Consider the following 112815-nt stretch of genomic DNA (forward strand, 5'->3'; position numbering starts at 1 on the left):
ACGCGGGCTTTGACCTGCTGGGCGGCTACAGCGGAGCCTTTTCCAGCCTGGCCGGCTTCAACGACGATCCGGTGGTGCTGCTGACCACCGCCGCACTCATCACCGTGGGTGGGCTGGGCTTTTTCGTGTGGGAGGATGTGCTCCAGCACCGGCGCTGGAAAAAGCTGTCCCTCTATAGCCGCCTGGTCCTGAGTCTCACCGCGGCGCTCATCTTGTTCGGCGCGCTGTTCTTCTTCGCCGTGGAGTACCGCAACCCGGCCACCCTGGGGCCCATGCCCCTGTGGCAGAAGGGACTCAATGCCCTGTTCCAGTCCGTTACCCTGCGCACCGCCGGCTTCGACGCCCTCGGACAGGGCGGGCTGACCGACAGCTCCCTGGCCCTGTCGGTGATTTTCATGCTCATCGGAGGCTCCAGCGGCTCTACCGCCGGCGGCCTTAAGACCGTCACCGTGGCCGTGCTGCTGCTGGCCTTCCGGGCGGGCGTGCGGGGCCGGGAAGAGGTCACCCTCCGGGGCCGGGCCATCTCCCACCGCCGGGTTATGAACGCCATGACCCTGACGCTGATGGTGGTCTTCCTGTTTATGGTGAGTTCCATGCTTCTGTCCACGGTGGACGGACTGCCCTTCCTGTCCGCCGCCTTCGAGGTGGCCTCCGCCATGGGGACCGTGGGCCTCACCGTGGGCATCACGCCCGGACTGAGCCTGTTTTCCCGAGGGGTGCTGGTCTTTCTGATGTATGTGGGCCGGGTGGGCATTCTGTCCTTCTCCATTGCCTTCCTCACCCGAAGCAAGTACCCCGCAAAGATCAAATACCCTACCTTCGATATCATGATCGGTTAAGGAGTCTGCACCATGAAAACGTTTGTTGTGATCGGCCTGGGCCGCTTCGGCACGGCGGTGGCCACCGAGCTGTGCACCCTGGGCCATGAGGTGCTGGCCGTGGACGGCCGGGAGGAAAACGTCCAGGCGGCGGCCGACAAGGTCACCCATGCCGTCATGGGCGACGCCCGGGACCCGGCTGTGCTCAAGGCACTGGGGGTGCGCAACTACGACTGCGCCATCGTGGCCGTGGGGGACGATGTGGGCAACAGCGCCCTCATCACTCTGAACCTCAAGGAGATCGGAGTGAAGGAGGTCATCGCCAAGGCCCAGAGCCACGTCCACCGCAAGGTGCTGGAGAAGATCGGAGCCGACCGGGTGGTCTTTCCCGAACATGAGATGGGGGTCAAGCTGGCTCAGGGGCTGTCCAGTTCCAACGTCCTGAATTTCATCGAGCTGTCTGATGACTACGGCATCGTGGAGCTGGCAGCGCCCAGAAGCTGGGTGGGACACACCCTGAAGGAGCTGGATGTCCGGGCCAAGTACGGCGTCAACATCATCGCCATCCGGGACGGCGCCTCCCGCCGGCTGGAGGTGGCTCCGGGGGCGGATTACGCCCTGCGCTCCGGCGACGTTGTGGTCACACTGGGGCGGAACGAGGACATCAACCGGCTCCATGACCTCTGAGGGGGATGACCATGGAACGGATCACGAGCCGAAAGAATGAACTGGTGGCCCACATCCGTAAGCTCAGCGGCTCCCGCTCCGCCCGCCGGGCGGCGGGGGAATTCGTCTGCGACGGGCCAAAGCTGCTCGCCGAGGCCCTGAAATGGGGGGCTGCCGTTACGACCGTGGTGGCAGAGGAGGGGACAAGCTTGCCGGAGCTGCCCTCCGCCGTCCGGCGGGTGGAGGTCCCCGCCGACCTGCTCAGGAGTCTGTCGACCACCGAGACGCCCCAGGGCGTGCTGTTTCTCTGCCGGACCCCTGACCTGGCCCTGCCGGAACGGCTGACCGGCGGGCGGTATATGGTGCTGGATGGAGTGCAGGACCCGGGAAATCTGGGTACGGTGTGGCGGACGGCCGACGCCTTTGGGGCGGACGGCCTGGTGTTGGTCCACAGTTGCGCCGATCCATGGTCGCCCAAGACCGTCCGGGCCACTATGGGGGCCTGCTTCCGCCTGCCCGTATGGGAGGCGGACCTGCACGCTTTGCAGGCCCGGCTGGACGAGGGCGGGGTCCCTCTGTACGCCACCGCCCTGCGGGAGGACACGGAGGACCTGCGCGCCCAGGACCTGCGCCGCTGCGCGGTGGTGATCGGCAGCGAGGGGCGGGGCGTTTCGGAGGAGACGCTGGCTCTGTGCGGCAAGACCTTGAAGATCCCCATGCGGACGCGCTGCGAGTCCCTCAACGCCGCCGTAGCGGCGGCGGTGGTCCTGTGGGAGATGGCCCGGTAGAGCAAAGAGGAGGTGTTCCGGTGTCCAGCCTGAAATACTGGATTTGGCTCGCCACCCGGCAGGGGGCGTCCCCGGTCCGCACCCTCCGGGTGCTGGAGCAGTTCGGCAGCCCTGAGAGGGCCTACTTTGCCGATCCGGGGGAGTACGGCCTGCTGGCCGACATACCGGACAAGCTTCGCGCCGCCCTGGCGGACAAATCTCTGGCGGAGGCCGAGCGTATTCTGGGCGAATGTGAGCGGCTGGGGCTGCGGGTGCTGACGCTGCAGGACGCGGAATATCCCGAGCGCCTGCGGCAGATTCCCGACCCGCCGGCGGTGCTCTATCTGCGGGGCCGGACCTTTGCCTTCGACGAAGAGGCGGCCATCGCCGTGGTGGGAGCCCGGGAGCCCACGCCCTATGGGGTGAAGATGGCGGGCAAGCTGGGTCTGGAGCTGGCCCGGCAGGGGGCCTTGCTGGTCTCCGGCATCGCCCAGGGCCTGGACGCCGCCGCCATTCGGGGCGCGCTCAAGGGAGGCGGGCCGGTGGTCTCGGTGCTGGGCGGCGGTGTGGATGTGGTTTACCCCAGGGAAAACCGCTTCCTCTACGAGGATGTGGCTGCCGCCGGAGCCCTCATCAGCGAGTATCCACCGGGGACCGGCATCCAGGCCGGTCACTTTCCCGTGCGCAACCGCATCATCAGCGGCCTGAGCCTGGCGGTGGTGGCGGTGGAGTGCCGATGGAAAAGCGGCACCATGCGCACGGTGGAGCGGGCGCTGGACCAGGACCGGGACGTCTTTGCCGTGCCCGGTCCAGCGGACGGCCCGATGAGCGAGGGGCCCAACCGGCTCATTCAGCAGGGGGCCGGTCTGGTGCGGTGCGGCTGGGATGTGCTCCGGGAGTATGCCGGGCGCTTTCCCGGCAAGCTCCGCAGTCCGGAGCCCCTGCGTCCCGCGGCCGAGGCGGCCCGGCTGGAGACGCCGGAAGAGAAAAAAACCGAGACAAAAATCTCTGAAACTGACAAAAAACCGGTTGACAAGGTTCCCGAGAGGGCATATATTGACCTAAGTGCGCACCCTGAGGCGCTGACCGACGATCAGCGCGACGTGCTGGTGGCCCTGGAGGAGCGGCCGCTCCTGGCCGACGATCTGGTGGAGCGGACCCAGATCCCGGCCAGACGGGTGCTCTCCGCGCTGACGCTGTTGCAGGTGCAGGGCTATGTGGCGGAGCAGCCGGGCCGGCGATTCAAGGCGCTGGCCCGGGTGAAGATCCCTGAAGTACATTCCGGACGAAAGTCGTCCGTGTGAAAATAAAACCCTGGAGGTAAACTGTGGCGAAATCGAACTTAGTCATTGTAGAATCTCCGGCCAAGGCCAAGACCATCGGCAAATACCTTGGACCGGATTATCAGGTCAAGGCGTCCATGGGCCACGTCCGGGACCTGCCCAAAAGCAAGATTGGCGTGGATGTGGAGCACGGCTTCGTGCCGGACTACCAGCCCATCAAAGGGAAGGAAGAGGTCATCTCCGACCTGAAAAAGGCGGCCAAGCAGAGCGACAAGGTCTTTCTGGCCACCGACCCGGACCGGGAGGGAGAGGCCATTTCCTGGCACCTCAAGGAGCTTTTGGAGCTGCCCGACGACCGCACTTACCGGGTCACCTTCAATGAGATCACCAAAAAAGTGGTCAACGAGTCCATCGCCGCCCCTCGGGCCATCGACCAGGACCTGGTGGACGCCCAGCAGGCCCGCCGCATCCTGGACCGCATCGTGGGCTACCAGCTCTCGCCGCTGCTGTGGAAAAAAATCCGCCGGGGCCTGTCCGCCGGACGGGTCCAGTCGGTGGCCACCCGTCTGGTGTGCGAGCGGGAGGAGGAGATCCGGGCCTTTCAGCCCCAGGAATACTGGTCCCTGGACGCCGACCTCAGCCGCATCTCCCCCAATCTGGGGGCCTTCACCGCCGCCTTCCACGGCGCGGAGAAGAAGCAGGAGCTCCGCAGCGAGCAGGAGGTCCGGACCGTCAGCGACGCCGTGAAGGCGGCCCCCTTTACCGTGAAGAGCGTCAAGCGCCAGGACAAGACCCGCAATCCCGCGCCGCCCTTCATCACCTCCACCCTCCAGCAGGAGGCCAGCCGCAAGCTGGGCATGACGCCCCGGCGGACTATGGCGGTGGCCCAGCAGCTCTACGAGGGTGTGGACATCCAGGGCGAGGGCACCGTGGGCCTCATCACCTATATGCGTACCGACTCCCTGCGCCTGTCTGAGGAGGCCCTGGCGGCCGCCCGGGAGCTGATCATCAGCCGCTACGGCAAGGACTATTATCCGGACAAGACCCGGCACTACAAGACCAAATCCGGGGCCCAGGACGCCCACGAGGCCATCCGGCCCTCCGACGTGCGCCTGACCCCTGAGGACATCAAGAAGGATCTGACCAGCGAACAGTACCGGCTCTACAAGCTGATTTGGAGCCGGTTTTTGGCCTGTCAGATGGCCTCCGCCGTCTATGACAGCGTGGCCATCGAGGTGGAGTCCGCGGGCTACCGCTTCCGGGCCAATCACTCCTCCCTAAAGTTTTCCGGCTTCACCGCCGTGTACGTGGAGGGCAAGGACGAGGACGAGGAGAAGGTCCAGTCCCCCCTGCCCGACCTGAAGGAGGGGGAGGCGCTGGCGCTGAAGGAGCTCAAGCCCGAGCAGCACTTCACCCAGCCCCCCGCCCGGTACACCGAGGCTACCCTGATCAAGGCGCTGGAGGAGAAGGGCATCGGCCGCCCGTCCACTTACGCCCCCACCATCTCCACCATTCTGGACCGGGAGTATGTGGTGAAGGAGGGCAAATACCTGCGCACCACCCCGCTGGGGGATGTGGTCACCGGCTTGATGAAAGACAAATTCCCCGACATCGTGGACACCGCCTTCACCGCCCAGATGGAAGAGCAGCTCGACCAGGTGGAGGAGGGCAGGGAGAAGTGGAAGGACCTGCTCTCCGGATTCTACGGCGGCTTCCAGAAGGAGCTGGCCCAGGCGGAGCAGGATCTGGACGGGGAGCGCATCAAGGTCCCCGACGAGGTCTCCGACGTGATCTGCCCCCTGTGTGGACGCAATCTGGTGTATAAGTCCGGCCGGTTTGGCCGTTTTCTGGCCTGTCCCGGCTGGCCTGAGTGTTCCCACACCCAGCCCATCGTGGTGGAGATGCCGGGCAAGTGTCCCAAGTGCGGCGGCCGCATCCTGAAAAAGACCTCCCGGAAGGGGTATGCCTATTACGGCTGCGAGTTTAACTCCAGCAAGGACGACGGAAAGAGATGCGACTTCATGACCTGGGACGTGCCGGTGAAGGACAACTGTCCGGAGTGCGGCTGGACGATGTTCAAGAAGTCGGGCCGAGGGTTCAAAAAGCCCTTCTGCATCAATCCGGACTGCGGTAACTTTACGCCGGAGGACAAGCGGGGCGGCTATCAGAAAAAGCCCGCCGCCGAGCCGGCGGCGGAGGACGGGGCGGGTGCCGAGCGCGCTGCCGAGGCGGCGGAGGAGCCCAAGGCGGTGAAAAAGGCCCCCGACAAGAAGCCCGCGGTCAAAAAGGCCGCCGCCAAGAAAACCGCTGGGGCCAAGAAAACCACTGGGGCCAAGAAAACCACCGGCGCAAAGAAGCCGGCGGCCAAAAAGGCCGCCGCGGAGGCATGAGCATGGAGCCTGTGAGCGTGATCGGGGCGGGACTGGCGGGCTGCGAGGCGGCCTGGCAGCTTGCCGGCCGGGGCGTCCCCGTGGTCCTGCATGAGATGAAGCCGGAGAAGATGACTCCCGCCCACCACGCGCCGGAGTATGCCGAGCTGGTGTGTTCCAACTCCCTGCGCTCCGACCAGTTGGAGAACGCGGTGGGGCTTTTGAAAGAGGAGCTGCGCCGCAGCGGCTCCCTGATCTTGGCCTGCGCCGACGCCCACCGGGTGGAGGCGGGAGGGGCCCTGGCGGTGGACCGCCACGCCTTCTCCAGGGCGGTCACCGAGCAGATCCGCAGCCACCCGCTCATCACCGTGGAGGAGGGGGAGGTGAGGCGGATCCCCGACCGCGGACAGGTCATTGTGGCCTCCGGCCCCCTGACCTCCGAGGCCCTCAGCGCCGAGATCGAGCGGCTGCTGCCCGGGAGCCGCTATTTGAATTTCTACGACGCGGCGGCCCCACTGGTCACCTTTGACAGCGTGGACATGGACCACGCCTGGTTTGCCTCCCGTTACGACAAGGGGACGGCGGATTATGTCAACTGCGCCCTCAGCGAGGAGGAGTACGCCGCCTTTTGGCGGGAGCTGTGCGCCGCTCAGGAGGCGGAGGTCCACGGCTTTGAGGACAAGAGCGTGTTTGAAGGCTGCATGCCCGTGGAGGTCATGGCCCGGCGGGGGGTGGACACGTTGCGCTACGGCCCCCTGAAGCCCAAGGGCCTGCGGGACCCGAGAACGGGACAGACCCCTTACGCGGTGGTGCAGCTCCGCAAGGACAACGCGGACGGTACCATCTACAACCTGGTGGGCTTCCAGACTCACCTGAAGTGGCCGGAGCAGAGGCGGGTGTTCTCCATGATCCCCGCTCTGAAAAACGCCGAGTTCGTCCGCTACGGGGTCATGCACCGCAACACCTACCTGGATTCTCCCCGGCTGCTGGACCGCTATTACCGGGTGAGGGGCAACGAGCGGCTGATGTTCGCCGGGCAGATCACCGGGGTGGAGGGCTATGTGGAGTCCATCGCCTCCGGCTTCCTGTGCGCCGTGGAGCTCGCCCGCAGGCTGCTGGACAAGCCCCCGGTGGATTTTCCCCAGGAGACCGCCCTGGGGGCCCTGGCCCTCTACGTGAGCAATGAGAGCGTTGCGGATTTTCAGCCCATGAACGTCAATTTTGGCATCATCCCGCCCCTGGATCACCGGGTCAAGGGCAAGCGAAACAAGAACGCCGAGCTGTCCCAGCGCGCGCTGGGGCTTTTGGAGACCCTGGACTGGACCTGAAGAACGAGAAATAGATGGAACAGAGAGAAGGTATGCTATGAAGATCATCGTGGACGCCATGGGCGGCGACAACGCCCCTGCCTGCAACGTCAAGGGCGCGCTGGACGCGGTGAAGGAGCTGGGCGTGGAGGTGGTCCTGGTGGGCCGCGGGGAGGAGATCCTCAAGTGCCTCAAGGAAAACGGCGTGGCCGACCTGCCCGCCGGGGTGGAGATCGCCCACGCAGACCAGGTGGTGGAGATGTGCGACAACCCCGCCACCGCCTTCAAGGAAAAGAAGAATTCATCCCTCACCGTGGGCCTCAATATGCTCAAGGAGGGCAGGGGGGACGCCTTCGTCTCCGCCGGCAGCACGGGGGCTCTGCTCTCTGCCGCCACGCTGCTGGTCAAGCGTATCAAGGGCATCCGACGGGCGGCCATGGCCCCTGTGGTCCCCACCGGAAAGGGGGGGGCCGTCCTCATTGACTGCGGCGCCACGGCCGAGTGCACCCCGGAGTATCTGCTCCAGTTCGCCTTCATGGGCTCCTACTACGCCGAGCACGTGCTGGGCCGCCCCGAGCCGCGGGTGGGTCTGCTGAACATCGGGTCCGAGCCCTCCAAGGGTACCGACCTGCAGCGGGAGGCCTACCAGCTCCTGAAGGGGGCGGGGGAAGCCGGGCGCATCCATTTCGTGGGCAATGTGGAGGCTCGGGAGGCGGTCTACGGCGAGGTGGACGTCATTGTGTCTGACGGTTACTCCGGCAACATTTTTCTCAAGACCATGGAGGGCACCGGCGGCTTCCTGGCCCGGGAGCTCAAGGGCATGTTCAAGAAGAACCTGATCACCAAGTTGGGGGCACTGTGCGTCAAGGACGGCATCTCCCACTTCAAAAAGCTGTTGGATTCCGGCGAGGTGGGGGGCACGCCCCTGGTGGGTATCTGCAAGCCGGTCATCAAGGCCCACGGCTCCTCCGACGCCTTTGCCATCAAGAACGCCATCCGCCAGGCGGCCGGCTTCGCCGCCTCCGGACTCATCGAGGATATCGCGGAGAACATCGAGTACATGCGCCTGCCGGCGGGGGACAAGAGCGGGGCGGCGGCGGACTGAACCGTCATAAAAACTGTTTTGGTTGTCTTTTATGCAAAAAATCTGCGCCCAGAAGAGGAAAATGGCGCCCGACATCGCATTTTTTCTGAATGGTCCATAAAAAGCTGGAAAATATCTATTGACACTGGGGGAAAATCTCCCTATTATGTGAGTGTAAAAACATCCCATGAAGGAGTCGAGTCAATATGATTTTCGAGAAACTGTGCGAGCTCATTTCCGAGCAGTTCGGCGTGGAGGCGGATACGATCACGGTGGATACCACGTTCGAGGACGACCTGGGCGCCGATTCTCTGGACATTGTGGAGCTGTCTATGGCTCTGGAGGAGGAGTTCGGCGTCTCTGAGATGGGTGAGGACGAGATCTCCGCCATCACCACGGTGGGAGATTTGGTGAATTACCTGCAGAACAAGCTGGACGCCTGATTGGAAAGCGGTATTGGACGACACATGCAGGCCCCGCGGAAGCGGGGCCTCTCTTTATGACATGGAGGAAGACATGAAGAAGCTGGAGGAAAAGCTGGGCTATTCCTTCGGGAATCCGGCCCTGCTGGAAAACGCCCTGACCCATAGCTCCTACGCCAACGAGAATCGGGCGAAGGGGGAGACCAGCAACGAGCGTCTGGAGTTTCTGGGGGACTCGGTGCTGGGCATGGTGGTGGCCGACTACCTGTTCCGCAGCCATCCGGACATGCCCGAGGGGGAGCTGACCCGTACCCGGGCCGCCCTGGTGTGTGAGGACAGCCTGGTGGAGGTGGCCGCCCAGTTGGAGCTGGGGAGCTATCTGAAGCTGGGCAGGGGTGAGGACGCGGGGGGCGGCCGCAGACGGCCGTCCATCCAGGCCGACGCGGTGGAGGCCGTCATCGCGGCGGTCTATCTGGACGGAGGCATTGGCTCGGCCCGGAAGCTCATCACCCGATTCATTCTGACGGACAACCGGCGGGAGCAGGGGGGCACCCGGGATTATAAGACGGCGCTCCAGGAGCTGGTCCAGCGGGAGAGCGGTCAGGTGCTCAGCTACCGACTCACCGGCGAGAGCGGGCCCGACCACGCCAAGGTTTTTGCCGTGGAGGTGGAGTTGAACGGCGCGCCGGTGGGCGCCGGCGAGGGCAGGAGCAAGAAGGAAGCGGAGCAGATGGCGGCCAAGGCCGCGATCCAGAAGCTGAACAGATAACCGGAGAGGGGGCCGCCAGGGCGGCGGCCCGGAGAGAAGATGCCACCGCGCAGATCCAAAAACAAGGAAGTTGGAGGACACAACGTGGAGAGAGAGAAATTTGCATCCCGGCTGGGCTTTATTCTGATTTCGGCCGGCTGCGCCATTGGTCTGGGGAACGTATGGCGCTTCCCCTTCATCACCGGAAAATACGGAGGGGCGGCCTTTGTGCTGGTCTATCTGGTCTTTCTGGTCATCCTGGGCCTGCCCATCATGGTGATGGAGTTCGCCGTGGGCCGAGCCAGCCAGAAGTCGGCCGCCCTCAGCTTCAACGTGCTGGAGCCCAAGGGGACCAAATGGCACCTGTACCGCTACGGCGCCATGGCGGGTAACTACCTGCTGATGATGTTCTATACCACCGTGGGCGGCTGGATGCTGGCCTACGTCTGCAAGATGTTTCTGGGCGAGTTCCAGGGGATGGACTCCGGCGCCGTCACCGGCGTCTTTTTCGACATGCTGGCCCAGCCCGGCCCCATGATCGGCTGGATGCTGGTGGTCACGCTGCTGGGCTTCGGCATCTGCTCCCTGGGCCTGCAAAAGGGCGTGGAGCGCATCACCAAGGTGATGATGACCTGTCTGCTCCTGCTCATGCTGGTGCTGGTGGTTCGCAGCGTCACGCTGGATGGGGCGATGGAGGGCCTGCGGTTCTATCTGGTGCCCGACTTCCACAATCTGCTCTACGACGCCGAGGGCAGCTTCATTTTGGGCGCGGCCATCTACGACGCCATGAGCCAGGCCTTCTTTACCCTGAGCCTGGGCATCGGCGCCCTGGCGATTTTCGGCAGCTACATCGGCCGAGAGCGCTCCCTCACTGGCGAGGCCATCAGCGTGGGGGTGCTGGATACCTTTGTGGCCCTCATCGCCGGGCTCATCATCTTCCCCGCCTGCTTTGCCTTCGGGGTGCAGCCCGACCAGGGGGTGGGCCTGGTGTTTATGACTCTGCCCAACGTGTTCAACCAGATGCCGTTGGGCAATGTATGGGGCGGGCTGTTCTTCCTGTTCATGTCCTTTGCGGCCCTGTCCACCATCATTGCCGTGTTTGAAAACATTGTGGCCTTCGCCATGGACCTGGGCTGGAGCCGGAAAAAGGCCATTGTGGTCAACGGCGCGGCGCTGATCCTGCTATCTCTGCCCTGTGTGCTGGGCTTCAACGTCTGGAGCGGTTTTACCACCCCGGTGGGCAACATCCAGGATCTGGAGGACTTTGTTGTCTCCAACAACCTGCTGCCCCTGGGCTCGCTGGTTTACCTGCTGTTCTGCACCTCCCGCCGGGGCTGGGGCTGGAAGAACTTTATCGAAGAGGCCGATGCCGGGCAGGGAGTGAAGTTCCCCAAGTGGGCCCGGGTATATGTCAGCCGCATCCTGCCCATCATCGTGCTGGTCATCTTCGTCATGGGCTACTATCAGAAGTTTTTCGCAAAATAAGGGGCGTGCGCCCGGGGACGGACTGCTTCGGCGGCCCGTCCCCTTTCTGCGGGCAAAAGATTTGCAAACCCCTGTGAAACTTGGTATAATACAGTATTCATAGCCTCACAGACAGGCAGGTGTAGCATTTGTACTTAAAGGCGCTGGAAATCCAGGGGTTCAAATCCTTCCCCGACAAGACGGTCCTCACCTTCGACCAGGATATCACCGCCATCGTGGGCCCCAACGGCAGTGGAAAGTCCAACATCTCCGACGCCATCCGCTGGGTCATGGGGGAGCAGTCCACCAAGGCCCTCCGGGGCGGCAAGATGGAGGACGTCATCTTCGGCGGTACCCAGCGGCGCAAGCAGTTGGGCTTTGCGGAGGTCTCTCTGGTGCTGGACAACTCGGGCCGCCTCTTCGACATGGAGGAGAGTGAGGTCATGGTCACCCGGCGGTACTACCGCTCGGGGGAGAGTGAATACTTCATCAACCGCCACGCCGTGCGGCTCCGGGACGTCAACGAGCTGTTCATGGACACCGGTCTGGGCCGGGAGGGCTACTCTATCATCGGTCAGGGCAAGATCGACGAGATCCTGTCCGTCAAGTCGGCCGACCGCCGGGAGGTCTTTGAGGAGGCGGCCGGCATCTCCCGCTACCGCCACCGCAAGGAGGAGGCCGAGCGGAAACTGGAGCGCACCCAGGAGAACCTGGTGCGCATCAACGACAAGATCGACGAGCTGGAGCTCCAGGTGGAGCCCCTGCGGGCCCAGTCGGAGAAGGCCCGGAAGTATCTGGTCCTCCGGGACGAGCTGCGGGGGCTGGAGATCTCGGTCTGGCTGGATCAGCTCGACAGATTGCGCTCCAGCGCCCGCAAGCTCCTGAGCGACTATGACAATGCCGTCCGCCAGAAGGGGGAGGCCCAGCAGGCGCTGGAGAGCCTCTACGCCGCCGCCGAGGGCTACGCTGCCCAAATGCGGGAAAAGGATATGGAGGCCGAGGGCATCCGGTTCCAGATGCAGCAGCGGCAGGCCGACGCCAACGAGTGTGAGCGGGCCGTGGCGGTGCTGAAGGCCCGGATTCAGAGCAATCTGGAGAATGCCGACCGGGTCCGGCGGGAGCTGGAGGCCCAGGAGGGCCGGGCCGGGTCCATCTCCGGTCAGATCGCCGAGCGGCAGGCCCGCCTGACCGAGATCGCCGGAAGGATGGAGGCGCTGCAGGCCGAGCGGGCCGCCGCCGAGGAGGCCGGCCGGCAGGTCAGCCAGAGCGCCGGGACCCTGCAGGCCGAGCTGGAGGCCCTGCGGCAGAAGGAGGCCGTGGAGACCGCCTCCGCCGCGGAGGCCAGAGCCCTGCTCTCCGCGCTGGCCGCCGCCGCCCAGGAGCTGCTGGACCGGGACGAGGCGGTGCGGCAGGAGCTGGCCGAGGGGGAGCAAAAGCTCTCCGTGACCCGGGAGGAGGCCGCCCGGGCCGGGAAGGAGCTGGCCAAGGCCCGGGAGGACCGGGATTCCCTGCTGAACATCATCAGCGGCTACACCATGCGCCTGGACAGCCGGGAGAAGAAGGCCAGGGCCGCCGAGGAGGCCCATGTCAAGCTCCAGATGGAGGAGAACGCCGTCGCCTCCCGCATCCATATGCTCGCCGAGATGGAGAAGCTCTACGAGGGCTACTCCAAGGCGGTAAAGCTGGTGATGGGAGAGGCCGAGCGGGGAAACCTGAAGCATATCCACGGCCCGGTGGCCGGGCTCATCCATGTGCCCGACCGGTATGCCGTGGCCGTAGAGATCGCCTTGGGGGGCGCTATGCAGCATGTGGTGGTGGACAGCGAGGCCGACGGCAAGGCGGCCATCCAGTACCTCAAGCGCCGGGACGGCGGCCGCTGCACCTTCCTGCCCCTGAACACCGTCCGCCCCTCCGACTTCCGGGAACGGAGCGCGGCTCAGGAGCCGGGCTTTGTGGGCCTGGGGGACGAGCTGGTGGAGTTCGACCCCCGCTATGCGAAGATTATTTCCAACTTGCTGGGCCGGACGGTAATCGCGGAGGATATGGACACCGCCATCGCCATGGCCCGGAAATACGGCCACCGTTTCAAGATCGTCACCCTGGACGGCCAGGTCCTGAACCCCGGCGGCTCCATGACCGGCGGCTCGGTGTCCCGCAGCGCGGGCATCCTGTCCCGGGCCAACGAGCTGGAACGGCTTCAGACCCAGAGCGAGGGCCTCCAGGCCCAGCGGGCGGAGGCCCAGCGGGCGGTGGAGGAGGCGCGGCGGGAGCGCACCGCCGCCGCCTATGAGCTGGAGACCGCCCAGGCCCAGCGCCGGGAGCTGGAGGACAGCATCCTCAAGCTGGAGGAGCGGGGCGCCCACTTCGCCCAGATGCTGGAGAGCCAGGAGGCCCAGCGCGGGGAGCTGCGCGGGGAGCTGGAGCAGATCGAGGCGCGCAGCCGCCGCACGGAGGAGGACACCCGGAATGCCCGGGCGCGCATCCAGGCCCTGGAGGGCTCCGCCGCCGCCCTGCGGGCCGAGGCCGAGGGTAAGGCGGCCGGACAGGACGACCTGAAGGCCCGGATGGAGCAGGTCAACGAGAACGCCGCGCGGCTCAATCTGGAGCTGGCCGCTCTGGAGGCCGAACAGGCGGCGTACCGGCAGGCTCTGAGCGAGCTGGAGAGCCTGCGGGCGGACATCACCGGCGATCGGGCGGAGCGGGAGACCATGCTGGCCCAGTTCCAGGAGAAAAACGGGACCCTCACCGCCCAGATCGGGGAGAAGGAGAGCGTCCTCCAGACCATCCGGGAGGAGAACCGGGAAAAGGAGGAGGCCATCCAGCGGCTGAACCAGGAGAAGCTGGCGCTGGAGGGAGAGCGCAACCGGGCGGACCGGGAGAGCCGGGACAAAAATGCCGAGCTTCTCTCCATGGAGCGGGAGGTCTCGGTGCTGGAGCAAAAAAAAGTGGCCGCCGAGCTGGAAGAAAAGCAGATTCTGGACAAACTGTGGGAGACCTACCAGCTCTCCCACGAGGCGGCCCGGGCCCAGCGCCAGACGCTGGAGTCGATACCCAAGGCCCAGCGGCGCATCGGAGAGCTGAAGCGCGCCATCTCCGGCCTGGGCAACATCAATCTGGACGCCATCGAGGAGTTCCAGCGGGTCAACGAGCGATACACCTACCTCACCGGCCAGCGGGACGACGTGCAGAAGTCCAAGACGGAGCTGGAGCGCGTCATCGCGGACATCACCGGCGAGATGAAGGCCATCTTTGCCCAGCAGTTTTCCATCATCAACCAGGCGTTTGGCGAGACCTTCTTGGAGCTCTTCGGCGGCGGCAAGGCCACCCTGGAGCTGGAGGACGAGACGGACATCCTCAACTGCGGCATCGAGATCCGGGTCCAGCCCCCCGGCAAGGCCCTGAAGGTGCTCTCCCTGCTGTCTGGCGGGGAAAAGGCATTTGTGGCCATCGCCCTGTACTTTGCCATTCTGAAGGTCCGCCCCACCCCCTTCTGCGTCATGGACGAGATCGAGGCCGCGCTGGACGACGCCAACGTCACTCGGTTCGCCCGCTATCTGCGCCAAATGGCCGACCGGACCCAGTTCATCGTGATCACCCACCGGCGCGGCACCATGGAGGAGGCCGACGTGCTCTACGGTGTCACCATGCAGGAGCAGGGGATCAGCAGACTGCTGACCATTAACCTAAACGATGTGGAAGCCGAACTAAAGATCAAGTAAAGGAATATGGACTATGGGATTATTGGATAAAATCAAAAAGCTGAACCTCTTTGCCGGCTTTTCCGCCATCGACGACGAGTTCTATGACGAGTTGGAGGAGGCCCTCATCCTCTCCGACATGGGGATGGACACCACCCTCAAGGCGGTGGAGGAGCTACGGGAGCGGGTCCGGGGCGAGAAGCTCAAGGACCGGGACGAGGTCCGCGCTTGCCTGCGCCGCGTGTTGCAGGATATGCTGAACGTGGGGGATACCGGCCTGGCGCTGGATACCAGGCCGGCGGTAGTCCTTTTCATCGGGGTCAACGGGGTGGGCAAGACCACCACCATCGGAAAGCTGGCCGCCGGGCTCAAGGCCCAGGGAAAAAAGGTCCTGCTGTGCGCCGGAGATACCTTCCGGGCCGCCGCCGCCGACCAGCTCACCGTCTGGTCCCAGCGGGCGGGGGTGGACATCGTCAAGCAGCACGAGGGGGCCGATCCCGCCGCCGTGGTCTTTGACGCGGTCTCCGCTGCCAAGGCCCGGGGCGCGGACGTGATCCTGGTGGACACCGCCGGGCGGCTGCACAACAAGCAGAACCTGATGAACGAGCTGAGCAAGATCTCCCGGGTCATCGACCGGGAATTGCCCGGTGCCAGCCGGGAGACCCTGCTGGTGCTGGACGCCACCACCGGCCAGAACGGCCTCATCCAGGCCAAGCAGTTCCGGGAGTCCGCCGGGGTCACCGGCATCGTCCTCACCAAGCTGGACGGCACCGCCAAGGGCGGGGTCACCGTGGCCATTGCGGACACGCTTCAGATCCCCGTCAAATATATTGGCCTGGGCGAGGGGATCGAGGACCTGCGGCCCTTCGACGCCGCGGCCTTTACCGAGGCGCTGGTGTAGCAAAAAAAGGAGAATGGACATGGCACGAATCGACGGACGGGCCGGCGACGAGCTGCGCCCCATCGAGATCATCCCCAACATCAACAAATTTGCGGAGGGCTCCTGCCTGATCCGCTGCGGCAATACCCAGGTGCTGTGCACCGCCTCCGTGGAGGAGCGCACCCCGCCCCACGTCCCCGAGGGGGAGGGCTGGGTCACCGCCGAGTACTCCATGCTGCCCCGGGCCAACCGGGAGCGCTCCAAGCGGGACATCGCCAAGCTGAAGCTCTCCCCCAGAAGCGCCGAGATCCAGCGGCTGGTGGGCCGCGCCCTCCGGGCGGCGGTGGATCTGGAGAAGCTGGGGCCCCGCACCATCACCGTGGACTGCGACGTGCTCCAGGGGGACGGCGGCACCCGCACCGCCAGCGTTACCGGCGGATTTGTGGCTCTTAGCTATGCCCTGCACAAGCTGGTGGAGGACGGCGCTTTGAAGGAGATGCCTCTGCGGACCTGCGTGGCGGCCATCTCGGCGGGCATCGTGGACGACGAGCTGCTGCTGGATCTGTGCTACGAGGAGGACTCGGCGGCCCAGGTGGACCTGAATTGCGTTATGACCGGGGAGGGGGAGCTGGTGGAGCTCCAGGGCACCGGCGAAGGCCGGGCCTTCACCGTCGACGAGCAGCGGCGGCTGGTGGACCTGTGCGCCAAGGGCATCCGGAAGGTCCAGTCCATCCAGAAGGCCGCGTTGGGAGGTTGACCGGAATGAAAGTCGTACTCGCCAGCAAAAACGCCCACAAGCTCCAGGAGCTGCAGGACATCCTCTCCGCCCAGGGCGTGGAAGTGATTCTGGAATCCGCGGCGGGGGTGGATGTGGAGGTGGAGGAGACCGGGACCACCTTTGAAGAAAACTCCCTGCTCAAGGCCAGGGCCGTTATGGAGGCCTCCGGCCTGCCCGCCATCGCCGACGACTCGGGCCTGATGGTGGACGCCCTCAACGGGGCTCCGGGCGTCTACTCCGCCCGGTACGGCGGACCCGGCCTGGACGATGCGGGCCGGTACCGACTCCTGCTGGAGAACATGCGCGGGGTGCTGGACCGGAAGTGCCGGTTCGTCTCGGCCATCACGCTATGTATGCCCTCCGGCGACATCGTGACCGCCCGGGGGGAGTGCCCCGGCACCCTGGCCTACGCCCCTCAGGGGGAGAATGGCTTCGGCTATGACCCCATCTTCTTCGTACCGGAGAAAAAAAAGACCTTTGCCCAGCTCACGGCGGAGGAGAAAAACGCCATCTCCCACCGGGGACGGGCGCTCCAGCTCTTCCAGGAGAAGCTGGCGGCCTATCTGGCCGGGCAGAAAGAGCAATCAAACAAAATATAAGGAGTATATATGGAACTGACAAGCAAGCAGAGGGCCCAGCTCCGGGGAATGGCCAATTCCCTGGACCCCATCGTCCACATCGGAAAGGACGGCCTCGGGGACAATCTGGTCAAGCAGGCCAGCGACGCCCTGGAGGCCAGGGAACTCATCAAGTGCCGGGTGCTGGAGAACTCCATGCTCACCGCCCGGGAGGCCGCCGACGCGCTGGCCCGGGCCGCCCGGGCCGAGGTAGTCCAGGTCATCGGGACGAAGTTCGTCCTGTACCGCGAGAGCCACAACAAGGAGAAAAAGGACAAAATCGTGCTGGTCAAGGACAAAAGGCGTCCGGAATAATACCTCCGCATGGGAGGGCAGTGAGGAAGAGGGAGTGTTCGCTATGAAGATCGGCGTCTATGGCGGAACGTTTGACCCGCCCCACATGGGGCATCTCGAGGCGGCCCGGGCGGCCATGGATCTCCTGGGACTGGACCGGATGCTGTTTATTCCGGCGGCTGTGCCGCCCCACAAGGTCCTGCCGCCGGAGGCTGCCGCCGCCGGAGACCGGCTGGCCATGGCGGAACAGATGGCCGACGGGCTGACCCTCCTGACCGGTCGGCCCGGCTGCGCCCAGGCCGACTCCACGGAGCTGCACCGGCAGGGAAAAAGCTATACGGCGGATACCCTGGACCAGCTTCGGGAAAGATATCCAGACGATGAGCTGTGGCTGCTGATGGGCACCGATATGTTTCTGACCCTGCAGACCTGGCACCAGCCCGGGCGCATCCTGGCCCAGGCCCGGGTGGCCGCCTTCGCCCGGGCGGAGTCGGACAGTATGGAGGCGATGGAGCGGCAGGCGGCCTTCCTGCGGGACAGCTACGGCGCTCAGGCGACCCTTCTCCGTCTGCCGCGGGTCACTGAGGTGTCCTCCACCTTCCTGCGCTCCCGGCTGAGAGAGGACCGGGCTGAAGTCCGGGACCTGCTTTGGTGCCAGGTATACGGCTCCATCCTGCGCCGGGGCCTCTACGGGGTGAAGGCCGACCTCCGGCATCTAGATGACGAGGACCTGCGCCGCTGTTCCTGGTCGATGGTCAAGGCCAAGCGCATCCCCCACATCCGGGGCTGCGAGGAGGAGGCCGTCCGGCTGGCCCTGCGCTGGGGGGCGGACCCGGAAGCGGCCCGCCGGGCGGGCATTCTCCACGACTGCACCAAGTACCTGGACCTGGCGGAGCAGTTGAAATTGTGTGACGAATATGGTATCGTATTGGATGATTTGGAGCAAAAGGCGGTCAAGCTGCTGCATTCCAAGACCGGCGCGGCCATCGCCCGCCATGTCTATGGGGCGCCGGACGAGGTGTGCGACGCCATCTACTGGCACACCACCGGAAAGGCGGATATGACCCTGCTGGAAAAGGTGCTGTACCTGGCCGACTACATCGAGCCCTCCCGTGAGGAGTTCCCAGGGTTGAAGGAATTGCGCCGTCTGGCCTATGAGGACCTGGACCAGGCGCTGCTGCTGGGCTGCCGGCTCACCATCGAGGATATGGAGGAGCGGGGCGTGCCGGTGCATACCAATACCCTCCAGGCCAGAGACTGGCTGAAAGGACGTAATCCATGAGCGACGAAAACGGCGCCAAGCCACAGAAAAAAAGAGGCGGAGACCGGCTGATGAAGTCGGAGAAGCTGGAAAAGCGGCCCAAGGTCCAGCGGACCGGACGGGAGTTGATTCTGCACCGGGTCTATGTTGCCCTGACGGCCGTCTCCGCCGTCATTGTAGCGCTCTTTGTGCTGTATAACATCCTGGTGGTGAAGCCCACCGTGGGCGGCAGGACGGAAAAGGACCCGGCCGCACCCGGCGCCACGGAAGATGTGACCCAGGCGCCCAACCACGTGAAGGGCGACGACGGTGATCGCAAGGAGGACTTCTTCACCTTCCTGGTGGTGGGCCGGGACACGGGCGGCGGCGGTAATACCGACACCATCATGCTGGTGTCCTACGACGTGCCCAACCAGAAGCTGTCCGTCATGAGCATCCCCCGGGACACCATGGTGAACATCCCCTATGACATCAAGCGGATCAATGCCGTCTACAACTATTACGGCGGCGGGGAGGACGGCATCGACGCCCTCTACAAGGAGGTCAGCCAATTGGTGGGCTTCCGGCCCGACTTCGAGGTGGTCATCGAATGGGCGGGTGTGGGCGAACTGGTAGACGCTATTGGCGGTGTGGACTTCGAGGTGCCCATGCGCATGCGCTATTACGACCCCACCCAAAACCTGAACATCGACCTGCAGAAGGGCTACCAGCATCTGGACGGGGACAAGGCCATGCAGCTCATCCGCTTCCGCCACAACAACGACCTGTCCGTGGGCTATGCCGACGGCGACATCGGCCGCATCGCCACCCAGCAGGCCTTCCTGAAAACCGTCATTCAGAAGTGCCTGTCCAGCATCACCGACATCGGGACCATCACCCGCCTGGTGGGGGTGTTCCTGGACAACGTGCAGACCGATCTGACCGTCAACAATCTGCTGTATTTCGGGGAAAAGGCCATTCTGGGCGGACTGAGCATGGACAAAGTGACCTTTGTCACCATGCCCGGCGACTATAACGGCTACGCCTGGAGCCGCACCTACCAGAACAATCAGTCTTATGTGCTGCCCTATGCCGACGAGGTCATCGGGGTGGTCAACGAGTATTTCAACCCCTTTCTGGAGGAGCTGACCACCGAGCACCTGGACATCATGTCGGTCAATTCCAACGGGAGCCTGTCCTCCACTACCGGCGTGGTAGAGGACGCCAAGGCGGCCAGAGCCCCGGTCAAGCCCTCCAAGCCCTCCAAGCCCGCCTCCAGCCCCGCTGTGGAGCCGGTCGAGAGCGTGGAGCCCCAGGAGACCGGCACGGTGGAGCCCTCCCCGGTCCCGTCGGAGAGCGCCGCCCCCTCCCAGAGTCCGTCGGGCGGCCCCGGCGGCCCCGGCAGCACTGTTTCGCCCGGCGTGAGCCCCTCGCAGCCGCCGGCGGAGAGCGCCAGCCCGGAGCCATCTCCAACGCCGTCGGAGCGCCCCGGCGTCCTGCCGCCCGTTCCGACGCCGGTGGAGACCGGCTCCGCTGGAAGCGGCGGGGAGCAGCCGCCGGAGGGCATCCCCATCTACTGACCTGCCACACTGGAAAAAGGATAAGGAGAGCTGTCTATGATGAATCCGAAGGATATGGCCCTGACCATTGCCAAGGCCCTGGACGACAAGAAGGGTCAGGACATCAAGGTTCTGGAGACCGGCGCCCTGACCACGCTGGCCGACTATTTCGTGCTCTGCACCGCCACCTCCAGCACCCAGATTAAGGCGTTGGGGGACGAGTGTGAGAAGGTGATGAAGGAGGCGGGAGAGCTTCCCCACCACATCGAGGGGCACCGGGGGGGCACCTGGGTCCTGCTGGACTTCTCCTCGGTGGTGGTCCACATCTTCAACGACGAGGCCCGGAAGTTCTACGATCTGGAGCGCCTGTGGCGGGACGCCGCAGAGCTGGACCTGAGCGAGGTCCGAAAGCCCGACTGAAATAAAGCTTTATGCCGCTGCCCGCTCTGCGGGCAGCATGGCCGTTTTTGCGTTACGTTTGCGCAGAAAAAAGACCGCGGCACCCGCCGCGGTCTTTTTTGTGGGGAAGGCTCCCGCATCAGCTCCTGGTAAAGAGGAAAAGGGGGATGGCGACCATGGCGGATCCCACAGCGGCCAGACCCAGCAGGAAGTGGAACCCCATGTCCTGCTGCGGGTGGAAGCGCACCCACAGCCCGCAGATCAGCATACAGGTCAGCAGGAACAGGGAGAGCCCACCCAGAAGCCGGAGAAAAACCGTCATCTACTCACCTCCCAGAAACAGATCGAGCTGAGCGTCCAAAAAGGCGGCTGCGCCAGCGTCGCTGTAGATTTCAGGCCCGTAATACCGCTGAAATTCCTCTCCGCGGTAAAAGGCGAGCTGCATGGTATAAACCAGGCCGAAGGCGGCCAGCCGGCAGGCCTCTTCCGATTTGGCGGGGCCGAAATGGGCCCGGAGGTCGGGCAGAATATCCAGGGGAAGCGAGATGGGTTCTTCCAGCAGAAGGTAGGGGATGGAGGCCTGGGTCAAAGCGCGGTATTTGAGCATGGCCAGGCAGACGGGCAGGAGGCGGGCGCGGAGCTGTTGCCGGGGGGTGCTGCCTGGGGGGCCTCTCCGGCGTGACGGCGAAACTCCGCCGCCACGATCTCATCCACGGCAGCCTTGAGCAGGGCGTCCTTGGAATGGAAGCAGTAGTTGATCATGGATAGATTGACGCCCGCTTCGGCGGTCAGCCTCCGGGCGGTCAGCTCATCGGGCGGGACGCCCTCCTCCAGCAACCGCCTGGCCGCCTGAAGAAGTTTTTCTCGGGTGCTCTGCTGTGCCATATGCTCACCTCATATAAAACATGTTTTAAATATGTTTTATATGATACCCGCCCGGCGGCGCTGTCAAGGGAAAAGTGCGGCCTGCCCCGCCTTACTCCGGTGAAATGCTTGCAATATCAGCCCATTTCGAGTATAATAGCACGGAATGTGTTGCGAAGGTGGGAAGGGTCCCGCCGGACGCCGAACGATAAGGAAGTGCAAACGATGAAGTACGATTTTGCCAGCATCGAGCCCAAGTGGCAGAAAAAGTGGCGGGAAGAAAAGACCTTTGCCGCGGCCAACGGTGGGGACAAGCCCAAATTTTACGGCTTGGTGGAGTTTCCCTATCCCTCCGGGCAGGGCCTGCACGTGGGCCACGCCCGGCCCTACACCGCCATGGACGTGGTAGCGCGGAAGAAGCGGATGGACGGCTATAACGTGCTGTTCCCCATGGGCTATGACGCATTCGGGCTGCCCACCGAGAACTACGCCATCAAAAACCACATCCACCCCGCCCAGGTGACCCACGACAACATCGCCAACTTCACCAAGCAGCTCCAGATGTTGGGCTATTCCTTTGACTGGGACCGGGTCATCAACACCACCGACCCAGAGTATTACAAGTGGACCCAGTGGATCTTCCTTCAGCTCTATCAAAAGGGGCTGGCCTACAAGACCACCATGCCCGTGAACTGGTGTACCTCCTGCAAGTGCGTGCTGGCCAACGAAGAGGTGGTGGAGGGAGTCTGCGAGCGCTGCGGCGCCCCCGTGGTCCGCAAGGAGAAGAGCCAGTGGATGCTCAAGATCACCGAGTACGCCCAGCGGCTCATCGACGACCTGGACGATCTGGACTTCATCGAGCGGGTGAAGATCCAGCAGAAGAACTGGATCGGCCGCTCCACCGGCGCGGAGGTCACCTTCCGGGCTACCACCGGGGACGACATCGTGGTCTTTACCACCCGGCCTGACACCCTCTTCGGCGCAACCTATATGGTCATCTCGCCCGAACACGCCTATGTGGCCAAGTGGGCCGGTCAGCTCACCAATCTGGACGAGGTGCAGGCGTATGTGGCCGCCGCAGCCCGCAAATCCGACTTCGAGCGCACCGAGCTGGCCGCCGACAAGGAAAAGACCGGCGTGGAGCTCCAGGGCGTCCGGGCCGTCAACCCGGTCAACGGCAAGGAGATCCCCATTTTTATCTCCGACTACGTCCTGGCCTCCTACGGTACCGGCGCCATCATGGCTGTGCCCGCCCACGATACCCGGGACTGGGCGTTCGCCAAAAAGTTCGGCCTGCCCATTGTTGAGGTGGTCCAGGGCGGCAACGTCCAGGAAGAGGCCTTTACCCTCAAGGACGACACCGGCATTATGGTTAACTCTGGCTTCCTGGACGGCCTGACCGTCAAGCAGGCCATCCCCACCATCACCAAGTGGCTTACCGAGCAGGGCATCGGCCACGAACAGGTGAACTATAAGCTCCGGGACTGGGTGTTCTCCCGCCAGCGCTACTGGGGCGAGCCCATCCCCATGGTGTGGTGCGACCAGTGCGGCTGGGTGCCCCTGCCGGAGGAGCAGCTCCCCCTGCTGCTGCCCGACGTGAAGAGCTACGAGCCCACCGACAACGGCGAGTCCCCTCTGGCCCACATGACCGACTGGGTGGAGACCACCTGCCCCCACTGCGGCGGCCCCGCCCGGCGGGAGACCGACACCATGCCCCAGTGGGCGGGCTCCTCCTGGTATTTCCTGCGGTATATGGACCCCCACAACCAGGAGGCTCTGGCCTCCCGGGAGGCGCTGGATTACTGGTCCCCAGTGGACTGGTACAACGGCGGCATGGAGCATACCACCCTGCACCTGCTCTACAGCCGGTTCTGGCACAAATTCCTCTACGACCTCGGCGTGGTGCCCACCAAGGAGCCCTACAAGAAGCGGACCAGCCACGGCATGATCCTAGGCGAGGGTGGCGAGAAGATGTCCAAGTCCCGGGGCAACGTGGTCAACCCCAACGACGTGGTGGCCGAGTTCGGCGCTGACACCATGCGGCTGTATATCATGTTCATCGGCGACTTTGAGAAGGCTGCCGCCTGGTCTGCCAAGGCGGTGAAGGGCTGCAAGCGTTTCCTGGACCGGGTGTGGAATCTGTCCGAGCAGCTCGCCGGGGAAAAGGGCTATTCCAAGGCCAACGAATCCGCCATCCACAAGGCCATCAAGAAGGTATCCGAGGACATCGAGGCCATGAAATTCAACACCGCCATCGCCGCGCTGATGGCTTTGGTCAACGACTTCTACGCCAACGGCTGCTCTCGCGGGGACTACCAGGCTCTGCTGCTGATGCTGTCTCCCTTCGCCCCCCACGCGGTGGAGGAGCTGTGGGAGAGCCTGGGCTTCGCCGGCGAGACCGGCGGTATGGCCTGCCAGCAGTCCTGGCCCGCCTACGACGCGAGCAAGACCGTGGATGCTGAGGTGCAAATGGCCGTTCAGGTGGGCGGCAAGCTCCGCGGCACCGTCACCGTGCCCCTGGACAGCGAACAGGACGCCGTGGTGGCCGAGGCTCTGAAGGACCCCAAGGTCCAGAAGTTCACCGAGGGCATGGAAATCGTCAAGGTCATCCTGGTCAAGAATAAGCTGGTCAACCTGATCGTGAAGCCGAAGAAATAAAAGTCCTCTTGACAAGACCTCTTGAATTGCATATAATAATACTGTTAAAGCCATAAGAATGGCCCTTTCGTGACGGGATTCCCCGCCACTTCGGAGGGAGGGGAAACAACAATGTCGGAAGTTCATGTCAGAGAGAACGAGTCTCTGGAGAGCGCGCTGAAGCGATTCAAGCGTAGCTGTGCCAAGTCCGGTGTTCTGGCTGAGGTGCGTAAGCGCGAGCACTATGAGAGTCCCAGTGTCAAGCGTCGCAAGAAGTCTGAGGCCGCCCGCAAGAATCGGAAGAAGTTCTATTGAGATTTAAAGCCCAGCGCCTTTCGGCGCTGGGCTTTTGTCATCCCCGAGCGGTTCCGCCGCAGGCGGGAGCGAGTGGGGACATTTTTGGAGCTTTGCGGGGCAAAGCATCCAGCGCCTTTCGGCGCTGGGCTTTTGTCATCCGGCCGGCGGAGCCGCCGGTTCATGCCTCGGGCACGGCCCCCATCAGGGAGGAGGTCCACCGGATCAGCGCCTGGTAGCAGGCGTCGCAGTCCGAGTCATCCAGCCCGGTCTCGGGGTAGAGGCGCTTGAGCTCGGCCATGGTGGCGGCGTAGCAGCCGGAGCGGCGGTAGTGGTCCAGCCGCAGCAGGAAAAAGGCGGACTTGGCCAGAGAGGCCAGACACCCCGCCGGGTCGTCCCCGTGGAGGTAGCAGTGGCAGGCGGCGTGGTACAGATTGGCCGCCCCAATGTGTACCGCCGCCGCCGTATCGGCGGGGGAAAAGGCGGGAAGCAGATTCTCCAGTCCGCCGTACAGCGGCTTGGTGTCCAGCACGAGCTGCAGCAGATCATACCGGGGCCAGTGGAGCAGCTCCTCCCGGCCGCAGAAAAAGCCGCAGGTCAGCCCGCCGTGGGGCAGGGTCCGCAGAAGCTCCCGATAGGCCCGCAGGTCCTCCAGACCCACCTGGTCCAGCACCACCACCATGTCGATATCGCTGTCCGGTTTGCTTTCACCCCGGCCTCGGCTGCCCTGGATGCCCAAAAAGATCACACGGCCGGGAAAAGTATCCAGAAGCCGGTGGGTAAACAGCTCCAGCCAGGTGTCCAACTGAAATTCCATGGAATATTCCTCCTTCTCTCAGATTGCTCAGTATAGCAGAGCGAAGGCGGGATGACAAGGGTAAATTATCTCAAAATTTCAGATAAAAGATCGGAAACCTCCGGATAGAGCAGAAGCGCGTCGGCGATGTCCAGGCTCCGGGCGGTGTGGAGCTTCTTCCGGATGGAGGCGGCGTCGTCGAAAAGAATGAAGTGGGCTCCGTTCTGACGGTTCATATAGGTGAAGTAGTGAGCGCACAGCTCGTTGGAGAAAAAGATAACGGGTTCCCGCTCCTGGATGCGCTGTTGGAGCTCTTCCTGGGTGAGGCGGATGCCCTGTCCATTGGGGGAGGGGAGGAAGAAGTCCTCGGCAGACCGCTCCACCGCCAGGGCTACCCGTGCCGCGCCGTACTGCTGGACGGCCTCCTGAAGCCGCACCTGGAGGGAGCCGCCGGACAGGGCGGTGGGGATGAGCACCTTGGCCGTGGCGGAGTAACGGCCATACGGCTCCGGGACGTAGAGGGGCCAGCCCCGCTTGGCCAGCAGCGGGGAGAGCCCGGCAATCACCTGCCCCAGCAGAGGCAGGTGCCGGTCAAAGTCGCAGATTACCCCGGTATAGCCCCGGGCGGCGCACTCCCGCACCACCTCCTGGCAGAAGGGCGCAGGGTCTCCCCGGCCGTCGAAGCCGGCGTCGTCGATGAGCATCACGCCGCCCCGAACCGGGACGGGCAGATTGGCCCGAAACAGGTGCGGACCGCCCCCTACCCGGTAGGCCATATGGGCCAGCGTGAGGCCAGAGCCCTGCGCCGCCATCATCTCGGTGGGCGGCACCGCCAGAAGCAGGTTGGTTTTTGAAAGCATATGGGTCATCCCCCTTGTCCATTTTTCCTGAAACTGATATAATGCACTCTATGCGGACAAGATAGAAAACATGAGGTGTATCCATGGGATTTTCACTGATACCGGACCGGGTCTTTTCCTCTGTGGCGGAGATCAGGCCGGAATGGCTGACCGCGCGGGGGATCACGCTGCTGCTGGCCGACCTGGACAACACGCTGGTCCGGTACGGACCCGGGGACCCCGCTCCAGAGGTGCTGGCCTGGAGGGAAGGACTGCGGACGGCGGGGGTGGAGTTGTTCCTGCTGTCCAACAGCCGGAAGCCGGACCGCCCCGGGCGCTATGCCAAACGGCTGGACATCCCCTATCTGGGACACGCGGGCAAGCCTGGGACCGCGGGGTTTGAGCAGGCCATGGCCCGCATGGGCCGGACCGCCGGTCAGACCGCCATGGTGGGAGACCAGATCTTTACCGATATCCTGGGGGCCAGGCGGATGGGAATCCTGGCCCTGCTGGTGGAGCCCATCCAGTTGGCGGGCAATCCGGGGCGCTACCTGCGCTACGCCGTGGAGCAGCCCTTCCGGGCTCTGGGGAAAAGGAGGAGCCGATGAGCGTATGGTTCGGCCCTGCGGGGCTGCCGGACGATTTTCCAGGCAAGAGCTCGGTCCAGGCCCCGGCCTGGCTGGCCTCGCTGGGCCTGGACGCCTTCGAGTACCAGTGCGGCAAGGGCGTCAACGTGGGGGAAGAGACCGCACGGGCGGTGGGGACGGCCGCGCGGGAGCACGGAATCCGGCTGTCCCTCCACGCCCCTTATTTCATCAACCTGGCCAACCCCGATCCGGACAGTCTGAAAAAGACCACCGGTTATATCCTGGCCGCCTGCCGGGCCGCCGACTGGATGGGGGCCGGGCGCATTACCGTTCATACCGGGGCCCTGATGAAGCGTGCCCGGCGGGAGGCCCTGGACACCGCCATCCCCTCCCTGCGGGAGGTCCTCCGGGCCTGCGACGGGGAGGGCTACGGACACCTCACCCTATGCCCCGAGACCATGGGCAAGATCAACCAGCTTGGGGATCTGGATGAGGTATTGGAATTATGCCAACAGGATGAGCGGCTGCTGCCCTGCGTGGACTTCGGCCATCTCTATGCCCGCTCCCTGGGGGCGGACGAGGGGGAGGAAGCCACGGAGCGCATCCTGGACCGCATCGCCTCCGCGCTGGGGGAGGACCGGGCGTCCCGGTTCCACAGCCACTTCTCCAAGATCGCCTTTACCCCCAACGGCGGCGAGAAGGTCCACCTGACCTTCGACCAAGAGGACTTCGGCCCGGACCCGGAGCCACTGATGCGGGCTCTGGCCCGCCGGGGCTGGAGCCCTACCATCATCTGTGAGAGCGCCGGAACCCAGGCCAGGGACGCGCTGCATATGAAAGAGCTTTATGAAGGGTTTCTAAAATCGAAAGGAGATCACACGATATGAATCATCTGAAACAGATCGCGGCCAAGCTGCCCGAATACGGCGTTGACGCCATGATGCTCACCAGCGCCCCCGGCGAGTTCTATGCCGTGGGCTTCCACGGGGAGGGCATCGCCCTTGTCGCCGCCGGTGAGGCCTATTACTTCACCGACTCCCGGTACATCGAGGCCGCCGAGAAGCAGGTCGCCGGCGCGGCCGTCGCCGTGACGGATCGGAACCGCAACTACAAGGCCATGGTCCAGGAGGTCATCGACCGCTGCGGCATCAAAAAGCTGGGCTTCGAGGAGGAATACATGTCCGTGGCGGCCTTCCACGACTGGAAGGAGAGCCTGACCGCCGAGCTGGTCCCGGCCCAGAAGCTGGTGAACGGGCTTCGGGCGGCCAAGGACCAGGAGGAGATCGCCTGGATGGTCCAGGCCCAGGAGATCACCGACCGGGCCTTTGACGCGATCTTGAAATTCATCCGGCCCGGCATGACGGAGAAGGAGATCGCCGCCAAACTGGAGTACGACATGCTGCGCTTCGGCGCCCAGCGCATGTCCTTCGAGCCCATTGTGGTGACGGGCGCCAACGGAAGCCTGCCCCACGGCATTCCCGGCGACACCGTGGTGGAGCCAGGCAGCTTCCTTACCATGGATTTCGGCTGTGTCTACGGGGGGTACTGTTCCGACATGACCCGCACCATCGCCGTGGGCGAGCCCACCGAGGAGATGAAGAAGGTCTACCACATCGTGCTGGAGGCCCAGCGCGCCGGGATCGCCGCCGCCCGGGCCGGCGTGCCCGGCAAGAGCATCGACGCCGCCGCCCGGAAGGTCATTGAGGATGCGGGCTACGGAGACTATTTCGACCACGGCTACGGCCACAGCGTGGGCATCGAGATCCACGAGTCCCCCAACGCCAACACCCGGGAGGACACCATCATGCCGGTGGGGGCCGCCGTCTCTGCCGAGCCGGGCATCTACCTGCCGGGACGATTCGGCGTGCGCATCGAGGATGTGACCATTCTCACCGCCGACGGCTGCATCGATATCACGAAATCCCCGAAGGAACTGATAATTCTGTAAAAAGCCTTGCAAAATGGGAAAGAATAGGGTAAAATAGCTTAGTTAAATTTCAACTCTACTTTGGAGGATGGATACCAATGCCTACGATTACTGCCAGTGATTTTCGTAACGGTGTGACGTTCGAGATGGACGGCCAGGTGATGCAGGTCGTCGAGTTTCAGCATGTAAAGCCCGGAAAGGGCGCCGCTTTCGTTCGGACCAAGATGAAGAACGTGATCACCGGCGGCGTGACCGAGACCTCTTTCAACCCCACCGCCAAGTTCGAGAGCGCCTATGTGGAGCGCAAGGACATGGAGTACAGCTACAACGACGGCGATCTGTACTACTTTATGGACCCTGAGACCTACGACCTGGTGCCCATCGCCAAGGAGACCCTGGACGACTCCTTCCGCTTTGTCAAGGAGAACATGGTCTGCAAGATCAACAGCTACAAGGGCAGCATCTTCGCCGTGGAGCCCCCCACCTTTGTGGAGCTGGAGGTCACCGAGACCGATCCCGGCTTCAAGGGCGACACCGCCACCAACGTGACCAAGCCCGCCACCGTGGAGACCGGCACCGAGATCAAGGTGCCCCTGTTCATCAACCCCGGCGACCGGATCAAGATCGACACCCGCAGCGGCGAGTACCTGGAGCGCTGCAAGAAGTAAGCGCGCCCCCGCGGCCGCGATTGTATGGCCTTTGGCCAAATAAAGGAGAATTTCTGCTATGACTATTTCTGAGAAGGTTGCCTATCTGAAGGGCCTGTCCGACGGTCTGAACATCGACACCGAGAAGTCCAAGGAGGGCAAGCTGATCTCCGTGATCATCGACATCCTGGAGGAAGTCGGCATGTCCATCGAGGATCTGGAGGAGAACGCCACCGCCATGGGCGAGGAGATCGACGCCATTTCCGACGACCTGTCCGACGTGGAGGAGATCGTCTACGAGGACGACGACGAAGATGACGACGACTGCTGCTGCGACGACGACGATTTCTTCGAGGTGGAGTGTCCCAACTGCAAGGAGGAGCTCTGCATTGACGAGGACGTGTTGGAGGCCGGCTTCATCGAGTGCCCCAACTGCCACGAGAAGTTCGCGCTGGAGGTCAATGAGGATGAGTGCGGCTGCGGCTGTGGCTGCGAGGACGAGGACGACGACGAGTAATCCTGTCCCACCTGTTTCGAACAAAAAGGCCCGGCGCTCCGCGGAGCGTCGGGCCTTTTTGATGGGGAAAGGGCGGTACACTTGGTTTTTCGGGTGTAAAAGGATGAAAAAGGAGGGGAGCTCCGTGAGAGAAGAAATCCGGGTAACGCTGTTGGCCAACGCCGGGGTCCTGCTGGAGGGAGCGGGGGCCCGGCTGCTGATCGACGGCCTCTACGACCCGGCGGGAACGGAGTTCCAGGCGGTGCCGGAGCCGGTGAAGGCCCGGCTGCTGGCGGGGGAGCCGCCGGTGGACCTGCTGGCCTTTACCCACCTGCACCCCGATCACTTCAGCCGGCGGGAGACGGAGACTTATCTGGCGCGGAACCGGGTCCGGGGGGTTCTGCTGCCGGAGGACGGCGGACCGCTGGCCGGGCCGGTGCGTCGTATGACCGGCGTGCGGGGGACGTGGGAGTCGCTGCCTGGCGTGCGGATCACGTGGGTTTCCAGCGGTCATATCGGGCCTCAATATGCCGAGACGGCGCACTTCTGCCTGCTGGCGGAGCTGTCCGGCATGGGGGTCTTGGTGACCGGGGACGCCGACCCGGAGCGGGGAGAACCCACCTGGCAGGAGCTGGGATGGGCCCGGCCGGATGCGGTGCTGGTCAATCCGCTGTTTTACCAGAGCCCCCGGGGCCGGGCCCTACTGCGGGAGGTGCTGCGGCCGGAGCGGGTGGTTTTATACCATATCCCCGGCGCGGACCGCGACCCTTGGGGACTGCGCCGGATGGTCCGGCGGCAGTTGGAGCGGAGCCGGGACGAGCCCTACCACCTGTCCGCCCTGTGGGAGTCTCTGGACCGTATGACGGTCACCGGGCGGGGGGAGTAACGCCGCCCCGGGCGATCAGGGCCAGCTTTCCACCCCGGGAGAGCTGCTTGACGGCATATTCCCGGCGCAGGGCGGCGGACTTGTCGGGGCAGGCCTCCCGGTAGACCAGGGACACGGGGACCCGGCCCCGGGTGTATTTGGCGCCCCTGCCGCTGTTGTGGGCCGCCAGGCGCCGCTCCAGGCAGTCGGTGATGCCGGTGTAAAGGGTGCCGTCGGCGCAGCGGAGGATGTAGACCCAGTAGGTCATGGCGGGAAGCCTCCCTTGTGCCCCTTTGGGCAGAATGTTGAAACAAGGAGAAACGGAGTGTCTGCTGCGGTCCGCTGGACCGGGCCTCAGACCGGATGCTCCGGACGGATCAGGCCCTTGCGCAGGCAGGCGGTCAGGTCCAGCTTTTTCGTCCCGTGTTCCCGGAAGGAGACGGAGGCGATGCTGCCCGTTTTGTCCAGGAGAATGCCGCGGCCAAACTGCCTGTGGACCACCGCCGCCCCGGGGATGTAATCCTTTTCCCAAAGCGCGACGGAGGATGCGGGGGGCGGGGCCTTCCGGGGCGGAGGGAGAGGCTTCGGCCGGGGCACGGCCCTGTCTCCGGACGGGACGGAGCCCAAAAGCTGGCGCGCGAAGGTGGAGCCCGGGGCCGGCTCCCCGAACCGGGCGGAATAGGTGAGCAGCTCCAACTGGTATTTGGCCCGGGTGATCCCGACGTAGAACAGCCGCCGCTCCTCCTCCAGGGCCTCCCGCTCCTCGGGGGAGAGGGAGCCCTCCTCCTCCGGCGTGTCCACCGCGGGAAAGACGCCATCCATCACGTCGATCAGGACCACCCGGTCGTACTCCAGCCCCTTGCTGGAGTGGATGGTGGACAGGACAAGGGGGCAGTCGGGGTAGCGCTCCGGCCCCTCCACCACCCGCTGGAGCGCGTCCAGCCGGTCCAGCAGGCCCTGGATGCCGGAGGACTGCCGAGCCAGGGAGAGCAGGATGTTCACCCGGGCGGCGTCGGCGTGCCTGGCGGACAGGTAGTCTCCGTAGCCCATGTATTTGACAATGCGCTGGAGCGCGGCGAAGCCGCCCAGCGCGGGCAGCTTGGAAAAGTGGGTCCGCAGGGCCCTCAGGCGGCCCGCCTGCCAGGGCTCGATCTGGCCGCTGTCCAGCAGCACGTCCAGTACCGGCGCGTCGCCGCCGTACCGGGCCAACACGTCCTGGAGCACCCTGCGCTTGAGGCGCAGGTCCAGCTTGTAGTAGAAGCGGAGAAAACGCTCCGCGTCCCGGCCGTCCAGGGCAAAGCGGAGCATGTCAGTCAGATCCCGCACCACCGGGCTGGAGAAAAAGTAGCTCTCCCTCTGGCGGCAGCGGTAGGGGACCCCTTCCCGCTCCGGCAGGTCGATCAGCGGCAGGGCGCTGTCGTTGTTGCGGTAGAGAATGGCGGTGGACCGGCTGCATTCCCGGGCGAGCCGGAGCAGATAGCGGTACTGACGGCTGTAATCCTCCAGCTCCACCACCCGAATGGGCTCCCCCTGGGGGTTGTCTGTGGTCATATGCTTGGCATGGCGGCTCTGGTTGCGCTGGATGAAGGCGTCCGCCTTTGCTACGATGGACCGGGTGGAGCGGTAGTTGGTCTCCATCAGAAGCACCCTGGCCTCCGGGTAGACGGTCTGGAACTCCAGCAGGGCCTGAGGCCAGGCGGCCCGGAAGCCATAGATGCTCTGGTCCTCGTCGCCGACCAGGAACAGATTCCGGCTTCGGGCCGCCAGCAGGCGAAGAATCTTGTGCTGGATCTTGGAAGTGTCCTGGGCCTCGTCCACGCAGAGGTAGGGAAAGCGGGTCTGGTAGTAGGCCAGCAGATCGGGGAAGCGGCGCAGGATGCGGCAGGCAAAGACCATCTGGTCGTCGTAGTCCATGCGGCGGCTGCGCTCCAACTGCTGCCGATAGGCGAAGTAGACGGCGGGAAAATCCACTCCGTCCAGCCTGATCTCCCGGACCTCTTCATCGGTGAGCAGCATGTTCTTGCAGTAGGTGATCCGGGTGCGGACCTCCTTCACGTCCTGATCGGTGGGGTAGTCGCCCCCGGCGGCCATCAGCTCCCGGACCAGGGCGGACAGGCGGATCTCGCTGCTCTCCAACTCGAAGGGGACGGTCCCCTTGACCCGGGCGTAGCGGTGGATGATGGACTGGCAGACGCCGTTGATGGTGCGGAACGGGAGGGTTTCGGCGTACTCCGCTCCGAAGAAGGAGTGAAACCGGCGCTTCATGTCCCCGGCGGCGGCTACCGTGTAGGTGACGGTGAGGATATGCCCCGGATCTATCCCCAGACAGTAGAGCATATACCCCAGTCGGGTGACCAGCACGGTGGTCTTGCCGCTGCCCGGAACGGCCAGCAGGAGGGTGGGCCCGTCCACCTGCCGCACGGCGGCCTCCTGCTGGGGGTTGAGCTGGATATGGAAACTGGATTTGAATTCCTCGTAGGTCATTCGGTTCCTCACTTTCGGGATAAAAGCGCCTCAAAGCCGCGGCTTTGAGGCGCTTGGCTTACCCCAGCATGTAGGTCCAGGGGAGGTTTTCCCAGGTGGCTGCGCCGTACTGCCGGATTAGCACGTCGGTGAGATAGCGGATCTTCTCGCGCGGGGCCTCGGAGCGGCCGGTGGTCAGCATGGCGTCCAACCGGTCGCGGTTATGCCACAGGTCGGCCCAGGTTCCGCGAAGGCCTCGGGGTGGCTGACCATGGCATAGCTGGAGGCGAAGCCCTCGGACCCGGAGCCGGCGGAAAAGGGGGCTCACTGGCCGCAGGAGGCGCTCCAGCCATTGACGATCCGAGCGGTGGAGACCACCATGTGTCCCATCTCGTGGCTGTACTCATAGGGAGAGCCGAAGCCGGTGCAGTAGATGCGGTCCACCTTGGCCGCGGAGTAGTCGTAGACGTGTTCGCCATGGAAGCCGCCGCCCATGCCGCTGGGCTCGCCGTTGAAGAAGATCCTATCGACGGGGAAGAGAACGATCTCAGTGGGACGGCGGCTCCACTCTCTCAGTGCCGGAGTGCGCGGGGTCCTGCGCTCTTTATTGTAACGCATCGCTCCATAAAAAAGCAACCTTTGAAGGGCGGCAGCCGAAATTACGGCCAGGAGCACAGGGGAATGCCTGCCGAACGGAGGGGGAGGAGAGGGAAAACAACTTTTCCTTGACAAGCGGAAGGGAACTGACTATACTGACAACAACAACTGAATATGGAAAGTAGAATTCTAGGGGGACTCCATGCGGAGTTGAGATAGATTAATCTGACCCTTTGAACCTGATGGTTAAGACCAGCGTAGGGAAGCAATTCGAACAGAACGACATGATTTGTTTGTGGCCAAAAGAGTGCTTTTTCACGTGAAAAAGCACTCTTTTTATTTTTGCCTGATGAAAGAAAGGAAGATGTGCAATGCAACAGGAAGGCTGCGGCTGCCAGCGGGAGGACCTCCCCTGGTCCGGGCGGGGCACCAAGCTGGATATCTCCGGCTGCCGGTTCTCCCTCTATCCCATGGACAGCGATTTTGTCTCCATCATTTTGGGGGCGCTGGAAAAGACCGACACCTCGGCGGTGTGGAGCCAGTCCGACGCCCTGTCCACCGTCTACCGCGGACGGCTGCCCTACGTGGCCGACGCGGTGAAGGGGCTGTTTATCAACGCCTGGCGGCCGGGCGTCCACATGGCGCTGGAGGGGCAGTTCTCCAAGGGCTGCCCGGGCGACTGCGACGGGGACAGCCTGCTGGACCGTCAGGGCCCAGCGCCCAACCAGGCGCTGGCGGCGGAGCGGCACTTTCCCGTGCTGTGCAAGCTGGCCCTGTACCCCATGGGGGTGGGGGACTACATCGACCAAATCGCCCAGGTCTGGCGCATGGCGGAGGACGCCGGTCTGGCCCCCGTCACCATCCACTATGCCACCCGCATCTCCGGCGACGTCCACCAGGTGTTCGACTATCTGGAGGCGGTCTGCCGCCGCATGGAGGAGACCGTCCCCCACTACATCCTGCATTTCACCCTGTCCGTCAACAGCCCCACCCAGGAATAACGAGAGGAGAAGATCCATCATGAACGAGAAATACGGCTGGAAGCTCCAGGAGATCATCCTGGTGGCGATGCTCTGCATCGTTTTCGGCGTCGTCTATCTGGCGGGGGTCTATCTGGCCTCCTTCCTCAGCACCCTGCTCACCCCCGTCGGCCTGGCCCCCCTGGCCAACGAGCTCGTCTTCGGCGTGTGGTTCATGGCCTCCACCCTGGCCGCCTACATCCTCCAGAAGCCCGGCGCGGCCATCGTGGCCGAGGTGCTGGCCGCCCTCATTGAGGTGCTGCTGGGCAACATGTACGGCCCCATGGTCATCGTGGCCGGCATCATCCAGGGCGCCGGCGGCGAGATCGTCTTTGCCGCGGGCGGCTACAAGAAATTCGACCGCAGGATGGTTTGCCTGGCCTCGGTTGGCTGCTGCATCACCAGCTTTTTGTGGAGTTTTGTCCGCTCCGGCTACGGCAAGCTGGCCGTTCCCCTGCTGGCGGTGATGTTCCTCATCCGGCTGGTCAGCTCGCTGATTTTCTCCGGCGTCCTCAGCAAGGCCATCGGCGACGGGCTGGCCCGCACCGGACTGCTCAAGGGCTACGCCCTGGGCCGGGCCCATGCCTGAGCCGCTGCTGGTCGGCCGGGAACTGACCTTCCGCTATGGAAAGCAGTCGGCTCCCATCTTTTCCAACCTGTCTCTGACGGTGGAGGAGGGAGAGACGGTGCTGCTGATGGGGCCCTCCGGCTGCGGCAAGTCCACCCTGGCCTACTGTCTGGCGGGGCTCTACCCCGAGTATGCCGGCGAGCTGGCGGGAACGGTCCGGCTGGCGGGACGGCCGCTGGAGTCCTATGGGCCGGCGGCCCGGGCACGGACGGTCTCCATCCTCTTCCAGAATCCGGACAACCAGTTCTGCATGGACCGAGTGGACCATGAGGTGCTCTTCGCCCTGGAGAACATCAACTACCCCGGCGACCTGCGGGCCCGGATGGACGAGCTGCTGGAGCTGGCGGGCCTGAGGGAGCTGGCCCAAGCCCCCATTCGCACCCTGTCCGGCGGCACCAAGCAGAAGCTGGCCCTGTGCACCGCGCTGGCCACCGGCGCAAGGCTGCTCATCCTGGACGAGCCCTTCGCCAACCTGGACCCGGCCTCCTGCGCCCAGCTCTCCGCCCAGCTCCAGGCGCTCAACCGGCGGGGCCTGACCCTGCTGGTGGTGGACCACCGGCCCGACTGGTGGCGGAGCTTCCTGACCCGTGTGGTGCTGATGGAGGACAAAGGAAATCTGGATGCAGGGGCGTTCCCTCCGTCGGAGCTGGAGGCCCGCCGGGAGGCGCTCACCCGCCGGGGCCTGTTTCTGGACGACGGCTGGCTCAACGGGCGGAGACCGCCCGCGGTGCCCCGGCCGCCGGAGACGGCGGCGGAAGCGGAGGATCTGGCGCTGTTTCACGCCCGGGAAAAGAAGCCCTGTCTGGAGCACCTCTCCTTCCGGCTGGAGAAGGGGAGCGTTACCGCTCTTATCGGCCGCAACGGGGCGGGTAAAACCACTCTGCTCACCGCCTTGGCCGGGGTGGGCCGCCACAGAGGAAGGCTCCGGGTGGCTGGGCGGGTCGGGCTGGTCTTTCAGAACCCCCGCTTCCAATTTCTCACCCTGACGGTGGAGGAGGAGGTCCTCACCACCCTGCGCGCCGCCCGGCCCCAGGCGGCGGAGGAAGCGCGGGCGGCGGAGGCCGAGGCCCTGCTGGGAGAGTTCGGCCTGCTGCCCTGGCGGAAGCACTCCCCCTATGAGCTGAGCCAGGGACAGCAGCGGCGGCTGGCCCTGCTGTCCATGCTGGCGGGGGAGCAGTCCCTGCTGCTGCTGGACGAGCCTACCTACGCCCAGGACGAGCGGTCCACCCGCTTCATCCTGGACCTGCTGGAGCGGCGGGTGGCGGAGGGACTCACCGCCGTGCTGGCCACCCACGACCTGGCGCTGGCCCGGGCCTGCGCCAATCAGATCCTGCTGCTGGAGGACGGACGCCTGACCACTCTCGCCCCAGCGGAGCTGGACGCCTATGCCGCCGAGAGGAGGATGCCGTCATGCGAAGCCTGAATCCCGGCTATAAGCTGCTCACGCTGATTTTGGCCTCCCTGCTGCTGTCGGTGACCTTTCGCACCCGGCTGAATCTGCTGACGGCGGGGCTGGCGCTGCTGGTCACCTTCTGTACGCCCGGTGTCCGCCGGCGGAACCTGCTGCTGGCCCTGATCCCTTTTTTTCTGACGGCGGCCGGCATGTTCACCACCGGCCTGTTCTTCTCCAACGGCGGGCAGGAGGGGGTGGAGGTAACGCTGCTGGGCCAGCGGACCCTCTACGCCACCAACCTGACCACCGCCGCCCAGCTCGCCTCCCGGGTGCTGGCCTTCGGCGGCCTGGGGATGCTCTTCGCCTTTACCACCGACTCCATGGAGCTGATTATGAGCCTGATGCAGCAGTTCCGCCTGCCGCCCAAGTTTGCCTATGGCATCCTGGCAGCCTACCACTTCTTTCCGGTGGTCAAGGAGGAATACGCCGTCGTGGGGGCGGCCCTACAGGTGCGGGGTGTCAAGGCGGGCCTCTGCTCCACCAGACGGCTGTTCCCCATGCTGGTCCACGCCCTGGAGCGTTCGGAGAGCCTGGCCATGGCCATGGAGTCCCGGGGCTTTGAAAGCGGGAGCCCCCGGGCGGTGGCGTTTCGGGTGGAGCTGCGCCCGGTGGATTTCCTGTTTCTCTTCGGACTCAACGGCGCGCTGCTCGCCGGACTCATTCTGCTGTGAGAAAGGAGACGCGTTCATGATTGCGGCCAAGCGGGGGGAGTGGGCTCAGGCCTGCGCCGACTACCCCGACCTGTCCCCCTTCACCCTGCTCAAGCTGAGCATGGTGCGCTACGGCGCGGAGCTGAGCCGGGGCGCGCTGGAGCGCCTTCAGGACCCCCGCTATTCCTTCGGGCAGACGGAGCCCTTCGGCATCCGCTTCGAGGGCCGAGCCCCCGCCCTGGCCCTGCCCGGCCCCATCCTGCTGCGGGACGGCTCCTTTGTCTACATCAACTACGGGGAGCGCTTTGACGACCCCTACCGGATCGACTACGACCGGGACAGCGGCGTGTTCCTGCTGCGGGAGGGGGAGGAGACCCTGGAGGAGGTGGACTTCGTGCCCCGGCCCGCCTTCTTTGGGAAAAAGACCAGCCGGGGCACCCCCATGGAGATGCTGGCCGACGTCCGGGCCCAGAAGCTGATTCTCACCGCCTTCCAGCGGTGCCGCCTGTGGGAGGGAGGCGACCAGTGCCATTTCTGCGCCTTCTTCACCGACGGCCGCAGCCAGGGGGAGGTGGACGGTCAGGACATCTACGAGACCGTGCGGGAGGCCATCCGGGAGCCCGGACGCTTTTCGGAGATCTACCTCTCCGGCGGTACGGATTTCAGCGGGGACCCGCCCTTTGCGGCCGAGGCGGAGCGCTACATCCGGGTGCTCCAGGCCGTCGGGCGGAACTTCTCCGGCCGGTTCTCCAGCCAGCTCATGGCTCCCGCCTATCCAAAGACGCTGCTCCGGCGCATTTACGATCAGACCGGGGTGACCTCCTACTGTCCCAACATCGAGGTGTGGGATGCGGCCATTTTTAAGGAGCTATGCCCGGGAAAGGAGAAATGGGTGGGCCACGCCGAGTGGGTCCGCCGGACCCTGGACGCGGTGGAGATCTTCGGGAAAGGGCAGGTGTGTACCCAGGTGGTGGGCGGCGTGGAGCTGGCCGCCCGAAACGGCTTTGCCACCGTGGACCAGGCCCTGAAATCCAACTTTGAGGCCTGCGAATTCTTCGCCCGGCACGGGGTCAGCTACCTCAGCGTTCTCTGGCACCCCCACAAGGCCTCCCGGCTGGGGTTCCGGCCCCTGCCGCCGCTGGACTACTATATCCGGCTGGCCAAGGGCCTCCACGAGATCCGGCGGGACTACGGTTTGACCTCCACCAACGACGACTACAAGCACTGCGGGAACCACCCCGACAGCGATCTGGAAAGGTTGGATTGATATGCTGCGACTGCCTGGAAAGACCCCGCTCCCAGCGGCGGCCGCCGGCGGGCTGGAGAAGGCGGACTGCCGCAGGCTGCTCCAGGTCCCGGGGGCGGCGGCAGGGGAGCGGCACGCCTTTTTGTGCCCCTCTCTCACCAGCCTGAACGGCGTGACGCTGGCCCTGAGCCTGCCCCAGGAGCGGACGGAGCTGGGCCGGGGGCTGGTTCGCGGGCTGTGGTTTGACCAGCCTCTCACGCTGTGGCTGTGCGGAGCGGGGACCACCCTGCGGGCACGGGCGTGGGCCTACCGCTGCCACATTGCCGGTCCGGCATTTACCCGCCTGTTGGCCCGGGCCAGGGAGGCGGACCCCGCCGGCGACATCGCCTGCGCCTGGGAGCTGCTGGCGGAGGAGTGGCGGGAGACGGGGGAGCTCCCTCCGGCCCCCGAGCCGCTGCCGGACGGCCCGCCGGAGCTGCACCTGGATCACCCGCTGTTGCACACAGACCGATGAAGACAGCCCGCCCCCGCGCCTATGGCGCGGGGGCGGGCTGTGCGTTAGGGTACGGTATCGGGGCGCTGCCTGGACGCCACATAGTCCAGATAGGCCTGACGGATGGCCTTCAGGCCGCGCTGCCGGATGTAGACCACGTCCCCGGTCACCAGCAGAAACTGCTTGTCCGCCTGCCGGATGTAGTCCATGTTGACCAGAAAGCTCTGATGGCACCGGAGGAACCGCCGGTCCCGCAGCTCGCCTTCGATCTCGTTGAGGGTCTTGTAGATCACGTAGGTCCCGCCGGTGCAGCAGTGCAGGATGCATCTGGAGTTGCTGCTCTCGACATACAGGATCTCGTCGTAGGAGATGTGAAAGACCGTGGTGCGCTGCCGGATCTGATAGACGCAGGCGCTTCGGACCTGAGTGATCCGGTCCATGACCCTGCACAGCTTTTCGTAGTGGTACGGCTTGAGCAGATAGCCGTCGGCCCCCACGTCGTAGCTGTCCACCGCAAACTCCGGCTCGACCGTGAGGAAGATGATGCTCCCACCATAGCCGAACTCCCGCAGCCGATGGGCCAGAGCAAGCCCCAGCATATCGCCCAGGTAGATATCCAGAAGGACGGCGTCGAACCAAGCGCCGTCCTCGATGTCGTACAGCAGGTCCATTCCCTTTTCATACGGTACGATATCGAAGGGAATGGTCTGGGCCGAAGCATAGTGGCGGATCAGCTCTGCGATCAATTCTCGGTCGATAAAACTGTCGTCGCAAATGGCAATACGCATGTTCCAGAATCCTTTCTTTGGAAAGACTGCTTGGCAGCGATCCCATAACCGGCTCGAACGGATCAAAAAGAAGCGTATTTCGTTCTGGACGGAGGCGGGAGTTGGATGATTGACGAATTCATCGGTTTTCCATGCGTTTTCGACATGTCGAGGCACGGATACCGGAATATGCTACAATGTTTCCGGGATGGTAAAGAAGGGCTGCTTGCCCGATGGGAGTAGCGGAATGAGGAGGATAGTATGTTTGAATATCAAGCAGAGCAGGAGCGGCTGTGCCGCTCAGATGTGGGGGAATATACCGCGTTCGCTGTGCGGGCCTGCTGCAGGTGCGGCGGACAGAGGGAGACGGTAGCCTTGATCTCGGATGTGTTTTTGGACGAGGGGACGGCGGAACGGTGCGTCAGACAATGGAACCGGATGGAGCTGGATGTGATCCATTTGTGGGACGTCATTGACGATCTTTTGGCACTGTAAACCGGAAAGCAGAGCGTCATAGCAAAAAAGTCAGCAAACCATCGTTTGCTGACTTTTTTTGGTGGACCTGAAGGGATTCGAACCCTCGACCTCTCGGATGCGAACCGAACGCGCTCCCAACTGCGCTACAGGCCCATGAAAATCGCCCGGCACGAACCGAACGCCATATTATTATAGCATATTTTCTCTTTTTGTAAAGCCCCTTTTTCACAAATAGCAAAAGCGTCTTGATAATTTAGGATAAGTGTAGTACAATAACTCCTACCGGCTGATACCGGGCCTGCCCGGCCCGGCGCAAAGCAAGGCCGCGCTAGTCGGGGAGTTAGCGGTGCCCTGTACCTGCAACCCGCTACAGCAGGGATGAACCCCGGCCCCCGGAACTGCATTGTGTCGTCTGCCCCAGGCAAGTAGTGATGATAGATCGGTCCCGCGCAACGGGAACCCGTGAACCATGTCAGGCGGGGAACCGAGCAGCATTAAGCGGAACCTCCCGTGTGCCGCGGGGGCGCCGTTCTTGAGCCAACTGCCCGGGTAACGGACATAGCGCAGCATTTCAAAGGTCGGTGTGCGGCCTTGCTTTGCGCCGGAAGGGCAAATCAGATCAGCGCGAGGGGCACGGTTCGCCGCGCCCCCTTTTTTCGTGAGGTGACAGGAGCGATGTACCAGGCCCTATACCGCAAATGGCGGCCCCGAACCTTTGACGATGTGGTGGGGCAGTCCCATATCACCGAGACCCTCAAGCGGCAGGTGGCTGCAGGCCGCCTCTCCCATGCCTATCTGTTCACCGGCACCCGGGGCACGGGCAAGACCACCTGCGCCAAGATCCTGGCCCGGGCGGTCAACTGTGAGCATCCGACGGATGGCAATCCCTGCAACCAGTGCGCCTCCTGCCAGGGCATTGAGAACGGCTCTATCCTGGATGTGCTGGAGCTGGACGCCGCCTCGAACAACGGCGTGGATCAGGTCCGCGCCCTACGGGATGAGGCGGTCTATTCTCCTGCCGCGGTCCGCAAGCGGGTCTATATCGTGGACGAGGTCCACATGCTCTCCACGGCGGCCTTCAACGCCCTGCTGAAGATCCTGGAGGAGCCCCCAGCCCATCTGATGTTCATTTTAGCCACCACGGAGCTGCACAAGGTACCGGCCACCATCAAATCCCGATGTCAGCAGTTTTCCTTTCAGCGCATCCTGCCGGCGGACATCGCCCGGCGGCTGAGCTATGTGGCGGAACGGGAGGGGATCGACCTGAAGCCCGAGGGGGCGGCGCTGCTGGCGCGTCTGGCCGACGGCGGCCTGCGCGACGCGCTGTCGCTGCTGGACCAGTGCGCCGTCTCCGGCGGGCCCGTGGGGGAGCAGCGGGTACTGGACGCCCTGGGACTGGCAGGCGGTCTGGAGACCGGGCGCCTGATGGGACGGGTAGCGGATCATGACGCCGCCGGGGCCCTGGAGGACATTGCACGGCTGTATGCGGGCGGGAAGGATGTATCCGCCATTCTGGGAGAGCTGTCCTCGCTGGCCCGGGATTTGCTCATTCGAAAGACCGCGCCCACGGCAGGCGGAGCGCTCCTCACCGGCGGCTTTGACGATGCCACGCTGCGGGGCCTGTCCCAGCGCTTTACCCCCGCCAAGCTGGCCTGGGTGCTCTCCACGCTCCAGTCCACCCTGGCGGACCTGCCCCGGAGCAGCAACCGTCGGACCGACGCCGAGCTGTGCCTGATCCGGCTGTGCGACGAGACTCTGGATGACAGTGTCCCGGCCATCCATGCCCGGCTGGCCCGGGTGGAGGCCCAACTTGCCTCCGGTGTACCGATTCAAACGACAGGTGAAATGCCTTTACAAGAGAAAAGAGAAGTCAGGCCGAAGGAGTCCTTGAAAACAGAGGACCGGCAAGGAAAAATACTTGCTAATTTGGACGCCCCGGCAACGGAGACTCCCCCCCGGGAGGAGTCCTCCACAGTCCAGGAACCGGCCTCTCAGGAGGCTGTCCGGCCGGTCCGGACGGCCGAGCCGGTTTCCGCTCCCGCGTCCATGCCCAGCGGAGACTTCTGGCCCGCTCTGGCGGAGAGCCTGCGGGATCAGGTGGGGCGGAATGTGTGGTCTTTCCTGGGAAATGCCGCCATGACCAGGGGGACGCTGGAGGACGGGGTGCTCACCCTGTGGGCGGACGACGATCTGGTCAAGGGGGTCATCGGCCGGCAGGCGGTGCTGGACACGGTGGCTCGGGCGGCCAGCGCCCGGGTGGGGAGCCCGGTGCGGGTAACGGTCAAGGTGGGCAAGCCGGAGAGCGCTCCAGCGGCTCCCGCTCCCGCCCACGACAACCTGGATGATCTGCTGGCCTTCAGTCAGCAGTTTGACAACATCACCATTAAATAAGGAGTGTATGCGATATGGCGAAAGGCTTTGGAGGCCGCGGCGGCATGGGTATGGGCGGCGGCATCAACATGAACATGATCAAGCAGGCCCAGAAGATGCAGGAGAACATGCAGAAGATGCAGGCCGAGCTGGAGGCCAAGGAGTATACCGCACAGGCGGGCGGCGGCGTGGTCTCGGCCACCGTCAACGGCAAGCGGGAACTGCTGTCCATCACCATTGATCCGGAGGCCGTGGACCCCGATGATGTGGAGATGCTTCAGGATATGATCGTGGCGGCGGTGAATGAGGCCATCCGGGCCTGCAGCACCGACGCCGCCTCCAGCATGGAGAAGCTGACCGGCGGGCTGGGCCTGCCATTCTGAACGTTGAGCCATCCTATGTGAAAGGAGGCGCATATGAAGCTGAAGATCCCCAAGGTGGGGATGCGCACCATCAAGACCGCCGTGGCGGTGATGCTGTCCTATCTGCTGTTCGTCCCCTTTGATCTGATGTATCGGGAGGAGTATGGCGGCATCTGGGGGCAGATGGGACCCCTATATGCCTGCATCGCCTGCATTGTGTGTATGCAGAGCTCCCTGGGCCAGACGGTCCGCCAGGGAGTGTCCCGGCTCATCGGTGTGGCCATCGGCGGCGCTCTGGGGGTGCTGGCCCTGACCTTGGGCCCTGTGCTGTCCCATCCGGCGGTGCAGACCCTGACCCTGGGCGCGGTCTGTGTGGCGGGGATTTGGACGGGTCTGCTCCTGAAACGGCCTGCGGCCTGCCCCATGGCCTGCATTGTGCCATGCGTCATTCTGATCGGGGGGCATACCGGGGTGGAGCGGTATTATTATGCCGCCGCCCGGATCATCGAGACCGTGGTGGGCGTGGCCGTTGCCTTTGGGGTCAACGCCCTGCTGCCGGATCACCGGCGGGCGGAAGAACCGACGGAGAAGCCGGCGGACCCTTCGACCAGTGAAGAACATAAGAAATGAAAAAAGGGGGGCCCTCCAGCGCAGGAGGGCCCCTTTTCTGCCGTTTTGTTCAAACCTCCAGGGCTTCCTCCCCGGATTTGAGGAACATGGCGCTGAAGACCACGACCAGAAGGCCGCAGCAGACCAGCACGGCTCTGCCCCGCCACTGTTCCGTGCACCAGACGCCCAGGAAGGCGCCCAGAATGAAAAGGAGGATAATGGCGTAGTATTGGAGCCCCCGGCGGCGGGCGGTGGGATCGCGGTCCTGCACCGCGTGGAACAGCAGCTCAGTGCCGCTGCGGAGATTTCCGGTGCACATGGTGGTGGCACAGGGGTTGCCGCGGATCTTGCGGAAGGACTGCACCTGCACGGCGCACACAAAGGAGACCAGTACGTTGGCCGCCGTGTCCCACTCGCCGGTGGGGAGCAGGGCGACCAGACCTAAAATAGCGATCTCCAGGGCGATCACGATCTGCCGCCAGTGGATGGCCGGATGGCTGCGGAAACGGCGGCGGGTCAGCTCCGCCACCACCACGCCCAGGGCGAACGCCAGGATGGGGATGAGGTAGTGGAGCAGGGCGTCGAACTGCCCCTCGGCCAGCTTGACGCCCAGCAGGACGATGTTGCCGGTCTGGGCATTGGCAAACACTTTGCCTCGGCACAGATAGGTGTAGGCATCCAGAAAGCCGCCCGTGACGGTCAGAAGGGCACCCAGAAACAGAGTTTCGGACATCTGGTGTCCAGCGCGGTTCATGCGGTCGCCTCCTTTGACATGGATCGGGCCCCGCCGGAGCAGGACCCGGAAAATTCAATAGGTGTGGGTGCAGATCTCCCGAATCTTAGCCTGGAGGACCTTCAGGTCCTCAAAGGTTTCCGGCCGTTTCCGGGGGTCCCGCAGCAGGGCGGCGGGATGGTAGATGGCCATCATCTGGACCCCAGCCTTTTCAAACCACTGGCCGTGCTCCTTGGTGATCTTGAAATCCTCCCGGATGAGGCGCATGGCGGCAATGCGGCCCAGGCAGACGATGATCTTGGGGCGGAGCAGCGCCACCTGGTTGCGGAGATAGCCGATGCAGGCCTCCACCTCCACGTTGAGGGGGTCCCGGTTCTGGGGCGGACGGCATTTGACCGTGTTGCCGATAAACACCTTGGAGCGGTCCAGGTCGATGAGAGTGAGCATATCGTCCAGCAGCTTGCCCGCCTTGCCCACGAAGGGCTTGCCGGTCAGGTCCTCCTGTTCGCCGGGGCCCTCCCCGATGAACATGACCTCGGCGTTCCGGGCCCCGTCGCCGAAGACCACGTTGTGCCGGGTCTCGGCCAAGGCGCACTTTTGGCAGGAGAGGCAGGCGGATTCCAATTCAGGCCAATCAAGCATGTCGTTTCCTCGTTTCTTTTCCATGTTTTTTTACATTGTATCATAAAGTATGGGGGCAGGGAAAGATGCGGTTTAGCTAAAATTCACCGTTGACTTTTTTGCAGGAACTGCATATAATACATGCATCAAAGGCAATGACGAAGACCGCGCCCCGTGAGGGCCGCCAGAGAATCCGGGTCACCGACTGAGAGCCCGGTCCGGCTGGATGGGGATGCGCAACGCTTCACGAGCTGAAAGTTCGAGTCCGCAAGGAGGAGGGCTTTTCGTCGTCCCGCGTTAAGGGAGCCAAGAGGCCGGCTCAAGGGTGAGGCGGCAATGTTTGGGTGGTACCGCGGATTGTTCCGTCCCGAAACTGCAAAAAGCAGCTTCGGGACTTTTTTTATTCATTTTGGGATTTTTTAGAAAAAAGCTGTCTTTTAAAGGTACCGAAAACAGACGGAGCGGTGTACAGTATAGTTTGATGAAAGGACGTGAACGGTCATGGAATTCCTGAAAGGCGCCCCCAAAACACAGCGGCTGGAACTCAAAGACATCCTGGGAGGTGCCCATCGGAACGAGACCGTCCAGGTCGCCGGTATGGTCCATGCCAGACAGACGGTGGGCGGCGGGCTCACCTTCCTGAAGCTGCGCAAGCGGGATGGCATCCTGCAGTGTACCTGCGCCGAGGGCGTGGACGTGTCTGGCGTGCCGGAGGAGGCCGCGGTCGTGGTCACCGGCACCCTCCGGGAGGAGCCCCGGGCTCCCGGCGGGGTGGAGCTGGCGGCTCAGGCTGTGGAGGTCCTGTCCCGGCCCGCGGCCCCCCTGCCGGTGCCGGTGCCCAAGGCCAGACTGAATATCAACCTGGACACCGAGCTGGGCCTGCGGCCCGTGGTGCTCCGCCACCTGCGGGAGCGCAGCGTATTCAAGGTCCAGGAGTGCCTGGGCCGGGCATTTCGGGAGTATCTCCAGGGCCAGGGCTTCACTGAGGTCCACACCCCCAAGATCGTTCACGCCGGGGCGGAGGGCGGTTCCAACATCTTCCGGCTGGACTACTTCGGCCGCAAGGCGTTTTTAGCCCAGTCCCCTCAGTTCTACAAGCAGACCATGGTGGGGGTTTTTGAGCGTGTGTTCGAGGTGGCCCCGGTGTTCCGGGCGGAAAAGCACTCCACGGCCCGGCATCTCAACGAGTACACTTCCCTGGATTTTGAGATGGGCTTCATCGACTCCTTTGCGGACGTGATGGCCATGGAGACCGGCTTCCTCCAGTATGCTATGGAGCTGCTGCGGACGGAGTACGCCGCCGACGGGAAGCGGCTGGGCATTGCTATCCCCAACGTGGAGCGCATCCCCTGCGTCCGCTTCGATGAGGTCAAGGGCCTGGCGGCGGAGAAGTACGGCTACCAAATCCGGGACCCCTACGACCTGGAGCCGGAGGAGGAGCATGCCATCGGCCGCTACGCCAAAGAGGAGTGGGGCAGCGACTTTGTGTTCGTCACCCACTACCCCAGCAAGAAACGGCCCTTCTACGCCATGGACGACCCCGCAGACCCCCGGTACACCCTGTCCTTTGACCTGCTGTTCCGGGGCGTGGAAGTCACCACCGGCGGCCAGCGGGTCCACAGCTACGCCGAGCAGGTGAAGAAGATGGAGAAGCGGGGGATGCATCCCGAGGAATTCGAGAGCTATCTGATGATCCACAAGCACGGCATGCCGCCCCACGGCGGCCTTGGCATCGGCCTGGAACGGCTGACCATGCAGCTGTGCGGGCTGGAAAACGTGCGGTGCGCCTGCCTGTTCCCGCGGGATCTGAGCCGGCTGGAGCCTTAAGGAGAAGATCAAAATGAAGATAACCGAAGAGATGGTGGATTATGTCTCCGCCCTGTCCCGACTCAGGCTTCCAGAGGAGGAGAAGGTCAAAGTGGCCGCCGAGCTGGAGCAGATCATCGGCTACATGGATGTGCTCAATACTCTGGATACCAGCGGGGTGGAGCCCATGAGCCATGTGTTCCCGGTGAAGAATGTGCTCCGGCCCGACGTGGTGGAGCCCTCGGCGGACCGGGCCGAGCTGCTGAAAAACGCGCCGGTTCCCGACGAAGCGGCCTTTCTGGTGCCCAAGACGGTGGAATGAGGGGGAGTGGATATGGAATGGTATGAGCTGACCGCCCTCCAACTGGGCGAAAAGATCCGGGCCGGGGAGGTCTCCGCCGTGGAGGCCGCCCAGGCGGCCCTGGACCGGATGGCCGCCCTCCAGCCGGACAACAACGCCTTCATCACCACCCTGGCCGACCATGCGCTGGCCGAGGCAGAGGCGGTGCAGAAAAAGCTGGCCGCCGGGGAGAAGCTGGGCCCGCTGGCCGGTGTGCCCATGGCCCTCAAGGACAACATCTGCACCCGCGGGGTCAAGACCTCCTGTGCCTCTAAGATTCTGGGGGATTTCACCCCGCCCTACGACGCCACGCTGACCGAGCGGCTCCGGGCCGCCGGCTCGGTGCTGCTGGGCAAGCTGAACATGGACGAATTTGCCATGGGCTCCACCTCCGAGACCTCCTTCTACGGCCCGGTGAAGAACCCCTGGGATCCGGGCCGGGTGCCCGGCGGGTCCTCCGGTGGGGCCGCCGCCGCCGTGGCGGCGGGGGAGTGCTGGTACGCCATCGGCTCGGACACCGGCGGGTCCATCCGTCAGCCCTCCGCCTACTGCGGCGTCACCGGCATGAAGCCCACTTACGGCGCCGTCTCCCGCTACGGCCTCATCGCCTACGCCTCCTCTCTGGACCAGATGGGCCCCATCGCCCGCACCGCCGCCGACTGCGCCGCCGTGCTGGACGCCGTCATGGGGAAGGACCGGCGGGACGGCACCAGTCTGGATGTGTCGGCGGGCGGACTGCTGGCCGGCCTCACCGGAGATGTGCGGGGCATGAAGATCGGCCTGCCCGCCGACTGCTTTGGGGCGGGGCTGGACCCGGAGGTCCGTGCCGCCGTACTGGCCGCCGCCGACGTGCTGAAGGCCCGGGGGGCCGTGGTGGAGGAATTCGCTCTGCCCGTGATGGAATACGTGGTCCCCACCTATTATATCATTGCCGCCGCCGAGGCCAGCTCCAACCTGTCCCGGTTCGACGGGGTGAAGTACGGCTGGCGGGCGGAGGGCTATGAGGATCTCACCGATCTGTACAACAAAACCCGTACCGAGGGCTTTGGCTCCGAGGTCAAGCGCCGCATTCTGCTGGGGACCTTTGTGCTGTCCACCGGCTACTACGACGCCTACTATAAAAAGGCCCTTCAGGTGAAGGCCCTCATCAAGCGGGCCTACGACGAGGCCTTTGGGACCTATGACCTGCTGCTCACCCCCGTGGCGCCCACCACCGCGCCGCGTCTGGGGGAGAGCCTGTCCGACCCGCTGAAGATGTACCTGTCCGATATCTACACCGTGCCCCTCAATCTGGCGGGGCTGCCGGGGCTGAGTATGCCCTGCGGCTTTGACACCCGGGGTCTGCCCATCGGGGCCCAGCTCATCGGCCCCGCGCTGGGGGAGGCCAGGGTGCTCAACGCCGCCCACGCCTTCCAGCAGGACACGCAGTTCCATACCAAGATGCCGAAGGGAGGCGCCGCGCAATGACCTGGGAGACGGTTATCGGCCTGGAGACCCATGTGGAGCTGGCCACGAAAACCAAGATCTTCTGCTCCTGCACCACCGCGTTCGGCGGCGCCCCCAACACCCACTGCTGCCCGGTGTGCACCGGGATGCCTGGCGCTCTGCCGGTGGTCAACGAGAAGGTGCTGGAGTTCGCCGTCAAGGCGGGGCTGGCCCTGAATGGGACCATCACCCGCGATTGCAGGTTCGACCGGAAGAACTACTTCTACCCCGACCTACCCAAGGCCTACCAGGTGTCCCAGCTCTATCTGCCCATCGTCCGGAACGGCAAAGTGCCCATCCAAACGGCCTCCGGGGTGGAAAAGACCATCCGCATCCATGAGCTCCATATGGAGGAGGACGCGGGGAAGCTGGTCCACGACCCCTGGATCGACCAGACCCGGGCGGACTACAACCGCTGCGGCGTGCCCCTGATCGAGATCGTCACCGAGCCCGATTTCCGCTCCGCCGAGGAGGTCATCGCCTATCTGGAGAAGCTGCGCTCCATCCTCCAGTACCTGGGGGTCTCCGACTGCAAGATGCAGGAGGGTTCTCTGCGCTGCGACGTGAACCTGTCCGTCCGGCCCGCCGGGAGCGAGGAGCTGGGCACCCGTACCGAGATGAAAAACCTGAACTCCTTCAAGGCCATCGCCCGGGCCATCGAATATGAGGCCCGCCGGCAGGTGGAGCTCATCCAGGAGGGAAAACGGGTGGTTCAGGAGACCCGGCGCTGGGATGAGAACAAAGACGCCACCTTTGCCATGCGCTCCAAGGAGAACGCCCAGGATTACCGCTACTTCCCCGAGCCGGACATCCCACCTATGGAGCTCTCGGAGGAATACCTGGAGCATGTCCGCGCGGAGATCCCCGAGATGGCGGAGGCCAAGATGGCCCGGTATCAGAGGGACTGGGGCCTGCCCGTCTATGACACCCGGATGATCACCGGTCAGAAGGCCCTGGCCGATTTCTTTGAGGAGACGGTGGCGCTGGGGGCGGCCCCCAAGCAGGCGGCCAACTGGATCATGGGAGAGGTGCTGCGGCAGCTCTCCGCCCAGGGCCTGGAGGCCAAGGATATGACCCTTACGCCCGGGACTCTGGCCCGGCTCATCGAGCTGGTCCAGACCGGGAAACTGAACCGCAACACCGCCGTGAAGGTATTCGACGCCGTGTTCGTGGCAGACGGCGACGTGGACGCCTATGTGAAGGAGCACGGACTGGAGCAGGTCTCCGACGCCGGGCTGGTGGGCCGGGCGGTGGAGCAGGTCTTGGCCGCCAACCCCAAGTCCATTGAGGACTATCGGGCGGGAAAGGAAAAGGCCTTCGGCTTCCTGGTGGGTCAGGTGATGCGGGAGCTCAAGGGCCGGGCCTCGCCCCAGGTGGTCAACCAGACCATCCGGGAGAAGCTGGAGCAGATGAAGTGAAGGACGGGGGACCGGCCGTGGCCGGTCCCCCGTTTTCTGTGCGGACGGTCTTTTACCGGCGGGGAAAAGCTGATATAATACCGGTAACCGACGGAGAGGGGAGAGATGGGATATGAAGTCCATTCGACGCATGGGAGCGCTGCTGTGGTGTGCGGTCCTGCTGCTGGGCGGCCTGACCCTGCCCGCGGCCGCCGACGCGCCCAGCCAGACCCTGACCATCCTGTTTACCCATGACACCCACGATCACTTTTTGCCCATGTCCGCTGAGGGGGGCGGGGAATACGGCGGCTACACCCGCCTGGCCACGCTGCTGAAGGAGCAGCGGAAAAGGCCCGCGGTGCTGGCCGACGGCTCGGCCGTCCAGGGTCCCACCGTCACCCTGGACGCCGGGGATTTTTCCATGGGCTCGCTGTTCCAGACCATCTACGCCACCGACGCGCCGGAGCTCCGGGCATTGGGGGCCATGGGCTATGACGCGACCACCCTGGGCAACCATGAGTTTGACTACCGGGCCGCCGGCCTGGCCGACATGCTCCGGGCCGCCGTGGCCAGCGGAGAGGCGCTGCCCGCCCTGGTCCAGGCCAATTACAAGCCGCCGGAGAGCGATGCGGATTCCTGGGATGCCTGGAACGCCTATGGCGTCACCGACTACGTGGTCATCGAAAAGGAGCGGGAGTCCCGGGAGGGGCCGGCAGAGCCCGTGCGCGTCGCGGTGTTCGGCGTGCTGGGGGTGGACGCCGACGAATGCGCTCCCATGTCCGGCATGGAATTCGAGCCCGTCGCCGCGGCGGCGAAGCGGGTCGTGGCCCAGATCCAGGCGGAGGCTGACGCCGATTTTGTCATCTGCCTGTCCCACTCGGGCACGGAGAACGGAAAAGGGGAGGACTACGAGCTGGCCAAGGCGGTGGACGGCATCGACGTGATCCTCTCGGGCCATACCCACGCCACCACGCCGGAGCCCATTCGGGTCAACGATACCCTCATCGTCTCCTGCGGGGAGTACACCCAAAATCTGGGGCGGCTGACCATCGCCAAAAAGGCGGGCCCCGGCCAGAGTCTGAGCGTGCTGGAGTACAAGCTCCTCCCCGTCGATGAGACCGTCCCCGAGGACCCGGCGGCGGCGGCCCTGGCGGCGGCGTTCAAGGAGAAGGTGGATCAGACCTACCTGTCCGGATACGGCCTCACCTTCGATCAGGTCATTGCCCACAGCCCCTTTGACTTTACGCCCATTGACCAGTTTGGCCAGGAGCAGGCGGAGGACGGCCTGGGCAATCTGATCGCCGACTCCTACCTTTTCGCCGTCAAAGAGGCCGAGGGGACAGATTATGTGCCGGTGGACTTTGCCGTGGTGGCCTCCGGCGTGGTGCGCGCCTCCCTGGCGGAGGGACCGATCACCGTGTCCGACGCCTTCCAGGTCTCCTCCCTGGGCTCCGGCGGGGATGGCACGCCGGGTTACCCGCTCATCTCAGTCTACATCACCGGGCGGGAGCTGAAGGATGCCTTTGAGGTGGACGCCTCGGTGACGCCACTGATGCCGGCGGCGCAGCTCTGGGGGGCGGGCATGACCTGGACCTGGAACCCCCGCCGGATGATCTTCAACAAGGTCACCGACTGCGCCCAGGTGCTGGGGGATGGGACGACCCTCCCCATCGAGGACGACCGGCTCTACCGGGTGGTCACGGGGCTCTACTCCGGCCAGATGCTGGGGGCGGTAAACGGCAAGTCCTTCGGCATCCTAACCATTACCCCCAAGGATGCGGACGGGGTGCCGGTCACCGATTTTGAAGAACAGATCATCCGCACCTCCAGCGGCTCGGAGCTGAAGGAGTGGTACGCCTTGGCAGCCTACCTGCGCAGCATGGGCACGGTGGATCCGCGCTATGCCGCGCCCGAGGGGCGAAAGCTCTCTGCCCCCTCCTGGAACCCGGTCCAGCTTCTGAAAAACCCGAACCGAATCACCCTGGCGGCTCTGACTGGGGTCCTGGCAGTACTCCTGCTGGCGGTCCGGCTCGTCCGCCGCGCCGCGGCGGGCGGAGGCAGGCGGCGCGGCCGCGGCCGATACCGGCCCTACCGGGGCAGATAAATGGGAACCACGCCTCTGTGTTTTGCACAGAGGCGTGTTTCTGCCTCAGCCCTTGGGCCGGGGCTTGAAGATGAGAGCCACCAGGTAACCGAAGAAAATGGCGGCGGCGATGCCGCCTGCGGCGGCGGTGATGCCGCCGGTGAAGGCCCCCAGAAAGCCGTTTTCGGCCACGGCCTGGGCCACGCCCTTGGCCAGCAGGTAGCCGAACCCGGTGAGAGGGACGGTGGCGCCGGCGCCGCCCCATTCCACCACATATTTATAGAGGCCCAGACCACCCAGCACCACACCGGAGACCACATAGAGTACTAGGATCTTGGCGGGGGTGAGAGGGGTGCGGTCAATGAGGATCTGTCCGATGGCACACAGGATGCCGCCGCAGACAAAAGCCCGCAGATATTCCAGAAAGACGTCCATACGCTAACCCCCCTTCTGTGTGCTGATGGCCACGGCGTGGCAGATGCCGGGGACGCTCTCCCCCTGCATGGAGGAGGTGGGGGAGAGCAGTGCGCCGGTGCCGCAGAAGAGGAGGTTCTTCCATTTCCCCTCCCGCATCCCGTTGAGCAGGTAGCCGGTGAGGACGGCGGCGGAGCAGCCGCAGCCCGAGCCGCCGCAGTGGACGTCCTGCGCCTGGGCGTCGAAGATGAGGCAGCCACAGTCGTCGTAGTTGGTCAGATCCACGCCGTCCTTCTGGAAGAGGTCCAGGACGATCTCTCTGCCCAGGCTGCCCAGATCGCCGGTGACGATCAGATCATAAAAAGACGGCGCGCGGCCGGTGTCGGAGAAGTGGGCGGTCAGGCTCTCGTAGGCCGCCGGAGCCATGGCGGCGCCCATGTTGTTGGCGTCACAGATGCCCTTGTCCACAATCTTACCCACGGTGGCGTGGGTGACATAGGGGCCGTCCCCCTCCCGGGCCAGCACCACCGCCCCCGCGCCGGTCACCGTCCACTGGGCCGTGGGGGTCCGCTGGCCGCCGTACTCCAGCGGGGTGCGGTACTGCCGCTCCGCGGAGCAGAAGTGGGAGGAGGCCATGGCGGCGCACCACTCCCCGAAACCGCCGTCCAGCATCATGGCGGCCAGCGTGAGGCTTTCCGCCATGGTGGAGCAGGCCCCGTAGAGGCCGAAAAAGGGGATGTCCTGCCCCCGGACGGCGAAGGAGGAGGCGATGCACTGGTTCAAAAGGTCTCCGGCGAAGATATAGTCCAGCGTGGCGGCGGACTGCTTGGCCTTGTCCAGGGCGTTTTGCAGCGCCATTCTCTGCATGGCGCTCTCGGCCTTCTCAAAGCTGGCCTCGCCAAAGGTGTCGTCCTGATTGATGAAGTCAAAAGAGGCGGACAGCGGCCCTTCCCCCTCCTTTTTGCCCACCACGTTGGCGTGGCCGGCGATGGAGGGCGGGTTTGCGAAGGCCACGGTCTGCCTGCCCAGTTTTTTCGTGGTCATGGTATCTCTCCTATGCTTCAGACTGGCAATAGTTTGAACAGTTTTCCGCAAAATATCAAAAGGCTTTTTGGCAGGGGACGTGCTGGTCAAAAGCTGGAAAATGAGGTATAATACTACTACTTGCATAAAGGAGAGAGCTGACATGGTGGAAGAGCCAAAGCGTACCCTTGCATATCTGTGTCCGGAGTGCCGGCAGCCGGTCCTCGCGGAAAAAACAGTGTTCTCCCTGGCCGCCGGACCCTCCAGCGTCCCCTGCCCCTGCGGAAAATCCGCGCTGAAGATCGACATGCTGGGCGACCATGTGAACCTGACGGTGCCCTGCCTGCTGTGCGAAAAGGAGCATTCGGTCTCCTGCTCCACCCACGCCTTCCTTCATGAAAAGGCGCTGGCTTTCGCCTGCGCCGCCTCGGGGCTGGACTGTTGCTACGTGGGAGAGGAGGGCGCCGTCTTTGCCGCCATGCGCCGCCTGGAGGAGACGGTGGACAAGCTGGAGGCCTCCGCCGGAGCCGAGGGCACCTTCCTGGACGACATCATCATGCACGAGGTTCTCTCTGAGCTCAGAGACATCGCCCAGCGGGGCGGCGTCTCCTGCACCTGCGGCTCCAGAGAGTGGAAGCTCCAGGTGAATTTCAGCTCGGTGGACCTTTCCTGCGCCCAGTGCGGCGCCGCCCTGCGCATTCCAGCCGCCACGGCGGACGACTTGGAGGATCTCTGCTGCAAAAACACCCTGGTCATCCGGGGAAGAAGCGGGAACTAGAGAGGAAGCGGAAGCGTGAGTGTTTTTTATGAGCGGAGCTTTCGGGTTGACTCCCGGGATGTGGACCCCTTCAACCAATGCCGCCCCTCGGCCCTGCTGGGCTATCTCCAGGAGGCAGCCACTGAGGCGGCCTGCGCGCTGCACGTCTCCCGGGAGGAGATGATCGACAAGTACCACGTGTTCTGGATGCTGGCCCGCATGTGGTACCGGCTGGACCGGCCGCTGTTTTGGGACGACACCGTCACGATCCGGACCTGGCACCGGGGGGACAAGGGCGCCTCCATGTACCGGGACTTCGACCTCTTCCGGGACGGCGAGCGCGTCGGGGAGGCGGTGAGCGTGTGGGTGCTGGCCGATCTGGACACCCACAAGCTGTTCCGGCTGAGCAATGTAATGGAATTCCGGGATACCACCGGCGGCGAGCTGTGTAAGGACAAGACGCTGGGGCGGCTGCGGGTTCCCGTGGCGCTGCACCCGGCGGAGGAGCGGCCCATGCGCTACAGCGACGCCGACATCAACGGCCATGTCAACAATGTCCGCTATGCCGATTTTGCCTGCGACGCCCTGGACATGCAGCGGCTGGGGGCGGGGCGGCGCGTGTCCTCGCTCCAGATCGGCTATCTCAAGGAGTGCCGGCCGGGGGAGAAGCTGCACCTGCATACCGGCTTTCAGGACGGCACCCACTATGTCCGCGGCCAGGGGATCGAGGGAAAAGCCAGATTTGAGGCCGCATTGATCCTTTCCCCCCTTGACAAGCCCGGGGCCGGGGCGTAGAATAGGCGCAATATATTTTGACCCGGGGACAGCCCAGGATGCTTTTATCTGAGATAGAAAAGGAGTGGAGTCCATGATCAACACTGACGCCGCCAGCAAATTCGCCCGGCAGGGCCTGACCTTCGACGATGTGCTGCTCATCCCTGCAGAGAGCGACATCCTGCCCGCCGACGTAGACCTGCATACCCAACTGACCAAGAAGATCAAGCTCAATATCCCGGTGATGAGCGCCGCCATGGATACCGTCACAGAATCCCGCATGGCCATCGCCATCGCCCGGGAGGGCGGCATCGGCATCATCCACAAGAACATGTCCATCGGCCAGCAGGCCGAGCAGGTGGATATGGTAAAGCGCTCGGAGAACGGGGTCATCACCAACCCCTTCTGGCTGGCCCCCGGCCATACCCTGGCGGAGGCGGACGAGCTTATGGCCAAGTACCGCATTTCCGGCGTGCCTATCTGCGACCACGGCAGGCTGATCGGCATCATCACCAACCGGGACATGAAGTTTGAAGTGGATATGGACCAGCTCATCGACAACGTGATGACCAAGGAGAATCTGGTCACTGCTAAGGAGGGCACCACCCTGGAGGAGGCCAAGCAGATCCTCCGCCGCCACAAGATCGAGAAGCTGCCCATCGTAGACGACGAGTTCCGGCTCAAGGGCCTGATCACCATCAAGGACATCGAGAAGGCCACCGTGTACCCCAACTCCGCCCGGGACGAAAAGGGCCGCCTGCTGGTGGGTGCCGCCATCGGCGCCACCGACGACGTGCTGGACCGGGTGGCCGCTCTGGTGGAGGTAGGGGCCGATGTGCTGGCGCTGGACTCCGCCCACGGCCACTCCCACAACATCATCGAGTGCGTCAAGCGCATCAAGGCCCTCTATCCCGACGTGCAGCTCATTGCCGGCAACGTGGCCACCGCCGAGGGCACCCGCGCCCTCATCGAGGCGGGCGCCGACTGCGTGAAGGTGGGCATCGGCCCCGGCTCCATCTGCACCACCCGGGTGGTGGCCGGCATTGGCGTACCCCAGATCACCGCCGTCTATGATGCTGCCCAGGTGGCCACCGAGTACGGCGTGCCCATCATCGCCGATGGCGGCATCAAGTATTCCGGCGACATCGCCAAGGCTCTGGCGGCCGGCGGTAACGTGGTCATGCTGGGCTCCCTGCTGGCGGGCTGCGAGGAGTCTCCCGGAGACACCGAGGTCTATCAGGGCCGCCAGTTCAAGGTCTACCGCGGCATGGGCTCTCTGGGAGCCATGGCCAAGGGCTCCAAGGACCGCTACTTCCAGCAGAACAACAAAAAGCTGGTACCCGAAGGCGTGGAGGGCCGCGTGCCCTTTAAGGGTCCCGTGGGCGAGACCATCTACCAGATGATGGGCGGCCTGCGCTCCGGTATGGGCTATACCGGCTGCGCCACCATCGGGGAGCTCCACAGCAAGGCCCAGTTCATGCAGATCACCAGCGCCGGTCTGAAGGAGTCCCACCCCCACGACATCTATATCACCAAGGAAGCGCCGAACTACACCCTCAATCCGTAAGACACAGCATAAGGGCCCGACCGTCGAAGGACGGCCGGGCCCGTTTGCATCCCGCTACCACGCGATGGAGGCGGAAAAGAGGCCGGGAAGGGTGCGCAGCAGCAGGGGAGTGAGCATAAGCAGGAGAAAGAGCAGCAGAAGTGCGGCCTCCTGCGGGCGCGGATAGCGCGCTGTCTCACCCAGCAGCTCCACCCGGAAGCCCAGGCCGCTGGCAGAGAGCATCCCGCTGTGGAGGGCGGGGCGGCGGCGGAGCCGTCGCATCCGGGCCAGCCGCACGATGGCCCCGGCGTAGGCCAGACCCTCCTCTTCGGGCAGCTTTTCCAGCACCTCCTGATCCCGCAGGCATTCCAGGTCCTGACGCAGCCGCCGGAAAGCGAATGGGATCAGGGGATTGAACCACTGGATTGCCTGAAGAGCCACCAAAAGCAGGTTGAGGGCATTGTCCCGGTGCCGAAGATGGGTGAGCTCATGGGCGGCCACGCTGCGGCGCTCCTCCGGCGTAAGAGCCTCCCACTGCTCCCGGACCAGGATCAGCACGGGCCGCCGCCACCCGGCCAGACAGGGACAGGAGAGCTCCGGAAACCGCGCTTGGGAGACCACCCGGACCGCCGGGGGCTCTAGCCCGAAGAGCTCCCGGGCGCAGCCGGTCACCAGGGCCGCGGTCTTTTCATCGGGGCGGTCCGCCCCGCGGAGCTTTTGCCGCAGCCGGAGATAGCCCGCCGCCGGCAGCAGCAGGGAGAGGGCCGAGCCGGCCAGCCAGACCAGCAGGACCGGCATGCCGTCCATCTCATGGACGAAAAGGCCCCGGTTGGGGGACAGGGAGGCGAAAACGTGCAGCCGAAGCGCCCCGCTGGGCTGCCAGAAGGGGCCTCCGCCGTCGGAGACCAGGCGGCCCAGGGCCCTGAATGTAAAACAGACCGGGGGAAGGGCGTAGTCCGGCCCCACCCGGCCGACGAAGGTGAAGCCGGTGCCCCAGTGCATGGATGCCGGCAGCAGGAGCATGAGGGCCAGCAGGACATACCACAGGGCCATACGGGACAGGGACCGCAGCCGTCTGCCTGCCAGACGCCGCAGCAGGAGCAGGGGACAGAGGACCAGCGAGGCCAGCAGAGTGGCGTAGCACACCGCTACGAACCAGGTGGAGAGCGTGTAGGGCAGGCGGAGCCAGTCATTCATGCCGTTCGCCCTCCCTCCTTTTTTGCAGCAGTGCCTCCAGCCGGTCCAGCTCCTCATCGGAGACCTGCCCGCTGTCCATCAGCGTGGAGACCAGGCCGGACAGGGAGCCGCCAAAGACCCGGCTCAGCAGGTCGGCGGAACGGGCGCCCTCGCAGGAGCGCCGGTCCACCGCGGCCTCGTACCGAAAGGGGCGGGCCCCGCCGTGGACCGTCACCGCCCCCTTGCGGGACAGGCGGGTGAGCAGGGTATGGACTGTGTTTGGGGCCCAGGCGGACCCCCGGCGGCGAAGCTCTTCCACCAGCGTGGACAGGGGGACGGGCCCGGTGTGCCAAAGAGCCTCCAGGACCGCCCACTCGGAATCGGACAGACGCAGCATACGACACCTCGCTCACCTACTTTTGTAGGTTTATTTGCCCGCATTATACACCTACATTAGTAGGTGAGTCAAGGGCTTTCCCTCTTTTCACGCGGGGTCTTTTTTGGTATACTGGGAACAAAAGAAAGGGGGAGGTCCCATGCTGAAGCTGCTGCTGGGCCGGGCGGGGTCCGGCAAGACCACCGCCATACTCCGGGCGGCGGCCCGGAACGGCGGGGAGCGGCGACAGCTCATTCTCGTGCCGGAGCAGGCCAGCCACGATACCGAGCGGGCCCTGTGCGCCGTGGCGGGGAACCAGGTCTCCCTCTATGCCGAGGTGCTGTCCTTCACCCGGCTGGCCAGCCGGGTCTTTTCCCAGCCGGAGGTGGGCGGCGTAGCCGTCCCCACCCTGGACCCCGGCGGGCGGCTGCTGCTGATGTACGCCGCGCTGAAGTCGGTGTCCGGCCATCTGAGCGTCTATCAGCGCCCCTCCCGCAAGCCTGCTTTCCTGACTGGCCTGCTGGCCACATTGGACGAGTGCAAGCAGTATCAGGTCACTCCGGCGGCCCTGGCCGGGGCGGGGGAGGAGACCGGGGGCCGGGAGGGGGAGAAGCTGCGGGACCTGGGGCTCATCTTCGGGGCCTACGACGCCCTGGCCGCCCGGACCGCCGCCGACCCCCGGGACCGGCTCACCCGGCTGGCGGAGGGGCTGAAAATGGGAGCTTACGCCGGCGGCATGGACGTGTATGTGGACGGCTTTACCGACTTCACGCCCCAGCAGGGGCTGGTGCTGCGGCAGCTTTTGGCTCAGGCCCGCAGCGTCACCGTGGCCCTCACCTGCGGAGCCTTGGACGGGGAGGGGGAGTCCGGCATCTTCGCCCCCGCTCGGCGGACCGCCGCCTTCCTGCTGCGGCTGGCAAAGGAGGCGGGGACCACGGTTGAGGCGGCCCATTGGACCGGACCGGGGGCCCCCCGGACGGCGGCTCTGGCCCATGTGGAGGCCCAGCTTTTTGCCGACGTGCCGGACGTGTGGCAGGAGCCTGCCCCGGCGGTGGAGCTCTTCCAGGCCGATTCCCCCCGGTCGGAGGTGGAGCGGACGGCGGCGGAGGTGCTGCGGCTGGTCCGGGAGGAGGGCTGCCGCTTCCGGGACATCGCCGTCACCGGCCGGGGCTTTGACGCCTATGCTCCGCTGGTGGAGGAGGTGTTCGGCCGCTACGGTATCCCCGTCTTTCTCGATGGCATGACCGACATTCTCCAGCGGCCGGTGTTCGCCGTGGTCACCGGGGCGCTGGACACGGTGGCGGGGGAGTACGCCTATGACGAGACCTTCCGTTACCTGAAGACCAGCTTGACCGACCTGGACCGGGACGATGTGGATGTGCTGGAAAACTACGTCCTCAAATGGGACCTGAAGGGGAGCCGCTGGACCCAGAAGGCCGACTGGACCATGCACCCCAGAGGCTACGGCTTTGCCTGGGAGGAGGGGGACCGGGCGGTCCTGGACCGGGTCAACGCCGCCCGGCGGCGGGTGACCGGCCCGCTGGAGACCCTGCGGAAGAACCGGGATCAGACCGGCCGGGGCCAGGCGACGGCCCTCTACCGCTTTTTGGAGGACATCGGCCTGCCGGACAAGCTGGCCGCCCGGTCGGAGACGCTGCGGCGGCGGGGCGAGCTCCAGCGGGCGGAGGAGGACCGGCAGCTCTGGGACATCCTGTGTGGCGGCCTGGAGCAGTGCGCTCGGCTGCTGGACCAGGCCCCCATGGAGCTGCCCGAGTTTGCCCAGCTTTTGAAGCTGGCGCTCTCCCAGTACGACGTGGGCTCCATCCCCGTGTCCCTGGACCGGGTGACCGCGGGCGAGGCGGCCCGGATGGGCAGCCGGGCGGTGAAGGCCCTGTTTCTGTTGGGGGCGGACGACTCCGCCATCCCCCAGACCGCCCCAGCCCCCGGACTGCTCACCGACGACGACCGGAGCCTGCTGTCCTCCTTCGGGCTGGAGCTCTCCCCCCGGCTGGCGGACAAGCTGGACCGGGAAATGACCATCGTCTATGAGGCCTGCGCCCGGCCTACGGAGCGGCTGACGGTGAGCTGGCCCGCCCGGGGGCCCCAGGGAGAGGAGCGGCGGCCCTCGTTCCTGGTGGGGCGGCTGCGGCTGCTGTTCCCCCACAACCGGACCGTAGAGGAGGGGAGCCTGAACGGGGCTTTCCGGCTCGCCGCCCCCCGGCCCGCCCTGGAGATGGCCGGCCGGTCGGCCCGGGCCCCGGCAGGTCTCGTCCTGAAGGACATGCTCCAGCACATAGCGGGCGGCGGAGCTGACCCGGGGCAGCCTGTCCCCGGCGGCGGTGTCCGCCCTGTACGGCCGGCGGGTGCCCATGTCCGCCTCCCGGATGGACAAGTACAAGTCCTGCCACTTTTCCTATTTCATGCAGTACGGACTGAAGGCCCGGGCCCGGCAGGCCGCCGGGTTCCAGGCCCCGGAGTACGGCACCTTCGTCCACTATGTGCTGGAGCATGTCCTTCAGGACGAGACCTGCCGGGGGACCGCGGACAAAAAGGCGGTGGAGAGCCGCATCAAGGCCATCATGGAGGACTACATCCGGGAGGAGCTGGGGGGCCTGGAGAACAAGACGCCCCGGTTCGTCTACCTCTTCCAGCGGCTGGTCCGCCCGGTGACCCAGGTGGTGCGCAACGTGCTGGACGAGCTGGCCCATTCCCAGTTCCAGCCCATCGACTTTGAGCTGGGCTTCGGCACGGGGGACGGTCTGCCCCCGGTGGAGCTCACCGTGGACGGCGTCACCGTCAGCGTGTCGGGCTTTGTGGACCGGGTGGACGGCTGGGTCCACGACGGGCGGCTCTACCTGCGGGTGGTGGACTACAAGACGGGCCGGAAGTCCTTTGACCTGACGGAGATCTGGAACGGCCTGGGGCTCCAGATGCTGCTTTACCTCTTCACGCTGGAGGAGAAGGGGGCGGAGCGCTACGGCCGTGAGACGGTCCCCGCCGGGGTGCTGTACCTGCCCGCCCGGGAGGCGGTGGTCCAGGGCAGCCGGTCCATGGACGAGGTCCAGCGGCGCAGGGAGGCCGACGCCGAGCTCAAGCGCCGGGGGCTGGTGCTGGACGACCCCGAGGTGGTGGAGGCCATGGAGCCTCTGGGCCCGGAGGGGGCGCGGTTTCTGCCCCTGCGGGTCAGCGCCCGGACCGGAGCGATCTCAGGCGACGCGCTGGTGTCGGCGGAGCGGCTGGGGCGGCTGAAGATCCACACCCAGCGCATCCTGGAGGAGATCGGCCGGGAGCTGGCCGCGGGCAGCATCGCCGCCGACCCCTTCTGGCGGGGACCGGAGAAGAACGCCTGTCTCTACTGCGATTACGCCGCCGCCTGCCACTTCGAGGAGGGCCGGGGCGGGGACTGCCGCCGGTATCTGCCGAACCTGGACGGCAAGGCGGTCTGGGCGTCGATAGAGGGGCGGTCAGACCCAGGGCAAGCTGCGCCCCCAGGCGGAGGCCGCGGATAAAGGCCTGGTCCTCCAGGACGCCGAAAAGCCGGACCACCTCGGACCAGTAGGCGTCCAGAAAGTCCATGGAGCAGGTCCGCAGAAGCTCCTGGTGATAGCGGTCCACGGCCTGGAGCCTGGCGTGGTATTCCGGGGGCGTATCCTGGGGGAAGAGCTCGTTGAGCCGTAAGAGGTCAAACATATGAATCACCTGAACACGAGATTATATATCGTGTTTTTATTATACACGATATATAATATCATGTCAAGAGGAGAGAGAAAATGAGGAAGTTTGGAGAACGGCTGAAGCAGTTACGCAATGACAGAGTTGAGAAACAGAAGGACCTTGCAGAATTATTGGAATGTTCTGTGCGTCATTATCAGGCGATTGAAGCCGGAACGATCAATATTCCGAGCAAAAAACTGGAATTGCTGGCGGACCATTTTGAGGTATCCATGGACTATTTAGTTGGCCGCACGGACGATCCCCAACTGCATCAGTTGGACGAATAGGAGGCGTTACACATGTCCTTTCCCCTGACCACGCAGCAGCGCGCCGTGGTGACCGACCGGGGCGGCTGCCTGCTGGTGGCCGCCGCCGCCGGTTCCGGCAAGACCCGGGTGCTGGTGGAGCGGCTCCTGTCCCGGGTGGAGGACGAGGGGCTGGACATCGACCGCTTTCTGGTCATCACCTACACCAAGGCCGCCGCCGCCGAGCTGCGCGGGCGCATCGTGGACGAGCTGGCCGCCCGGCTGGCGAAAAAGCCCGGCGACCGCCATCTGCGGCGGCAGGCCACCCTGGTCTACAAGACCCAGATTTCCACCATCCACGCCTTCTGCGCCCAGCTCCTGCGGGAGTGCGGCCACCTGCTGGACCTGGAGGCGGACTTCCGCCTCTGCGACGAGGGGGAGGCGGGGGTGCTGCGACTCCGGGCCATGGACGACCTGCTGGAAAGGCGGTATGAGACCATCGGGGAGGACCCGGATTTTGCCCTGCTGGTGGACACCCTGTCCGCCGGGCGGGACGACAGCCGGCTGGTGCAGATCGCTCTGGACATCTACGGCAAGGTCCAGGCCCACCCCGACCCCTCCGCCTGGCTGAGGGAACAGCTTGCCGCCTTCGACCTGTCCGGGACGGCGGACGCGGGGGAGACGGTGTGGGGCCGGCTGCTGCTGGCCGACGCCGCACGGCAGGGGCGGTACTGGCAGGGCCGGATGGCCCACGCCCGGGAGCTGTGCGCGGGGGACGAGAAGCTGGAGCGGGGCTACGCCCCCAGCCTGTCCGCCACGGTGGAGGGCCTGGGGGCCTTTGTCGCGGCGGCGGAGGCGGGGTGGGACCGGGCGGCGGCATTGTCGGAGATCCCGTTCCCCAAGCTGGGGGCGGTGCGGAGCTGCGGCGATCCCATGGCCCAGGAGCAGATCAAGGCTATCCGGGAAAAATGCAAAAAACGGATGGGAAAGCTCCGGGAGCTGCTCCAGGACTCCAGCGCCGACCTGTTGGCCGACATGGCCCTGGTATGGCCGGCGGTGCGGGGGCTGTTCGCCCTGGTGGAGGACTTCTCCGCCGCCTATACTGCCGAAAAGCGCCGCCGGAGCCTGCTGGATTTTGCCGATCTGGAGCACCTGGCGGTGGCCCTGCTGACGGAGGACGGGGCCCCCACCGAGCTGGCGGAGCAGTGGAGCGCCCGCTTCGACGAGGTGATGGTGGACGAGTACCAGGACACCAACGAGGTGCAGAACGCCATCTTTCAGGCTGTCTCCGGCGGCGGGCGGAAGCTCTTCCTGGTGGGGGACGTGAAGCAGTCCATCTACCGCTTCCGCCTGGCCGACCCCACTATTTTTTTGGAGAAGTACCGCACCTTCCGGCCCGCGGGAGAGGCGGCGGAGGGGGAGCCCCGCCGCATCCTGCTGACCCGGAACTTCCGCTCCCGGCCCCAGGTGCTGGAGGGGGCCAACGACCTGTTCCGCGCCCTGATGTCCCGGGAGTTCGGGGAGATGGACTACGGCCCGGATGAGAGCCTCTATCCCGGCGCGGCCTTCCCGGGGGATGAGGCGGACTACGCGGTGGAGCTGGACGCCATCGACCTGTCCGGCGGCGGAGACGGTGAGGACGGCGGGGAGGGCGAAACGCCCGCCCGGGACCTGCTGGAGGCCCGGTTCGTGGCCCGGCGGGTCCAGGAGCTGCTGGACGAGGGCTTCCAGGTCTCCGATGGGGAGGGGGGGCTGCGCCCGGTGCGGTGCGCCGATATCGTGGTGCTGCTGCGCTCCCCCAATACCGTGCTGCGCCACTATGCCCGGGCCTTCGGGGAGCGGGACATCCCCTGGGAGGCCGAAGGGGGCGAGGACTTTTTTGCCTCCACCGAGGGGAACGTGGCCCTGTCCCTGCTCCAGATCATCGACAATCCGCGGCAGGACGTGGCCCTGCTCTCGGTGCTGCGCTCCCCAATCTGCGGTTTCACCGCCGACCGGCTGGCCCTGCTGCGGGGCGCGGACGGAAAGACGGACTTCTACGGCTGCCTGCTGCTGGGGGCGGAGCGGGGGGAGGCCGACTGCCTGGCCTTCCTGAAGAAGCTGGACGAGCTGCGGGACCTGGCGGGGGAGTTGAGCTGCCACCAGCTTTTGTGGCAGGTCTACGACCGCACCGACCTGCTGGGGGTCTTCGGCGCCATGGGAGACGGGGAACGGCGGCGGGGCAACCTGCTGGCGCTGGCCCAGTGTGCCCGACAGTTCGAGGAGGCCGGCCACAAGGGGCTGTTCGGCTTCCTTACCCACCTGGCCCGGCTGCGGGAGAACGGGGAGACCCTCACCGCCGCCGCCACCGGCCGGGAGGGGGCGGGGGTGCGCCTGATGAGCATCCACAAGTCCAAGGGGCTGGAATTCCCGGTGGTCATCCTGGCCGGGCTGGCCAGAAGGTTAAACCGGGAGGATATGCAGAAGCCCATGCTCTTCCACCCCAAGCTGGGGGTGGGGCCCAAGGGCCTGGACCGGGAACGGATGGTGGAGTTCACCACCCTGGCCCGGAAGGCGGTGGCCAGGCAGTTGGAGGGAGAGATGATGGCTGAGGAGCTGCGGCTGCTGTACGTGGCTGTCACCCGGGCCAAGGAGAAGCTGATCCTGTCCTGCGCCCTCACCGGAGGGGCCCGGGAGCTCCAGCGCCTGGCGGGGGACGCAGGCTGTCCCGTGGAGCCCCAGGCCCTGCTGGCCACCCAGAGCGTGGGCCAGTGGGTGCTGCTCTGTGCCCTGGCCAGGCCCGACGGGGAGGCCCTGCGGCGGGCGGCGGAGTGCTATGTGGATGTGGCCGCGGCCCCGTGCGGCCCCGCATGGGACATCCGGTGGGTGGACGGCGGACCGCTGTTCCAGGCCCCGGGCCGGCGGTCTAGCCGGCAGGAAGGACCGGAAGCGGACCTGGCGGCGGCGGACCGGGGGCTGGCGGAGCGCCTGGCCTGGACCTATCCCCACGCCGCCGACGCGGACATCCCCTCCAAGCTGACCGCCACCCAGCTCAAGGGCCGGGCCCTGGACGAGGAGGTGCGGGAGGGCGCCGGACCGGCAACGGAGCCCTCCGCCGCGCCGGCGCCTTTTGGCCGGCCCCGGTTCGCCGCCGAGGAGCTGGGCCTCACCGCCGCCCAGAAGGGTACCGCCCTGCACCTGGTGATGCAGTACCTGGATTTTGAGCGGGCAGGCACGCGGGAAGGGGCGGCGGAGGAGATCCGGCGGCTGGTGGACCGGGCCCTCCTCACCCCGGAGCAGGGCGAGGCGGCGGACCCGGCGCGTATTGCCGCCTTCTTTGCCTCGGACCTGGGTCGGGAGCTGATGGCCTCCACCAGCCTCCACCGGGAGTATAAATTTTCCATTCTGGTCCCGGCGGCGGACTATTACGCCCAGGCCGGGGCGGGGGAGAAGGTGCTGCTTCAGGGTGTGGTGGACTGCTGGTTTGAAACGCTGGAGGGCATCACCGTGGTGGACTTTAAGACCGACCGGGTGACAGAGCAAACCGTTCTGGCCCGGGCGGAGGAGTACCGGCCCCAGCTCATGGCCTACAGCCGGGCGCTGGAGGAGGTCACCGGGCGGCGGGTCGTCCGCCGGGTCCTGTGGTTTTTCCGGCTGGACCGGGCGGTGGAGGTGTGAAATTTTACGGGCAAAATGCAAAAAAACAGTTGCATTTTCTGGGAGCCTATGCTATTATACTAGTTGCGTTTGTGCGCATATCCCCGGGGAGAAAGAGGTGAACGAAAATGAAGGAAGGCATCCATCCCAACTACCAGCAGACCACCATCAAGTGCGCCTGTGGTAACGTGATCGAGACCGGTTCTACCAAGAAGGACATTAAGGTGGAGGTTTGCTCCAAGTGTCACCCCTTTTTCACCGGCAAGCAGAAGATGGTGGATACGGGCGGACGTGTCAGCCGCTTCAACAAGAAGTTTGGTCTGGACCAGAAGTAAGATTGCAGCTTTTTGGACCCGTGCCGGTTTCGGCGCGGGTCCTTTCGCATATACTGAAAGCATCTGTGAACGGGAGGAAAAGTCATGCTTGAGAGAATCGACGTCAAGACCCTGGATCAAAATGTATGTTCCCTGATCGGGGACCAGTGGATGCTGATCACCGCCGGAACGCCCGAGAGATGCAACACCATGACGGCGAGCTGGGGGGGCCTTGGAGTGCTGTGGGGGACCAATGTGGCCACCTGCTACATCCGGCCCCAGCGGTACACCAGGGAGTTTGTGGAGCGGGAGGCCTACTTCACGCTGGCCTTTTTCGGTGAGGAGCACCGCAAGGCGCTGGCCCTCTGTGGGGCCAGGAGCGGCCGGGACATCGACAAGATAAGGGAATGCGGCTTTACGGTAGCCGCCGGAGCGGGAAACGCGCCCTATTTCGAGGAGGCCGAGCTGGTGCTGGTCTGCCGCAAGTTGTACTGGCAGGACATGGACCCCGCCCACTTCCTGGACCCCGGGATTGATGGCAAGTGGTATCCGGACCAGGATTATCACCGGATCTATATCGGCGAGATTGTGGAGTGTTTGAAAAAGGTCTGACGTCCGGATGGAATACGGCGGACGCTGAGGCAACGGAGGATGTATGGCAGAGAATACGACGGAAGTAAAAGTCAATCAGGCGGTGCTGGTGGGGCTTAATTCTCCAGCCCTGGACCGGGAGGAGACCGCCACGGAGCGCTCTATGGAGGAGCTCGCCGCCCTGCTGGAGACGGCGGGGGGCGGGTGCGTGGGCACGGTGCTCCAGAACAAGGATACCCCCGATCCCAGGACCTTCATCGGGGAGGGCAAGGTGGCGGAGGTCAGGGAGCTGGCCACCGCCCAGGGGGCCGACATGGTGATCTTTGACAACGCCCTGTCTCCCTCCCAGCAGCGGGTGCTGTCCGAGGAGCTGGGAGTGTCCGTCATGGACCGTTCCGCCCTCATCCTGGACATCTTTGCCCAGCGGGCCCGCACCAAGGAAGGCCGCCTTCAGGTGGAGCTGGCGCAGTACAAATACCTGCTTCCCCGCCTCACCGGCATGTGGGGCCACCTGGTGCGGCAGACCGCCTCCGGCGGGAAATCCCCCATCGGCACCCGCGGCCCCGGTGAGACCCAACTGGAGACGGACCGGCGGCACATCCGCAAAAAGATTGCCAAGCTGGAGGAGGACCTGGAGCAGGTCCGGCGGGTGCGGGGGGTGCAGCGGGAGCGCCGCATCAAAAACGAGGTGCCGGTGGTGGCCATCGTGGGCTATACCAATGCGGGCAAGTCCACGCTGCTCAACAAGCTGACCGGCTCGGATATCCCCGCCAATGACCGGCTGTTCGATACGCTGGACACCACCACCCGCACCCTGGAGATCTCTGACACCTGCACGGTGCTCATCTCTGACACGGTGGGCTTTATCTCCAAGCTGCCCCACCACCTGGTGGAGGCCTTCAAGGCCACCCTGGAGGAGCTGTCCTTTGCCGATCTGCTGCTCCACGTCATCGACGGCTCCAATCCGGAGTGGCGGCAGCAGGCCGAGGTGGTGGACGCCCTCATCCGGGAGCTGGGGGCGGAGCAGACCCCCCGCATCGAGGTATTTAACAAAGCCGACCGGTACACCGGGGATATCCTCCCCCACGGGGAGGATATCGTCACGGTGTCGGCCCGGACGGGGACAGGGCTGGACCAGCTCATCGCCAGGATCGGCAAGCGGCTGGACGCCGGCGCCCACAAGGTTATCCTCCGCCTGCCCTACAGCCAGGGTGGGCTGGTGGACATGCTCTATCGGGAGGCTAAGGTGGAGGCGGTGGAATACGGGGAGACCATTCAGGTCACCGCCGTCTGCACCCCCAAGGTCCTGGGCCAGGTGGAGGAATTTGTATGGAACGATTAGAGACGCCCCGGCTCATCCTGCGGCCCTTCGAGGACCGGGACGCCGCCGATGTATTTGAATATGGCCGGGACCCCCGGGTGGGTCCCGCCGCCGGATGGCAGCCTCACCGGGACCAGGCCGAGAGTCTGGCGATCATCCGCACCGTCTTTGCCCAGCCCGGCGTGTTCGCCCTGGAACTGAAGGAGAACGGCAAGGTGATCGGGTCCGCCGGCTATGTGGGCGGGCACCAGACCCTGCTGCCTGGTCCGGACAACGAGATCGGCTACGCCATGAGCCCGGCCTGCTGGGGCCGGGGCCTCATGCCAGAGGCCGTCCGGGAGATCCTGCGCTACGGTTTCGAGGACCTGGGCCTCAACGCCCAGTGGTGCGGCCATTACGATTTCAACGACAGGTCCCGCCGGGTGGTGGAGAAGTGCGGTTTTCGCTACCGCTTCACCGCGCAGACCTGGGTGGAGCTGATGGGAGAGGAACGCACCGAGCTCCACTATGCCCTGACCAGGGAGGAGTGGCAGGCTCTATGACGGAATATTACATCCCGACCCGCGCCTCAGAGACGGAATTTACGGAGAAGCGCTCCCGCTTCCTCGGACATGTCTGGCGGGTGGAGAGCGAAGCGGAGGCCCGCGCCCGCATTGAGGAGATGAAGAAGCGTCACTACGATGCCCGCCACAACTGCTGGTGCTACCGGCTGCGGGAGGGGGGCGTGGAGCGCTACTCCGACGACGGGGAGCCCCAGGGCACCGCCGGCCAGCCCATGCTCAACGTGTTCCAGCGGGAGGAGGTCACCAACGTAGTGTGCGTGGTGACCCGCTATTTCGGCGGTATCCTGCTGGGGGCAGGGGGACTGGTCCGCGCTTATACGCAGAGCGCCAAGGACGCTCTGAATGCCGCCGGCATCTCGGTGGTCCGCCGGTGGACTCAGGTGACTCTGACCGTGCCTTACAGCCTGTTCGAGCGGGTAAAGCTGGAGGCGGAGAGCCTGGGCGGCGTCCTGGGGGAACCGGAATACGCCGCCGAGGTGACCATGCCCGTGCTGCTTCCAGAGGAAAAGGTAAAAACCTTTACACAGCGTATCACCGAGATCACAGCCGGCGGCGTGGTCCCGGCAGTTACCGGGGAACGCCTCAAGGATGTGCCCCGGTAAAAAGAACCGCAGAAATATGAATTTTCTGTGAAATTTTGAAAAGAGGCAGGATTTCTTCCGCCCTGCGGTGTATATAACAGCAGACCCGACTCAGACCCAAACAAGGGAGGCGGAACACCTTGACAGTGAGAGAGCGGCGCGAAGCGCTGGAGCAGCAGATCCTATCCCCCTATGCCTGCCGGTCGGTGGATTCCAGGGGACGGCAGCGCCCGGCGGAGCCCTGCCCGGTCCGGACCTGCTTCCAGCGGGACATCGACCGGATCATCCACTCCAAGGCCTTTCGGCGGCTGATGCACAAGACGCAGGTCTTTCTCCAGCCCGAGGGGGATCACTACCGTACTCGCATGACCCACACCATCGAGGTGGCCCGCATTGCCCGGACCATGGCCCGGGGCCTCCAGCTCAACGAGGACCTGACGGAGGCCGCCGCCTTTGGCCACGACCTGGGGCACACCCCCTTCGGTCACGCCGGCGAGCGGGTCCTCGACGAGATTATGCCGGAGGGCTTCCAGCACAACGTCCAGTCCCTGCGGGTGGTGGACCGGCTGGAGCAGGACGGCGACGGCCTTAACCTGACCTACGAGGTGCGGCGGGGCATCCTGTGCCACACCGGGCCAGACACGGCCGAGACCCTGGAGGGCCGGCTCCTGCGGCTGGCCGACAAGATCGCCTATATCAACCACGACATTGACGACGCCATGCGGGGAGGCATCATCTACCCCATGGATATCCCCCTGGAGATCTCCAACGTGCTGGGCTTTACCCATTCCGAGCGGATCGACACCCTGACGGTGGACATCATCGAGTCCAGCGCCGGGACCGGGGAGATCCGGCAGTCCACCGCCTGCCGGGAGGCCATGCACAATCTGCGGGAGTTTATGTTCGAGGCGGTCTACCGCAACCCGGTGGCCAAGGGCGAGGAATCCAAAGCCCAGGACATGCTGCGGCGTCTGTTTGAATACTATAGAAAAGACCCGGACAGGCTGCCCCCTGAGTTCCAGGATATCCGGGAACGGGAGGGCGTGGAGCGGGCCGTCTGCGACTACATCGCCGGAATGACGGACAACTATGCGGTGGAAAAGTTCTCTCTGGCCTTTATACCCGTGTCCTGGTCAGTCAAGTAAAGGAAAAAACCGTGACAGTGCTTTCTAGGTATAGCCCTGTCAAAGTTTGGTAAAGATACGACAAAGGGGGGACATCCTTGGCCATTCCGGCGCAATTCATCGACGAGCTTACCGCCCGGTGCGACATCGCCGACGTGGTGGCCGACTATGTGTCTCTGACGCCCAAGGGGGGAAGCCTTTGGGGCCTGTGCCCCTTCCACGGGGAGAGAACCCCGTCATTCCATGTGGTGCCGGAGAAGCAGATCTACCACTGCTTCGGCTGCGGCAAGGGCGGCGGCGTCATCAACTTCGTCATGGAGATCGAAAATCTTCCTTTTCCCGATGCGGTGCGCCTGCTGGCCAAGCGGGCGGGTCTGGAGGTGCCGGAGGAGCGGGGGAGCGCCGACCTCCGCAAGAAGCGGGAGCGGCTGCTGGCCCTGAACAAGGAGGCCGCCCGCTACTTTCATGAGACCCTCCGGTCGTCGGGCGGCCGGGCGGGGGCGGAGTACCTCTTTGAAAAGCGGCGGCTGTCCAAGGGCACGGTCACCCGCTTCGGCCTGGGTATGGCTCCCGACGGATGGGACAACCTCATCCGGGCCATGGGGGAGAAGGGCTATGACAAGAGCGACCTGCTGGACGTGGGGCTGGTGGTCAAGAGCAAGGAGGGCCGGGTCTACGACCGCTTCCGCAACCGGGTTATGTTCCCCATCATCGACCTGCGGGGGGACGTGATCGGCTTCGGCGGCCGAGTGCTGGACGATGGCACGCCCAAATACCTCAACTCACCGGACACGGTGGTGTTCAACAAGGGCCGCAACCTCTTTGCCCTTAACATCGCCAAGCGCACCAAGCTGGGGCGCATCATCCTCACGGAGGGCTACATGGACACCATCTCCCTGCACCAGGCGGGCTTCGACTGCGCGGTGGCCTCTCTGGGCACCGCCCTGACCCCGGACCACGCCCAGCTTCTGGCCCGGTTCACCAAGGAGGCGGTCATCGCCTACGACGGCGATGGGGCGGGGGTCTCGGCGGCCCAGCGTGCCATCCCCATCCTGGAGAAGACGGGCATCCAGGTCAAGGTCCTGCGGATGCAGGGGGCCAAGGACCCGGACGAGTATATCAAGTCTTTCGGCCGGGAGGCCTTTGCCCGGCTGCTGGATCAGAGCGAGAACCACATCGACTACCGCATCCGGCAGATCCGGCAGAAGTACGATCTGACCGACGACGCCCAGAAGGTGGAGTTCCTGCGGGACGCGGCGGGGCTGGTGGCCTCGCTGGCCCGCCCGGTGGAGCGGGAGGTCTACGGCGCCCGCTGCGCCCAGGCGGCGGGTATCTCTGCCGAGGCCATGGCCCAGGAGGTCAAGCGGGAGCTGTCCCGCCGGCTGAAGAAGGAGAAGAAGCAGCAGGAGCGCCGGGACCTGTCCCCGGCCCTCCAGCTCCAGCCCAGGGAGCGGGCCATGCGGTACGAGAACATCCGCTCCGCTCGGGCGGAGGAGGGGGTCCTGCGGCTCGTTCTGCTGGACCCGGAGCTGCTGAAGCGGGCGGAGCGCCTGGGGCCGGAGCAGTTCTCCGCACCGCTGCTGGCGCGGGTGTTCACCCTGCTGCGGGAGCGCTGGAGCGCCGGGCTGTCTGTAAGCCTTCCCGCCCTGGCGGGGGAGCTGGAGCCCGGTGAGATGAGCCATCTGACCGGTGTGCTGAACCAGCCGGAGTCCCTGCAGAATGCCGAGGAGGCCATGGGGGACTACATAGAGATCATAGAGACCGAAGCCGCCAAGCGGGCGGGGGACGGCAGAGCCGACCCCCTTCTGGTGATGCGGGAGAAATACCGAGAGAAAAAAGGGTACGGAGGATGCATCCATGAGTGAAAAGAAAGTGATCGCCAAGACCACGGGGGATCAAAAGCCCCAGATGACCAGCGAGGAGAAGATCGAAGCCGGCAAGGCGGAGCTGATGAAGGTGGTCGAGGGCGTTTCCGGTGCGGAGAAGGTAGCCGAGCTGCTGGAAAAGGGCAAGAAGAAGGGTAAGCTGACCTCCGGCGAGCTCATGGACGTCCTGGAGGATATGGACCTGGACTCCGAGCAGATGGACAAAATCTACGACGCCATGGAGAACATGGGCATCGACACGGCAGGAGAGGACTATCTGCCCGAGCTGGCCGAGGACGTGATGCCCCCCATCGAGGAGATCGAGGAGATTCCCGAAGAGGAGATCGTGGACCCCAATACCCTGGTGGACTCCTTCGGCATCGACGACCCGGTGCGCATGTACCTCAAGGAGATCGGCAAGGTCAATCTGCTGACCCCTGAGGAGGAGATCGAGCTGGCCCAGCATATGGGGGCCGGCGACGCCGCCAAGGAGCAGATGGAGGAGATCGGGAAGGCACGGGAGAACGGGGAAGAGGTGTCCCTCACGCCTGAGGAAGAGGCCGCGCTGAAGAAGGCCATCAAAAAGGGGGAGGCGGCCAAGCAGCGGCTGGCCGAGGCCAACCTCCGTCTGGTGGTCTCCATCGCCAAGCGGTACGTGGGACGGGGAATGCTCTTTCTGGACCTCATTCAGGAGGGCAACCTAGGCCTCATCAAAGCCGTGGAGAAGTTCGACTACACCAAGGGCTATAAGTTCTCCACCTATGCCACCTGGTGGATTCGGCAGGCCATTACCCGGGCCATCGCCGACCAGGCCCGCACCATCCGCATCCCTGTCCATATGGTGGAGACCATCAACAAGGTCATCCGGGTCTCCCGCCAGCTCCTTCAGGAGCTGGGGCACGACCCCACCCCGGAGGAGATCTCGGAGGAGATGAACATGCCGGTGGACAAGGTGCGGGAGATTCTCAAGATTGCCCAGGAGCCCGTCAGCCTGGAAACCCCCATCGGGGAGGAGGAGGACTCCCATCTGGGCGACTTCATCCCCGACGAGGACGCCTCCGAGCCCTCCGAGGCCGCCAGCTTCACCCTGCTCAAGGAGCAGCTTGTGGATGTGCTGGGCACTCTGACGCCCCGGGAGGAGAAGGTGCTCAAGCTGCGCTTCGGCATTGAGGACGGCCGCACCCGCACCCTGGAGGAAGTGGGCAAGGAGTTCAACGTCACCCGGGAGCGCATCCGTCAGATCGAGGCCAAGGCCCTGCGGAAGCTCCGCCATCCCTCCCGCTCCAAAAAGCTCAAGGACTTTTTGAACTGAGGTGCCGGACCATGGTGGAAGTAAAATTTTTTGACCAGGCGCTGGACAGCGACCTGAAGTTCGCGGTGATTGCCGCCCGCTATGAGGATCGGTGGCTGCTCTGCCGCCACAGGGACCGGCAGACCTGGGAGATGCCCGGAGGCCATCGGGAGCCGGGGGAGAGCATCTACCAGACCGCCCGGCGGGAGCTGCTGGAAGAGACGGGGGTGGCCGAGTGCCAGCTTGAGGCGGTCTCGGCCTACGGGGTCTACACCGAGGACGGGCAGCGCACCTACGGCGGGCTATTTTTCGCGGAGGTGGAGGAGCTGGGCCGTCGGCCGGAGGGCTCTGAGATCGCGGAGAACCGCCTGGTGGAGGGGCTGCCGGAGCATATGACCTATCCGGACATCCAGCCCGTGCTGCTGCAGCGCGTCCAGCAGTGGCTGGAGGAGGGGAATTACCGTCCCCTGCTGGAGGATTTGTTCGAGCAGTTCTATTGAACAGGCAGGAAAAAAGACTGCGGAGCCGTCTCCGCAGTCTTTTTGTTTCATAAAAGGCCCGCTTCCTCTGAACAGAGGGATCAACCCGCCTCCAGAAATTTGCTGGGAGGTACGTCCAGAACTTCGGAAATACGAAAAAGGGTATCGAGAGAAATTCCCTTCAGCTTGACACCGTTGTTGGCCTCTACCTGACTGATAAAGGACCAACTTTTTCCGATGCGCTCAGCAAATTGCTCCTGCGTGTAGCCGCGCATTTTTCGATAGTACGCGATACGCAGTCCCAGCATGCGATACTTATCCCGGTATTTCTCGTGCAATAAAATACACCCCTACATTATGTTACCAAAATCAGAACGTTTTTATTACGGGATAAGAGTAAGTAATTATTTACTTTTAGCGAGTAATGTGGTATTGTAAGTGAAAGGGATGTGAGAGGGGCGGTTACATGCGGCAGGGAGAAGAGCTGTTGGATACTGTATATCGGACGGTAAGGTGTACCTATTTGTCTGACCTGCGGGAGGAGCCCTATCTGGAGTCGGCGATCGGGTACCTCTCCGGCGTGGAACCTGAAGATTATCCGCTGTATCAATGGCAGGATGCCGTCCGCTACCTGACGGGAGTCAGCCTTTCTTTTGAGACTCCGGAGGCGGTGCGGGAATTCTTTGCCGGCCTGGCGGAAGGGGAGTGGGCCCCATGTCTGCCTTAGACCCAGGCCCATTGGACTGTGCGCATATGGAACAGACGACAAAAAAATTTCCCTCCGCTTTGCGGAGGGAAATTTTTGTAAATAAGCCTATTGCTTGGCGGTGACCGCCCGGTTAATGGCGGAGAGAATGCCGCGCAGCGGGGCCAGGTTGATGTTGTGGTCCACGCCTACGCCGAAGATGTCCTGCCCCTGTGCGTCCCGGAGCTGGATATAGGCCACGGCCATGGAGTCGGAGCCGGCCTGAATGGCGTGCTCCTTGTAATCCACGAAGGTGAAGCGGTCCATTTTCTGGCCGTGAATGGCGTTGAAGAAGGCGTCGATGGGGCCGTTGCCCTCGCCGCAGACCTCAAAGACGGTCTCTTTGTGCCGTAGCGTGCCACGGAAGACCACGTGAGACCGGCCCTGCACGTCCGCCGTCTCCTGGAAAGCGTGCCGGAGCAGCGTGTAGGGGCTGCTGATGTCCACATAGGCGTGTTGGAACAGCTCAAAGATGCGCTGAGGCTGGAGCTCCGTCCCGACCCGGTCGGTCTCCACCTGGACAATGTGGCCGAACTCGGCATGCATGGCTTTGGGCAGGTCGTAGCCGAAGCTCTGCTGCATCACGAAGGCGGCGCCGCCCTTGCCGGACTGGCTGTTGATGCGGATGATGGGCTCGTACTGGCGGCCCACGTCGGCGGGGTCGATGGGGAGATAGGGAATCTCCCAGAGCGGAGACCGGTTCTCCTTCCGGTACTGCACGCCCTTGTTGATGGCGTCCTGATGGGAGCCGGAGAAGGCGGTGAAGACCAGCTCGCCGGCGTAGGGCTGCCGCTCGCCCACCTTCATCTTGGTGCAGCGCTCGTATACCGTACGGATGCGGTTGATGTCGGAAAAGTCCAGGCCGGGGTCCACGCCCTGGGTATACATGTTCATGGCCAGCGTGATCATATCCACGTTGCCGGTGCGCTCGCCGTTGCCGAAAAGGGTGGCCTCGATGCGCTCGGCCCCGGCCAGCATGCCCAGCTCGGCGGTGGCCACCCCCTCGCCGCGGTCATTGTGGGGGTGCAAGGAGATGACGGCGCAGTCCCGGCTGGGGAGCTTGTTGATGAAGTACTCGATCTCGTCGGCAAAGTAGTTGGGCATGCAATTCTCCACGGTGGAGGGCAGATTCAGGATGACCTTGTTCTCCGGCGTGGCACCCAGCTCTTCCAGCACCCGCTGGCAGATGTAGACGGCGTTGTCCATTTCGGTGCCCATGAAGGACTCCGGGGAGTACTGGTAGCGCAGGTTGGTGCCGGAGCGGATGATGGGCTCGGACAGCGCGCGGATGAGCCGGGCAGCGTCCACGGCGATCTGAGTGACGCCCTCCATATCGGTGTGGAAGACCACCTTGCGCTGGAGGGTGGAGGTGGAATTGTAGAAGTGGAGGATGACGTTTTTGGCGCCCGCCATGGCCTCGAAGGTCCGCTGGATCAGGTGGGGCCGGGCCTGGACCAGCATCTGGATGGTCACGTCGTCGGGGATGTGACCGCCCTCGATGAGGGTGCGGAAGAACTGGAACTCCGTCTCGGAAGCGGAGGGAAAGCCCACCTCGATCTCCTTCACGCCGATGTCTACCAGGGTGTGGAAGAGTTCCAGCTTTTCTTCCACGTTCATGGGGTCGATGAGGGCCTGATTGCCGTCCCGCAGGTCCACGGAGCACCAGACGGGAGGAGCGGTAATCTGCTTGTCGGGCCAGGTCCGGCGCTCCATTTGGATGGGAACGAAGGGGATGTACTTTTCAGCGGGATTTTTGAGCATGGGAAACAGCCTCCAGTCTTTTTGAGTGGCCGGGAGGGATGCAAAAACGCCCCCGACCGTTGTTACGGTCAGGGGCGTATGATACGCGGTACCACCCTGATTCGGCCGCCGGTCACCCGGACAGCCCTCGTCAGCCTCCAACAAGGCTTTGGCCGGTAACGGGGCCGGACGTCCCGCCCTACTCGCGTTCAGGCGGACAGCTCAGGGGCCAGTATGCACCTGGAATCACCGCGCCGGTTCGCACCCACCACCGGCTCTCTGAGCGGGACGCACAGGTCTTGTTCCCTTCCTCGCTTTTGCTAATATTGCTCCATATTATAAAAGAATGCCGGGCCTTTGTCAAGAAAAAATCCGGCAAATAATTTTGCAAAAAAACTTGACAAATGGAATTGTTTTGGTATAATAAATCCTGCGCCTGCGATAACGGGCGCGATACAGCGGGATTGTGTAAGGGTAGCACGACAGACTCTGACTCTGTTTGTGAGGGTTCGAATCCTTCTCCCGCTGCCACCAAAACCCTGAAGCCGCAAAGGCTTCAGGGTTTCTTGTATAATGGAAAACCACTGGCTAGGCCAGCGGGTTAAAAGAGACTACGGCGATAGGTATGAGAAAGAAACTCCCTATAGTGTTTACACCAAAGCATCGCAGGAAAGTATTTTACCAAGAAAAGCGAGTGGGAATAAGATGCCCGACAGGCCACATCTTTTGACGGGGCCAGCAGCGTTTGAGTCGCGGAAAAAGGAGAAGAGAGCCATATGAAATGGATCAGAAGAAATGGACCGGGTATCCTGGTCTGCCTGTGTATCGCCGTTCCCGCCTGGTTTTTGGGGAGAACCTTTGAGGTGGTGGGAGGGCCGGTATTCGCCATCCTCCTCGGTATGGTCATGGCTCTGTTCTGGAAAGAGCAGGGCCAGGCCCGGGCCGGCATCACTTTTACTTCGAAGAAGATACTCCAGCTTGCGGTGGTCCTGCTGGGCTTTGGCATGAACCTGTCCAGTGTCGCCAAGGTGGGGGCCCAGTCCCTACCCATCATCCTGTCCACCATCACTACCTCGCTGGTGGCGGCCTTTGTTTTACATAAGCTGCTGCATATGGACGCCAAGATATCCACCTTAATCGGTGTGGGTTCCTCCATCTGCGGCGGCTCCGCCATTGCCGCCACGGCACCCGTCATCGGCGCAGACGATGAGGAGATCGCCCAGTCCATCTCGGTGATCTTCCTGTTCAATGTTCTCGCGGCGCTGACTTTCCCGACTCTGGGCGGGATGCTGGGGCTGTCCAACGAGGGTTTCGGGCTTTTTGCCGGCACCGCCGTCAACGACACCTCTTCCGTCACTGCGGCAGCGGCGGCCTGGGACGGTATACACGGCAGCAGCACGCTGGACACTGCCGCCATCGTCAAGATGACCCGTACCCTTGCCATCATCCCTATTACACTGGTGCTGGCCTTCCTTCGCACCAGGCAGGAGGAGAAGAGCGTCCGGGGCACTGGCGTAACGGTGAGCCTGAAAGAGATCTTTCCCTGGTTTGTCCTCTTTTTTGTGCTGGCTTCGGTGGTGACGACCCTGCTACCCCTTCCTGCCGCCGTCACCGGCTTTTTGAAGAGCGCCAGCAAATTCTTCATCGTCATGGCCATGGCCGCCATCGGCCTGAACACCGACGTGGTCAAGCTGGTCCGGACCGGAGGTAAGCCCATCTTTATGGGCTTTTGCTGCTGGGTGGCCATCGCCTGCGTCAGCCTGGGGGTGCAGCACTTGCTCCATATCTGGTGAGACGAAGCCGCCCCATAGGGCGGCTGGTTTCCCCTCACGGCATGAAGGTGCAAATTCCAACACAGAAAATGGGAAATTTGATATGGTAGGATTGCTTTATTCCATAGGAAATGGGGGAAACCCATGTCCATTCATGAAGAATGCGGCGTTTTTGGCATCTATGACCCGGCCGGAGACTGCGCCCGTACCACCTATTACGGGCTTTACTCCCTCCAGCACCGGGGGCAGGAGGCCTGCGGCATCGCCACCATCAACGACCGGGAGCTGTCCTATCATAAAGACCTGGGGCTGGTGGGGGATGTGTTCCATCAGGACGTCCTGGACAGACTGGGCGGGACCATGGCGGTTGGCCATGTGCGCTACTCCACCACCGGCGGCGTCCGACGGGAGAACGCCCAGCCCCTGACACTGAAATACGTCAAAGGGACCCTGGCAGTGGCCCACAATGGCAATCTGGTCAATACGCCGGAGCTGCGTACGAGCTTTGAATATCGGGGCGCGATCTTTCAGACCACCACCGATTCAGAGCTCATCGCCTATGCCATTGCCCAGGAGCGGCTGCGCTGCGGCTCGGCGGAGGAAGCGGTGTGCCAAGCGGTCAAGGGCCTGCGGGGGGCGTTTTCCCTCATCGTCATGTCGGCCCGGAAGCTGATCGCCGCTCGGGACCCCTGGGGCTTCCGGCCCTTGTGCATGGGCAGAAGGGGGCAGGCGGTGGTATTTGCCTCGGAATCCTGCGCTCTGGACGCGGTGGGAGCCGCCTTTGAGCGCGAGATCGACCCCGGCGAGATCGTAGTGGTAGAGGACGGACAGGTCCGCTCCATCCGGGAAAACTGCGCCGGCGCCACCTCACACATGTGTATCTTTGAATACATTTACTTTGCCCGGCCCGACTCGGTGATCTGCGGGCAATCCGTCCACGAGGCCCGCCTGGAGGCCGGCCGCATCCTGGCCCGGGAGCACCCGGTGGACGCCGACGTGGTCATCGGTGTGCCTGACTCCGGCCTGGATGCCGCCATGGGCTATGCCGAGGAGTCCGGCATTCCGTACGGCCAGGGCTTTGTGAAGAACCGTTACATCGGCCGCACCTTTATCACCCCTGACCAGCAGAGCCGGGAACAGGCCGTCCGCATCAAGCTGGGTGCCCTCCGGAGCACAGTCGAGGGCCGGCGGGTGGTTATGATCGACGACTCCATCGTCCGGGGTACTACCTCCCGGCAGATCATCAGCCTGCTGCGGGAGGCGGGGGCTAAAGAAGTGCACTTCCGGGTCTCTGCCCCGCCCTTCATCGCCCCCTGCTACTTTGGCACCGATATCCCGGACAAGAAGGATCTCATCGCCTGCCACCACACGGTGGAGGAAATCCGCCGGCTTGTGGGGGCGGACACCCTGGGATTCCTCAGCGTGGATGCCCTGGAGCGCATCGCGCCCAGCGCCGCCTGCGGCTTCTGTAAGGGTTGTTTTACCGAGGAATACCCCGTGGCCACCGCCGGCATGTGATGTACTTCCATCTTTTGCAGCACGGCGGGACAAATGTTGCATAAAAGCCGGAACAAAACCGGGCTTGCTCCCTGATAGTTGCAACAAAGTTGATTTGGCTTTCAAAAAGACCCTTGACAGGCGCCGGAAAATTCCTTATACTCAGAGTATCAATTGCGAACGAAGGCGTTCCGGTCCATGTGGGCGGAGCGCCTTCTTTCCTTATCGGAAACCTTTAGAATGTGTATTTCAATGATGAAAGGGGATACCCACCATGGCGTACACCAAGGAAGACATCATCCGTATCGTAAAGGAAGAGGACATCGAATTCATCCGCATGCAGTTCACCGATATTTTCGGCCAGCTCAAGAACGTGGCCATTACCGCCTCCCAGATCGAGAAGGCCGTCAACAACCAGATCATGCTGGATGGCTCGTCCATCGAAGGCTTTGTCCGCATCAACGAGTCTGACCAGTACCTCTATCCCGACCTGGACTCCTTTGTTGTGTTCCCCTGGCGGCCGCAGCACGGTAAGGTGGCCCGACTCATCTGCGACATCTACAATCCCGACGGCACTCCCTTCGTAGGCGACCCCCGCGGCGTGCTGAAGCGGGTGCTGAAGAAGGCCGCCGACATGGGCTATGACACCTTCAACGTGGGCCCCGAGGCTGAGTTCTTCCTGTTCCAGACCGACGAGGAGGGCAAGCCCACCACCAAGACCAACGACGAGGCCGGCTACTTCGACCTGGGCCCCCTGGACCACGGCGAGGGTACCCGCCGCGAGATCTGCATAGCGCTGGAGCAGATGGGATTTGAGATCGAGGCCAGCCACCACGAGGTGGCTCAGGGCCAGCACGAGATCGACTTCAAGTATGCCGAGGCTCTGAAGACCGCCGACAACATCATGACCTTCAAGCTGGCCGTCAAGACCCTGGCCCAGAAAAACGGCCTCCACGCCACCTTTATGCCCAAGCCCATCTACGGCATCAATGGTTCCGGTATGCATACCAACATGTCCCTGTTCAAAAACGGCAAGAACGTGTTTTACGATCCCGACGGAGAGAAGGGGCTGTCCAAGGAGGCGTACAGCTTCATTGCCGGGCTGCTGGCCCATGTCAAGGGCATGTGCGCCGTAACCAACCCCCTGGTCAATTCCTACAAGCGCCTGGTGCCTGGCTACGAGGCCCCCTGCTACCTGGCCTGGTCCGCCTCCAACCGATCCGCTCTAATCCGCATCCCCGCCGCCCGCGGTCAGTCCACCCGCGTGGAGCTGCGCTCGCCCGACCCCGCCTGCAACCCCTATCTGGAGCTGGCCGTCCTGCTGGCGGCGGGCCTGGACGGCATCGAGAAGGGTATGGTTCCCCCGGCTGAGATTACCGAGAATATCTTCCAGATGGACGACGACGCCCGCGCCGCCGCTGGTATCGACAGCCTGCCCGGCTCCCTGGAGGAGGCCATCAAGGCCATGCAGGCCGACCCGATGGTGCTGGAGACTCTGGGCGGGCATGTTTCCGAGAACTACATCGAGGGCAAGGCCAAGGAGTGGGACGAGTACCGCACCCGTGTCAGCTCCTGGGAGCGCGAGAAGTACATCATCAACTATTGATGGCCGGCGGTGGCCGGAATACCGTTCGAAAGGTTGACGGAGTGCTGACCCTGTGAGTAACTCCTTGACGCAAAGGAGTGATTGAAAATGGGAATGGAACAAATCATCGTGGCTTTTGAAAGTCCCAAAAGCTGCGACCGGGTCCGGGAGATTGTGGAGAACAGCGGAACGGCCTCCTGTATCGTCTGCCGTTCGGCAGCGGAGGTCAAGCGCACGGTGAACAAGCAGCGCGTCAGCACCGTGGTCTGCGGCTTCAAGCTTCCGGATGAGAGCGCAGAGGACCTGTTTGCGGACCTGCCATCCTCCTGCGCCATGCTGATGGTGGCCGTCCAGAACCTGCTGGATCTGTGCCAGACCGACGACATCTTCAAGCTGGCCTCCCCGGTGAGCCGGGGCGACCTGACCGCCTCCGTGCGGATGCTGCTGCAGATGGGGCACCGGCTGGAGAAGTTCACCCGGCCCCAGCGGAGCGGAGAAGAGCAGGCCATCATCAAGGAAGCCAAGGTGCTTCTCATGGAGCGGCACGGCATGAGCGAGGAGCAGGCCCACCGCTTCCTGCAGAAAAAGAGCATGAACTCCGGGGCCAAGATGGTCCAAACCGCCAAGCTGGTACTAGGCGGCCAATAAACAACATACGATAGATGGGGATTTCCATCGGTCGAAGGACGAGGTTGTCTTTTTGGCGGCAGTCTGGTGATTACTGGCTGCCGCCAATCTGTATATACATTGAGTATCGGCATACGGATCAAGGAGGCAGCCATGCGATTCACAAAAATGCAGGGTCTGGGAAACGACTACATCTATCTGGACTGTACCAAAGAACGGCCGGAGAACGCGCACGAGCTGGCGCGCAGGATATCGGACCGGCACTTCGGCGTAGGCTCGGACGGGCTGATTTGTGTCTGTCCCTCCCGTTCGGCGGATTTCCGCATGGAGATGTATAACGCCGACGGCACTCAGGGGGAGATGTGCGGCAACGGAATCCGCTGCATGGGCAAGTACGTCTACGACCGCGGGATGACGAACAAGACCGATCTGACCATCGAGACGCCGGGGGGCGTCAGGACCCTGCGGCTCCAGGTGGGGAAGGGGCAGGTGGTCTCGGCCACCGTGGATATGGGTGCCCCGGTCCTGGAGCCCGGCCGGATTCCCGTGGTGGCCCGGGGCAGCCGCTTCATCGGCAAGCAGCTTCACGTGCGGGGCAGGAGCTATGAGGTGACCTGCGTCTCCATGGGCAATCCCCACGCGGTGGTCTTCGTGCCGGATGTGGAGCGGCTGAATCTGGCGGAGATCGGTCCGGCCTTTGAGCGGCACGCCATCTTTCCCCACCGGGTCAACACGGAGTTTGTGCAGGTGGAGGGCCGCAGCAGCCTGCGTATGCGGGTCTGGGAACGGGGCAGCGGCGAGACGCTGGCCTGCGGTACCGGGGCCTGCGCCAGCGTGGTGGCCGGCAGTCTGACCGGCCGTTCCGAACGAACCGCCACGGTCCGGCTGCGAGGCGGAGAGTTGGATGTCCGCTGGGATCAGGAGGACGGCCACGTCTATATGACCGGGCCCGCCGTCACAGTATTTGAGGGCGAGTGGCCCGAGAAAATGTAAGGAGAGAGGAAGGGACCTATGACAGCCATCAACGAGAATTTTCAAAAGCTGCCCGGCAGCTATCTCTTTTCTGAGATTGCCCGGCGGGTGGCGGCCTATGAACAGGAGCACCCCGACAAAAAGCTGATCCGCTTAGGCATCGGAGACGTGACCCGCCCCCTTCCGGAAGCGGTGACCGCCGCCATGCACAGGGCGGTGGACGACATGGCCACCGCCGGGGGCTTCCACGGCTACGGCCCGGAGCAGGGCTACGACTTTCTGCGGGAGGCCATCGCCCGGTGCGACTATCAGGCCCGGAACGTGGATATCCAGCCCGGTGAGATCTTCGTCTCCGACGGGGCCAAGAGCGACTGCGGCAACATCGTGGACCTGTTTGCACGGGAAAACAGGGTAGCGGTCTGCGACCCGGTGTACCCGGTGTATGTGGACACCAACGCCATGGCCGGCCGGGCCGGGGACTACGACGAGGCCGCCGGCCGCTGGACCAACCTGATCTACATGCCATGTATAGCGGAAAACGGCTTTACACCCGCCATCCCGGAGGGAAGGGCCGACATGATCTACCTCTGTTTCCCCAACAACCCCACCGGCGCGGTGGCCACCCGGGTACAGCTTCAGGCCTGGGTGAATTACGCCAACGCCAACGGCTCGGTGATCCTGTTCGACGCGGCCTACGAGGCGTTTATCACCACCCCCGGCATTCCCCACAGCATTTTTGAGATTCCAGGCGCGGAGACCTGCGCCATTGAGTTCCGCTCCTTCTCCAAGACCGCTGGCTTCACCGGTACCCGCTGTGCCTATACGGTGGTGCCCAAGGCGCTGGAGCGGGGCGGGGCCAGCCTCAACAGCCTGTGGAACCGCAGACAGTGCACCAAGTTCAACGGCGTGCCCTATGTGGTCCAGCGGGGCGCTGAGGCGGTCTACTCCGACGAGGGCCGGGCGCAGGTCCGGGAGACCCTGGACTACTACTTGAATAACGCCCGGGTCATCCGGGAGGGCCTGACGGCTGCCGGGCTCACCGTCTCGGGCGGGGTGGATTCCCCCTATGTGTGGGCCAGAACGCCCGCCGGCATGCCATCCTGGGACTTTTTCGACCGGCTGCTCCGGCGGGCCAATGTGGTCACTACTCCGGGGGCCGGCTTCGGCCCCAGCGGTGAGGGCTACATCCGCCTCACCGGCTTCGGCGAGGCAACCGCCACCCAGGAGGCGGTCCGGCGCATTAAGAGCGCGCTTTAATCGGATAGCAAAACGTACAACGGGGTACGGGCGTTGGGTGGCAGAAGGTGGCCGCCCGGCGCGCGTGCCCCTATTTTTTGATTCTGACCCGGAAAGGGGCTTTGTACATGCAAGAGAACAGACAAGAAGGCTATCGACAGCGGGGCTTGTACGATCCTGCCTTTGAACATGACGCCTGCGGCATCGGAGCCGTGGTGGACATCAAGGGCCGCAAGAGCCATCAGACCGTGGACGACGCCCTGAAGATCGTGGAAAAGCTGGAGCACCGGGCCGGAAAGGACGCCGAAGGCAAGACCGGCGACGGCGTAGGTATCCTGCTCCAAATTTCGCACAGGTTTTTCTCTAAGGCTGTGAAGGGATGGAATTTTACCCTTGGAGAAGAGCGGGATTACGGGGTCGGCATGTTTTTCTTCCCACAGGACAGCCTGAAGCGCAGCCAGGCCAAGAAGATGTTTGAAGTCATCGTGGAGAAGGAGGGCATGGAGTTCCTGGGCTGGCGGGCGGTCCCGGTCGAACCCGGCATCCTGGGCACGAGGGCGCTGAATAAAATGCCATGCATTGAGCAGGGCTTCGTGAAGCGGCCGGAGGGCGTGGCGCAGGGCCTGGATTTTGACCGGAAGCTCTACGTGGCCCGGAGGGTCTTTGAGCAATCGGGTGGGGACGGCACCTATGTCTGCTCGCTGTCCAGCCGTACCATCGTCTATAAGGGCATGTTCCTGGTCCATCAGCTCCGGCGGTTTTACCCGGACCTTCAGGACCAGGATTACCAGTCGGCCATTGCCCTGGTCCACTCCCGGTTTTCCACCAATACCAACCCCTCCTGGGAGCGGGCCCACCCCAACCGGCTCCTCCTTCACAATGGAGAGATCAACACCATCCGGGGCAATGCCGACCGGATGCTGGCCCGGGAGGAGACCATGTCCTCCCCTCTGCTGGACAGCGACATGGACAAGATCCTGCCCGTCATTAACGAGGCGGGCTCCGACTCCGCCATGCTGGACAACACTCTGGAGTTCATGATGATGGCCGGCATGGACCTGCCCCTGGCGGTCATGGTGGCTATCCCCGAACCCTGGAGCAACGATAAGACCATTTCCCGGGCCAAGCGGGATCTGTACCAATATTACGCCATCCTGATGGAGGCGTGGGACGGCCCGGCCTCCATCCTGTTCTCCGACGGCGACGTGGTGGGCGCGGTGCTGGACCGCAACGGTCTGCGCCCCTCCCGGTACTATGTCACCGCCGACGACAAGCTGATTCTGTCCTCCGAGGTGGGGGTGCTGGGTCTCCCCGCCGAGCGCATCGTCACCAAGTCCCGGTTGCAGCCCGGCAGGATGCTGCTGGTGGATACCCGGCAGGGCCGCATCATAGGGGATGAGGAGCTGAAGGCCTCCTACGCCGCCCGGCAGCCCTACGGCGAGTGGTTGGACAAAAACCTGGTTCATCTGTCCGACCTCAGCATTCCCAACCACCGGGTGGAGATGAGCTCCAAGGAGCAGCTCGCCCGGCTGCAGAAGGCCTTTGGATATACCTACGAGGACGTGCGCAACACCATCCTCCCCATGGCCCGCACTGGCGCCGAACCCACCGCCGCTATGGGCATTGACATTCCCCTGGCCGTCCTGGATCAGGAGGGGCAGCCTCTGTTCAACTACTTCAAGCAGCTCTTTGCTCAGGTGACCAACCCGCCCATCGACGCCATCCGGGAGGAGGTGGTCACCGATACCACCGTCTACATCGGGGATGACGGCAACCTGCTGCAGGAGAAGGCAGAAAACTGCAAAGTGCTTCAGGTCCGCAATCCCATCCTCACCTCCACCGACCTGATGAAGATCCGCCATATGAAAAAGCCCGGCTTCCATGTGGAGACGGTTTCCATCCTGTATTATAAGAACACCCCCCTCAAGCGGGCGCTGGACCACCTGTTTGTGGCGGTGGATCGGGCCTACCGCAACGGGGCCAACATCGTCATCCTCTCCGACCGGGGAGTGGACGAGAACCATGTGGCCATCCCGTCCCTGCTGGCGGTGTCCGCCATCGAGCAGTATCTGATCCGCACCAAAAAGCGTACGGCGGTGTCCATTCTCCTGGAGTCCGCCGAGCCTCGGGACGTCCACCACTTCGCCACGCTGCTGGGCTATGGCGCTCGGGCCATCAACCCCTATCTGGCTCAGGAGACCATCGTGGAGCTCATTGAGGAGGGCCTGCTGGACAAGGAGTTCCACGCCGCTGTGGCCGACTACAATTCCGCTGTCCTCCACGGCATTGTGAAGATCGCCTCCAAGATGGGCATCTCCACCATCCAGTCCTACCAGTCCGCCCAGATCTTTGAGGCGGTGGGCATCGCCCGGGACGTCATCGACGTGTATTTTACCAACACCATCTCCCGGGTGGGCGGCATCGGCCTGAGGGAGATCGGCGCTCTGGTGGACAAAAACCACGCCAGGGCCTTCGATCCCCTTGGCCTGGGCACCGACCTGACGCTGGACTCCCTGGGGGCCCACAAGGCCCGGGCGGGCCACGAGGACCACATGTATAACCCCCAGACCATCCATCTGCTCCAGGAGTCCGCCCGACGGGGAGACTACGGGCTGTTCAAGCAGTACACCGCACTGGTGGACGATGAGCACAAGCCCCACACTCTGCGCGGCCTGCTGGACATCAAGTACGCCGAGAAGCCCATCTCCCTGGACGAAGTGGAGGGTGTGGATTCCATTGTCAGGCGCTTCAAGACCGGCGCCATGAGCTACGGCTCCATCTCCCAGGAGGCCCACGAGTGCATGGCCCAGGCCATGAACCGGCTGGGGGGAAAGTCCAACTCCGGCGAGGGCGGCGAGCGGCCCGAGCGCCTGGGCACGGACCGGAACTCTGCCATTAAGCAGGTGGCCTCCGGGCGGTTCGGCGTCACCAGCGAGTACCTGGTGTCCGCCGACGAAATCCAGATCAAGCTGGCCCAGGGGGCCAAGCCCGGCGAGGGCGGTCACCTGCCCAGCCAGAAGGTCTACCCCTGGATCGCCAAGACCCGCTACTCCACCCCCGGCGTCTCCCTGATCTCCCCGCCGCCTCACCACGACATTTACTCCATCGAGGACCTGGCCCAGCTTATCTACGATTTGAAAAATGCCAACCGCAGGGCCCGTATCTCGGTGAAGCTGGTCAGCGAGGCAGGGGTGGGCACCATTGCCGCCGGCGTGGCCAAGGCGGGGGCACAGGTGGTGCTGATCTCCGGCCATGACGGCGGCACCGGCGCCGCTCCCCGCAGCTCCATCCACGGGGCGGGCCTACCCTGGGAGCTGGGTCTGGCCGAGACCCACCAGACCCTAATGGAAAACGGCCTGCGCTCCCGGGTGGTGCTGGAGACCGATGGCAAGCTGATGTCCGGGCGGGACGTGGCCATCGCCTGTATGCTGGGCGCGGAGGAGTTTGGCTTTGCCACCGCGCCTCTGGTCACCATGGGCTGCGTCATGATGCGGGTGTGCAACCTGGACACCTGCCCCGTGGGCGTGGCCACCCAGAACCCGGAACTGCGTAAGCGGTTCAAAGGGAAGCCGGAATATGTGGTCAACTTTATGCGCTTCATCGCCCAGGAGCTGCGGGAGCATATGGCCCGGTTGGGTGTGCCCACCGTGGACGAGCTGGTGGGTCGCACCGACCTGCTTCAGGTCCGGGAGCACGCCGTCAACGGCCGGGCCGCCACCGTGGACCTGTCCGTCCTGCTTGAGAATCCCCTCCACGGCACAGGGGTGAAGGAGCACTTTGACCCGGCGGACGTCTACGATTTCCACCTGGAGGATACCGTGGACCTGAAGATTCTGGAGAAGAAGCTGAAAGATGCCCTGGAGAAGGGGGAGAAAGCCTCCATTGAGATCCCTGTCTCCTCCACGGACCGGACGCTGGGGGCCATTCTGGGCTCCGACATTACCCGGCTTCACGGCAGCGCCCTGGCGGAGGACACCCTCACCGTCAAATGTACCGGCGGCGGCGGCCAGTCCTTTGGCGCCTTCATCCCAAAGGGGCTCACCCTGGAGCTGGAGGGCGATTCCAATGACTACTTCGGAAAGGGCCTCTCCGGCGGCAAGCTGGTGGTCTATCCGCCCAAGGACAGCCCCTTCCCGGCAGAGGAGAACATCATCATCGGCAACGTGGCCCTGTACGGGGCGACCTCCGGCAAGGCCTTCGTCTGCGGCGTGGCGGGAGAGCGCTTCTGCGTGCGCAACTCCGGCGCCACCGCCGTGGTGGAGGGCACCGGCGACCACGGCTGCGAATACATGACCGGCGGCCGTGTGGTGGTGCTGGGCCGCACCGGCAAGAACTTTGCCGCGGGCATGTCCGGCGGGGTGGCCTATGTCCTGGACGAGGACCGGGACCTCTATATGCGGCTGAACAAGCATCTGGTGTCCATGGATCTGGTGACGGAGAAGCACGACATCTCCGAGCTCAGGACACTGATTCAGGAGCATGTAGCCGCCACCGGCTCTCGGCGGGGTATGGAGATCCTGACCGACTTCGACCGCTATGTACCCCTGTTCAAGAAAATTCTGCCCCATGACTATGACCAGATGCTGCGCACCATCGCCCAACTGGAGGAGAAGGGCATGAACCGGGACCAGGCCGAAGTGGAGGCCTTTTATCGGAACACGAAGGGAGGGGAGCAGTAATGGGAAAACCCACCGGATTTATGGAATATCAGCGCCGGGGCAACCCGGCCCAGGCTCCGCAGGAGCGCGTCCAGCACTTTGACGAGTTCCACCCGCGGCTGGGCCGGGAGGAGCGCCGGCGGCAGGGAGCCCGCTGCATGGAGTGCGGCGTCCCCTTCTGCCAGTCCGGCTCCGTCCTGAACGGCATGGTTTCCGGCTGTCCGCTGCACAACCTGATCCCCGAGTGGAACGATCTGATCTATACCGGCAACTTCGGACACGCCGTCCAACGGCTGCTCAAGACCAACAACTTCCCCGAATTTACCGGCCGGGTCTGCCCGGCCCTGTGCGAGGCGGCCTGCACCTGCGGCCTCAACGGCGAAGCGGTCACCATCAAGGAAAACGAGCTGGGAGCCATTGAAGACGCCTGGGAAACAGGGCTTATCCGGCCCCATCCGCCCAAGGTCCGTACCGGCAAGCAGGTGGCGGTGGTGGGCTCCGGGCCCTCCGGCCTGGCAGCGGCCGACCAGCTCAATAAGCGGGGCCACACGGTCACCGTCTTTGAGCGGGCGGACCGGATCGGGGGACTGCTGATGTACGGAATCCCCAACATGAAGCTGGAAAAGCAGATCATCCAGCGGCGGGTCGATCTGATGGCCGCCGAGGGAGTGAACTTCGTCACCGGCGTGGACGTGGGGAAGGACAAGCCGGCCAAGGAGCTGCTGCGGGACTTCGACGCGGTGGTGCTGTGCTGCGGGGCGGGCAATCCCAGGGATTTGTCTGTGCCAGGAAGAGGTGGAAAGGATATTTACTTTGCGGTTGATTTCCTCAAATCCACCACCAAGAGCCTCCTGGATTCGCAGCTCAAGGACAAACAATATCTCTCCGCCAAGGGCAAGCGAGTGGTCATCGTGGGCGGCGGCGACACGGGCAACGACTGCGTGGGCACCTGCATCCGACACGGCTGTAAGTCGGTGGTCCAGTTGGAGATGATGCCCAAGGCGCCGGACTGCCGGACCGAACACAACCCCTGGCCGGAGTGGCCCAGGGTGTGTAAAACCGATTACGGCCAGGAGGAGGCCATCGCTGTCTTTGGACGGGACCCCCGGGTCTATCAGACCACCGTCACCGAGTGCGTCCGGGACGACCAGGGTCGCCTCACCGCCCTCCAAACGGTGAAGCTGACGCCGGACCTGAAACCGGTGGAGGGCAGCGAATCCACCATGCCCTGCGATCTGCTGCTCATCGCGGCGGGCTTTTTAGGCTGCGAGAGCTATGTACCGGAGGCCTTCGGCGCGGCCCTGACCCCCCGGGCGGCGGTGCAGACCGAGGCGGGAAGGTACGCCTCTAGCGTGCCCCGGGTGTTCACTGCGGGTGACATGCACCGGGGCCAGTCCCTGGTGGTTTGGGCCATCCAGGAGGGGCGAGCCGCCGCCCGGGAGGTGGACGAATCCCTCATGGGCTATACCAACCTGGAGTGAGAGCACCTCTTCGAATGGGCCGCAGTTTGCGGCCCATTCGCCATTTTATGGTTGCACTGGGCCGCCGTGTGCTTTATCATGTTGCCTGGTGATTGGATTGCGACGAATTGGGATGTGCTTCAAACGACTTCTGCTTGGGCTGCTGGCGCTGTCGGCGGTGTGCTCCGTGACTCTGGGCATGATGCGCTGGCAGGGCTATCTTTTACTGCCCCAAGAGGCCGACCCGCCTGCCTGGAAGGTCTTCGGCGTGGATGTGTCGGCCTATCAGGGCCGGATCGACTGGCAGGACCTGCGGGAGCAGGGGGTGGATTTCGCCTTTATCAAGGCCACGGAGGGCAGTTCGCTCCAGGACCGCTACTTTGCCGACAACTGGGCGGCGGCTCAGGCGGCGGGGGTACGTGTGGGCGCCTACCATTTTTTCAGTTATGACAGCCCCGGCGAGACCCAGGCGGATAATTTTCTCTCCATGGTGCCGGTGACGGCGGGGGCTCTGCCCCCGGTGGTGGACATCGAGTTCTATGGGGACAAGCTCCAGAATCTGCCCCGGCGGGAGGATGTAAAGGCGGTGCTGGACCCGTTGCTGGCCCGGCTGGAGGAGCACTATGGCGTGAAGCCGATCTTGTATGTCACCTATCGCTCCTACCGGCTGTATATCGCCGGCAGGGACTACCGGGACTATCCCCTGTGGTTCAGCAGCCCCGTGGTGTCCCCCATCGGCAAGGGCTGGGATTTTTGGCAGTATTCCCACAGCGCCAGCCTGACGGGCTATTCCGGGCCGGAGGCGTGCATCGACCTGAATGTGTTCCGGGGCAGTATGGAGGAGTTCCGGCAGTTTGGATGCCCGGATTGAGTGAAATAGGCGGAGGCAGTTTTCTTGCCTCCGCCTATTCTATTTCCCGGCGGATTCTGGTATAATGACTTAATAATATGGACCGCTGTGTCCTGTCGTATGGAGGTCATTATGGATATCTACGCCAAGCTGACGGAGGACCTGCAAAAAGCCTGCCCGCCCCTGGAGCTCCGGGAAAACGAGCCGATGGCCCGCCACACCACCTTCCGCATCGGCGGACCTGCCCGGCTGATGGCGCTGCCCAAAAGCGGCGCGGAGGCACAGGCCGCGCTCCAGGCCGCCGCCGGCCTGGGTGTGGAACCGATCTTCGTGGGCAACGGCAGCAATCTGCTGGTGGCCGACGCCGGGTTGACAGGCTTCGTGGTCAAGGCGGTGGATGGACTGGGCGAACTGCGCTGTGAAGGAAACTCCCTGTACGCAGGCGCGGGGGTGCTGCTGTCCGCCCTGTCCGGCTTGGCGCGGGATCACAGCCTTACCGGGCTGGAGTTTGCCCATGGGATTCCAGGCTCGGTGGGGGGCGCCGTCACGATGAACGCGGGGGCGTACAACGGGGAGATGGGCGCGGTGGTGCGGGAGGTGGACTGCCTGGAGGCCGATGGCACCCGCCGCACGCTGTCCGGGGACGAGCTGGCGTTCTCCTACCGGCACAGTGCCTTTTCCGACGGGAGGCGCTTCATTCTGGGCGCCCGGATGGAGCTCACGCCGGGCGACCCGGTCAGCATCCAGATGCTGATGGACGATTTCGGCAACCGGCGCCGCCACAAGCAGCCCCTGAACCTGCCCAGCGCGGGCAGTACCTTCAAGCGGCCGGAGGGCTATTTTGCCGCCGCCCTCATTGACGAGTGTAAGCTCAAGGGGACCACCATCGGCGGGGCCCAGGTATCCAAAAAGCACGCCGGATTCCTGGTGAACGCGGGCGGGGCCACCTGCTCCGATGTGCTGGCCCTGGTGGACCTGGTACGAGAGACCGTTCTCCGGGAGACCGGCGTGGCTCTGGAGCTGGAAGTCAAGACTCTGGGTATCTGAGAGAAAAGAGGACCCCTGCTATGAAATTTATCCTGATCTCCGGCCTGTCCGGAGCCGGAAAAAGTAAAGCCGCCTCCTTTCTGGAGGATATGGGCTACTACGTGGTGGACAACATGCCCGCCGCGCTGATCCCCAAGTTTGCGGAGCTGTGCATGGCCTCGCCGGGCCGGTACGACAAGGTGGTGCTGGTCACCGATATCCGGGGCGGGCAGACCTTCGACGGCCTGTTCGACGCCTTGGACAAGCTCCACGACATGGGCTGCGACTACAAGATCCTCTTCGTGGAGGCGTCGGTGGAGGCCATCATAAAGCGCTATAAGGAGACCCGGCGTAACCATCCGCTGTCCAAGACCGGCCGCTCCCTGGAGGAGGCCGTCCAACTGGAGCGGAGCGCCCTGGAGCCGGTCCGGCAGCGGGCGGAGTACATTGTGGATACCTCGGCCCTGCCCACCGCCAAGCTGCGGGGGGAGATGCTCCGGCTGTTCGGCAGCGGCGATACCGCCTCGGCCATGAGCGTCTCCGTCATCTCCTTTGGATTCAAGTACGGCATTCCCATCGAGGCCGACCTGGTCTTTGACGTGCGGTTTTTGCCCAACCCCTACTATATTGCCGAGCTGCGGCACCAGACCGGGCTGGACCAGGGGGTGTGGGATTTTATCTTCGGCTACCAACAGACCCGGGACTTCATGAAGCACCTGGAGGGTCTGATCGGCTTTCTGCTGCCCCTGTATGTGGAGGAGGGCAAGACAGCCCTCGTCATCGGGGTGGGCTGTACCGGCGGCCACCACCGCTCGGTGGCTATCACCAGGGCTCTGGCGGAATTTATCCGGCAGAAGGGCTACAGCGCCGCAGAGAACCATCGGGACATGACCAGGGAATGACCCAAGGAGGAGCCATATGACCGAACTCTACGGCCGGAACGACCGGCGCTGGGAGCTGGGCCCGAAGATCACCGCCATCGGCGGCGGTACCGGATTGTCCACCATGCTCCGGGGATTGAAGAACTATACCCGCAATCTGACCGCCGTGGTCACCGTGGCCGACGACGGCGGCGGCTCCGGCGTGCTGCGCCAGGACCTGGGGATGCCCCCGCCGGGGGACATCCGCCACTGCATGGAGGCCCTGGCCAACGTGGAGCCCGTCATGGGAGAGCTGCTGTCCTACCGCTTTCCCAAGGACTCCGGCGCCTTGGGCGGCCAGTCCTTTGGCAACCTGATCCTGGCCGCGCTGAACGGCATCTCCCCCTCCTTCGATCAGGCGGTGGCCCGGATGAGCGAGGTGCTGGCCATCACCGGCCGGGTGCTTCCGGTGACCAACGAGAACATCCAATTGGAGGCCACCTTTGAAAACGGCAGCCACGTGGTGGGGGAGTCCCGCATCTTCCAGTTCAAGAAGGAGCAGGACTGCCGCATCGGGCATGTCCGGCTCCTGCCGGAGCATCCCCCGGCCCTGCCCGCCACCCTTCAGGCCATCGACGAGGCCGACCTCATCCTGCTGGGGCCCGGCAGCCTCTACACCAGCGTGATCCCCAACCTGCTGGTGGACGGCGTGTCGGAGGCCATCCGGCGCTCGGACGCTCTGAAGGTGTATATCTGCAACATTATGACTCAGGACGGGGAGACCGAGGACATGACGGCCTCCGACCATGTGGCGGCGCTGCTGGCCCACGGAGGGACAGGTCTGGTGGACGTATGCCTTTGCAACTCCGCTCCGGTGCGCCCCGGATTGCTGGAGCGCTACCGGGAGGAGGATGCCGTGCCCATCCGGGTGGACCGGGACAGGATCGAGGCCATGGGGGTGGAGGTGGTGGAGCGCCCGCTGGCCTCCGAGACCTCGGACTATGCCCGGCATTCCATCGCCCGGCTGTCCGCCGCCGTTATGGAGCTCTTCGGGGAGCGGGCCGTCCGGGTGGCCCCGGACCGGGAGTGGGAACGGGGCGCCTATATCCTGGAGGAGTGAAAGGAGGGACGGTATGTCCTTTTCTGCGCAAGTCAAAGAGGAGCTGTGCCGGACCCCGCTGTCCCGCCGGTGCTGCGCCCGGGCGGAGGCCTACGGAATCCTCTTGTTCTGCCACAGCTTTACCGCCGCTGAGATCAAAATCGTCACCAGCGCTCCGGTCTTTGCCAAGCGTCTGCCCGCCCTCTTCCGCAAGGCGTTCAAGGTGGACTTCGACCGGAGCCCCGAACCGGCCGAGACCGGGAAGCGGATCTTTCTCATTACGGACCCGGGGAAGCTGGCGGCCATCCGGGAGGCCTACGGCTCCGACCCGGCAGTGAGTCTGGCCAACCACATCAACTTTGCCGTGCTGGAGGAGGACCACGACCGCGCGGCCTTTCTGCGGGGGGCTTTTTTGGCGGGGGGGTCGGTGAACGACCCGACCAAGAGTTACCACCTGGAGCTGGTGACCTCCCATTACAGCGTGAGCCGGGAGCTGGCGGCCCTGCTGCCCGAGGCCGGCTTTGAACCCAAGCAGACCACCCGGAAGTCCAACTATGTCACCTATTTCAAGCCCAGCGAGACCATCGCGGACTTTTTGACGGCCGTCGGGGCCCCGCTGGCCGCCATGGAGGTCATGAACGCCAAGCTGGAGAAGCATCTGCGGGGGAGCGTGAACCGCCGGGTGAACTGCGACTCGGCCAATCTGGACAAGGCGGTGGACGCCGCCCTGCTCCAGGTGGAGGCCATCCAGCGGTACAGCGCCATCCACGGGCTGGACGCCCTGCCGGACAAGCTGCGGGAGACCGCCCGGTTGCGGGCGGAGAACCCGGAGCTCACCCTGGCTCAGCTCGCCGCCCTCTGTGACCCGCCGGTGACCAAGTCCTGCCTCAACCACCGTCTGCGCAAGCTGATGGAGCTGGCGAAAGAGTAGAATACGGCGGCGGGGCGCAGAGCGAGCGGCAGCGAGCCGCGCCTTTTGGCGCGTCAAATGCCGAAGGCGTTTCCGCAGGGCGGATTGATTCCGCCCGAGGAAGTGAAAGAAAAGGGGCCCCCACAGAATGCGGAGCATTCTGTGGAGAGACACCTGCCGGTGACAAAATCCTGCCTGAACCACCGGTTGCGCAAGCTGATGGAACTGGCGAGGGGGTGAGAGGCATGGTTGGTCAATATGAGTTTTACAGTCCCGATGTGCTGGATGCGGTTCGGCGGAAACTCACCAGGCGGGTGGAGGAGGAAAATGCCGGTCTGGCCTCTTGGCGGGCCGCAGAGAGCCAGTCCGAGTCCTGGAAGGGCCAGATCAAACTGGATTGGCGGGAAGAGAAGTTCACGCTGCGCTACTCTGAACAAATAAAAAGCAGCGGAAGCTGTGTTGGATCCGATACCTATACGGGAATAAGGGGCGGGAAACTTTTCACCGGGGCCTCCCTGTTCGCTGGAGTTGGTATGCGGCGGGAAGTCTCCTTCGGCAACCCGTTTCAAGGGGTGCTGATACCGGTACCCGACGGGGGAACAGTCATTCAGGGGCGGTTTACCCTGTCCTGGGCGGCCCGACTGCTCCTCTGGGGCGTACTTTTGCTGTGCCTCGGCATAGGCTGGTGGATGGAGGTGCCCCTGGCCTTTCTGGGCGCTCTGCTGTGCATGTATCAGATCGTCCGGGGCGAGGTGCGGGCCGACCAATGCCATGGGTCCGAGGGGCTGCTGCAAATGCTGAATGAGGTGGCGCAGGGGCGCGAGGGGGATACGGCCGGTGGAACGGGAGTTTAACAGCGCTTTGCCGGAGGCGGACATCCGGGCGCGCCTCCGGGCCAAAACCCGGCCCTGGTCCCGGGCCGATCTGTGGACGGCCCGGAACACCTTCTTCAGCCGGGCGGGCGGGGGCGGAGAAATCCGTCTGGCGAAAACCGCCGCCATGCGGGGCTATGTCTACGCCGATATCTGCATGGCCCCCCTGGAGACTGGGGGCACGGCCCTGTCCGTGACCATGGACGTGCCCAAGACCCTGTATGCGGCCGATATCGGTGTCTGTATGTTCTTCGCGGTCCATCTGGCCCTGAGCCTCGCGTTAGACGGCTGGCCCTATGTGCTTTTACACGGCTTGCGCTATGTGTGTGTGCCGGGGCTGTTTGTCTGGACGACACATAGGGCTCGGCGGCATTTGCCCGAGCTGGCGGCATTTATCAAGGAAAACCTGCTTGATTGACGCGGGCGGAGAGATGGACAGGTTCCAGAGCTTGGATGACGGCCACAGTCCGCACCGGCATTGAAGGAGCGGGCCGGGCCCTCGGGAAGGGGATGCGGAATGGAACGTGAATTTGAGCTGTCTTGTTCCCGGGAGGAGTTTTTGGACCGCGTCCGGCGGCATGTGAGTCCCCGGAATACCACGGCGCTGCCGCGGGGGATTCCGTATTATGAGGAGCTGTCCGCGTCGCGTGTACCAATGGGAGGAGAGGGAGCCTCTACGACCTCTATCTCACGCCTCAGCACAACGAAACTCTGCGGGTCCGTGTCTGCGGGGCGGAAAAGGTGTTAAAGTCTTCCGGTATCCTCTACTACCTGCCGTATCTGGTGTTCGCCCTGCTGTTCTGGTGGGCGGACCCCTTTCCGGGTTCGGCCCTGCTGTCCCTCCTGATTCTTGGTATGGGCGTGTGGGGCGGAGGGCAGGATCTGGTTTACCAAAAGAAACTGCTTTTGCTCCTGCGGGAGGAACTGGGGCTCCCCCTGTGAGGCAGGGCCCAACAAGTTTTGAATTTCATGTGATTTGATCGCGCCATGAGGAGGCCCTACCATGTCCTTTGTCCATCTCCACGTACATACGGAATATTCCCTGCTGGACGGCGCCTGCCGCATCCCCAGGCTCATGGAGCGGGTCAAGGCGCTGGGTCAGGAGGCGGTGGCGATCACCGACCACGGGACCATGTACGGCGTGGTGGACTTTTACAAGGCGGCCAAGGCGGCCGGCGTGAAGCCCATCATCGGCTGCGAGGTCTATGTGGCCCCCCGCACCCGCTTCGACAAGGAGCACGACCGGGACAAGCACCCCTACCACCTCATCCTGCTCTGCCGTAACGAGGAGGGCTACCGCAATCTGAGTCACATGGTGTCCCAGTCCTATACCGAGGGCTTTTACGTCCGGCCCCGCATCGACAAGGAGCTGCTGAGGGCCCACAGCGGCGGCCTCATCGCCCTGTCGGCCTGCCTGTCCGGGGAGGTGCCCCGGCTGCTCCTGGGGGGCAACTACGACGCGGCCCGGCAGGCAGCGCTGGAGATGCGGGAGCTCTTCGGGCCGGACAACTACTATCTGGAGCTCCAGGACCACGCCCTGCCTAGGGACCGGGAGCTGATCCAGGGGCTGGTGCGGCTCCACGAGGAGACCGGCATCCCGCTGGTGGCCACCAACGACGCCCACTACCTGACCCGGGACGACGCCGAGATGCAGGACGTGCTCATGTGCATCCAGATGGGCAAGACGGTGGACGACCCCGGACGGATGCGGATGGAGACCCAGGAGCTTTACGTCAAATCGGAGGAGGAGATGCGCGCTCTGTTTTCCGACTGGCCCGAGGCGGTCGAAAACACCGCACGGATCGCCGACGCCTGCCAGGTGGAGTTCGAATTCGGAAAATACCACCTGCCGGAGTTCAAGCTCCCGGAGGGGTACACCGACGGGGACGCCTACTTTGAAAAACTGTGTCTGGACGGTTTCCGCCGGCGCTATCCCGAGGAGCCGGAGGACTACCGCCGGCAGCTACAGTATGAGATGGACATGATCCGGAAGATGGGGTTTGTGGATTACTTCCTCATCGTTTCGGACTTTATCGGCTACGCCAAGCGCAAGGGCATTCCGGTGGGGCCGGGCCGCGGCTCGGCGGCGGGCTCCATCGTGTCCTACTGCCTGAACATCACCGACGTGGACCCCACCAAGTACGGTCTCTATTTCGAGCGGTTCCTGAACCCGGAGCGGGTCACCATGCCCGATATCGACATCGACTTCTGCATCCGGCGGCGGCAGGAGGTCATCGACTACGTCTGCCGGAAGTACGGCTCTGACCACGTGGCCCAGATCGTCACCTTCGGCACCATGGCGGCCCGGGGAGCCATCCGGGACGTGGGCCGGGCCCTGAACTTCCCCTACGCTGAGGTGGATAACATTGCCAAGCAGGTGCCCAGCGGACCCAACAACCTCCACATCACCCTGGACGAGGCCCTCAAGCTGTCCAAGCCCCTGCGGGAGCTGTATGAGGGGGACACCCGGGTCAAGACCCTCATCGACACCGCCCGGAGCATCGAGGGGATGCCGCGTCACGCCTCGACCCATGCCGCCGGCGTGGTCATCACCCGCCTGCCGGTGGCGGACTACGTGCCCCTGGCCAAGAACGACGAGTCGGTGGTCACCCAGTACACCATGACCACCCTGGAGGAGCTGGGCCTCCTGAAAATGGACTTCCTGGGCCTGCGCAACCTGACTGTCCTGGACGACACCGTCCGCATGGTACGGGAAAAGGAGCCGGACTTCCGCATGGAGGCCATCCCGGACAATGACCCGGCGGTCTTTCAGATGCTGTCGGAGGGGCGGACCTCCGGCGTATTCCAGATGGAGTCACCGGGTATGACGGGGGTGTGCGTGGGACTGAAGCCCCAGAACATCGAGGACATCACGGCCATCATCGCCCTGTACCGCCCTGGTCCCATGGACTCCATCCCCCGGTTCATCGCCTGCAAGCACGACCCCAGCCTGGTCCGCTACAAGCACCCTCTGCTGGAGCCAATCCTCTCCGTGACGTATGGGTGCATCGTCTATCAGGAGCAGGTCATCGAGATTTTCCGGAAGCTGGCGGGCTTTTCCCTGGGGCAGGCCGACATGGTCCGCCGTGCCATGTCCAAGAAGAAGCGGGCCCAGATCGAGAAGGAGCGGGGGGCTTTCATTTACGGCGACGCCGAACGAAACATTTCCGGATGTATCGCCAACGGCGTTCCGGAGCAAACTGCCAAGGACATCTACGACGAAATCAACGACTTTGCCAACTACGCCTTCAACAAGGCACACGCGGTCTGCTATGCCATTGTCGCCTACCAGACCGCCTGGTTCAAGGTCCACTACACCCGGGAGTATATGGCGGCTCTGCTGACCTCGGTGCTGGATTCCCAGGCCAAGGTGGCGGAGTACATCACCGAGTGCCGGGACAACGGCATCCAGCTCATGCCGCCGGATATCAACGAATCCGGCGCCGACTTCACCGTGGCGGGGGAGTACATCCGTTTCGGTCTGGTGGCGGTGAAGGGGGTGGGCCGCGGCTTTATCAACGGCCTGCTGGAGGAGCGGGAAAAGGGAGGACCCTTTACCTCCTTCCCGGATTTCTGCCAGCGCCTGATCGACAACGATATGAACCGGCGGGTGGTGGAGAGCCTCATCAAATGCGGCGCATTCGACAGCATGGGCTATCGGCGCTCTCAGCTTCTGCAGGTCTACGGTCCGGTCATCGACAGCATCGCCCAGCAGCGCCGCAAGAACCTGGAGGGCCAGTTCGACCTGTTCGGGGGAGGGGGGGCGGAGGAGAGCGCCCTGCCGGAGCTGGTACTGCCCAATATCCCGGAGTTTACCCGGCACGAGCGGATGACCATGGAGAAGGAGACCACCGGCCTCTATCTCAGCGGCCACCCCATGGACGAGTACCGAGAGGCGGTCAAGCGGGCCCGAGCCGTCCCGATCGGGGCGGTCATGGCGGACTTTGCCCGGGAGGATGGGCCGGAGACCTACCGTGACGAGCAGCGCCTCACCCTTGCGGGGGTGGTGTCCGCCTCCAAGACCAAGACCACGAAGAACAACACCCTTATGGCCTATGTTACGCTGGAGGACGACACCGGCTCCATGGAGCTACTGGTCTTTGCCCGCGTGCTGGGAGAGTGCGGCAGCTATCTCAAGGAGGGCATGGCGGTAGCGGCCTCTGGGCGTATCTCTGTGCGGGACGAGAAGGAACCCCAGATGCTGGTCGACTCTGTGCGGCCCCTGGGGGATGACGCCGGGGCCGTGCCGGAAAAGCCGAAGGGAAAACGGCTTTACATTCGACTGGCCAGCCAGGCGGACCCCCTGTTCCGGCACATCCAGCTTTTGCTGGTGATGTTTCCGGGAGAGGAGCCCCTGAAGATCAAGCTGGTGGACACCGGCCAGTGGATGACCCTGCCCTGCGTGGTCCATCCGGCCCTGGTTCGGGAACTGCGGGAGCTGCTGGGGGAAGAGAATGTGGTGCTGAAATGAAAGCTCTGGTGTGCCGTCCGCCGGACAGAGGAGGGGAGGGAAGGACATGAAAAAGCTGGTATCTCTGCTGTTTCACCGGGTGGTTCTGGTGGCGGTGTTTATCCTGATCCAGATCGCGGTGCTGCTGGTGATGATCCTGCGCTTCAACAGCTACTTCGTTTACTTTTACTGGCTGTGCGTGGCGGTCAGCATCCTGGCTGTGCTGTGGATTCTGGGGAACCGGAGCGACCCGGCCTATAAGATCGCCTGGATCGTGCCCATCCTGATCGTCCCCATCTTCGGCGGACTGTTCTATATCATGTTTGGAGGAAACCGCCTGAGCAGCCGCACCCGGCGGCGGATGCAGGGGCTGGAGCGGAAGATGGAGGAGGTTCTCCGACCGGATTTCCAGGCCGATGAGCTGCTGCCCATTGGGGAGGACGCCGTCCACCAGGCCCGTTATCTGGAGCATATGGCCCACTGCCCCGTCTACGGCAATACGGTGACGGAGTATTTTTCGCTGGGCGAATTCTGCTTTGCGCGCATGATCGAGGAGCTGAAAAAGGCGGAGCGCTACATTTTTGTGGAGTATTTCATCGTCGAGGAGGGCGAGATGTGGAACGCCATTCTGGATATCCTCAAGGAGAAGGCGGCCCAGGGGGTGGACGTGCGCTTGCTCTATGACGATATCGGCTCCATGTTCACTCTGCCCCGGGACTACGCCAGGGACCTGGAGGCCAAGACGGGCATCAAGTGCTGTGTGTTCAACCCCTTTGTGCCTATCCTGACCATCCGGCTGAACAACCGGGACCACCGGAAGATCATGGTCATCGACGGCAAGGTGGGCTTCACCGGCGGCATCAATCTGGCCGACGAGTATATCAACGCCAAGGTGAAATACGGCCACTGGAAGGACAGCGCCATTATGGTCCGGGGGGATGCGGCCTGGAGCATGGCGGTCATGTTTCTGACCCTCTGGGACGACGTGCGGGAGACCCTGACGGAGGACTATGACCAGTTCCGGCCGGTCTGGGCTCCCGGCGAGAAGCCGGAGGGCACCCAGGGCTTTGTGCAGCCCTATACTGACAACCCCCTGGATGGGGAGGCGGTGGGCCAAAGCGTCTATCTCAACCTGATCAACAAGGCCCGCAAGTATGTCTATATCACCACGCCCTATCTGATCGTGGACAACAGCATGAACAACGCCCTGTGTATCGCCGCCAAGTCCGGTGTGGATGTGCGTATCATGACCCCCCACATTCCCGACAAGAGAGCGGTCTTTGAGCTTACCCGGTCCCACTACGAGCCCCTGTTGGAGGCCGGGGTGAAAATCTATGAATATACCCCTGGCTTTGTCCACGCTAAGAACTTCGCGGTGGATGACGAATATGGTACGGTGGGCTCCATCAATTTGGACTACCGCAGCCTGTTCCTCCACTTTGAAAACGGCGTCTGGCTGTGCAGCGACCCCAGCGTGCTGGATATCAAGGCGGATTTTCTGGAGACGCTGGAGCAGTGCCAGCCGGTGACGCTGGAGCAGTGCCGGGCCCTGCCCTGGTGGCGGACGCTGTTCCGCTCGGTGCTGCGGATGTTTGCCCCGCTGATGTAGGAAAAAGAGCGGACCGTGCCATGCACGGTCCGCTCTTTTGAATCAGCGGGGTTAATGCCTTTTTGCGGCCTGCCGCTCTGATTTGCGCTGGGCCTTGGCCGACCGGATACGCTCCTTCAACTGGGTGCCGGCGGCGCGCACATCGTCCAGGGTGTACCGGCGGGAGGTCATGTGGGCGTAGCGGTTCCGGAACCGGCGGCTGTGCCGCTCGGCCTTGGCCAGCAGTTCGTCGTAGTTATCCATCAGGCTGTCCAGCCGCTCAGTTACGGGCGCGGGCAGGCTTTCCCGGGCCGCGTTGAGCTTCCGGCGCAGGGCTTCGCCGGCCTCCGCGATGTCGTCGCCCAGGTCGGCTCTGGCCAAGGCCAACTGGAGCCGCAGCTCGTCGCCGGCGGACTGGAGACGGTCCATGGCCTTGGTCACCAGGGCCAGCTTGCGGATGGTGGTGACGGTATCCACCAGCAGCAGGGTGAGGGTGGAGCCGCACAGAAGGTAACGCACCCAGTCGGGGATGGCGTGCATCAGCCGCGCCACCGGTGGGTGAATGAGAAAGACGGCGATGTAGGACATAATGCCCCAGAAGAGGCTGACCGGCAGGCAGACCCGGCCCTTGATGTTGAACCGGATGTGGCTGTAGTCCCAGTATTTGATGTGTGTGGTGGTCTCCAGGAACCAGCCTACAAAGTATTCCCAGGCGGTCATGACAAAGACGGCCACAAAGTAGAATACTACCAGGTTGTCCTTGAAGGGGGCAAAAAAAAGGATCATCAGGAGAAAGCCAACGCCGTAGATGGGGCAGACCGGGCCGTAGAGAAACCCGCGGGGCACATAGTGCCGCTCACAGAAGGAGCAGTAGCAGGTCTCCCAAATCCAGCCGCAGAAGGAGTAAAAGATGAAATAGAGGAACAGTTGGGTGATGGGATAGCCCAGCAGCAGCGGTTCCGTCACGGGGGATCACTCCTTTTCGTCGAAATCGGTGAGCAGCACGTCCAGCACGCCGTTGTAGACCTGCTCCGGGTGGGTCTTGAACTGGTCAGCCAACCGGTTGGCCTGCTGCTCGGTGGCGGCCAGCAGCTCCAGGGTGAGCAGGTTGCCGTGCTCGTCATCCAGGGCCAGGCGCAGGGTATAGGTGCCGTCGTCCCGCAGAATGCGCTCGGCCCGGACCTGGGCGTCCCGCCGGAGCTGGCCGTTGAGCCGGGCCACATTCTTGTCGCACTTGACCCGGACCGAGTAGGGCAGGCTGCTCTCACAGATGCCGCCGTTGCGCTTGCCCTTTTCGGTGATGGCGTAGCGGTCATCTGCACGGGTGAGGTGGTCGGTGTCCACCAGCTCGGCCACGGCCTCGGCGAAGTCGAAATAGTCCACGCCCTCGTCGCACAGGGTCAGGTCGGTGAGGGTGGGCAGGTCGATGGGGGCGGCGACCCGGGCCATGATATAGAGGATGAGGAACTTGATATCCAGCTTGTCGTGGATGAAACCAAACCGAGGCATGGTATATCCTCCCTTCGATGCGATTGCTGCACAATTTATCATTATACCGGAAGAAGGCGCGTGGAACAAGGGGTAATTTGCACAGCAAGCGGCGGGCCCGGCGGGGGGCATTCCACCGCTTGACACAGATGCCCGGACAGAGGTAAGATGAGAGAAAGTTTACGCGATGGAGGACCTGACATGAGAAAGAAACTGCTGTCGCTCAGTCTGGCGCTGCTGCTGGCCCTGACGGCCTGCTCGGGCTCGCAGGCGGAGGGCACCCCGGCGCCGTCGCCCGATGCCGCATGGACCCCCGCCGACGAGCCAGCCCAGGTCCAGCCAGTCGAAACGCCGGAATACGAGGGGCCCTGGAATCCGCTGACCGGGATGCCCATCTCGGAGGAGTGGGTGGACCGGCGGCCGGTGGCAATCATGCTCAACAACCTCAAGGCCGCCCTGCCGCAACTGGGGCAGTCCAAGGCGGATATCATTTATGAGTGCCTGGCCGAGGGTGGGATTACCCGAATGCTGGGGGTGTATCAGAGCGTAGAGGGGGTAGGGACCATCGGCTCGGTTCGCTCCTCCCGGCCTTACTACCTGGAGCTGGCTCTGGGGCATGACGCCATCTATCTCCATGCCGGCGGCAGCGAGGATGCCTACGCCAAGATTCGCTCGTGGGGCGTGGATGCGCTGGACTGTGTGCGGGGCCCCTATGAGGGGAAGAGCGCCGGGTCCAACCTGTTCTGGCGGGATGCGGGCCGGCGGAAGAACAACGGCCTGGAGCACAGCGTGGTCACAACGGGCGAGGCGATCCAGACCTATCTCCCCGCCTCCATCCGCCGGGACCATGAGGAGGGCTATTCCTATCCGCAGAATTTTGCCGAGGATGGGGCCCCAGCGGGAGGAGAGGCGGCGGGCACAGTGACCGTGCCGTTTTCCAGCTACAAGACCGGTGTATTTACCTACGATGTGGACAGCGGGAGGTATCTGGTCGAGGAATACGGGAAGGCGTACGTGGACGGCGACACCGGCGAGCAGGTGGGCGTCACCAATGTCCTGGTCCTCCGTACGGCCTGCAAGGCCACGGGGGATAGCCTGGGTCACATCACCGTGGACCTGACCGGCGGGGGAGACGGTTGGTTCGCCTGCGGCGGAAAGCTGATCCCCATCTGCTGGAGCAAAGCTGACCGGAACAGCCCGCTTGTCTATACGACGGCCGACGGCCAGCCCCTGGTGCTGGGCCAGGGCAGTACATATGTGAACATCATTCCCAGGGAGAACGAGATCACCTGGGAATAGGACAGAAAACCCCCGCCGGTCTGGCAGCAGACCGGCGGGGCTTTTGGAAGGGTCAGCAGCAGCCCTTGACCTCACGGAAGGCTTCGCCGCAGGCGAGATGATTGGGCGGGAAGAATTCGTCCACCGGGAACTTGACATGGCGGAAGATCTCACAGGGATCGTCCTCGCCGCCGCTGCCGCAGGTGCACTCCTTGTCGGGCATGCAGTAGTCATAGACCGGCATGAGAAGCTGGGTCTCCCGCTCCAGACGGATGATGGAGAACTGGCCCAGAGTGACGTAGACCCGCTTGCCGTCGTTGCCGAAGCACAGGTCGCTGCCGAAGCAGGCGCAGATGCAGGGAGGGATTTCGGTCAGCTCGCAGTCGCAGGGGCGGCACTCACACACGTCCACCAGCTTCATGTTGAGGACGATGGGATCGACCGCCTCTACCACAGCGGTGGGCAGATTGCTCTTGCGGATGTTCTGCTCGTCCAGCCCGTCAAAGACGGCTTCGGAGCTGAAAATCTTGGCGTTGCCCTCACTGCCGAAGAGGATGACCCGCTTGTCAAAGACGGCCAGGCCGCAGATTTCCACAGGCCGGGCGGCGCCTACAAAGGCGTCGGCGGTGACGCGGTAGAAATAGCGGACGTCCACGGTATAGAAACCGCGGTTGAAGCCGACGGGCTCCACGTCGATGTACACATACAGCAGTTCTGCGGTACCGGCCTTGATGCTGATGGCGCGGTCAATGGCGCACTGGGAGCACTGGGTGGGATAGAAACGAAGATCCTCAATGCAGTCCTTGTCACGGCAACTATCAAAGATTTTTTTCGTGTGTATGCACACGGCCTCCCGGATACAGGCGGTATCCTGCACGGGACCGGGCACGACCTTATCAGGCATTGTAATACCTCCTAGATTGATGGTGTCAGGATGGTTGGCTTCCATACCATTCTATGAAACCAGGAGGGTTTGGTGCGCCGCCTTTGCCTGTGATTACTTGCGAAAGTGGGAGAGGAGCTTTTCCTCGATCTGGTCGCCGTAGCGCAGTCCCAGGAGAAACAGGGTTAGGCCGCAGATGCCGATCAGCACCATGCCCCAGAGGGGGATGGATATGACCGAGCCGCCTACGGCACAGGCCACCAGGAGGCCCCAGGGGCGGGTGAGGAGGACGATGACGAAAAAGCGGAGACAGCCGATATCGGTGAGCCCGGCCAGAATACAGATAAGGTCGTCGGGAAAGAAGGGGAAGAGAAAGACCAAAATGAGAAAAATATCCCTTTTGCGTCGGATAACATCCAGATAGCGGTCAGAGACCTTCTGACTGACGAACTGACTGGCAAACCGCTGTCCCAGAGCTCTGGCCAGCCAAAAGGCAAGCATGGAACCCAGGAGCACGGCGGCGGCCGTGAGGAAAAAGGCCTCCCACATGCCGAAGAGCAGGGCGCCGGCTGCGGCGGTGAGGTTGCTGGGGATGGGTGCAAGGATAACCGAGGCCAACTGCACCAGAAAATAGACCAGCTGCGAGTATGGCGAAAAGCGGTCGATGTAGCGCTGCATCCCGTTGAGGGAACGTACGTCGAAGAAGCCGGTTCGCCAGAGAAAGAGGACCCCGCCGCCAATCACCAGCAGGGCCGCCAAAAGAGAGAGAAGCCGTCGATGCGATTTCATTGTATCCCCCACGTCTATTACAGCAGATGGAAGGCTCGGAGCCAGGCGGGAGCTGGTTCGGCCCTTGCTGTCCCTAGAGTATCATATTCCCGGGACAGATGCTATATAGAATGCCTTAAGAATTTATAAAGTCAGACAAAAGCCGACAGGCCCGGGACAGACATTTTGCTGTCCCGGGCCTGTCGGCCTCGGCTGCGCTCCTTCGGGGCCTGGTAATGACCCTTATGTTAAAGCCCGCAAAAGGGGCCCTGAAAACAAAAAAGCCACACCCAAAGGTGTGGTAGCTTCCTTGGTGGATCCGTTTTATCGGTCACTGATGGTCTGCTTTTGCTCGCTGCCAAAAATCAGATCGTCAACATCCAGAGCCCGTACATGGTTGAGAATGCTCATACTGTACAACACCTCCTTTTCTTCGATTCTGTCCTTATGATAGCGGATGACTGGAAAAAATACAAGAGAAAAGATATACAGAATGCATAAAAAAACATATAAAAAGATTGTGCAGATAGCCAATTTGGCTTTTGCGCCCGACCCAAACCGGAGCCCGGTACAGTGGGCGCGGTTGGGAAGGGGGCAGCAGAAGGAACCCATGACGGGTTTGGCGATGGAATAAAAAACTCGTCGCAAGTGTTTTATCACTTGCGACGAGCTGGAGCAGGTGACGGGAATCGAACCCGCGTGTTCAGCTTGGGAAGCTGACATTCTACCATTGAACTACACCTGCAAATCAAACTGCCTAAATAATATATCACATGTGTCGGAACTTTGCAAGAGTGATTTTGACGCTTTTTCTAAGATGCACCAATCGGATACCTGAATCCTATACTGGATTGAATCTATGGTGGGTTTTCGGGCCTGAAAGGGTGTTACTGTGTACATTGTTTCTGTATTCCTGTTTGCGGCTGCCGCAAACCTGGACAGCTTTGTGGTGGGGCTGTCCTATGGAGTGCGCCGCGTACATATCCAGTTCCGCGCCAATCTGTTGATCGCAGGGATTGTCATGCTGGGAACGTTTTTGTCCATGGTGCTGGGAGCGGGGCTGAAGGGGCTCATCCCGGCGGAGTGGGGAGGGCGGCTGGGAAGCGGTATGATTCTTCTGCTGGGGGCGTATTGCCTGGTCTGCTTCTTTGTGCGGCGGGGAGAAGGGGAGGCGGGGCCGGAGGTAAAACTCCAGTATATGGGCCTGCGGGAGACCGCCGCGCTGGGCTGTGCGCTGACGGTCAATAATGTGGGACTGGGGATGGGAGCCAGCATCGCGGGTCTGGGGCTGTGGCTGACTGTGCTGGCCTCCTCTGCATGCAGTTTTTTGTTCCTCTATGCAGGGAACCGCCTGGGAAAGAGCTGGCTGTCGGCGGTGATTGGGGGATACGCCGAGCCAATTTCAGGGGTGATGATGATTGCCCTGGGCCTGTTTGAGCTGTTGGGATAAAAAAGGGCTCCTCCGGAAAACCGGAGGAGTCCAGCACTACCTGGATTAGAACAGCGCGGCCCACAGGAGGAAGCCGCCGCAGGCCACCAGGCCGGTAAAGATCAGCACGATGACCAGATAGCCCATGATGTCCTTGGCGGACAGACCGGCTACGCCCAGAGCGGGCAGGGCCCAGAAGGGCTGAATCATATTGGTCCACTGATCGCCCCAGGCGATGGCCATGCAGGCACGGCCAGCCTCGATGCCCATCTTACTAGCAGCAGGCATCACGATGGGGCCCTGCACGGCCCACTGACCGCCGCCGGAGGGGACAAAGAAGTTCACGATGCCGGCGGACAGGAAGGTGAACAGGGGGAAGGTGACGTTGTTGGAGATGCTGACGAAGAAGTCGGAAATGATGGAGGCCAGGGATACGCCGTTGGCGTTGGCGGCGACCATCATGCCCATGATGCCAGCATAGAAGGGGAACTGGAGGAGGATACCGGCCGCGCCGGAAGCAGCCTCACCGATGGCGTCCACGTACTTGCGCAGATCGCCGTGGAGCAGCACGCCCACAAACAGGAAGATAAAGTTGACGATGTTCAGGTTCAGGCTGTTGGGAATCCCGGCAGGGCCGCTCTTCTGGACCACGTCGATGAAATAGAAGACGATGTAAGCAAAGCCGGCCACAATGGTGATGATCCACAGAATTTTGCTGTGCTCCATCTTTTCAGCCGGGGTGCTGACGGAATACTCCTTCTCAGCCTCGTCCACCAGCAGAGCGGGGTCCACAGTAATGGTGTGCTCCGTATCGGGATGCATAGCGTAGTTGACGAAGGGCATCACAATCAGGATAACCGCGCACATGAGCAGGTTCATGGGATGGAAGATGGTCAGATTGGTGCCGGCCTGGTAGGTGGCCTCGCCGATGGTGTAGCCACCCGAGATGGTCAGGGGGATAGAGCCTGACAGACCGGCGTGCCAGATGACAAAGCCGGAATAGGCCGAGGCGATGAGCAGACGGTAGTCCACATCGCGGACACGGCGGGCGACTTCCTTGGCCAGCAGGGCGCCGGCGATGAGGCCGAAGCCCCAGTTCAGCCAGCAGCAGATGACGGACACAAAGGTGGTGATGAGAATGGCGCTCTTCTTGTTCTTGGCGGTAGAGGCGATAGCGCCCAAGAACCGCTTAAAGACCTTGGCGGAGGCCATGGCGGAGCCCAGCACCAGAACCAAGGCCATCTGCATCGAGAAGGCCAGCAGATTCCAGAAACCGCTGGTGTTGCCCCACGCCTTGATCATGGCGACAGGGCCCTGCTGTGTACCGAGCATTGCGGCGACATACACAACGATGCTCAGGATGATGGCGAACAGGAACGGGTCCGGCAGCCACCGGTTGACTACGCGCACGCAGCCATTGGTAAATTTTTTGAACATGCATTTCCCTCCTTGCAATATTCCATCGTGAACAAACCCCAACACAATTTGTTCACAATTCCAGACCTCATTATAAACCAAAAACCTTTTTTGTCAACATAAATCGGCAGGGTTTCCGTCAGTGAGACCGGGAGCCGTTGGGGCGCAAGGGGTTCAACAAACTGGTCAAAAACTAAAAAATGAATGGACTATTTCATAAAGTCCTCATCTGCTGAGGGATCATTCCAATGTGACAGGTGAAAAAAACATCACTTTTTATGCAAAAATAAAGCAAATTACTGGTGCTACCAATCGACGATTGGGTACGCAAAAAGCCGCAGGCGACTGCCTGCGGCTTTTTGCGTGTGGGTGTTGGGGTTTCCTCTATGAATGGAAGGGAAATGGGTGTTGATCGGAAAGATGTAAAGATTAGAAGCTGGATAGTGCTTAGAAGAAGATGGCCCAGCCCAGGAAGCCGAGGCAGGCGACGATACCGGTGAAGATGGTGACGATGACCAGGTAGCCCATGATGTTGCGGGCGGAGAGTCCGGCGATGCCGAGCGCGGGCAGGGCCCAGAAGGGCTGGATCATATTAGTCCACTGGTCGCCCCAGGCGATGGCCATGGCGGCTCGTCCGGCCTCGATGCCCATCGTGGTGGAGGCGGGCATGACGATGGGGGCCTGTACCGCCCACTGACCGCCGCCGGAGGGGACGAAGAAGTTGATGAGGCCGGCAGACAAGAACGTCAGCATGGGGAAGGTGACTTCATTGGAGACGCTGACGAAGAAGTCGGCAATGATAGAGGCCAGGGATACGCCGTCGGCGTTGGGCGCCACCATCAGGCCCATGATACCGGCATAGAAGGGGAATTGAAGAAGGATGCCGGCGGCGCCGGAGGCGGCATCACCGATGGCGTCCACATATTTACGCAGGTCGCCGTGGAGCAGAATGCCCAGGAACATGAAAATCATATTGACGATGTTCAGACCCAGGTTGAAGCCGCTGGTGAAAAAATAATAGATGATGTAAGCGAAGCCCAACACCAGAGTGATGATCCAGAGAACTTTGCTGTGCTCCAATTTTTCGGCGGGGGAGCTGATGGTGTAGGTCCGCTCCTCCTCATCGACCAGCCGGGCGGGGTCCACGGTAACGGTGTGCTGTACATCAGGGTGCATAGCATAGTTGACGAAGGGCATCAGGACCAGAATCACGCCGACCATGAGCAGGTTCATGGGATGGAAAATGGTCTGGCTGGTGGGCACCTGATAGACGACTCCCAGGATCTCGCTTCCCGTGGATATCTGGAGGGGAATGGAACCGGAGATGCCGGCGTGCCAGATGACGAAGCCGGAATAGGCGGAGGCAATCAGCAGGGCGTAGTCCACGTCGCGGACCCGACGGGCCACTTCCTTGGCCAGCAGGGCGCCGGCGATCAGGCCAAAGCCCCAGTTCAGCCAGCAGCAGATGGTAGAGACGAAGGTAGTGACAACAATGGCGCTTTTCTTGTCCTTAGCCAGACTTGCAATGGAGCCCAGCGCCTTTTTGCAGACCTTGGCGGAGGCCATGGCGGAGCCCAGAACGAGGACCAGGGCCATCTGCATGGAGAAGGACAGCAGGCCCCACATGCCCTTATCATTGCCCCAAGCATTGACCAGTTCAATGGGGGACTGCTTGGTGCCGATCATAGAGCCAACAAAGGTAACGATGGTCAAAATGATCGCAAACAGGAATGCATCCGGCAGCCAGCGGTTGACCACGCGTACGCAGCCATTGGTAAATTTCTTGAACATAGAACTCCTCCCAAACTTCTTTGTTCCGATTGCATTGAGTCAGGGCCCTGGCTCCAACCTACAATATGCATCATACCGAGAAAGTTTACAAAGTCAATGCGAAAAATGGTAATTTTGCCCATTCTTTACCTATGATTTACCTGTAGCTTACAATTTAAATTGTATTTTTACGATTTACATACAATGTAAAATGATGAAAAGACGGAATGTAAAGAAAAGTGGCCCGGACGACCGTCCGGGCCACTTTTCTTTACATTGAAAAACGGAGAGGGAAGCGCCTCAGCGCCGGGTAATCTCGTGGCGCTTGGGGCCGGTGGAGACGATAGAGATGGGGACTCCAATCTGATTTTCCAGGAAATCGACATACGTCCTGGCCGCCTCGGGGAGCTTCTGGTAGTCGGTCTCTCCCCGGATGTCGCACTTCCAACCGGGCAGCGTCTCGTAGACGGGCTTGGCCTTTGCCAGCAGGGGCGGGACGGGAAAGTCGCGGGTGACCTTGCCGTCGATCTCATAGCCGGTGCAAACCTTGATTTCATCCAGGTAGCCCAGGCAGTCGATGGCAGTGAGCACCACCTCGGTGGCGCCCTGGACCATGCAGCCATACCGAGTGGCTACGGCGTCAAACCAGCCCACCCGGCGGGGGCGGCCTGTGGTAGCGCCGTATTCGCCGGCGTCACCGCCCCTGCGGCGCAGCTCCTCGGCCTCCTCGCCGAAGAGCTCCGAGACGAAGGCGCCGGCGCCCACGGCGCTGGAGTAGGCCTTGGTGACGACCACGATATCCCGGATGTCCCGGGGGGAAATGCCCACGCCGATACAGCCGAAGGCGGCCAGCGTATGGGAGGAGGTGGTATAGGGGTAGATACCGAAGTCGGGGTCCTTCATGGAGCCCAACTGGCCCTCCAGCAGGACCTGCCTGCCGTCGGCCAGAGCGGAGCGCACAAAGGTGAGTGCGTCGCCCACAAAGGGGGATATCTGCTCCCGGTAGCCCATGAGGAGCTGGAACAGCTCCTTGGGGTCGAGCAGGGGCTTGTGATACAGATGCTCAAAGAGCACATTCTTGATGGTGCAGACGTGCTCCAGCCGGTCCATCAGGAGGGTTTCGTCGTACAGCTCACAGACCTGAATGCCGACCTTGGCGTACTTATCAGAATAGAAGGGGGCGATGCCCGATTTGGTGGAGCCGAACGCATTGCCGGCCAACCGCTCCTCTTCATAGGTGTCCTGGAGCACATGATAGGGCATCAGAAGCTGCGTGCGCTCGGAGATAATGAGATGAGGGGCGGGCACGCCGCCGGCCTCCAACTGCCCCAGTTCCTCCATGAATTTGGGGACATCCAGCGCCACGCCGTTGCCGATGATGTTAGTGGTGTGGGGATAGAAGACTCCGGAGGGGAGCTGGTGCAGGGCGAATTTACCGTAATCGCAGATGATGGTGTGCCCGGCGTTGGCCCCACCTTGGAAGCGGACGACTACGTCGGATGCTTCTGCGAACATGTCGGTGATCTTGCCCTTGCCCTCGTCGCCCCAGTTGGCGCCGACGATCGCTTTGACCATAAAAACTCCTCCTGTATATTCGGTTTGCGGTCCTCATTTCAGGACATGTTATTATATCCTAAGGTGCCCTGATACACAAGAAAGAATTTTCCATTTTCAGTATTTTTGTGGAGTTTTATGGTGGAAGGGCGGGAGAAGTCAGGAGGCTTGTGAATTCTGTTCTCCCGCCGCATCTGGACGGGGCAGGAGGAAGACCGGGATGCCCTCGGCGGCGGGCGCCAGCGAGAGCATGGGGAAGAAAACAGCCAGAGAATCTCCCGTCAGATAGAAGCGCTGCGGGGAAAAAAAGCGGCGTACCCGGGCCGGCGCATCGGCGTAGAAGAAGGATTCCCCGCTTTGCAGGCGGGCTTCTGACTGTGCGGTCAGCTCCGCCAGCAGGGACTGGCGCCACAAACGGGTTGGGGGGAGAAAGTCGGTGAGAAGATGAGGGACTCCGCTGGCCAGGTCCCAGGTGTCGGCGGTGCGGACGGTGAGCGGCCGGCCGGTAGAGCGCTCGACGGCATCCACATAAAGACTCAGAAGGCCGG

General features: G+C 63.5%; 104 protein-coding genes, 3 tRNA genes, 1 other RNA gene, 1 pseudogene, 1 riboswitch and 1 other annotated feature (2 of these 111 cut by a window edge). Of the genes and pseudogenes, 81 read left to right on the forward strand and 28 right to left on the reverse strand.

What is annotated here, in order from left to right; all coding sequences use genetic code 11:
• The 18 genes from BN2154_RS06525 to rsfS form a co-directional block, all read left to right on the forward strand.
• A protein-coding gene (locus BN2154_RS06525) for a TrkH family potassium uptake protein (protein WP_242853709.1) crosses the window boundary here: on the forward strand, window positions 1–839 show its 3' portion. It extends 544 nt beyond the left edge of the window; 839 of the gene's 1383 nt are visible here — the last part of the coding sequence; the start codon falls outside the window, past its left edge; its stop codon occupies window positions 837–839.
• A 12-nt stretch (window positions 840–851) separates the two neighbouring features.
• Window positions 852–1505: a potassium channel family protein gene (locus BN2154_RS06530; RefSeq protein ID WP_050618054.1), complete on the forward strand. Its 654-nt coding sequence runs from the start codon at window positions 852–854 to the stop codon at window positions 1503–1505.
• Between the two features lie 11 nt (window positions 1506–1516).
• Window positions 1517–2272, forward strand: coding sequence for a TrmH family RNA methyltransferase (locus BN2154_RS06535; RefSeq protein ID WP_050618055.1), 756 nt, complete (start codon window positions 1517–1519; stop codon window positions 2270–2272).
• 20 nt (window positions 2273–2292) lie between these two features.
• The gene (gene dprA / locus BN2154_RS06540) at window positions 2293–3555 is read left to right on the forward strand and encodes a DNA-processing protein DprA (RefSeq protein WP_050618056.1); all 1263 of its coding nucleotides are present in this window, start codon (window positions 2293–2295) and stop codon (window positions 3553–3555) included.
• 23 nt (window positions 3556–3578) lie between these two features.
• The gene (gene topA, locus BN2154_RS06545; protein WP_050618057.1) at window positions 3579–5924 is read left to right on the forward strand and encodes a type I DNA topoisomerase; all 2346 of its coding nucleotides are present in this window, start codon (window positions 3579–3581) and stop codon (window positions 5922–5924) included.
• 2 nt (window positions 5925–5926) lie between these two features.
• Window positions 5927–7231: a methylenetetrahydrofolate--tRNA-(uracil(54)-C(5))-methyltransferase (FADH(2)-oxidizing) TrmFO gene (gene trmFO, locus BN2154_RS06550; RefSeq protein ID WP_050618058.1), complete on the forward strand. Its 1305-nt coding sequence runs from the start codon at window positions 5927–5929 to the stop codon at window positions 7229–7231.
• 37 nt (window positions 7232–7268) lie between these two features.
• Window positions 7269–8315 (forward strand): phosphate acyltransferase PlsX, encoded by a 1047-nt coding sequence (gene plsX / locus BN2154_RS06555; protein WP_050618059.1) that lies wholly within the window; start codon window positions 7269–7271, stop codon window positions 8313–8315.
• Window positions 8316–8500: 185 nt separating this feature from the next.
• The gene (gene acpP, locus BN2154_RS06560) at window positions 8501–8737 is read left to right on the forward strand and encodes an acyl carrier protein (protein ID WP_050618060.1); all 237 of its coding nucleotides are present in this window, start codon (window positions 8501–8503) and stop codon (window positions 8735–8737) included.
• Window positions 8738–8810: 73 nt separating this feature from the next.
• Window positions 8811–9485 carry a ribonuclease III gene (gene rnc, locus BN2154_RS06565; RefSeq protein WP_050618061.1) on the forward strand — a complete coding sequence of 225 codons (675 nt, stop codon included), beginning with the start codon at window positions 8811–8813 and terminating at the stop codon, window positions 9483–9485.
• Between the two features lie 39 nt (window positions 9486–9524).
• Entirely contained in the window at window positions 9525–10949 is a 1425-nt protein-coding gene (locus tag BN2154_RS06570) for a sodium-dependent transporter (RefSeq protein ID WP_050618062.1), read from the forward strand.
• Between the two features lie 128 nt (window positions 10950–11077).
• Window positions 11078–14647 carry a chromosome segregation protein SMC gene (gene smc / locus BN2154_RS06575; RefSeq protein ID WP_050618063.1) on the forward strand — a complete coding sequence of 1190 codons (3570 nt, stop codon included), beginning with the start codon at window positions 11078–11080 and terminating at the stop codon, window positions 14645–14647.
• Between the two features lie 13 nt (window positions 14648–14660).
• On the forward strand, window positions 14661–15527 hold the full coding sequence (gene ftsY / locus BN2154_RS06580) for a signal recognition particle-docking protein FtsY (protein WP_050618064.1): 867 nt from the start codon (window positions 14661–14663) through the stop codon (window positions 15525–15527).
• A 19-nt stretch (window positions 15528–15546) separates the two neighbouring features.
• Window positions 15547–16263, forward strand: coding sequence for a ribonuclease PH (gene rph, locus BN2154_RS06585; protein ID WP_050618065.1), 717 nt, complete (start codon window positions 15547–15549; stop codon window positions 16261–16263).
• Between the two features lie 5 nt (window positions 16264–16268).
• The gene (locus BN2154_RS06590; protein WP_050618066.1) at window positions 16269–16883 is read left to right on the forward strand and encodes an XTP/dITP diphosphatase; all 615 of its coding nucleotides are present in this window, start codon (window positions 16269–16271) and stop codon (window positions 16881–16883) included.
• A 9-nt stretch (window positions 16884–16892) separates the two neighbouring features.
• Window positions 16893–17216 carry a ribosome assembly RNA-binding protein YhbY gene (yhbY, locus tag BN2154_RS06595; RefSeq protein WP_050618067.1) on the forward strand — a complete coding sequence of 108 codons (324 nt, stop codon included), beginning with the start codon at window positions 16893–16895 and terminating at the stop codon, window positions 17214–17216.
• 43 nt (window positions 17217–17259) lie between these two features.
• A complete protein-coding gene (yqeK, locus tag BN2154_RS06600) occupies window positions 17260–18477 on the forward strand; it encodes a bis(5'-nucleosyl)-tetraphosphatase (symmetrical) YqeK (RefSeq protein ID WP_050618068.1) in 1218 nt (405 codons plus the stop codon).
• Window positions 18474–20015, forward strand: a complete 1542-nt coding sequence (locus tag BN2154_RS06605) for an LCP family protein (RefSeq protein WP_050618069.1) — start codon at window positions 18474–18476, stop codon at window positions 20013–20015. The genes yqeK and BN2154_RS06605 overlap by 4 nt, the downstream gene beginning before the upstream one ends.
• Window positions 20016–20054: 39 nt before the next feature.
• Window positions 20055–20414 carry a ribosome silencing factor gene (rsfS, locus tag BN2154_RS06610; protein WP_050619563.1) on the forward strand — a complete coding sequence of 120 codons (360 nt, stop codon included), beginning with the start codon at window positions 20055–20057 and terminating at the stop codon, window positions 20412–20414.
• A gap of 118 nt (window positions 20415–20532) precedes the next feature.
• On the opposite strand, the gene BN2154_RS06615 is transcribed toward rsfS, so the two are convergent.
• From BN2154_RS06615 to BN2154_RS06625, 3 genes are read right to left on the reverse strand one after another with little or no spacing between them, the layout of a single operon-like run.
• Window positions 20533–20715, reverse strand: coding sequence for a hypothetical protein (locus tag BN2154_RS06615; RefSeq protein ID WP_050618070.1), 183 nt, complete (start codon window positions 20713–20715; stop codon window positions 20533–20535).
• On the reverse strand, window positions 20716–21000 hold the full coding sequence (locus tag BN2154_RS06620) for a hypothetical protein (protein WP_154666651.1): 285 nt from the start codon (window positions 20998–21000) through the stop codon (window positions 20716–20718). It abuts the gene before it with no gap.
• On the reverse strand, window positions 20979–21278 hold the full coding sequence (locus BN2154_RS06625) for a TetR/AcrR family transcriptional regulator (RefSeq protein WP_050618072.1): 300 nt from the start codon (window positions 21276–21278) through the stop codon (window positions 20979–20981). The genes BN2154_RS06620 and BN2154_RS06625 overlap by 22 nt, the downstream gene beginning before the upstream one ends.
• Window positions 21279–21482: 204 nt before the next feature.
• Between BN2154_RS06625 and leuS the strand changes: the two genes are divergently transcribed.
• Both leuS and rpsU read left to right on the forward strand, forming a co-directional pair.
• Window positions 21483–23915: a leucine--tRNA ligase gene (gene leuS / locus BN2154_RS06630; RefSeq protein ID WP_050618073.1), complete on the forward strand. Its 2433-nt coding sequence runs from the start codon at window positions 21483–21485 to the stop codon at window positions 23913–23915.
• A 111-nt stretch (window positions 23916–24026) separates the two neighbouring features.
• Window positions 24027–24209, forward strand: a complete 183-nt coding sequence (rpsU, locus tag BN2154_RS06635; RefSeq protein WP_050618074.1) for a 30S ribosomal protein S21 — start codon at window positions 24027–24029, stop codon at window positions 24207–24209.
• 160 nt (window positions 24210–24369) lie between these two features.
• Here the strand turns inward: rpsU and BN2154_RS06640 are convergent, their stop codons facing one another.
• Together BN2154_RS06640 and BN2154_RS06645 are read right to left on the reverse strand one after the other, a co-directional pair.
• On the reverse strand, window positions 24370–25005 hold the full coding sequence (locus tag BN2154_RS06640; protein ID WP_050618075.1) for a nucleotidyltransferase domain-containing protein: 636 nt from the start codon (window positions 25003–25005) through the stop codon (window positions 24370–24372).
• 65 nt (window positions 25006–25070) lie between these two features.
• On the reverse strand, window positions 25071–25844 hold the full coding sequence (locus BN2154_RS06645) for a glycoside hydrolase family 18 protein (RefSeq protein ID WP_050618076.1): 774 nt from the start codon (window positions 25842–25844) through the stop codon (window positions 25071–25073).
• Between the two features lie 83 nt (window positions 25845–25927).
• Between BN2154_RS06645 and BN2154_RS06650 the strand changes: the two genes are divergently transcribed.
• The 6 genes from BN2154_RS06650 to BN2154_RS06675 all read left to right on the forward strand — a co-directional run bounded on the left by BN2154_RS06650 (window position 25928) and on the right by BN2154_RS06675 (window position 30366).
• Window positions 25928–26431 (forward strand): YqeG family HAD IIIA-type phosphatase, encoded by a 504-nt coding sequence (locus BN2154_RS06650; RefSeq protein ID WP_050618077.1) that lies wholly within the window; start codon window positions 25928–25930, stop codon window positions 26429–26431.
• Complete coding sequence (locus BN2154_RS06655; protein WP_050618078.1) at window positions 26428–27297, forward strand: TIM barrel protein; 870 nt, start codon at window positions 26428–26430, stop codon at window positions 27295–27297. The genes BN2154_RS06650 and BN2154_RS06655 overlap by 4 nt, the downstream gene beginning before the upstream one ends.
• Window positions 27294–28358 (forward strand): M24 family metallopeptidase, encoded by a 1065-nt coding sequence (locus BN2154_RS06660; protein WP_050618079.1) that lies wholly within the window; start codon window positions 27294–27296, stop codon window positions 28356–28358. The genes BN2154_RS06655 and BN2154_RS06660 overlap by 4 nt, the downstream gene beginning before the upstream one ends.
• Window positions 28359–28435: 77 nt before the next feature.
• The gene (efp, locus tag BN2154_RS06665; protein WP_050618080.1) at window positions 28436–29005 is read left to right on the forward strand and encodes an elongation factor P; all 570 of its coding nucleotides are present in this window, start codon (window positions 28436–28438) and stop codon (window positions 29003–29005) included.
• 58 nt (window positions 29006–29063) lie between these two features.
• The gene (locus tag BN2154_RS06670; protein ID WP_050618081.1) at window positions 29064–29501 is read left to right on the forward strand and encodes a CD1247 N-terminal domain-containing protein; all 438 of its coding nucleotides are present in this window, start codon (window positions 29064–29066) and stop codon (window positions 29499–29501) included.
• Window positions 29502–29625: 124 nt separating this feature from the next.
• Window positions 29626–30366 (forward strand): MBL fold metallo-hydrolase, encoded by a 741-nt coding sequence (locus tag BN2154_RS06675; RefSeq protein WP_050618082.1) that lies wholly within the window; start codon window positions 29626–29628, stop codon window positions 30364–30366.
• On the opposite strand, the gene BN2154_RS06680 is transcribed toward BN2154_RS06675, so the two are convergent.
• From BN2154_RS06680 to BN2154_RS15735, 4 genes are all read right to left on the reverse strand, one after another.
• The gene (locus tag BN2154_RS06680; RefSeq protein WP_050618083.1) at window positions 30347–30613 is read right to left on the reverse strand and encodes a GIY-YIG nuclease family protein; all 267 of its coding nucleotides are present in this window, start codon (window positions 30611–30613) and stop codon (window positions 30347–30349) included. The two genes, BN2154_RS06675 and BN2154_RS06680, sit on opposite strands and share 20 nt — an antisense overlap.
• A gap of 86 nt (window positions 30614–30699) precedes the next feature.
• Entirely contained in the window at window positions 30700–32829 is a 2130-nt protein-coding gene (locus BN2154_RS06685) for an ATP-dependent helicase (RefSeq protein WP_050618084.1), read from the reverse strand.
• Between the two features lie 58 nt (window positions 32830–32887).
• Window positions 32888–33010 (reverse strand): hypothetical protein, encoded by a 123-nt coding sequence (locus BN2154_RS16435; protein ID WP_278320006.1) that lies wholly within the window; start codon window positions 33008–33010, stop codon window positions 32888–32890.
• A gap of 122 nt (window positions 33011–33132) precedes the next feature.
• Complete coding sequence (locus BN2154_RS15735; RefSeq protein WP_154666652.1) at window positions 33133–33426, reverse strand: hypothetical protein; 294 nt, start codon at window positions 33424–33426, stop codon at window positions 33133–33135.
• Window positions 33427–33586: 160 nt separating this feature from the next.
• Window positions 33587–33686, forward strand: a riboswitch (TPP riboswitch).
• A 90-nt stretch (window positions 33687–33776) separates the two neighbouring features.
• Here BN2154_RS15735 and BN2154_RS06690 point away from each other — a divergent pair.
• Genes BN2154_RS06690 through BN2154_RS06715 form a run of 6 tightly spaced genes read left to right on the forward strand, consistent with a single transcriptional unit; the run spans window position 33777 to window position 38915 of the window.
• Window positions 33777–34406, forward strand: coding sequence for a YkoF family thiamine/hydroxymethylpyrimidine-binding protein (locus BN2154_RS06690; protein WP_094762401.1), 630 nt, complete (start codon window positions 33777–33779; stop codon window positions 34404–34406).
• Window positions 34407–34425: 19 nt separating this feature from the next.
• Complete coding sequence (locus tag BN2154_RS06695; RefSeq protein WP_050618085.1) at window positions 34426–35013, forward strand: ECF transporter S component; 588 nt, start codon at window positions 34426–34428, stop codon at window positions 35011–35013.
• Window positions 35006–36475 carry an ABC transporter ATP-binding protein gene (locus BN2154_RS06700; protein WP_050618086.1) on the forward strand — a complete coding sequence of 490 codons (1470 nt, stop codon included), beginning with the start codon at window positions 35006–35008 and terminating at the stop codon, window positions 36473–36475. The genes BN2154_RS06695 and BN2154_RS06700 overlap by 8 nt, the downstream gene beginning before the upstream one ends.
• Window positions 36463–37176, forward strand: a complete 714-nt coding sequence (locus tag BN2154_RS06705) for an energy-coupling factor transporter transmembrane component T family protein (protein ID WP_050618087.1) — start codon at window positions 36463–36465, stop codon at window positions 37174–37176. The genes BN2154_RS06700 and BN2154_RS06705 overlap by 13 nt, the downstream gene beginning before the upstream one ends.
• Before the next feature lie 16 nt (window positions 37177–37192).
• Window positions 37193–38422, forward strand: coding sequence for a radical SAM protein (locus BN2154_RS06710; RefSeq protein WP_050618088.1), 1230 nt, complete (start codon window positions 37193–37195; stop codon window positions 38420–38422).
• Between the two features lies 1 nt (window position 38423).
• A complete protein-coding gene (locus BN2154_RS06715) occupies window positions 38424–38915 on the forward strand; it encodes a hypothetical protein (RefSeq protein ID WP_050618089.1) in 492 nt (163 codons plus the stop codon).
• Between the two features lie 44 nt (window positions 38916–38959).
• Here the strand turns inward: BN2154_RS06715 and BN2154_RS06720 are convergent, their stop codons facing one another.
• Window positions 38960–39682: a LytR/AlgR family response regulator transcription factor gene (locus BN2154_RS06720; RefSeq protein ID WP_050618090.1), complete on the reverse strand. Its 723-nt coding sequence runs from the start codon at window positions 39680–39682 to the stop codon at window positions 38960–38962.
• Window positions 39683–39922: 240 nt separating this feature from the next.
• Here BN2154_RS06720 and BN2154_RS06725 point away from each other — a divergent pair, with 240 nt between their 5' ends.
• Window positions 39923–40156 (forward strand): hypothetical protein, encoded by a 234-nt coding sequence (locus tag BN2154_RS06725; protein ID WP_050618091.1) that lies wholly within the window; start codon window positions 39923–39925, stop codon window positions 40154–40156.
• A gap of 59 nt (window positions 40157–40215) precedes the next feature.
• Here BN2154_RS06725 and BN2154_RS06730 read toward each other — a convergent pair.
• A tRNA-Ala gene (locus tag BN2154_RS06730) sits at window positions 40216–40291 on the reverse strand.
• Between the two features lie 170 nt (window positions 40292–40461).
• On the opposite strand from BN2154_RS06730, the gene ffs reads away from it, so the two are divergent.
• From ffs to BN2154_RS06745, 4 genes are all read left to right on the forward strand, one after another.
• Window positions 40462–40727: signal recognition particle sRNA large type (gene ffs / locus BN2154_RS15220), an RNA gene on the forward strand.
• 86 nt (window positions 40728–40813) lie between these two features.
• Window positions 40814–42529, forward strand: a complete 1716-nt coding sequence (gene dnaX / locus BN2154_RS06735; RefSeq protein WP_050618092.1) for a DNA polymerase III subunit gamma/tau — start codon at window positions 40814–40816, stop codon at window positions 42527–42529.
• Window positions 42530–42543: 14 nt separating this feature from the next.
• The gene (locus BN2154_RS06740) at window positions 42544–42891 is read left to right on the forward strand and encodes a YbaB/EbfC family nucleoid-associated protein (protein WP_050618093.1); all 348 of its coding nucleotides are present in this window, start codon (window positions 42544–42546) and stop codon (window positions 42889–42891) included.
• Between the two features lie 33 nt (window positions 42892–42924).
• Window positions 42925–43500 carry an FUSC family protein gene (locus tag BN2154_RS06745; RefSeq protein ID WP_050618094.1) on the forward strand — a complete coding sequence of 192 codons (576 nt, stop codon included), beginning with the start codon at window positions 42925–42927 and terminating at the stop codon, window positions 43498–43500.
• A 49-nt stretch (window positions 43501–43549) separates the two neighbouring features.
• On the opposite strand, the gene BN2154_RS06750 is transcribed toward BN2154_RS06745, so the two are convergent.
• Together BN2154_RS06750 and BN2154_RS06755 are read right to left on the reverse strand one after the other, a co-directional pair.
• Window positions 43550–44233 (reverse strand): YoaK family protein, encoded by a 684-nt coding sequence (locus BN2154_RS06750; protein WP_050618095.1) that lies wholly within the window; start codon window positions 44231–44233, stop codon window positions 43550–43552.
• A 54-nt stretch (window positions 44234–44287) separates the two neighbouring features.
• Entirely contained in the window at window positions 44288–44854 is a 567-nt protein-coding gene (locus BN2154_RS06755) for a uracil-DNA glycosylase (RefSeq protein ID WP_050618096.1), read from the reverse strand.
• A 480-nt stretch (window positions 44855–45334) separates the two neighbouring features.
• Between BN2154_RS06755 and aspS the strand changes: the two genes are divergently transcribed.
• From aspS to BN2154_RS06780, 5 genes are all read left to right on the forward strand, one after another.
• The gene (aspS, locus tag BN2154_RS06760) at window positions 45335–46660 is read left to right on the forward strand and encodes an aspartate--tRNA(Asn) ligase (protein ID WP_050618097.1); all 1326 of its coding nucleotides are present in this window, start codon (window positions 45335–45337) and stop codon (window positions 46658–46660) included.
• Between the two features lie 13 nt (window positions 46661–46673).
• Window positions 46674–46961 carry an Asp-tRNA(Asn)/Glu-tRNA(Gln) amidotransferase subunit GatC gene (gene gatC, locus BN2154_RS06765; protein WP_050618098.1) on the forward strand — a complete coding sequence of 96 codons (288 nt, stop codon included), beginning with the start codon at window positions 46674–46676 and terminating at the stop codon, window positions 46959–46961.
• A gap of 12 nt (window positions 46962–46973) precedes the next feature.
• A complete protein-coding gene (gene gatA, locus BN2154_RS06770) occupies window positions 46974–48446 on the forward strand; it encodes an Asp-tRNA(Asn)/Glu-tRNA(Gln) amidotransferase subunit GatA (protein WP_050618099.1) in 1473 nt (490 codons plus the stop codon).
• Window positions 48443–49882 carry an Asp-tRNA(Asn)/Glu-tRNA(Gln) amidotransferase subunit GatB gene (gene gatB, locus BN2154_RS06775; protein ID WP_050618100.1) on the forward strand — a complete coding sequence of 480 codons (1440 nt, stop codon included), beginning with the start codon at window positions 48443–48445 and terminating at the stop codon, window positions 49880–49882. The genes gatA and gatB overlap by 4 nt, the downstream gene beginning before the upstream one ends.
• A 112-nt stretch (window positions 49883–49994) precedes the next feature.
• Window positions 49995–51965 carry a bifunctional metallophosphatase/5'-nucleotidase gene (locus BN2154_RS06780; protein ID WP_050618101.1) on the forward strand — a complete coding sequence of 657 codons (1971 nt, stop codon included), beginning with the start codon at window positions 49995–49997 and terminating at the stop codon, window positions 51963–51965.
• Between the two features lie 45 nt (window positions 51966–52010).
• Here the strand turns inward: BN2154_RS06780 and spoVAE are convergent, their stop codons facing one another.
• Entirely contained in the window at window positions 52011–52379 is a 369-nt protein-coding gene (gene spoVAE / locus BN2154_RS06785) for a stage V sporulation protein AE (protein ID WP_094762402.1), read from the reverse strand.
• A 3-nt stretch (window positions 52380–52382) separates the two neighbouring features.
• Entirely contained in the window at window positions 52383–53402 is a 1020-nt protein-coding gene (gene spoVAD, locus BN2154_RS06790) for a stage V sporulation protein AD (protein ID WP_050618102.1), read from the reverse strand.
• Between the two features lie 142 nt (window positions 53403–53544).
• Between spoVAD and BN2154_RS06795 the strand changes: the two genes are divergently transcribed.
• The 3 genes from BN2154_RS06795 (at window position 53545) to guaB (ending at window position 56479) form a co-directional block, all read left to right on the forward strand.
• Window positions 53545–54159 carry a hypothetical protein gene (locus tag BN2154_RS06795; protein WP_050618103.1) on the forward strand — a complete coding sequence of 205 codons (615 nt, stop codon included), beginning with the start codon at window positions 53545–53547 and terminating at the stop codon, window positions 54157–54159.
• A 15-nt stretch (window positions 54160–54174) separates the two neighbouring features.
• Window positions 54175–54933, forward strand: a complete 759-nt coding sequence (locus tag BN2154_RS06800; RefSeq protein WP_050618104.1) for an acyl-[acyl-carrier-protein] thioesterase — start codon at window positions 54175–54177, stop codon at window positions 54931–54933.
• A 73-nt stretch (window positions 54934–55006) separates the two neighbouring features.
• On the forward strand, window positions 55007–56479 hold the full coding sequence (gene guaB / locus BN2154_RS06805) for an IMP dehydrogenase (protein ID WP_195892319.1): 1473 nt from the start codon (window positions 55007–55009) through the stop codon (window positions 56477–56479).
• Window positions 56480–56533: 54 nt separating this feature from the next.
• On the opposite strand, the gene BN2154_RS06810 is transcribed toward guaB, so the two are convergent.
• Entirely contained in the window at window positions 56534–57655 is a 1122-nt protein-coding gene (locus BN2154_RS06810) for a M56 family metallopeptidase (protein ID WP_050618105.1), read from the reverse strand.
• Entirely contained in the window at window positions 57648–58031 is a 384-nt protein-coding gene (locus BN2154_RS06815) for a BlaI/MecI/CopY family transcriptional regulator (protein WP_050618106.1), read from the reverse strand. The genes BN2154_RS06810 and BN2154_RS06815 overlap by 8 nt, the downstream gene beginning before the upstream one ends.
• A gap of 139 nt (window positions 58032–58170) precedes the next feature.
• Here BN2154_RS06815 and BN2154_RS16570 point away from each other — a divergent pair.
• The 13 genes and pseudogenes from BN2154_RS16570 to BN2154_RS06875 all read left to right on the forward strand — a co-directional run.
• Window positions 58171–58950, forward strand: a pseudogene (locus tag BN2154_RS16570) (PD-(D/E)XK nuclease family protein); the annotation flags it as partial.
• Between the two features lie 1480 nt (window positions 58951–60430).
• The gene (locus BN2154_RS16265) at window positions 60431–61519 is read left to right on the forward strand and encodes a PD-(D/E)XK nuclease family protein (protein WP_242853710.1); all 1089 of its coding nucleotides are present in this window, start codon (window positions 60431–60433) and stop codon (window positions 61517–61519) included.
• A 261-nt stretch (window positions 61520–61780) separates the two neighbouring features.
• Window positions 61781–62011 carry a helix-turn-helix domain-containing protein gene (locus BN2154_RS06825; RefSeq protein WP_050618107.1) on the forward strand — a complete coding sequence of 77 codons (231 nt, stop codon included), beginning with the start codon at window positions 61781–61783 and terminating at the stop codon, window positions 62009–62011.
• Between the two features lie 12 nt (window positions 62012–62023).
• Window positions 62024–65626, forward strand: a complete 3603-nt coding sequence (gene addA / locus BN2154_RS06830; protein ID WP_050618108.1) for a helicase-exonuclease AddAB subunit AddA — start codon at window positions 62024–62026, stop codon at window positions 65624–65626.
• Window positions 65627–65733: 107 nt separating this feature from the next.
• Window positions 65734–65940, forward strand: a complete 207-nt coding sequence (rpmE, locus tag BN2154_RS06835; protein ID WP_050618109.1) for a 50S ribosomal protein L31 — start codon at window positions 65734–65736, stop codon at window positions 65938–65940.
• An 84-nt stretch (window positions 65941–66024) separates the two neighbouring features.
• Window positions 66025–66531, forward strand: a complete 507-nt coding sequence (locus BN2154_RS06840) for a flavin reductase family protein (RefSeq protein WP_050618110.1) — start codon at window positions 66025–66027, stop codon at window positions 66529–66531.
• Between the two features lie 43 nt (window positions 66532–66574).
• A complete protein-coding gene (hflX, locus tag BN2154_RS06845; RefSeq protein WP_050618111.1) occupies window positions 66575–67852 on the forward strand; it encodes a GTPase HflX in 1278 nt (425 codons plus the stop codon).
• Window positions 67840–68373, forward strand: coding sequence for a GNAT family N-acetyltransferase (locus tag BN2154_RS06850; RefSeq protein WP_050618112.1), 534 nt, complete (start codon window positions 67840–67842; stop codon window positions 68371–68373). Before hflX ends, BN2154_RS06850 begins: the two co-directional genes overlap by 13 nt.
• On the forward strand, window positions 68370–68996 hold the full coding sequence (locus BN2154_RS06855; RefSeq protein WP_050618113.1) for a YigZ family protein: 627 nt from the start codon (window positions 68370–68372) through the stop codon (window positions 68994–68996). The genes BN2154_RS06850 and BN2154_RS06855 overlap by 4 nt, the downstream gene beginning before the upstream one ends.
• A 119-nt stretch (window positions 68997–69115) precedes the next feature.
• Window positions 69116–70120, forward strand: coding sequence for a deoxyguanosinetriphosphate triphosphohydrolase (locus tag BN2154_RS06860; protein ID WP_050618114.1), 1005 nt, complete (start codon window positions 69116–69118; stop codon window positions 70118–70120).
• A 77-nt stretch (window positions 70121–70197) separates the two neighbouring features.
• On the forward strand, window positions 70198–71964 hold the full coding sequence (gene dnaG, locus BN2154_RS06865; RefSeq protein WP_050618115.1) for a DNA primase: 1767 nt from the start codon (window positions 70198–70200) through the stop codon (window positions 71962–71964).
• Window positions 71957–73276 carry an RNA polymerase sigma factor RpoD gene (gene rpoD, locus BN2154_RS06870; protein WP_238072629.1) on the forward strand — a complete coding sequence of 440 codons (1320 nt, stop codon included), beginning with the start codon at window positions 71957–71959 and terminating at the stop codon, window positions 73274–73276. Before dnaG ends, rpoD begins: the two co-directional genes overlap by 8 nt.
• 11 nt (window positions 73277–73287) lie before the next feature.
• The gene (locus tag BN2154_RS06875) at window positions 73288–73755 is read left to right on the forward strand and encodes an NUDIX hydrolase (RefSeq protein ID WP_050618116.1); all 468 of its coding nucleotides are present in this window, start codon (window positions 73288–73290) and stop codon (window positions 73753–73755) included.
• Window positions 73756–73835: 80 nt separating this feature from the next.
• Here the strand turns inward: BN2154_RS06875 and BN2154_RS06880 are convergent, their stop codons facing one another.
• Entirely contained in the window at window positions 73836–74042 is a 207-nt protein-coding gene (locus BN2154_RS06880; protein WP_050619568.1) for a helix-turn-helix domain-containing protein, read from the reverse strand.
• A gap of 179 nt (window positions 74043–74221) precedes the next feature.
• Here BN2154_RS06880 and BN2154_RS06885 point away from each other — a divergent pair, with 179 nt between their 5' ends.
• Complete coding sequence (locus BN2154_RS06885) at window positions 74222–74461, forward strand: hypothetical protein (protein WP_154666653.1); 240 nt, start codon at window positions 74222–74224, stop codon at window positions 74459–74461.
• A gap of 87 nt (window positions 74462–74548) precedes the next feature.
• Here the strand turns inward: BN2154_RS06885 and leuA are convergent, their stop codons facing one another.
• Entirely contained in the window at window positions 74549–76240 is a 1692-nt protein-coding gene (gene leuA, locus BN2154_RS06890) for a 2-isopropylmalate synthase (RefSeq protein ID WP_050618118.1), read from the reverse strand.
• A gap of 67 nt (window positions 76241–76307) precedes the next feature.
• Window positions 76308–76540, reverse strand: a binding site (T-box leader).
• Window positions 76541–76676: 136 nt separating this feature from the next.
• Between leuA and BN2154_RS06895 the strand changes: the two genes are divergently transcribed.
• From BN2154_RS06895 to cls, 20 genes are all read left to right on the forward strand, one after another.
• Window positions 76677–76750: transfer RNA gene (locus tag BN2154_RS06895), tRNA-Gln, on the forward strand.
• A 245-nt stretch (window positions 76751–76995) separates the two neighbouring features.
• Window positions 76996–78012 (forward strand): YeiH family protein, encoded by a 1017-nt coding sequence (locus BN2154_RS06900; RefSeq protein WP_050618119.1) that lies wholly within the window; start codon window positions 76996–76998, stop codon window positions 78010–78012.
• Between the two features lie 123 nt (window positions 78013–78135).
• Window positions 78136–79509 (forward strand): amidophosphoribosyltransferase, encoded by a 1374-nt coding sequence (gene purF, locus BN2154_RS06905; RefSeq protein WP_050618120.1) that lies wholly within the window; start codon window positions 78136–78138, stop codon window positions 79507–79509.
• Window positions 79510–79762: 253 nt separating this feature from the next.
• Complete coding sequence (gene glnA, locus BN2154_RS06910) at window positions 79763–81094, forward strand: type I glutamate--ammonia ligase (protein WP_050618121.1); 1332 nt, start codon at window positions 79763–79765, stop codon at window positions 81092–81094.
• 87 nt (window positions 81095–81181) lie between these two features.
• Window positions 81182–81721 (forward strand): ANTAR domain-containing response regulator, encoded by a 540-nt coding sequence (locus BN2154_RS06915; RefSeq protein ID WP_242853711.1) that lies wholly within the window; start codon window positions 81182–81184, stop codon window positions 81719–81721.
• 132 nt (window positions 81722–81853) lie between these two features.
• The gene (dapF, locus tag BN2154_RS06920) at window positions 81854–82693 is read left to right on the forward strand and encodes a diaminopimelate epimerase (protein ID WP_050618122.1); all 840 of its coding nucleotides are present in this window, start codon (window positions 81854–81856) and stop codon (window positions 82691–82693) included.
• Window positions 82694–82711: 18 nt separating this feature from the next.
• Window positions 82712–83929 carry an LL-diaminopimelate aminotransferase gene (locus tag BN2154_RS06925; protein WP_050618123.1) on the forward strand — a complete coding sequence of 406 codons (1218 nt, stop codon included), beginning with the start codon at window positions 82712–82714 and terminating at the stop codon, window positions 83927–83929.
• Between the two features lie 107 nt (window positions 83930–84036).
• Window positions 84037–88587 (forward strand): glutamate synthase large subunit, encoded by a 4551-nt coding sequence (gltB, locus tag BN2154_RS06930; protein WP_050618124.1) that lies wholly within the window; start codon window positions 84037–84039, stop codon window positions 88585–88587.
• On the forward strand, window positions 88587–90047 hold the full coding sequence (locus tag BN2154_RS06935) for a glutamate synthase subunit beta (protein WP_050618125.1): 1461 nt from the start codon (window positions 88587–88589) through the stop codon (window positions 90045–90047). The genes gltB and BN2154_RS06935 overlap by 1 nt, the downstream gene beginning before the upstream one ends.
• Before the next feature lie 97 nt (window positions 90048–90144).
• A complete protein-coding gene (locus BN2154_RS06940) occupies window positions 90145–90897 on the forward strand; it encodes a GH25 family lysozyme (RefSeq protein WP_050618126.1) in 753 nt (250 codons plus the stop codon).
• A gap of 99 nt (window positions 90898–90996) precedes the next feature.
• Entirely contained in the window at window positions 90997–91923 is a 927-nt protein-coding gene (gene murB, locus BN2154_RS06945) for a UDP-N-acetylmuramate dehydrogenase (RefSeq protein WP_242853712.1), read from the forward strand.
• A 20-nt stretch (window positions 91924–91943) separates the two neighbouring features.
• Window positions 91944–92804, forward strand: a complete 861-nt coding sequence (gene rapZ, locus BN2154_RS06950; protein ID WP_050618128.1) for an RNase adapter RapZ — start codon at window positions 91944–91946, stop codon at window positions 92802–92804.
• A gap of 16 nt (window positions 92805–92820) precedes the next feature.
• Entirely contained in the window at window positions 92821–93882 is a 1062-nt protein-coding gene (locus BN2154_RS06955) for a gluconeogenesis factor YvcK family protein (protein ID WP_050618129.1), read from the forward strand.
• A gap of 13 nt (window positions 93883–93895) precedes the next feature.
• A complete protein-coding gene (gene whiA, locus BN2154_RS06960; RefSeq protein ID WP_050618130.1) occupies window positions 93896–94792 on the forward strand; it encodes a DNA-binding protein WhiA in 897 nt (298 codons plus the stop codon).
• Window positions 94793–94837: 45 nt separating this feature from the next.
• Window positions 94838–95011, forward strand: a complete 174-nt coding sequence (locus tag BN2154_RS15740) for a helix-turn-helix domain-containing protein (protein ID WP_154666654.1) — start codon at window positions 94838–94840, stop codon at window positions 95009–95011.
• A gap of 5 nt (window positions 95012–95016) precedes the next feature.
• Complete coding sequence (locus tag BN2154_RS06965) at window positions 95017–95625, forward strand: hypothetical protein (RefSeq protein ID WP_050618131.1); 609 nt, start codon at window positions 95017–95019, stop codon at window positions 95623–95625.
• On the forward strand, window positions 95609–96061 hold the full coding sequence (locus BN2154_RS06970; RefSeq protein WP_050618132.1) for a hypothetical protein: 453 nt from the start codon (window positions 95609–95611) through the stop codon (window positions 96059–96061). The genes BN2154_RS06965 and BN2154_RS06970 overlap by 17 nt, the downstream gene beginning before the upstream one ends.
• Before the next feature lie 323 nt (window positions 96062–96384).
• Window positions 96385–96585, forward strand: coding sequence for a hypothetical protein (locus BN2154_RS06975; protein WP_050618133.1), 201 nt, complete (start codon window positions 96385–96387; stop codon window positions 96583–96585).
• Between the two features lie 61 nt (window positions 96586–96646).
• Window positions 96647–100114, forward strand: coding sequence for a DNA polymerase III subunit alpha (locus tag BN2154_RS06980; RefSeq protein WP_050618134.1), 3468 nt, complete (start codon window positions 96647–96649; stop codon window positions 100112–100114).
• 46 nt (window positions 100115–100160) lie between these two features.
• Entirely contained in the window at window positions 100161–101702 is a 1542-nt protein-coding gene (gene cls, locus BN2154_RS06985) for a cardiolipin synthase (RefSeq protein ID WP_050618135.1), read from the forward strand.
• A 51-nt stretch (window positions 101703–101753) separates the two neighbouring features.
• Here cls and BN2154_RS06990 read toward each other — a convergent pair whose 3' ends face one another.
• On the reverse strand, window positions 101754–102647 hold the full coding sequence (locus BN2154_RS06990; protein ID WP_050618136.1) for a putative ABC transporter permease: 894 nt from the start codon (window positions 102645–102647) through the stop codon (window positions 101754–101756).
• Window positions 102648–102653: 6 nt separating this feature from the next.
• Window positions 102654–103190, reverse strand: a complete 537-nt coding sequence (locus tag BN2154_RS06995; RefSeq protein ID WP_050618137.1) for a DUF4364 family protein — start codon at window positions 103188–103190, stop codon at window positions 102654–102656.
• Between the two features lie 180 nt (window positions 103191–103370).
• Between BN2154_RS06995 and BN2154_RS07000 the strand changes: the two genes are divergently transcribed.
• Window positions 103371–104468, forward strand: coding sequence for a DUF3048 domain-containing protein (locus BN2154_RS07000; protein ID WP_050618138.1), 1098 nt, complete (start codon window positions 103371–103373; stop codon window positions 104466–104468).
• Between the two features lie 52 nt (window positions 104469–104520).
• On the opposite strand, the gene BN2154_RS07005 is transcribed toward BN2154_RS07000, so the two are convergent.
• From BN2154_RS07005 to BN2154_RS07015, 3 genes are all read right to left on the reverse strand, one after another.
• Window positions 104521–105351, reverse strand: a complete 831-nt coding sequence (locus tag BN2154_RS07005) for a hypothetical protein (RefSeq protein ID WP_050618139.1) — start codon at window positions 105349–105351, stop codon at window positions 104521–104523.
• A 93-nt stretch (window positions 105352–105444) separates the two neighbouring features.
• The gene (locus tag BN2154_RS07010; RefSeq protein ID WP_050618140.1) at window positions 105445–106119 is read right to left on the reverse strand and encodes a TVP38/TMEM64 family protein; all 675 of its coding nucleotides are present in this window, start codon (window positions 106117–106119) and stop codon (window positions 105445–105447) included.
• Between the two features lie 650 nt (window positions 106120–106769).
• Window positions 106770–106843, reverse strand: a tRNA-Gly gene (locus BN2154_RS07015).
• 147 nt (window positions 106844–106990) lie between these two features.
• On the opposite strand from BN2154_RS07015, the gene BN2154_RS07020 reads away from it, so the two are divergent.
• Entirely contained in the window at window positions 106991–107548 is a 558-nt protein-coding gene (locus tag BN2154_RS07020) for a manganese efflux pump MntP (RefSeq protein WP_050618141.1), read from the forward strand.
• Between the two features lie 45 nt (window positions 107549–107593).
• Here BN2154_RS07020 and BN2154_RS07025 read toward each other — a convergent pair whose 3' ends face one another.
• The 4 genes from BN2154_RS07025 to BN2154_RS07040 all read right to left on the reverse strand — a co-directional run.
• Window positions 107594–108964 (reverse strand): short-chain fatty acid transporter, encoded by a 1371-nt coding sequence (locus BN2154_RS07025; RefSeq protein ID WP_050618142.1) that lies wholly within the window; start codon window positions 108962–108964, stop codon window positions 107594–107596.
• 426 nt (window positions 108965–109390) lie between these two features.
• Window positions 109391–110734 carry a short-chain fatty acid transporter gene (locus tag BN2154_RS07030; protein ID WP_050618143.1) on the reverse strand — a complete coding sequence of 448 codons (1344 nt, stop codon included), beginning with the start codon at window positions 110732–110734 and terminating at the stop codon, window positions 109391–109393.
• Window positions 110735–111013: 279 nt separating this feature from the next.
• Entirely contained in the window at window positions 111014–112288 is a 1275-nt protein-coding gene (locus tag BN2154_RS07035; protein WP_050618144.1) for an adenylosuccinate synthase, read from the reverse strand.
• A 138-nt stretch (window positions 112289–112426) separates the two neighbouring features.
• Window positions 112427–112815: the 3' portion of an RsiV family protein gene (locus tag BN2154_RS07040; protein ID WP_050618145.1), read on the reverse strand. 271 nt of this gene lie beyond the right edge of the window; the window shows 389 of its 660 coding nt (coding positions 272–660); its start codon lies beyond the right edge, outside the window; its stop codon occupies window positions 112427–112429.

It is taken from the genome of Intestinimonas massiliensis (ex Afouda et al. 2020) (assembly GCF_001244995.1).
Lineage (GTDB): Bacteria > Bacillota > Clostridia > Oscillospirales > Oscillospiraceae > Intestinimonas > Intestinimonas massiliensis.

Coding starts and splice junctions, on each gene's coding strand:
- BN2154_RS06530 (WP_050618054.1), top strand. CDS start 852: ATGAAAACGTTTGTTGTGATCGGCCTGGGCCGCTTCGGCACGGCGGTG.
- BN2154_RS06535 (WP_050618055.1), top strand. CDS start 1,517: ATGGAACGGATCACGAGCCGAAAGAATGAACTGGTGGCCCACATCCGT.
- trmFO (WP_050618058.1), top strand. CDS start 5,927: ATGGAGCCTGTGAGCGTGATCGGGGCGGGACTGGCGGGCTGCGAGGCG.
- plsX (WP_050618059.1), top strand. CDS start 7,269: ATGAAGATCATCGTGGACGCCATGGGCGGCGACAACGCCCCTGCCTGC.
- acpP (WP_050618060.1), top strand. CDS start 8,501: ATGATTTTCGAGAAACTGTGCGAGCTCATTTCCGAGCAGTTCGGCGTG.
- rnc (WP_050618061.1), top strand. CDS start 8,811: ATGAAGAAGCTGGAGGAAAAGCTGGGCTATTCCTTCGGGAATCCGGCC.
- BN2154_RS06570 (WP_050618062.1), top strand. CDS start 9,525: ATGCCACCGCGCAGATCCAAAAACAAGGAAGTTGGAGGACACAACGTG.
- ftsY (WP_050618064.1), top strand. CDS start 14,661: ATGGGATTATTGGATAAAATCAAAAAGCTGAACCTCTTTGCCGGCTTT.
- rph (WP_050618065.1), top strand. CDS start 15,547: ATGGCACGAATCGACGGACGGGCCGGCGACGAGCTGCGCCCCATCGAG.
- BN2154_RS06590 (WP_050618066.1), top strand. CDS start 16,269: ATGAAAGTCGTACTCGCCAGCAAAAACGCCCACAAGCTCCAGGAGCTG.
- yhbY (WP_050618067.1), top strand. CDS start 16,893: ATGGAACTGACAAGCAAGCAGAGGGCCCAGCTCCGGGGAATGGCCAAT.
- yqeK (WP_050618068.1), top strand. CDS start 17,260: ATGAAGATCGGCGTCTATGGCGGAACGTTTGACCCGCCCCACATGGGG.
- BN2154_RS06605 (WP_050618069.1), top strand. CDS start 18,474: ATGAGCGACGAAAACGGCGCCAAGCCACAGAAAAAAAGAGGCGGAGAC.
- rsfS (WP_050619563.1), top strand. CDS start 20,055: ATGAATCCGAAGGATATGGCCCTGACCATTGCCAAGGCCCTGGACGAC.
- BN2154_RS06615 (WP_050618070.1), bottom strand. CDS start 20,715: ATGACGGTTTTTCTCCGGCTTCTGGGTGGGCTCTCCCTGTTCCTGCTG.
- BN2154_RS06620 (WP_154666651.1), bottom strand. CDS start 21,000: ATGCTCAAATACCGCGCTTTGACCCAGGCCTCCATCCCCTACCTTCTG.
- BN2154_RS06625 (WP_050618072.1), bottom strand. CDS start 21,278: ATGGCACAGCAGAGCACCCGAGAAAAACTTCTTCAGGCGGCCAGGCGG.
- leuS (WP_050618073.1), top strand. CDS start 21,483: ATGAAGTACGATTTTGCCAGCATCGAGCCCAAGTGGCAGAAAAAGTGG.
- rpsU (WP_050618074.1), top strand. CDS start 24,027: ATGTCGGAAGTTCATGTCAGAGAGAACGAGTCTCTGGAGAGCGCGCTG.
- BN2154_RS06640 (WP_050618075.1), bottom strand. CDS start 25,005: ATGGAATTTCAGTTGGACACCTGGCTGGAGCTGTTTACCCACCGGCTT.
- BN2154_RS06645 (WP_050618076.1), bottom strand. CDS start 25,844: ATGCTTTCAAAAACCAACCTGCTTCTGGCGGTGCCGCCCACCGAGATG.
- BN2154_RS06650 (WP_050618077.1), top strand. CDS start 25,928: ATGGGATTTTCACTGATACCGGACCGGGTCTTTTCCTCTGTGGCGGAG.
- BN2154_RS06655 (WP_050618078.1), top strand. CDS start 26,428: ATGAGCGTATGGTTCGGCCCTGCGGGGCTGCCGGACGATTTTCCAGGC.
- BN2154_RS06660 (WP_050618079.1), top strand. CDS start 27,294: ATGAATCATCTGAAACAGATCGCGGCCAAGCTGCCCGAATACGGCGTT.
- efp (WP_050618080.1), top strand. CDS start 28,436: ATGCCTACGATTACTGCCAGTGATTTTCGTAACGGTGTGACGTTCGAG.
- BN2154_RS06670 (WP_050618081.1), top strand. CDS start 29,064: ATGACTATTTCTGAGAAGGTTGCCTATCTGAAGGGCCTGTCCGACGGT.
- BN2154_RS06680 (WP_050618083.1), bottom strand. CDS start 30,613: ATGACCTACTGGGTCTACATCCTCCGCTGCGCCGACGGCACCCTTTAC.
- BN2154_RS06685 (WP_050618084.1), bottom strand. CDS start 32,829: ATGACCTACGAGGAATTCAAATCCAGTTTCCATATCCAGCTCAACCCC.
- BN2154_RS16435 (WP_278320006.1), bottom strand. CDS start 33,010: ATGCTGACCACCGGCCGCTCCGAGGCCCCGCGCGAGAAGATCCGCTAT.
- BN2154_RS15735 (WP_154666652.1), bottom strand. CDS start 33,426: ATGCGTTACAATAAAGAGCGCAGGACCCCGCGCACTCCGGCACTGAGA.
- BN2154_RS06690 (WP_094762401.1), top strand. CDS start 33,777: ATGCAACAGGAAGGCTGCGGCTGCCAGCGGGAGGACCTCCCCTGGTCC.
- BN2154_RS06695 (WP_050618085.1), top strand. CDS start 34,426: ATGAACGAGAAATACGGCTGGAAGCTCCAGGAGATCATCCTGGTGGCG.
- BN2154_RS06700 (WP_050618086.1), top strand. CDS start 35,006: ATGCCTGAGCCGCTGCTGGTCGGCCGGGAACTGACCTTCCGCTATGGA.
- BN2154_RS06705 (WP_050618087.1), top strand. CDS start 36,463: ATGCGAAGCCTGAATCCCGGCTATAAGCTGCTCACGCTGATTTTGGCC.
- BN2154_RS06710 (WP_050618088.1), top strand. CDS start 37,193: ATGATTGCGGCCAAGCGGGGGGAGTGGGCTCAGGCCTGCGCCGACTAC.
- BN2154_RS06715 (WP_050618089.1), top strand. CDS start 38,424: ATGCTGCGACTGCCTGGAAAGACCCCGCTCCCAGCGGCGGCCGCCGGC.
- BN2154_RS06720 (WP_050618090.1), bottom strand. CDS start 39,682: ATGCGTATTGCCATTTGCGACGACAGTTTTATCGACCGAGAATTGATC.
- BN2154_RS06725 (WP_050618091.1), top strand. CDS start 39,923: ATGTTTGAATATCAAGCAGAGCAGGAGCGGCTGTGCCGCTCAGATGTG.
- dnaX (WP_050618092.1), top strand. CDS start 40,814: ATGTACCAGGCCCTATACCGCAAATGGCGGCCCCGAACCTTTGACGAT.
- BN2154_RS06740 (WP_050618093.1), top strand. CDS start 42,544: ATGGCGAAAGGCTTTGGAGGCCGCGGCGGCATGGGTATGGGCGGCGGC.
- BN2154_RS06745 (WP_050618094.1), top strand. CDS start 42,925: ATGAAGCTGAAGATCCCCAAGGTGGGGATGCGCACCATCAAGACCGCC.
- BN2154_RS06750 (WP_050618095.1), bottom strand. CDS start 44,233: ATGAACCGCGCTGGACACCAGATGTCCGAAACTCTGTTTCTGGGTGCC.
- BN2154_RS06755 (WP_050618096.1), bottom strand. CDS start 44,854: ATGCTTGATTGGCCTGAATTGGAATCCGCCTGCCTCTCCTGCCAAAAG.
- aspS (WP_050618097.1), top strand. CDS start 45,335: ATGGAATTCCTGAAAGGCGCCCCCAAAACACAGCGGCTGGAACTCAAA.
- gatC (WP_050618098.1), top strand. CDS start 46,674: ATGAAGATAACCGAAGAGATGGTGGATTATGTCTCCGCCCTGTCCCGA.
- gatA (WP_050618099.1), top strand. CDS start 46,974: ATGGAATGGTATGAGCTGACCGCCCTCCAACTGGGCGAAAAGATCCGG.
- gatB (WP_050618100.1), top strand. CDS start 48,443: ATGACCTGGGAGACGGTTATCGGCCTGGAGACCCATGTGGAGCTGGCC.
- BN2154_RS06780 (WP_050618101.1), top strand. CDS start 49,995: ATGAAGTCCATTCGACGCATGGGAGCGCTGCTGTGGTGTGCGGTCCTG.
- spoVAE (WP_094762402.1), bottom strand. CDS start 52,379: ATGGACGTCTTTCTGGAATATCTGCGGGCTTTTGTCTGCGGCGGCATC.
- spoVAD (WP_050618102.1), bottom strand. CDS start 53,402: ATGACCACGAAAAAACTGGGCAGGCAGACCGTGGCCTTCGCAAACCCG.
- BN2154_RS06795 (WP_050618103.1), top strand. CDS start 53,545: ATGGTGGAAGAGCCAAAGCGTACCCTTGCATATCTGTGTCCGGAGTGC.
- guaB (WP_195892319.1), top strand. CDS start 55,007: ATGATCAACACTGACGCCGCCAGCAAATTCGCCCGGCAGGGCCTGACC.
- BN2154_RS06810 (WP_050618105.1), bottom strand. CDS start 57,655: ATGAATGACTGGCTCCGCCTGCCCTACACGCTCTCCACCTGGTTCGTA.
- BN2154_RS06815 (WP_050618106.1), bottom strand. CDS start 58,031: ATGCTGCGTCTGTCCGATTCCGAGTGGGCGGTCCTGGAGGCTCTTTGG.
- BN2154_RS16265 (WP_242853710.1), top strand. CDS start 60,431: ATGCAGTACGGACTGAAGGCCCGGGCCCGGCAGGCCGCCGGGTTCCAG.
- BN2154_RS06825 (WP_050618107.1), top strand. CDS start 61,781: ATGAGGAAGTTTGGAGAACGGCTGAAGCAGTTACGCAATGACAGAGTT.
- addA (WP_050618108.1), top strand. CDS start 62,024: ATGTCCTTTCCCCTGACCACGCAGCAGCGCGCCGTGGTGACCGACCGG.
- rpmE (WP_050618109.1), top strand. CDS start 65,734: ATGAAGGAAGGCATCCATCCCAACTACCAGCAGACCACCATCAAGTGC.
- BN2154_RS06840 (WP_050618110.1), top strand. CDS start 66,025: ATGCTTGAGAGAATCGACGTCAAGACCCTGGATCAAAATGTATGTTCC.
- hflX (WP_050618111.1), top strand. CDS start 66,575: ATGGCAGAGAATACGACGGAAGTAAAAGTCAATCAGGCGGTGCTGGTG.
- BN2154_RS06850 (WP_050618112.1), top strand. CDS start 67,840: ATGGAACGATTAGAGACGCCCCGGCTCATCCTGCGGCCCTTCGAGGAC.
- BN2154_RS06855 (WP_050618113.1), top strand. CDS start 68,370: ATGACGGAATATTACATCCCGACCCGCGCCTCAGAGACGGAATTTACG.
- rpoD (WP_238072629.1), top strand. CDS start 71,957: ATGAGTGAAAAGAAAGTGATCGCCAAGACCACGGGGGATCAAAAGCCC.
- BN2154_RS06875 (WP_050618116.1), top strand. CDS start 73,288: ATGGTGGAAGTAAAATTTTTTGACCAGGCGCTGGACAGCGACCTGAAG.
- BN2154_RS06880 (WP_050619568.1), bottom strand. CDS start 74,042: ATGCTGGGACTGCGTATCGCGTACTATCGAAAAATGCGCGGCTACACG.
- leuA (WP_050618118.1), bottom strand. CDS start 76,240: ATGCTCAAAAATCCCGCTGAAAAGTACATCCCCTTCGTTCCCATCCAA.
- BN2154_RS06900 (WP_050618119.1), top strand. CDS start 76,996: ATGAAATGGATCAGAAGAAATGGACCGGGTATCCTGGTCTGCCTGTGT.
- purF (WP_050618120.1), top strand. CDS start 78,136: ATGTCCATTCATGAAGAATGCGGCGTTTTTGGCATCTATGACCCGGCC.
- glnA (WP_050618121.1), top strand. CDS start 79,763: ATGGCGTACACCAAGGAAGACATCATCCGTATCGTAAAGGAAGAGGAC.
- BN2154_RS06915 (WP_242853711.1), top strand. CDS start 81,182: ATGGGAATGGAACAAATCATCGTGGCTTTTGAAAGTCCCAAAAGCTGC.
- dapF (WP_050618122.1), top strand. CDS start 81,854: ATGCGATTCACAAAAATGCAGGGTCTGGGAAACGACTACATCTATCTG.
- BN2154_RS06925 (WP_050618123.1), top strand. CDS start 82,712: ATGACAGCCATCAACGAGAATTTTCAAAAGCTGCCCGGCAGCTATCTC.
- gltB (WP_050618124.1), top strand. CDS start 84,037: ATGCAAGAGAACAGACAAGAAGGCTATCGACAGCGGGGCTTGTACGAT.
- BN2154_RS06935 (WP_050618125.1), top strand. CDS start 88,587: ATGGGAAAACCCACCGGATTTATGGAATATCAGCGCCGGGGCAACCCG.
- murB (WP_242853712.1), top strand. CDS start 90,997: ATGGAGGTCATTATGGATATCTACGCCAAGCTGACGGAGGACCTGCAA.
- rapZ (WP_050618128.1), top strand. CDS start 91,944: ATGAAATTTATCCTGATCTCCGGCCTGTCCGGAGCCGGAAAAAGTAAA.
- BN2154_RS06955 (WP_050618129.1), top strand. CDS start 92,821: ATGACCGAACTCTACGGCCGGAACGACCGGCGCTGGGAGCTGGGCCCG.
- whiA (WP_050618130.1), top strand. CDS start 93,896: ATGTCCTTTTCTGCGCAAGTCAAAGAGGAGCTGTGCCGGACCCCGCTG.
- BN2154_RS06965 (WP_050618131.1), top strand. CDS start 95,017: ATGGTTGGTCAATATGAGTTTTACAGTCCCGATGTGCTGGATGCGGTT.
- BN2154_RS06980 (WP_050618134.1), top strand. CDS start 96,647: ATGTCCTTTGTCCATCTCCACGTACATACGGAATATTCCCTGCTGGAC.
- cls (WP_050618135.1), top strand. CDS start 100,161: ATGAAAAAGCTGGTATCTCTGCTGTTTCACCGGGTGGTTCTGGTGGCG.
- BN2154_RS06995 (WP_050618137.1), bottom strand. CDS start 103,190: ATGCCTCGGTTTGGTTTCATCCACGACAAGCTGGATATCAAGTTCCTC.
- BN2154_RS07000 (WP_050618138.1), top strand. CDS start 103,371: ATGAGAAAGAAACTGCTGTCGCTCAGTCTGGCGCTGCTGCTGGCCCTG.
- BN2154_RS07005 (WP_050618139.1), bottom strand. CDS start 105,351: ATGCCTGATAAGGTCGTGCCCGGTCCCGTGCAGGATACCGCCTGTATC.
- BN2154_RS07010 (WP_050618140.1), bottom strand. CDS start 106,119: ATGAAATCGCATCGACGGCTTCTCTCTCTTTTGGCGGCCCTGCTGGTG.
- BN2154_RS07025 (WP_050618142.1), bottom strand. CDS start 108,964: ATGTTCAAAAAATTTACCAATGGCTGCGTGCGCGTAGTCAACCGGTGG.
- BN2154_RS07030 (WP_050618143.1), bottom strand. CDS start 110,734: ATGTTCAAGAAATTTACCAATGGCTGCGTACGCGTGGTCAACCGCTGG.
- BN2154_RS07035 (WP_050618144.1), bottom strand. CDS start 112,288: ATGGTCAAAGCGATCGTCGGCGCCAACTGGGGCGACGAGGGCAAGGGC.